Here is a 115,343-nt window from a genome sequence, read left to right on the forward strand (position 1 = left end):
AATCTGACCAAACAGGAAGTCAAAACTGACTATCCAGATGCCAACCCCCAAAAAGAGGATTGGACTTTGATCCAAAGGAATTCTCGCGATCCGAAGACCGACGAGGATAAAATTGGCATTTGACAAGTGCACGCTGTTGAGTTCTCAAGGAACGGACGCACCCACAGAAACAATCTCTCGACCTACCCGTGAGGCAATTCACGCCTACGACCCACGACCCCTTGTCTCTCACCGTGGGACCTGTAGAAGATCAACGTCGTGAGAAGCGGGCCGAAGGCCAGACCAGAACGTTACACCATTCGGTGTGTGTTCTGGGTGGTTCACCACTTGAGAGGATGCGGGGCCTTTCGGCCGAGCCGCTCTCCCCTGTGGGGCGAACAAGTAAAAGACTACGTGCGGGACACCGACTCGGCGAATCCAGCCACATCCCGGGCGTGTCACGGCGCCGGATCACCGGAATGACGCGGGATTCGCCGCTCCCCCGGAGACCCGCCCCGTCACGGGTGCGGGTCTCATCTGATCAGACCGACGCGGGCTCGGAGGCCTTGTCGACCGGCAGCGGCCAGAGGGCGTCGAGCAGCTGACGCACCCACGCGAGGAGGTTCGCATCATCGGCATCCTGCGGAAGCGGAACCACCATGGCGTCTCCCCCCGCGACGAGCTTCGCCTTGGGGTACAGGCGCTGAAGGCGCACCCGCATGGAGTCGGCGAGGTTCGCCGGTGCGACCCGCAGGTTCGACCCCATCGCGACCACGTCGGCGAGACCCGCTTGCGCGGCCCGCCGGCGAAGTCGAGCGACGGCGATGAGCCCCTCGACCTCGGCCGGTGGCTCGCCATACCGGTCGCGGAGCTCCTCGACCACCAGGTCGATGGCGTCGTTCTTGGCCGTGGCGGATGCCGCCGCCGACAGCTTCTGGTACGCCTCGAGGCGCAACCGCTCACTGTCGATGTAGAACTCCGGCAGACGCGCGTCGATCGGCAGCTCCAGACGGAGCTCGGCGGGGCCGTCGACGTCTTCGCCGCGGAACGTCGACACGGCCTCGCCGATCATGCGCAGGTACAGATCGAACCCGACGCCGGCGATGTGCCCGGCCTGTTCGGCACCGAGCAGGTTTCCCGCGCCGCGCAGCTCGAGGTCTTTCAAGGCGACCTGCATGCCGCTGCCCAGGTCGTTGTTGACGGCAATGGTCTCGAGACGGTCGGCCGCCGTCTCGGAGAGCGGCTTCATCTCGTCGTACAGGAAGTACGCGTAAGCCCGGTCGCGCCCACGGCCCACGCGTCCGCGCAGCTGGTGCAACTGCGAGAGTCCGTACTTGTCGGCCCGGTCGATGATGATCGTGTTGGCGTTCGAGATGTCGAGGCCGGTCTCGATGATCGTCGTCGAGACGAGCACGTCGGCCCGGCGCTCCCAGAAGTCGTCGACGACCTGCTCGAGGGCGTGCTCCCCCATCTGCCCGTGCGCGACCACGACGCGCGCCTCGGGGACGAGTTCGGAGAGATGAGCGGCGACCCGCTGGATGGACGACACGCGGTTGTGCACGTAGAAGATCTGTCCCTCGCGCAGGAGTTCGCGGCGGATGGCAGCCGCCACCTGCTTGTCGTTACGCGGACCCACGTACGACAGGATCGGATGCCGGTCCTCGGGCGGAGTCGCCAGCGTCGACATCTCGCGAATGCCGGTGACCGCCATCTCGAGCGTGCGCGGAATGGGCGTGGCGCTCATGGCCAGGATGTCGACGTTCGTCTTGAGCTTCTTGAGAGAGTCCTTGTGCTCGACGCCGAACCGCTGCTCCTCGTCGATGATCATGAGACCGAGGTCTTTGAAGTGCACCTTCTCGGTGAGGATGCGGTGCGTTCCGATGACCATGTCGACGGTGCCGTCGGTGATCCCCGCCAGCGTCGCCCTCGCCTCTTTGTCGCTCTGGAAGCGCGACAACGGCCTAACCGTGACCGGGAAGCCCGCGAAGCGCTCCGCGAAGGTCTCGAGGTGCTGTTTGACCAGCAGCGTCGTCGGCACGAGCATGGCGACCTGCTTGCCGTCCTGGATCGCCTTGAAGGCGGCGCGCACGGCGACCTCGGTCTTACCGAAACCCACGTCGCCCGACAGCAGGCGATCCATGGGGATCGGCTTCTCCATGTCGGCCTTGATCTCGTCGATCGTCTGCAGCTGGTCGAGGGTCTCGGCGAACGGGAAGGCCTCTTCGAGCTCGCGTTGCCAGGGGGTGTCGGGTCCGAAGGCGTACCCCTTCGACGCCATGCGCGCCGAATACAGCTTCACCAGTTCGACCGCGATGTCACGGACCGCCTTGCGTGCCCGCCCCTTCGCCGCGGCCCAGTCGCCTCCGCCCATCTTCGACAGCGTGGGCGCCTCGCCGCCGACGTACTTCGACAGCAGGTCGAGCTGGTCGGTGGGGACGAAGAGCTTGTCGCCCGGGTACCCGCGCTTGGCCGGGGCGTACTCCAGGACGAGGTACTCCTTGGTCGTCTTGACCGCGTTGCGCCCGCCGCTCGACACCTCGCGCTGCGTGAGTTCGAGGAACTTGCCGATGCCGTGGGTCGCGTGCACCACCACGTCGCCCGGCTTCAGCTGCAGCGGGTCGACGACGTTGCGGCGGCGCGACGCCAGCTTCTTCGGGCCGCGGTTGTCGCCGCTGACCGAACGACCGTAGAACTCGGTCTCGGTGATGACGGCGAACTTCGCCTCGGGCAGGTGGAATCCGCGTTCCAGCGGTGCGCACACGACGTGCGCGACCCCCGGCTCGGGGGGCGTGCGCACCTCGTCGACGCGTCGCGCCGCGATGCCGCGCTCGGCCAGCACGTCGCGCGCTCGATCGACCATGCCGGGGCCCGACGCGGTGACCACCACGGACCACCCGTCGGCCAAGAGCTGTCCGACGTGCGACGTCGCGCCGTCGACATTGCCCTGGTACGAGGGGACGGGATCGGCCTTCACCCGGTACGCGGACTCATCACCGACCACGAGGCCCTCGTCTTCGGCATCCGCTGCGCCCGAGTCGAACGCGCTCAGCTGCCACCACACGCCGCCACGTCCGCTCGAGATCTCGTGCAGGTCGTGCAGGGTGACGAAGTCGCCCGAGTCGAGGTCGACGGGGGTGTCGGCGCCGGCGGTCGCCGCCGACCACGCGGCCTCGAGGAACTCGCGGTTGGTGTCACCCAGCGTGGTGGCACGCGCCGTCGAGCGCTCGGGGTCGACCAGCGCCACCGCACTGCCGCCCGGGAGGTAGTGGACGAGGGTGACGAGGTCGTCGACCAGCACCGGGATGAGGGACTCCATGCCCTCGGCGGGGATGCCCTCGGCCATCTTCTCGAGCAGCTGACGCAGACCCGGGTAGCCGTCGCGCAGGTCGGCGGCACGGGAGCGTACCTCGGCGGTGAGAAGGAGTTCGCGGCTGGGGTTGAGCGACACGGATGCCACGTCTCCCGGCAGAGAGCGCTGGTCGGCGACCGAGAAGGCCCGGATCTGATCGACCTCGTCGCCGAAGAACTCGACGCGGAAGGGGTGGTCGGCCACGGTGGGGAACACGTCGAGGATGCCTCCGCGCACGGCGAACTCGCCGCGCCGCGAGACCATGTCGACGCGGTGGTAGGCCAGCTCGACCAGGCGCATGATGACGGACTCGAGCTCGTGACCGCGTCCGCCCACGACGAGTTCGATCGGCTCGACGTCGCCGAGGCCGGGGGCCAGCGGCTGCAGGGCGCTGCGCACCGAGGCCGTGACGACGAGGGGTGCCCGCCCATCCCACGCCGCGATCCGCCGCAGCACATCGAGGCGGCGTCCGACCGTCTCGGGGCTCGGGCTGAGCCGCTCGTGCGGCAGCGTCTCCCACGCGGGGAAATGGAGCACCTGCGCACCCGGAAGGACGGCCTCGAGAGCCGGACCGAGCGACTCGGCGCGTCGGCCGGTCGGGGTGATCACGAGGACGGCACCCGGCTCACCCGCCGCCCGGCGTCGTTCGACGAGGCCCGCGATGACGGGGGCGTCGAGTCCGTCGACGAGGGAGAGAGACAGGTCGGCGGAGGCCGCAGAAGCGGCCTCACGGTACGACTCAGCCTGCTCGAGGGCGCGCACGATCCCGGGAACTGTCACTCGCAGAAGTCTACGCGGGGGTACCGACATCGGACCCGGCTGGACAGTCGTGGTCGCCCGTGATCGACACCCGGATCCGGCTCACCGTCCGCTCGGGCGTTCTCGTAGAGTGGCCGCATGTCCTCTCCGAGCGCCCCGAACGGCCCGGTCTTCGCCGCGCCGCACGTCGCGCCCCCGGCCGGCACGCTGCTGACTCCCCCGCCCGTCGCACGTCGAGGACGCCCCCTGGGAACCTGGGCGCTGCTGCTGTCGCTCATCGCCACGGTGCTGGCATCCGCCGTCGGAGGGTTCCTCGCCTTCCGCATCGCCCGGGGCGTCGGCCCCGACCTCCTGAACTCGACGACGGTCGACTGGCGGGTGTTCTCGCCGGTACGCGACCTGGTCCTCGCCGCGGAGGTCACGTTCTGGACGGCCACCGTCATCGGCCTCATCGCCTTCGTGCTGGGCGTGGTGGCCACGGCCCGCGACGCGGGTCGCGGCGCCGGCATCGGGGCGATCGTGGTGTCGGTGCTCGGCCCCCTTCTGTTCGCGGCGTTCATCGTGATCGCCGTCGTCGGTGGAGTCGCGACGATGCCGGCGGGCGGGGGCTCGGTCGTCTGAGCCCCCGCTACCGTGCTCCGGCGCGGCGCGTCCAGCCCGGGCGGTCACCCCGCCGTCGTTCCTACACTGGAGCGACGGGCGGATCCGGCCCGTCTCCGACCTGAGGAGGACACCGTGAGCAGCGTCACCCCACCGCCCCCCGAGCCCTACGACCCGCCCGTCGCGCGCGCCGGCGCCGCGGAGCCCGCGTACGGCGCACCCGCCGCACCGGCCTACGCTCCCCCGCCGTCGTCCCGAGGGGCGAAGGGTTCGCGGACCCTGGGCCTCATCGCGTTCCTCGCGTCGATGGTCGGCGTGGTCGTCGGCATCGTCTGCGCCCTCATCGCGGGCCTGCAGAGCGGTTCCCTGGCGCAGTACGCCGACGCCAGCGGCGAGATCGACCCGAGCACCCTCCCGCCCGGTACCGAACAGACCGCCATCCTGATCGCCGTCCTCAGCGTGACGGCCTTCGCGGTCTACGGCATCTTCGGCCTCTGGGGCTTCATCCAGGGCATCGTCGCGGCGGTCAAGAACCGCGGACGCGGCTGGGGAATCGCCGCCGTGGTCATCGCCGTGCTCGGCGGCATCGCCGTCATCGTCGCCTTCGTGGGCGGGGTCGGCCTGGGAGTGGCGCCCAGCATGTGACACCGACACATCGACGGCCCCGATCTCTCGAGACCGGGGCCGTCGTCGTTCGAACCCGCGCGGGTCGCGGTGTCAGCTGCGGGGGGCGTGGAAGCGCTGCTGCGCGGCCACCAGGCCCTCGTCGACGAGCATCTCCACCGCGTCCGCCGCATCGGACACGAGGATGGGGAGCGTCTGACGCTCGGTCGCGCTGAAGGGATCGAGCACCCAGTCCGCGGGATCCTGCCGCCCCACCGGCCGGCCGATGCCCACGCGCACCCGGGGGAACTCGGGCGTCGCCAGTGCCTTCGCGATATCGCGCACCCCGTTATGGCCGCCGTGGCCCCCGCCGGTCTTCAGCTTGATCGTGTCGTAGGGGATGTCGAGCTCGTCGTGCACGACGACCACGCGCTCGGGCTCGGTGCCGTAGAACCGGGCGAGGCCGGCCACCGGCCCGCCCGAGACGTTCATGAAGCTGTTGGGCTTGGCCAGCACGAGCTTCGCCGCGCCCGGCCGCAGCCAGGTCTCGACGACGCGCGCGTTCGCCTTGTGCGCGCGGAAAGCCTCGCGGCGGCGGGATGCCAGCTCATCCATGACCATCTGACCGATGTTGTGCCGGGTCGCCTCGTACCGCGGGCCGGGGTTGCCGAGACCGACGATCAGCCAGGTGTCTGCCATGGCATCCATCCTTCCGGGTCCGCGCTCGGACCCCGCACAGAGAAAACGAGGGGGCGCGAAAACGCGCCCCCTCGTGGTCGGCAGGCCGTGACGCGGCCCGCCGGAGATCAGTTCTGGTCGCCCTCGGCCTCTTCGGACTGCTCCTCGGCGACCTCTGCGTCGGCTTCGGCGATCTCTTCGTCGGCAGCGAGCGTGTCGAGGGGGACCGAGACGCCGATGATCAGCGTGTCGGGCTCGGTCACCAGAACCGCGCCGGCGGGGAGGGTCAGGTCGGCGGCGGTGATCTGCGTGCCGTCCTCGGCGCCCTCGACCGAGACCTCGATGTTCTGGGGGATGTGGGTGGCCTCGACTTCGAGCGACACCGTGGTGTTCTCGAGGTTGGCGACCGTGCCGGAGAAGGGCTCGCCGACGACCGTGACGGGCACGTCGACCTGGACCTTCTCGCCCTTGTTGATCACGATCAGGTCGATGTGCTCGATGATCTGACGCACGGGGTCCTTCTGCACGTCCTTGACGAGGACGAGCTGGCCCTTGCCGGCGATGTCGAGGTCGAGCAGCGCGTTGGCGCGACGGATGAGCAGCGCGACCTGGTGGCCGGGCAGCGCGACGTGCTGGGGCTCGGTGCCGTGACCGTAGATGACGGCCGGGATCTTGCCCGCGGCGCGGAGGCGACGGGCGAAGCCCTTGCCGAAGTTCTCGCGGAGTTCCGCGACGACCTTGTTGTCTTCCGACATGATGTTCTCCTCGCGGGTACGTGTCCCGCAGCTTGTGAGCGGACCGGGTCCGCGCGTGTGTGGTCTGGATTCGACTCGAACGCGATCGCGTGAGGAAAGCCGGAAGCCTGCATCACCGCGTCGATCACGGATGCCGCGTGCACCTGACGGTGCGCGGCATTCCCTCGCCGAAGTTCCCCGGAAGTCTACCAGCGCGCGACCGTCGGCACGACCCGCCCGGAGGTGGGCCTCCTCGACGCCCGTTCCGGGCTCGACGAGCTCCCGCGGCCACCACCCCGACCACCCTCACCGATGCGTGCGGCACCGCCGGGGGTGCGGAGCCGCGGAGGCGCACGGCGTCGGTTCGGTGGGCACGACGGTAGAGTCGAGAGGCCAATCGACCCGGAGGATCATCATGGACAGCGGCTTCTTCTCTCACGTCGTGCTCTGGGTCATCGGCGGCATCGCCGCGGTCGGCCTGGTCGGCACGGTCGGCGCCCTCTTCACCCTGGGCCGCTCGGCGGCGTACAAGAAGCACTGACGCCGTTCAGTCCTCTCGGGCCACGCCCCGCATGGCGTCGTCCGCTTCGCGGACGATCCACCGCATCGCGTCGGCGGCCTCATCAGCACGCCCGGCGGTCACGGCGAACGCCACGTCCTGATGCCAGCGCACCGCGTGCGGGTTGGCGTCGTGCGGCATGAGTTCGTGCAGCGTGCGCCCGACGAGCACGGATTCGACGACCGTGCCCAGCGCGGCGAACATCGCGTTGCCCGACGCGGAGAGCAGCGTCCGGTGGAACCGCACGTCGGCCGCGAGGTACTCCCCGCCGTCGGCGTGGTTCTCGGTACGCGCCATCTCCATGACGGCGGAGACGAGCTCCCGACGCTGCGCGTCGTCGGCGTGGACCGCCGCCCCGTGCGCCGCGAGCGGCTCGATGGCCGCGCGCAGCTCACCGAGTTCGCGCAGGTGCGCGTCGCGACCGGGTCCGGCGAGTCGCCAGGCGATGATCTCCGGGGCGTAGACGTTCCAGTCCGTCGCCGGCAGCACCTCGACGCCGGTCTTGCGTCGCACCCGCACCAGCCCCAGCGACTGCAGCACGCGCACCGCCTCGCGTCCAGCTCCGCGTGACGACCCCTCGGCGAGTTCGCCCGTGACCAGGCGCGACCCCGCGGCGATCTCGCCGCGCACGATGGCGGAGCCGACGCGGTCCACGAGTGCGTCGTGCAGGGTCGGCACGGGCGGACGGTCCATCGTCATCCCCCGATGATGACAGACGTCATCCGGACTGACAGACATATTTGTCGTGCAGAATTCGTCATCCTGTGCTTTTATGTACGACAAATAGACCCGCGGCATCGCTGCCGCCCGCCGGACCAAGGACGCTCATGGCCATCACCACCCTCTCCCCCGCGCTCGTGCTCGCCGCCGCCGACAGCGGTCCCGCCGCACCCGCCGGGCAGCTCATCACCGCCGCTCTCGTGGGCGTCGCGCTCATCGTGGTGCTGATCACGTGGGGCAAGCTGCACCCCTTCCTCGCCCTGACCATCGGCGCCCTGACCACCGGTGTCGTGGCCGGCATGGCGATCCCCACCACCGTGACGAGCTTCACCGGAGGCTTCGGATCCACCATGGGCGGGGTCGGAATCCTCGTCGCCCTCGGCGCCATCTACGGCAAGCTCCTCGCCGACTCCGGAGGAGCGGACCGCATCGTCGACACCCTCGTCGCCCGCGCCACCCCGCGCAGCCTGCCGTGGGTCATGGGGCTCATCGGCGCGATCATCGGACTGCCGATGTTCTTCGAGGTCGGCCTCGTGCTGCTGGTTCCCGTGATCATCCTCGTGGCCCGCCGCTCGGGTGTCGCCCTGATGAAGATCGCGATCCCCACCCTCGCCGGCCTTTCGGCGATGCACGGCCTCGTGCCCCCGCACCCCGGCCCCCTTGCCGCCATCGACGCTCTCGGCGCCAACCTCGGCCTCACCCTCTTCTTCGGCGTCATCGTGGCGATCCCCGCCGTCATCATCGCCGGCCCCCTGTTCGCGCCCCTCGCCGCCCGCTGGGCTCCGGTGCCCGTCCCCGAGCTCTTCCTCTCGGCCGAGGAGAAGGGAGACGAGCCCGCGCGACGCCCGTCGTTCGCCGCCACCCTCGGCAGCATCCTGCTACCCGTCTTCCTCATGCTGCTCAAGGCCGTCGCCGACATCGTCGCGCCGGGCTCGACCGACGCGTGGAAGGTCGTCATCGACTTCCTGGGCCTGCCGATCATCGCGCTGCTGCTCGCCGTGCTCGTCGGCTTCGTCGTCCTCGGCCGCGGCGCCGGCTTCGATCGCGCCCGCCTCACGACCGTCGTCGGCTCCTCTCTCGGTCCGATCGCCGGCATCCTCCTCATCGTCGGCGCCGGTGGAGGCTTCAAGCAGGTCCTCGTCGACACGGGTATCGGCAAGGTGATCGCCGACCTCGTCGCAGGTTCCAGCGTGTCGGTCCTGCTGCTCGCCTGGCTCGTCGCCGTGGTCATCCGCGTGGCGACCGGCTCGGCGACGGTTGCGACCATCACCGCCGCCGGCATCCTCCAGCCGCTCACCGAGACCCTCGACGCCCCCATGACCGCGCTGCTCGTTCTGGCGATCGGGGCGGGATCGGTGTTCCTCAGCCACGTCAACGACGCCGGATTCTGGCTCATCAAGGAGTACTTCGGTCTCGACATCCCGATGACCCTGAAAACATGGACCGTGCTGGAGTGCGTGATCTCGGTCACGGGCCTGGCCGGCGTCCTCGTGATCAGCGTGTTCGTCTGACCCGAGCGAAGGGAACCCCGAGATGACCTCCACACCGACCTCTGCCGCACACGTCGACGCCGAACGGCCCGCCGCGTCGTCGGCATCCGCTCCCCCCGTCCTCGTGTTCATGGGACCCGCTGGAACCGGCAAGTCCACGGTCGCCGGCATGCTCGCCGGTCGCCTCGGTTGGGACTTCCAAGAGGGCGACGACCTGCACCCGCAGGAGAACGTCGCCAAGATGGCGGCCGGTCACGCGTTGAACGACGACGACCGCTGGCCCTGGCTCGACCGGGTCGCCGGCTGGATCGACGGGCAGATCGCCGCCGGACGCCCCGGCGTCATCACGTGCTCGGCGCTCAAGCGCAGCTACCGCGACGTGCTGCGGCGCGACCAGGTGTCGTTCGTGCTGCTGATGGGCGACCCGAAGCTCGTGCTCGAACGTCTCCTGCGCCGCCAGGGCCACTACATGCCGCCGTCGCTGCTGACGTCGCAGTTCGAGACCCTCGAGATCCCGGATGCCGACGAGCAGGCGATCCGCATCGACCTCGACATGACACCCCAGGAGCAGGTCGACGAAGCCATCGCCCTGCTCCGCCTCGCCACCCCCTGAGAGACACGCGGTCGAGCCGATACAGTGGCAGCGGCAGCCCGCGTGCGCTCGCCCACCCCTTTCTCGCACCCGAATACGGAGCAACGAATGACGTCGACCCCCTCCCCGACCGGACCTTCGACCGACCAGGATCAGGCCCCTCACGAAGCCGCCCAGGTGCACGAGGGTGCGCCCGGCATCGAAGAGGTGGACCGCCCCACCGTCGAGGCCGACTCCCGCCCCCAGGGCGAGGGCGACGGCCGCGCCAACATCGGCGTCGTGGGCCTGGCCGTGATGGGCTCGAACCTCGCGCGCAACCTCGCCAGCCGCGAGGGCAACACGGTCGCGGTGTTCAACCGCAGCGCCGACAAGACCGAGCACCTCGTCGAGGCGCACCCCGAGGCCGAATTCGTCCCCTCGTTCTCGTACGCCGACTTCGCGGCGTCGCTGTCGGTTCCGCGCACGGCGATCATCATGGTCAAGGCCGGCCGCCCCACCGACTTCGTCATCGACGAGCTGGTGAAGGTGTTCGAGCCGGGCGACATCATCGTCGACGGGGGCAACGCCCTGTTCACCGACACGATCCGCCGCGAGAAGGCCGTGCGCGACACGGGCATCAACTACGTCGGGATGGGCGTTTCGGGCGGGGAAGAGGGCGCGCTGCTCGGCCCCTCGATCATGCCCGGCGGCTCCGACGAGGCCTGGGCCACCCTCGGCCCCATTCTGAAGTCCATCGCCGCGGTCGCCGAGGGCGAGCCGTGCGTGGCGCACGTCGGCCACGACGGCGCGGGCCACTTCGTGAAGATGGTGCACAACGGCATCGAGTACGCCGACATGCAGCTCATCGCCGAGGCGTACGACCTCATCCGTCGCGCCACCGGCAAGAGCCCGGCCGAGATCGCCGACGTGTTCGCCGAGTGGAACCGCGGGGAGCTCGAGTCGTACCTCATCGAGATCACCGCCGAGGTCCTGCGCCAGACCGACGCCGACACCGGCAAGCCCCTGGTCGACGTCATCCTCGACCAGGCCGGCGCCAAGGGCACCGGCGCCTGGACGGTGCAGACCGCCCTCGACCTGGGCGTCCCCGTCTCGGGCATCGCCGAGGCCACCTTCGCCCGGTCGCTGTCGAGCCACCCCGAGCAGCGCGAGGTCTCGCGCGAGCTCCCCGGCCCCTCGGGCACGGACGTGCTCGCGGGCGCCGACGCCGACGCGTTCATCGAGCAGGTGCGCCTGGCGCTGTACGCCTCGAAGATCGTGGCGTACAGCCAGGGCTTCGACGAGATCCGCGCCGGTGCCGCCCAGTACGACTGGAACATCGACCTGGGTGCCGTGTCGAAGCTGTGGCGCGGCGGCTGCATCATCCGCGCGCAGTTCCTCAACCGCATCGCCGAGGCCTACGACGCCGCCCCCGAGCTGCCCGTGCTGCTGACCGCTCCGTACTTCGTCGAGGCCCTGGGCCGCGCGCAGGACGCATGGCGTCACATCGTCTCGCTGTCGGCCGACAGCGGCATCCCGGCCCCCGCGTTCAGCTCGTCGCTGGCGTACTACGACGGCCTGCGCGCCGAGCGCCTGCCCGCCGCCCTCATCCAGGGTCAGCGCGACTTCTTCGGGGCGCACACGTACCGCCGCATCGACAAAGAGGGCACGTTCCACACCCTCTGGTCGGGCGACCGCACCGAGATCGAAGCCGAGGACACCCACTGATCAGGGCCCTCTCGAAGCGGCGGCGAGCACTGCTCGTCGCCGCTTCGGCGTTGTACGCGTTCGGTCTCTGGTGGATGACGCTGCGCCCCTCGATCTACGACGCCGGTGTGGGCGGCATCCTCACCGCCGTCCTGCGGGCGCTGGCGGCGTGGCCGCCCACCGCGTGGGTCACGTTCGACGTGGTGGAGTCCGCCTCGAACGTGGCGATGTTCGTCCCGCTGGGACTGCTCGTGCTCGGCTGGGGCGGGCGGTGGTGGCACGGCATCGTGATCGCTCTGCTGCTGAGCATCGCGATCGAGACCGCCCAGCTGGCGTTCCTTCCCACGCGCGTCGCCGATGCGCGCGACGTCGTCGCGAACACCCTCGGGGCCGGTCTCGGCGTGGTCGCGCTGGTCCTTCTCAGGCGCCTGCTGCCCGGCTCTCAGGATTCCCATAACCCACGCCATAGAAAGCTCATAGATACGCGAGCACAATGAGTTCCATGACCGCGACCGCCCCCGCCCCCGCCTTCACCCGCCCCGACGGGAGCGCCCTGCGGGTGCTCGTCGTCGATGACGAGCAGATGCTCACCGATCTGCTCTCGATGGCCCTGCGCATGGAGGGCTGGGAGGTGCGCACCGCCGGGTCGGGCTTCGACGCCCTGTCGGCCGCCCGCGACTTCGAACCGGATGCCATGGTGCTCGACATCATGATGCCCGACCTCGACGGCATGGCGGTGTTGCAGCGACTGCGCCACTCGGGCAACGACGTGCCCGTGCTCTTCCTCACCGCGAAGGACGCGGTGGCCGACCGCGTCGCCGGCCTCACCGCGGGCGGCGACGACTACGTCACCAAGCCGTTCAGCCTCGAAGAGGTCGTGGCGCGGCTCCGGGGCCTCATGCGGCGCGCGGGCACCGCACTCACCCGCGACTCCGAGCCCATCCTGCGCGTCGGCGACCTGTCGCTCAACGAAGACAGCCACGAGGTCGTGCGCGGGGGCCACGAGATCGAGCTGACGGCGACCGAGTTCGAGCTGCTGCGCTTCCTCATGCGCAACCAGCGGCGCGTGGTGTCGAAGGCGCAGATCCTCGACCGCGTCTGGAACTACGACTTCGGCGGACGCTCCAGCGTCGTCGAGCTGTACATCTCGTACCTGCGTAAGAAGATCGACGCCGGCCACGAGCCGCTCATCCACACGGTGCGCGGCGTCGGCTACATGATCAAAGCCCCCCAGTGAGCATTCCCCCGCGGCCGGCGCCGCCCGCCGCGACCGCGGGTGAGAGGTTCACGCGCCTCCGTCGGCCCTGGACCCTGCAGGCGCGCCTGATGACGGCGGTCATCGGCATGGTGGCCTTCATCCTCGTGATGATCGGCATCTCGACCAGCGCGATCCTCAGCCAGATCCTCTTCTACAACCTCGACGCCTCGGTCACCGATGCCGCCTCGTCGGTGCAGTCGCAGATCGGATTCCAGAGCACGGCCGAAGAGGTGCTCGAGGCGGGCCCCCGCGACCCCGGCACCCTGCTCGTGATGAACTCTCGCAACTCCCTCACCGGCGCCGTGGTCAGCGACGGCGGCGCGCGGGCCCTGACCACCGACGACCTCGGGCAGATCGCCGACAGCCTGCGCTCCACCGATCCCGCCGCGCAGACGGTGAACCTGCCGAACCTCGGCGAGTACCTCGTGCGCTCCTACAGCTCGCCCGGCGGCGTCGCGTTCCTCGTCGGTCTCCCCCTGTCCAACGTCACGGGCTACATCGGGGCCATCCTCACCACCGTCGCCCTCGTGACCGCCGGCGGCCTGCTGCTGCTCGCCGTCGTCATCGCCATCGTCATCCGTCTGGGGCTCAAGCCCCTGCGCGCCGTCGCCGAGACCGCCACGCGCGTCGCCTCGCTGCGCATGGACCAGGGCGACGTGTCGATCACCGAGCGCGTCCCCGCCGACCAGGTCGACGAGCACACCGAGATCGGTCAGGTCGGCCTCGCCCTCAACTCCCTCCTCGACACCGTCGACGCCTCGCTGACCGCTCGCCAGCGCAATGAGGAACTCATGCGCCGCTTCGTGGCGGATGCCAGTCACGAACTGCGCACGCCCCTGGCATCCATCCGCGGGTTCTCGGAGCTGTCACTGCGCGCCATGCGCCAGGCGCACGACGACGAGAGCCGCCAACGTATCGAGCTGGCCGTCGAGACCACCGAGCAGTCGCTCGAACGCATCCAGGCGCAGTCGCTGCGCATGACGACGCTCGTCGAGGACCTGCTGCTGCTGGCACGCCTCGACGAGGGGCAAGAGCTCGTCTACGGGTCGGTCGACCTCACCCGCCTCGCCGTGGAGGCCGTCGGCGACGCGCGTCCCGCCGGACCCGACCACGCCTGGACCATCGACGTGCCCGACCAACCGGTCGAGCTCGCCGGCGACTCCTCGCGTCTGCACCAGGTCGTCGCGAACCTCCTCGCCAACGCCCGCACGCACACGCCGGCGGGCACCGTGGTGGCCGTCTCGGTCGCCCACGAGGGCGACGAAGCCGTACTGCGCGTGCACGACGACGGCCCCGGGATCGACCCCTCGGTCGCCGCGCAGTTGTTCGAGCGCTTCGCCCGCGGCGATCGCTCCCGCGACCGCAAGACCGGCGGAACGGGTCTGGGGCTCTCGATCGCCCGCGCGATCGTCGAGGCGCACAACGGCACGATCGGCGTGCGGAGCACGCTCGGTGACACGACCTTCGAGGTGCGCCTGCCCGCGAAGCCCGCCGACCCCGTGTGAGCCGACGCGCTCAGTCGGCGCGGCGCTCGAAACGCGCGGGACCGGTCTGGCGGGCGGCGCGCACGCGCCCGGCCATCTCGGCGTCGAGGAGGGCGTCGACCTCGTCGAGGGCGAACCAACCGACCTCGGTCATCTCGCCGTCGACCGGCACCGGCTCGCCCGAGCGCCACGTGCAGGCGAAGACCAGGTCGAGGTAGTCGCTCTGATCGCCGTTGTCGTACGTCACGCGCGGGATCTGGTGCACCCATACCAGTCGGTCGACGTCGATGCGCACGCCGGCCTCTTCCTCGGCCTCGCGCGCCGCGGCATCGGCCGGCTCCTCACCCGGGTCGACGATGCCGGTGATCGGGGTGAGCCGACCCGAGTCGCTGCGGCGACCGAGCAAGACGTCGTCGCCGCGGACGATCACCGCGGTGACGCCGACGAGCGGCAGGGGCATGGTGCCGACGTGGCGGCGCAGCTCGAGGACGAAGTCGGGAGTGGGCACGCGTTCACTGTAGACCGAGCCCGGCGGACGGCCGGGTCGATCCCCCGCCGTCCGCCGCCGCATACGCCACCTCGGCCGCTCAGTACCCCGCGAACGCGTCGGTCGTGAGCGACTTCGCCTTCCCCAGGGCGGGTGCGAGAGCCGCGATCAATCGCGGCGGGCCCGATACGTAGGCCGCACGCTGCGCGAGGTCGGGAACGGCGCGCAGGAGCCCCTCGGCATCCACCCGATCGGGTCCCGCCCAGACCCACCCAGTCGGCAGATCGACCGGCTCGTCGGGCGAGAACACCACGACCGGGATGCCGCTGGCGACGATGTCGTCGCGGAACGCGAGCTCGTCCGACCCCGACACGACATAGGCGAGCACCGCGTCGCGACGCTGACCCGTGGCGGCGAGGTGCCGCAACTGCGACACGAACGGGGTCACGCCGATGCCGGCCGCCACCATCAGCACGGGCGCCGTGGGGCGCGCGGGGAGCACGAAGTCGCCCCACACGCCGGTCACCGCGAGCGTTCCGCCGGGCTCGACCGCGGCGAGGGCCTTCTTGTACGACGACTGCGAACCGTCCTTGAAGGCGATGCGCACCTCGGGCAGGTCTTCGGGGGCCGACGCGATCGAGAACTCTCGGCGCGTTCCGCGCCCGTCGGGGCGACGGTGGGGCACATCGAGCTCGAGGTACTGCCCGGGCGAGAACGAGAAGGGTCGCGCCGCGTGGAACGTCAGTTCGCGCACGGTGGGAGTGAGGTCCCGCCGCCGCTCCACACGCAGCCGCACCGCGGCACGCAGGCACAACAGGAACGCCACGAGGTTTCCGATCAGCAGGGCGCGCTCCTGACCGAGCGTGATCGCGCCGACCGCCAGCGGCCAGCCGGCCAGCACGCCGACCACGACCGCCACGACGTACTGCTGCGCGCGGCGCGGGGGCAGCGTCAGGGGCTCCGAGAGCATGAAGGCCCCCAGGAACAGGAACGGCGACGAGAACGCGACCTGCAGCAGCACAGCCGGCACATCGACGGGGAATCCCGCCGACTGGAACTGCACCGTCGTGCGCACGAAAGCGACCGTCATGGCCACGAGCCAGAAGGTCACGACCACGGGGAGCTTGTCGGTGCGCACCAGCAGCAGCACGCCCAGCACGAGGACGGGGGCCGCCATCCACGGCGAGCCGACCCACCAGGCGGAGGAGCCCAGATCGGGCGCCCAGATGCTGACGATGGTCAGCACGGCGGCTCCCGTGGCGGCCGGGTTGAAGATGTGGCGCCCGCGCCAGGCGAGCAGGTACTTCGATGCGGATGCCACGACACCCGCGAGCACGAGACCGGCGAGGCCGATGGGCTCCAGCGTCGGCCGCAGCACGAACAGCAGGATCGCGGCGGTGATCAGCGAGGACTCGAGCCGGCGCGGCATCCGGAGCAGGCTCTGCGCCGCGAGATCGGTGAGGGCGCACGCGAGCGCGAGCACCACCGCGCTGACGACGATCTCGAGCGGCTGCGGACCGACCTGGCCGGCGAACGACAGCACGAGCGCGATGAGCGCCAGAAGGCCCAGTGAGAACATCACGAGCCGGTACATCGAGACCCGGCCGATCAGGCCGAGCACGCGGGTGGAACCCGCGGTGAGGGTGGTGGTCACGAGAAGACCTCTCCGTCGAATCCGGGCGACCACTCCACGCGGCCGTCGGTACGCATGCGCACCCAGTGCGCCTTCCAGGTGGCGGCGAGCTCGGGCCCGCCGTCGAAGAACAGTGCCGTCGCGAGGGCGTCGGCCCGCATCGCGGTGTCGGCGAGCGCCCAGGTCGCCGCGAAGGCGCGCACGGGCGCTCCCGTGCGGGCGTCGAGGACGTGATGAAGCCCGTCTCCCCACGCGCGTCGGTTGATCGCCGAGGCGCACAGCGCGCCGTCGACCACGGTGGCCACGCCGATCGCGCGCGTCGAATCGTAGGGGTGCTCGAGGGCGACGCGGATCGGCGCCCCGCTCGCAGCCAGGTCTCCCGACCCGTCGACCACGACGTCGCCGTCGACGTGACGACGCACGGTCTCGTGCACGAGGTCGACCAGCCGCCCCTTGCCGAGGGCACCGACGTCGATCGTCGCGGGTGCGCGCAGGGCGAGCTGGTCGCTCCCCCACGTCAGGGTGTCGCGCCACGACGGTGCGGGCTGCGGCTCACCCCGGGGGGCGAGCGTGAGTCGCGCGTCGTAACCCAGACGGGCCAGCGAGTCGCCGACCAGCGGGTTGACCGCCCCGGCCGTCGCGGCGTCGAGCTCGTCGTACATCGAGAGCATGGCGTGCGCGTCGTCCGGGGCGGGCACGGATGCCGCCCGGCCCTCGGCGAGGGCCGACACCAGCGAGTCGTCGCGGAATCGCGACCACTCCCGGTCGAAACGCTCGACGACGGCCGACACCGCGTCGCGGGCGATCGGGGGCAGGGGGTGTGCCGTCTCGATCGCCCACGACGTGCCGATCGCGTCGAAGACCCAGGTCGAGCCCGTCGCGGTCGGAGTGGACACGAGGGTCAGGCCTTCGCCTCGGTCTTGATGGTGTCGACGGCCTTCATGAATCCGCCGCTGGTCAGCGACGAACCGGCCACCTTGCTCACCGAGATCTCGTCGAGCTTCTTGCCGACGACCTCGTCCTTGATACCGCCGATGAACTCGCCCTGGTAGCGCTGCGATTCGGCCGCCTGCGGGTCGCCCGTCACCGTGACGTCGGTGACGGTGTCACCGGCGAGGACGAGGGTGACGTCGACGGTCTCGACGCTCTCGGGGGTGGCGTACTGGCCGGTGGCCTCGTACGTGCCGTCCGTATAGGTCCCCGCGGCCGTCGAGCCGCCGGCGGCGGCGCTCGCGGTGGCGCTGGGAGCAGCACTCGCGGCGCTGGTCTCGGCGGGGGCCGCGGCATCGGTGGTGGTGGTACCGCCGGAGCACCCGGCGAGGGTGACGATTCCGGCGACGCCCAGCAGAGCGGTGCCGATGCGGACGGGACGGGGTACGGCTGTGGTGCGGATCATGAGGGTCCTCCTTCGGTCGTGCCTCGCGGCGCGTTCGTTCTCACGGTAGGGACACGACCTTGGTGGCGTTCCGGTTCACACCTTTGTGCGGGCTGTGAAGGAGGACGCGAAAACCCCCGCCTCGAACCGCAGGCGGGGGTTTTCGAACGGTCGCTTACGCGTCGCCGCCGAACATGCTCGTGACCGAGCCGTCCTCGAAGACCTCGTGGATCGCGCGGGCCAGCAGCGGCGCGATCGGCAGCACCGTGAGCCGGTCGAAGCGGCGCTCGGGCGGCAGCGGGACGGTGTCGGTGACGACGACCTCGTCGATCGCGGCATCCTGCAGTCGCTCGGTGGCCGGGTCACTGAAGATCGCGTGGGTGGCGGCGACGATGACCTTGCGGGCACCAGCGGCCTTGAGCGCCTGCGCGGCCTTCTGGATCGTGCCGCCGGTGTCGATCATGTCGTCGACCAGCAGGCAGGTGCGGCCGTTCACGTCACCGACGATCTCGTGCACCGAGACCTGGTTGGCGACCTTCGGGTCACGGCGCTTGTGGATGATCGCGAGCGGCGCGCCCAGGCTGTCGGACCAGGTGTCGGCCACGCGCACGCGGCCCATGTCGGGCGAGACGACCGTGAGGGTCTCGCGGTCTTCGCCGGTGAGCGTGTGCTGGAAGTGCTCGAGCAGCACGGGCTTGGCGAAGAGGTGGTCGACGGGGCCGTCGAAGAAGCCCTGGATCTGCGCCGCGTGCAGGTCGACGCTCATGATGCGGTCGGCACCGGCCGTCTTCAGCAGGTCGGCGACGAGACGGGCGCTGATCGGCTCACGGCCGCGGCCCTTCTTGTCTTGCCGCGAGTACGGGAAGTACGGAGCGACGACCGTGATGCGCTTGGCCGAGGCGCGCTTGAGCGCGTCGAGCATGATGAGCAGCTCCATGAGCCACTCGTTGACCGGCGGCCCGAAGGACTGGATGACGAAGACGTCGCACCCGCGGATCGACACCTCGAAGCGGGTGTAGATCTCGCCCGAGGCGAAGGTGCGGTGCTCGGTGGGGGCCAGTTCGGTGCCCAGGTGATGGGTGACCTGTGCGGCGAGGTCGAGGTGCGAGCGTCCGGACGCGACGACCAGCCGCTTCTTCGTCTTGGCGACGAGGCCGGGGGCGATGCCGTTGTCGCGGTCGAGATCTACACGATTCTTCTTACGAGCCATCGGCCGCTTCCTGTTCAGCCCGGGCCCGCGCGGCCACGTCGGCCGCCGCAGTGCCCGGTCGGTTCTTCTCGACCCACCCCTCGATGTTGCGCTGGGGTGCCACGCTGAGCGCCAGCGCACCGGCGGGGACGTCCTTGCGGATGACGGCGCCGGCGCCCGTCTTGGCGCCGTCTCCAATCGTAACCGGCGCGACGAAGACGTTGTGCGAGCCGCTGTGCACCTCGTCGCCGATCACGGTGCGGTGCTTGGTGAGATCGTCGTAGTTCGCGGTGATCGCTCCCGCGCCGAGGTTGACCCCGCGACCGATGTCGGTGTCGCCGATGTACGACAGGTGGGGCACCTTGCTGCCCTCGCCGATGGAGGAGTTCTTCACCTCGACGAACGTGCCGACCTTGCCGTTCACGCCGACGCGCGCGTTGGCGCGCAGGTAGGCGAAGGGGCCGACGGTGGCTCCCGCTTCGACGACCGCGAGCGTTCCATCGGTGCGCGTGATGGTGGCGTCCTCGCCCACCTCGCAGTCGACGAGGGTGGTGTCGGGTCCGATCGTGGCGCCCGAGGCGATCACGGTGGCACCGCGCACGTGCGTGTTGGGCAGGATCGTGACGTCGGGGGCCAGCGTCGCGGTGACGTCGATCCAGGTCGTGGCCGGGTCGACGACGGTGACGCCCTCGAGCTGCCACCGGCGCACGGTGCGGGCGTTGAGGGTGCGCCCCGCCTCTGACAGCTGCACGCGGTCGTTGACGCCGAGGGCCGCGGAGGCATCGGGGGTGACGGATGCCGCGACCCCGAGCTGCGCGTCGCGGAGGAGCCCGATCACGTCGGTGAGGTACTTCTCGCCCTGGGCGTTCGCGGTCCCCACGAGCGCCAACTGCGCGCGCAGGGGCGCTGCCTGGAAGACGTAGACGCCCACGTTGATCTCGGTGACCGCGGCCTCGTCGGCCGTGGCGTCTTTCTGCTCGACGATGCGGCGGACGCCGTCGGCGTCGTCGCGGATGATGCGGCCGTAGCCGAACGGCTGGTCGACGCGGGCGCTCAGGAGCGTGACGGCCGACCCTCCCGTGCGGTGAGTGGCGAGCAGCTCGGTGAGCGTTCCGGTCTCGAGCAGCGGCACGTCGGCGCTCAGCACGAGCACGTCGCCCTCGAACCCGCCGAGCGCCTCCAGCGCGGCCTCGACCGCGCGGCCGGTGCCCGGGACCTCGTCTTGATCGACGACGACGACACCCGGGGCGAGCTCGGCGACGGTGTCGGCGACCAGCTGCCGCTCGTGGCGCACGACCACGACGATGCGCGCCGGGTCGAGGGACGCCGCGGTGTCGAGCACGTGACCGACGAGCGGACGACCACCGACCGGATGCAGCACCTTGGGGGTGCGCGACCGCATGCGGGTACCTTGACCCGCGGCGAGGACGACGACGGCGAGCTCGGTCGGTGATGTCATGCTCCGCCGCCAGGATTCGAACCTGGACCTAACAGCTCCAAAGGCTGTCGTGCTGCCGTTACACCACAGCGGACCGTGCCCGCGGGCACCGGTCAAGTCTGCCAGACGACGCCGTCTCGCACGGGCGGCGCGACGCGACGCGACGGGCTCTCGACATAATGAGACGGTGAGCCGGGACAGCGACGAGGTCGACCGCATCGTCGATGCGTGGATGCATCAGCGCCCCGACCTCGATTTCTCCCCCCTCGAGGTGCTCTCGCGCGTCGCCCGCTTGTCGCGTCACCTGGACATCGCCCGCAAAGAGGCGTTCCGGCGCAGCGACATCGAGTCATGGGAGTGGGACGTGCTGTCGGCGTTGCGCCGTGCCGGCGAGCCGTATCAACTGAGCCCCAAGCAACTGCTGCAGCAGACCCTGGTCTCGAGCGGCACCATGACCAATCGCATCGACCGACTCGTCGCCCGCCGTTTCGTGCGCCGCGAGGCCGATCCGCAGGACGGACGGAGCATCCTGGTGACCCTGACCGAAGACGGACGCGTACGCGTGGATGCCGCGATCACCCGGCTCGTCGATGCCGAGGCCCTGCTGCTCGAGGGACTCTCGCGCGGCGACCGCGATCGCCTCGCGACGCTGCTGCGCAAGCTCAGCCTGGGGTTCGACGCATGAGCGCCCCGGTCGAGGCGCCGTCGGCGTGGACGCGCGTGAAGGCGTGGTTCGACGTGCGCTTCCGCTCTCCCGCCGCCATCTACGGCTTGATCGTGTTCGCCGCCTTCGTCACCATCGCCGACGACCACGCCGAATCGGTGTGGGAGGTGCTGCTGACGTCGACGGGTTCGCTGTTCGTGTTCTTCATCGCCCACGTCTTCGCGCACACGCTCACCGAGCACGCCACGCACGGCCTGCGCCACGCCACACGCGAGGGCATGCGTCACGGCGCGGGCATGCTCTACGCGTCGGTGCCCGCGATGCTCGTGCTCGTGTGGGCCGGCGCCACCGGCGTCTCGGTCAGCGACGCGGCCGAGCTCTGCGGGTGGACCACGTTCCTCGTGCTCGCGCTCCTCGGGTACAGCGCCTACCGGCGCCGAGGCGCGGGTCTGCTCGGCCGCCTGCTCGGGGGCTTCGCCACGGCGTGCCTCGGCATCTTCATCGTGCTGCTCGAGCTCGTCATCCACTGAGTCCCGCGCCGCCGCGCGCGGCACGTGGCGGGACCGGTGGCCGGAGTCAGCCGATGGCTTCGGTGAGCTCGAACCACGTCATCTCGAGCTGGTCGCGCTCGCTCTCGAGCTGCGAGATGCGCTGCATCTCCGTACCGAGGCCCACGTAGTCGCCCTGGTCGTGGTCGGCCAGAGCAGCCTTCGCCTTGTCGATCTGCTGCTGCAGCTTCTCGATGCGTCGTTCGGTGGCCGAGGCCTCTTTCTGCGCGGCGCGCAGCTCGGCGCCCTGCAGCCCCGGAGCCGTCGCCACGGTGCCGGATGCCGCGGACCGCGAGGGCTCGGCATCCTGGAGCGCGCGCAGCCGCAGGTATTCGTCGACGCCCCCGGGAAGGTGGCGGAGCTTGGCGTCGAGGATCGCGAACTGCTGATCGGTGACCCGCTCGAGGAAGTAGCGGTCGTGCGAGACCACGATGAGCGTGCCCGACCAGGAGTCGAGCAGGTCTTCCATGGCCGCGAGCATGTCGGTGTCGAGGTCGTTGGTGGGCTCGTCGAGGATCAGCACGTTCGGCTGGTCGAGGATGACGAGCAGGAGCTGCAGGCGCCGCTTCTGACCACCCGAGAGGTCTTTCACGGGCGTCGAGAGCTGGGCGCTCGAGAAGCCGAGGCGCTCGAGGAGTTCTCCGGGGGTGAGCTCCTTCGCCTTCGAGCCCGTACCGAACGAGTACGTCGTGCGCAGATTCGCGATCACCACGCGGACGGGATCGTTCATGTGCTGCTCGAGCTCGTCGAGGCGCTGGGTGAGGGTGGCGACCTTGACGGTCTTGCCGCGCTTCACGCGTCCGCTCGTGGGTTCGAGCGAGCCGGTCACCAGGTTCAGCAGTGTCGACTTGCCGGCGCCGTTGACGCCCAGAATGCCGGTGCGCTCCCCCGGTGCGATGCGCCACTCGATGTCTTTCAGTACGGTGTGGTCGCCGTACGTCACCCCGACATCGAGAAGGTCGACGACGTCTTTGCCGAGGCGCGCGACGGCGAGGGACTGCAGCGCGACGCGGTCGCGGATCTCGGGCACGTCGGCGATGAGCTCGTTGGCCGCGTCGATGCGGAACTTCGGCTTCGACGTGCGCGCGGGGGCACCGCGGCGCAGCCACGCGAGCTCTTTGCGCGCGAGGTTCTGCCGACGCTGTTCGATCGTCGCGGCCTGGCGGTCGCGCTCGACGCGCTGAAGGATGTAGGCCGCGTACCCGCCCTCGAAGGGCTCGACCAGGCGATCGTGCACCTCCCAGGTGGCGGTGCAGATCTCGTCGAGGAACCACCGATCGTGCGTCACGACGAGCAGGCCGCCGGCCGAGGGCGCCCACCGCCGCCGGAGGTGCCCGGCCAGCCAGGTGATGGCCTCGACGTCGAGGTGGTTCGTCGGCTCGTCGAGGAAGAGCACGTCCCAGTCGCCCGACAGCAGCTGGGCCAGTGCCACGCGACGGCGCTGCCCGCCCGAGAGGTCGCCGAGGCGCGCGTCCCACGGCAGGTCGCCCAGGAGTCCGGCGATGACGTCGCGCGTGCGCGCATCGCCCGCCCACTCGTGCTCGGCGCGCTCGCCGACGACCGCGTGGCCGATGGTCTCGTCGTCGTCGAGGGTGTCCTGTTGATCGAGCACGCCGACGGTCACACCGCCGCGCACCGTCACGCGCCCGCCGTCGGGCTCACGGATGCCGGCGAGCATACCGAGCAGGCTCGACTTGCCGTCGCCGTTGCGACCGACGATGCCGATGCGGTCGCCCTCGTTGACGCCGAGCGAGACGGAGTCGAAGACGACCTTGGTCGGGTATTCCAGGTGCAGGGCTTCGCCCCCGAGCAGATGTGCCATATCCGTCCCAGGCTACGCGGTGCGCGGGCTCGCGCGCTCTGCGCGAGGAACGACGGAGGCCGCCCCCGAGTGGGGACGGCCTCCGATGTTCGGGGTGAGCGGCCTCAGCTGAGACCGGCCTGCGAGAGCCAGTCCGCGGCGGCGGTGCTGGCCGACGCCTGCTCGCTGCCCTCGACGCGGTCGCGCAGATCGATGAGATCGTCGGTCGTGAGCTTGGCCGAGATGGCGTCGAGCGCGTCCTTCAGCTCCGGCGTGTCGATCGACGTGCTGAGCAGGGGAAGCACGTTCTGCGCGGCGATGAGGTTCTCGGGGTCCTCGAGCACGAGCAGGTTCTCGGCCTTCAGCGCCGGCGACGTCGTGTAGATGTCGGCGACCTGCACCGTGTTGTCGACGAGGGCGCGGACGGTGTCGGGGCCACCGAAGTCCTCGTAGGGCACGAAGGTCACGTTGCTGACGCCGTACACCGACGCGAGGCCCGGGAGGCCGTAGCCCAGCTCCGCGAACTGCGGGTTGGCGCCCAGGCTGAAGGGCTGGACCTTGGCGAGGTCGCCGATCGAGGTGAGACCGTTCGCCTGCGCGTACGACTGGGTGACGACGTAGGCGTCCTTGTCCTCCGCGGCGGCGGAGGCGTAGACGGTCAGGTCGTCCTTGGACACGGCATCCGTCAGCGCGGCGTCGACGTCTTCGGTCGTGCGCTGCGTGAAAGCGGTGTCGTAGTACGCCAGCAGGTTGCCGTTGTACTCGGGGATCAGGTTGATCGAACCGTCCTGCAGGGCGGGGATCGTCTGCTGACGCGGTCCGATGTTGAACTTCGTCTGCACGTCGAAGCCCTTGGCCTTCAGGGCCTGCGCGTAGATCTCGCCGAGGATCTCGCTCTCGGGGAACGCGAACGAGCCGACGACGATGGTGCTGGAGTCTCCTCCGGCATTACCGGTTTCGGGAGCGGTGGGATCCGCCTGCGAACACCCTGCCAGGGCCACGACGGCCCCGACCGCGATGACGCCGAAGGCGACCCGGCCTTTACTGAAAATGCTCATGCTGTGACATTCCTCTCTTGGGTTGGTGTTTCCACCACCGTCTCGGGACGGGACGCCCGTCGACGGAATCTGTTGCCGCGACCCCCGGAGACTGCTCCGGGGCCGCGGGTGAGTCGTTGCACGATCGCGAACAGCGCGTCCACCACGAGCGCGAAGGCCGTCACCAGGATGGCTCCGCCGAGGATGCGGTCGTAATCGTTGAGGCCGATGCCGCTGCTGATGATGCGGCCGAGCCCACCGAGACCGGCGTACGACGCGATGACCGCGGTGGCGATCACCTGCAGCGTGCCCGCACGGAGCCCGCCGATGATCAGCGGCAGGGCCAGCGGAATCTCGACGCGCGTGAGGATCTGCATCTCGGTCATGCCGATCGAGCGCGCTGCGTCGATGGCCGGTCGCGACACCGACTCGAGACCGGCGTAGGCACCCGCGAGGATCGAGGGGATCGCCAGGAGCACGAGGGCGACGGTCGTTCCCCAGAAGATGCCGGAGTTCCCCTTCACCAGGGCGCCCAGCACCATCGTGAGGAAGAACAGCACGCCCAGGGTCGGCAGCGCGCGCATGGCGCCCGTGAAGCCGATGACGAACTGTCGGCCGCGACCGGTGTGCCCGATGTAGAACCCGAGCGGAAGGGCGATCGCCGCGGCGATGACCACCGCGACCACCGTGTACAGCAGGTGCTCGAGGAGTCGGTCTTGGATGGGCAGGGGCGACACTCCGCCGGGCTGCCAATTCTGCGGCGCGAAGATCCACGCGATCGCGTCGAGGAAGAGATTCATGCGCGGCCCCTCGGAGACACTTCGTCGGCCGCTGCGGTGGGCTCGGTGCCCCCGGCAGCAAGGGGGGCGGCCACGACGGCGCGCTTGCCACGCCGCTGGGCGGCACGGTCCACCCTCGCCCAGGGCATGAGGATCCTGCCCGCGGCGACGAGGATGAGATCGAACAGCAACGCGATGAGCAGGGTGGCGACGATACCGACGCCGACCTCCTCGAGGTTGTTGCGCTGCTTGCCGTTGGTGAACAGGTAGCCGAGGTTCTCGGAGCCGATGAGCACGCCCACCGAGACCAAAGCGATCGTCGAGACCGAGACGACGCGCAGTCCCGCCAGCATGACCGGGCCCGCCAGGGGGAACTCCACCTGCCAGAACCGCCGCCAGGCCGAGAAGCCCATCGCGGTCGCCGCCTGCTTCGTCTCGGCCGAGACCGAGAAGAACGCGTCGGAGGTGGCACGCACCATGATCGCGACGGCGTAGATGGTCAGCGCCACGATGAGGTTGGTATCGCTCAGAACGCGCGTTCCGAGGATCGCGGGCAGGATGACGAACAGCGGCAGCGACGGGATCGTGTACAGCAGGCTCATGGCCGTGATCACCGTGCCGCGGGCGAAGCGGCCCGTGAGGGTCACCCGTCCGAGCGGGATCGCGATGAGGAACCCGAGCACGATCGGGATGATGCTCAACCGGATGTGGTTGAGGGTCAGATCGACGACCAGGGGGAAGTTGCCCCAGAGCCACGTCACGACAACGGCTCGTCTCTGAGCGCACCCTGCGTGCGTCCCGAGGCATCCACCACGACGGTGCCGTTCTCCGTCTGCTTGAGGTGGAGCGCCCGCTTGCCCTTGACCGCGCCGATGAAGCTCGCGACGAAGTCGGATGCCGGATTCTCGACGATCTCGCTCGGGCTTCCGACCTGCGCGATCTTCGCACCCTTCTCGAGGATGACGACCTGGTCGCCGAGCAGGAAGGCTTCGTCGATGTCGTGGGTGACGAAGACGATGGTCTTGCCGATCTCGCTCTGCAGGCGCAGCAGCTCCTGCTGCAGTTCGTCGCGGACGATCGGGTCGACGGCACCGAACGGCTCGTCCATGAGCAGGATGTTGGGGTCGGCGGCGAGCCCGCGGGCGACGCCCACACGCTGCTGCTGCCCACCCGAGAGCTGGCTGGGGTAGCGGTCGGCCATCGCGGTGTCGAGCCCGACGGTCTTCATCAGCTCGAGCGCGCGCGCACGGGTTGCCTTGCGGCTCTGCCCCTGCAGGACCGGCACCGTGGCGATGTTGTCGGCGACCGTGAAGTGCGGCAGCAGACCGGAGTTCTGCATGACGTAGCCGATGCTGCGGCGCAACTGCACCGCGGGCTTGCCGCCGATGTCGTCGCCGTCGATCGCGATCTCGCCCGACGAGGGCTCGACCATGCGGTTGATCATGCGCAGCAGCGTCGTCTTGCCGCACCCGGACGATCCGACGAACACCGTCGTCTTGCGCGAGGGGATCACCAGACTGAACTCGTCGACGGCACGCGTGCCGTCGGGGAAGACCTTGGAAACGGTCGAGAATTCGATCATCTGCGTGCCCGACTCAGTCGGAGACCACGACCTTACGGTCGAATGCGACGTAGCCGGCGAAATCCTTGCCGACGCGGTCGACGGCACCGGGGCGAAGGTCGGGGTACGACCACGCTCCGTCGGTGAGCTCGGCCCCGTCGAGCGAGATGGTCCAGTACTGGGCCGCACCCTTCCACGGGCAGGTGTACGCCGTGGGGCTCTGCTGGAGCGCGCCCTCGCGGACCGCGGCCGGCGGGAAGTACCAGTTGCCTTCGATGGACGCCAGGTCGTCACGGTCGGCCTCGGCGATGACGACGCCGTCGAGTACTGCCTTCATGGGGTCCCCCTTCGTGGTACCCCGCGGGTACGGCACCCTGCGGTGGCGATCCACCTCGGTCGAGGCTACCCAGGCGGAAATCACGCCAAGGCCAGATTGCCCTGTGTGACACGCTCGGGTATGGTGCCCGCCGGTCAGGCGACGCGGGCTCCGGCGACCGGACCGTGCACGTGGAGGGCGACGAGGCCGGCCGCGCTCAGGGTGATCTGAAGATCCAGGGCGGAGGCTTCGTCGGCGGCGAGGAAGGCCAGCGTGGGGCCCGACCCCGACACGATCCCCGCGAGGGCCCCGGAGCTCTCGCCCCGTTGCAGCACGCGCGCCAGGTCTGGACGCAGGTGCAGAGCGGGCGCCTGGAGGTCGTTGCGCAGGGTGGCGGCGAGCATGCGGGCGTCGCCCTGGCGCAGGGCGTGCAGCACGTCGGGGTCGACCGCGGGATCGCGGGGTGCGGGCCCGATGTCGACGGCGTTGCGCTCGCGGTGTGCGTCGAGCTCGCCGTAGACGACGGGCGTCGACATTCCGACCTCGTTGGGCACGAGCACCCAGTCGAAACGACCGCGCGCGAGAGCGGGACTCAGTTCGTCGCCACGCCCCGTTCCCACCGCCGTGCCACCCAGCAGGGCGAAGGGGACGTCGGCCCCGAGGCGGGCGCCCAGTCGCGCGAGTTCGCTCGACGGCATCCCGAGCCCCCAGAGCGCATCGCACGCCACCAGTGCCGCCGCGGCGTCTGCCGACCCGCCGCCCATTCCTCCCGCGACGGGGACGGCCTTTCGCACCGCGAGGTGCACGCCCCGATCGATCCCCGCCGTCTGGGCGAGCAGGCGCGCCGCCCGCACCGCCAGGTTGCGTCCGTCGGTCGGCACGCCGTCGACGTCGACCGGTCCGCGCGCGGCGACCTCGAGCGTGATGTCGTCGGCCGGTGTCGCGACGATCTCCTCGTACAGCGACACGGCTTGGAAAGCCGTCGCGAGCTCGTGATATCCGTCGTCCTGAACGTCGCCGACCTCGAGGAAGACGTTGATCTTCCCGGGCGCGCGCACGCGGACGGATTCGGACGACGCGGGGGTCATCGCCCCGCTCGCAGACCCGTGCGCCCGGCCGCGTCGCCGTGTGCGAAACTGGAACGTCGGCCCGCTTCCCGCCGTCGCTCACGCGAGGTCACGGGAAGGTCCGGGCCGGAACGCGCGATTCGAGTCACTCTTCGACAGTAGCGCGCCCCCCGTGTCGATCGGCGCCGCCGCCGAAACGCGACCGAAACGCCGGAACCATACGGTGTCCGAATCCCGTCCACCCCTTCCGAGGAGGCAGCATGCGCCCGATGGTCCCCCTGTCGATCGACGCCGATCCCTGGCGCGCCCTGCTGTCCCGGTCCGATATCCGGATGCACGACGGCATCCTGCACGTGATCGACGACACCGCCCCGCCCGCCCTCGCGGAACGCGAAGACCTGCTCACCGCGGCCGCTGCCATCGAGGCCGCGGGCGTGCGCGTGATGCTCGTTCGCGATGCCAACCGTCGCCCCAAGCTCGTCGTCGACACCGCCGACGCGATCGCCGCGATCGCCGCCCTGTGCGATCCCGACCTCGGTCCGGTGTATCTGAAGGCACGCGGCGAAGACCCCGTCCCGGCGCACAGCGTCGTGCCCGCACCCGGGACCGTCCAGGCATACGCCGTCTTCCGCCCCCGCACCTCTTCGGAGGGCTCGTACCGCTACGGCGCGGCACTGGCTCCCCGCTTGGAGCTGTGGCGTTTCGGCAAGACGACCATCGAAGCGCCCCGCCCCAGCGCCCTGACCCGACGTCGCTTCGACGCGGCCGATCTCGACCTGGTCGAGGTCGAGCGGTACGGCCGCACGTGGACGACGGTGTCGGGCATGTTCGATCCGCACCCCAACGAGTTCACCGCCGACGTCGACATGGTCTTCTCGTGGGTCGACGGCTCCTCGAGCGAGTTCCAGCGTCAGCGTGCCGCGCGCATGCAGGGCTACGTCGTGGGCGACGGCGACGACAACGCCGCCCGCTACCGCCAGGTCGACGAGCTTCGGTATGCGCTGCGGAGCGTGCACATGTACGCCCCGTGGGTGCGTCGCATCTTCATCGCGACCGACTCCCCCACTCCCGAGTGGCTCGCCGACCACCCCAAGGTCACCATCGTGCGCAGCGAGGAGTTCTTCGCCGATCCGTCGGTGCTTCCGACGCACAACTCCCACGCCGTCGAAGCCCAGCTGCACCGCATTCCCGGGCTCGCCGAGCACTTCCTCTACAGCAACGACGACATGTTCTTCGGTCGTCCGGTCACTCCCGAGCTGTTCTTCAGCGGCGGGGGCGTGAGCCGGTTCGTCGAGAGCGGAGTCCGCATCGGCAGCGGCCCGTCGCACGTCGACCGCTCCGGACACGACAACGCCCTGCGGGTGAACCGCGCGCTGCTCAAGGAGCACTTCAACCGCGTCATCACGCTCGACCTCGAGCACTGCGCGACGCCGCTGCGCCGCTCGGTGGCCTTCGAGCTGGAGCAGGAGTTCGCCGAGGACTACGCGCGCACCGCCGCCAGCCGGTTCCGTTCGGCGACCGACATCTCGGTGACCAACAGCCTGTACCACCACTACGCGCTGGCGACGGGTCGCGCGGTCATCACCACGCAGCCGCGGACACGGTACGTGCAGACCACGCAGCTCGATTCGCTGCGCACGATGGAACGCCTGGTCTCGCGGCGCGACACCGACATGTTCTGCCTCAACGACGGCAGCGTGCCCGAGATCCCCGAAGAGGTGCGCGTTCCCGCCCTCCGCGCCTGCCTCGAGCGGTACTTCCCGGTCGCCGCTCCGTGGGAGAAGCCGTCGGTCAGCGCAGAATCGGCAGCGGCGTCGTCGGCGGCGACACCCGTCCGCTGAGCTCGCGCGCGCTCGGCACCAGGATCCCGGCGTCGCGTAGGCGTCGCTGAGACTCGGCGGCGTCGACGTACTGCAGGGCCTCGGTGGCCGCCAGCGGCACGACCGAGTGCACGATCGTCTCGTCGTAGATGTGCACGGTGTTGAAGCCCTGCGCCGCGTCCTGCGGCCGGGTTCCCCCGGCGGGCACCATGAGGTCCTGCGTGTAGCAGGTGGCCGAGGCGACCGACACCGGGATGCCGGCGAAGGTGGCGAACGTGGAGTAGTGCAGGTGGCCGGCGAGGATCGCCCGCACGTCGGTGCCGCGCAGCACGTCGGCGAGGCTCCGCTGATCGCGGAGTTCGACCGAGGCGGCGAGGTCGAGCACGCTCGGCACGGGCGGGTGGTGCATCGCCAGCACGGTGCCCAGCGGGGCCGGGGTCGCCAAGACGTCGGCGAGCCAGGCCAGCTGCGCGGCGCTGACCTCGCCGTGGTGCGCGCCGGGAACCGAGGTGTCCAGCGTGACGATGCGCAGTCCGTCGAACTCGTCGACGCGGTCGACGGGGGCTGCAGGGTCGGCGCCGTCGTCGGGCAGCAGGTGCGAGCGGAAGGTGGCGCGATCGTCGTGGTTGCCCATCACCCAGACGACGCGGGCGTCGAGGCGCTCGGCGAGGGGGTCGACGAGCGCGCGGACGCGGTCGTACGCGTCGGCCTCACCGAAGTCGGCGAGGTCGCCCGTGAAGACGAGCGCCTGCGGCCGGATGCCGGACGCCTCGATCGACGCGACGGCTCGGGCGAGATACGCCTCGGCGTCGACCCTGTCGTAGAGCCGGCTCCCTCCCGCGCGCAGGTGGGTGTCGCTCAGGTGCAGGAGCACTCGCTCAGCGCGGGGATACTCGGCGTAACGCATCTCGTTCCTCTCGGGCCGTCGGGTACGACCTCGTCACCGGCGTGATGCTCCCGGTTGGCTCGAAATGTTACCGGCATGTTTCACGAACGCGTGATGAACACGGTGCGAATTCGCCCAGATGCCCCTCGATTTCGGTGCGAGAAGCGCGGCACGACCGCGCCCCCTCGGGCGGATCGGCGTCCCCCCGGCCGACCGTGCCCCGCGCCGAGCGCCGCCGCCCGACAGCGACAGCGCCGCACGTCAGAGGGCGGCGATACGGGCGTAGTCCTCCACCGTGAGCTGCTCGCCCCGCAGCGTGGGGTCGACGCCGGCTCTCTCGAGCTGAGCCGATGCCTCGGCTGCGGTTCCCCCCAGCACGGCCGACAACGCCTGGCGCAACATCTTGCGGCGCTGCTGGAAAGCGGCATCCACGATCTGGAACGTGCGGCGCCGGTGCTCCTCGGAGCCGCGTACGTCGGCGTCGCGCTCGAACGCGACCAGCACGCTGTCGACGTTCGGTACCGGCCAGAACACCTGGCGCGACACGGTGCCGGCGAGCCGCCACCGTCCGTACCAGGCCGCCTTGACGCTCGGCGCTCCGTACACCTTCGACCCGGGCGGGGCGGCGAGCCGCTCCCCCACCTCGGCCTGCACCATGACGACGCCGCTGCGCAGGTACGGGAACGTCTCGAGGAAGTGCAGCAGCACCGGCACCGAGACGTTGTAGGGCAGGTTCGCCACGAGGATCTCGGGCTCGCCCGGCAGCGACTGCACGCGTAGCGCGTCGGCGTCGATGACGGTCAACCGGTCGGCGGGCACATCGTGCGCTGCGGCGGTGGAGGGAAGACGCTCGGCGAGGCGGTGGTCGATCTCGACGGCCACGACCGAGGCACCGGTCTCGAGGATCGCGAGGGTGAGCGAACCGAGCCCGGGACCGATCTCGACGACACGGTCGGATGCCGAAACGCCGGCGACGTGGACGATCTTGCGCACGGTGTTGGCGTCGACGACGAAGTTCTGCCCGAGCTTCTTGGTGGGGGTGACGTCGAGGTCGGCGGCGAGCCGGCGGATCTCGGCGGCACCGAGCAGGGAAACGGGCATTGTTCCACTGTAGTCAGCCTCGCTGCGCGCTCCGGGTGACAGGAGTAGCGTGTGCGGGTGAGTCAGACCCAGTCGATCCCCGCGAACGCTTTCACCCTGCGCAGCCCCTTCGGTCGACGAGCCGTGGTGCTCTCGATCGCGGCGGCCGTCGGCGGCTTCCTCTTCGGATTCGACTCCTCCGTCATCAACGGCGCCGTGCAGTCCATCGAGACCGAATACACGAAGGCTCCGACCCTCACCGGCTTCGTCGTCGCGATCGCGTTGATCGGCTGCGCGGTGGGCGCGATCGCCGCCGGCGCCCTCTCCGACCGCTTCGGTCGTCTGAAGGTCATGATGATCGGCGCCGTGCTGTTCTTCGCGTCGTCCATCGGGTCGGCGCTGACGTTCAGCGTGCTCGACCTCACCATCTGGCGCGTGATCGGCGGGCTCGGCATCGGGATCGCCTCGGTGGTGGCTCCGGCCTACATCGCCGAGGTGGCCCCGCGTCAGATCCGCGGCAGCCTGGCGTCGTTGCAGCAGCTGGCGATCACGCTCGGCATCTTCGCCGCCCTGCTCAGCAACGCCGTCCTGGTCGGCATCGCCGGTGGCACCGCCGACAACCAGCTCTGGTGGGGGCTCGAAGCCTGGCGTTGGATGTTCCTCATCGGTGTGGTGCCGGCAGCGGTCTACGGTCTGCTGGCCTTCACGATGCCCGAGTCGCCGCGCTTCCTTCTCGCGCGCGGACGCACCGACGAGGCGCGGGCCGTCTTCGCCCGCCTCGTTCCCCCGGCCGACCTCGAGAAGACCCTCACCGAGCTCACCAACGGCCTCGAGGCCGACCGCCGCAACAAGAGCGCGTCGCTCGCGGGCAAGGCCCTCGGACTGCAGCCGATCGTCTGGATCGGCATCATCCTGTCGGTGTTCCAGCAGTTCGTCGGCATCAACGTGATCTTCTACTACTCCACGAGCCTGTGGCGGGCGGTCGGCTTCGACGAGAGCAACTCGCTGCTCATCGGCGTGATCACCTCGGTGACGAACGTGCTCGTGACCCTGATCGCCATCTGGCTCGTCGACCGCGTCGGCCGCAAGCCCCTGCTGCTGGTGGGCTCGGCGCTGATGGCGCTCTCGCTCGGCACGATGGCCCTGGCGTTCTCGTTCGCCACGGGCTCGGGGCAGGACGTCTCGCTCCCGGGTGCCTGGGGTCCGGTCGCGCTCGTCGCCGCCAACCTCTTCGTCGTCGGGTTCGGCGCGTCATGGGGACCGCTCGTGTGGGTGCTGCTCGGCGAGATCTTCCCCAGCCGCATCCGCGGCAAGGCCCTCGGCGTCGCCGCCGGCGCGCAGTGGCTGGCCAACTTCCTCGTGTCGTGGACCTTCCCGCAGCTCGCCGACTGGTCGCTCACGATCACGTACGGCGCCTACGCGTTCTTCGCGGCGCTGTCGTTCGTCTTCGTGCTGTGGAAGATCCCCGAGACCAAGGGCATGGAACTCGAGCAGACCGAAACGTTGTTCGTACGCAAGCCGAAGAAGCAGAAGAGCTGACAGGATCCCTCCATGACGAACAACTCGAAGTCCCACGAAGAGATCCGCGAAGAGCGCGAAGCGGCGCAGAAGGAGAAAGACCGTCTCGAGCGCGCCGAAGAGGCGCGACTCGACGACGAGAAGCGCTGAACCCTGCGCCGGCCTAGAACTCCCCGTAGACCTCGAGCGTGTTCGCGGCGACCTGCGCGGCGAGCTCGTCGGCATCGATCCGCAACTCGGCCGCCAGGAACCGCAGCGTCACGGGGATGAGGTACGGCGCGTTCGGGCGGCCGCGGTAGGGCGCCGGGGTGAGGAACGGGGCGTCGGTCTCGACGAGGATGCGCTCGCGCGGCGTGACGGCCAGCGCGTCGCGCAGGTTCTGCGCGTTCTTGAACGTGACGTTGCCCGCGAACGACAGGTAGTACCCGCGGTCGGCCGCGATGCGCGCCATGTCGGCGTCGCCCGAGAAGCAGTGGAACACCGTCTTGTCGGGAGCGCCGACGCGCTCCAGCGTCTCGAGTACGGCCTCGTGGGCGTCGCGGTCGTGGATCTGCATGGCGATGCCGTGCTTCTTCGCCAGCGCGATGTGCGCCTCGAACGACCGCATCTGCGCCGGGATGCCGTCGGCCTCGGTGCGGAAGAAGTCCAGGCCCGTCTCGCCGATCGCCCGCACGCGCGGCTCGGCGGCGAGCTCGTCGATGACCGCGATCGCGGCATCCAACTCCCCCGCCCGCTCGTACACGGGGGCCTCGTTGGGGTGCACGGCCACGGCCGCGAGCACACGCGGGTGCGTGCGCGCCGCCCACGCCGACCACCGCGACGAGTCGATGTCGCCGCCGGCCTGCACGACGCCGTGGACACCCACCGCCAAGGCCCGCTCCAACTGCTCGTCGAGCGACAGTCCGGTGTCGCCGTCTTCGATCTCGAGGTGCGTGTGGTTGTCGTAGACGGGCACGCCGAGCGGCTCGGGCGCGGGCGGGTAGCTCACGTCGCGGCGCCCGTCGACCGAGCGCTCACGCACGTACTGGCTGGGATCGACGCCGTCGATGGTTCCGCGAGGGCGCTCGACGGGCGTGGAGCCGGCGGGGGCGGACCCTTCGACCGGCTCAGGGGTCACGGGCGTCACGCCTGCTCGACGCGCGGGAACAGCGGCGACAGGCCGGCGACCGACGTCCCGGCCTGCAGCACGCCCCAGGCTCCCGCTTCGCGGAGGGGCTGATCGCGCACGCCGCCCAGGCTCTCGGCGGCACCGAGGGCGGTCCACAGCTTGTCGGTCGCGACGGGCATGACGGGCGACAACAGCACCGCGAGGGCGCGCAGTCCCTCGGCGGCGGTGTACAGCACGGTGCCGAGGCGCTCGCGCTTCGCCTCGTCCTTCGCCAGCGCCCACGGCTCGTTCTCGGTGATGTAGCCGTTGAGCGCGTCGACGATCGTCCAGATCGCCTGGATCGCCTCGTCGATGCGGAACCGCTCCACGGCCGCGTCGGCGGAGGCCGCGGCATCCGCCACGATCCGCTGGATGGCGAGATCGCCCTCGGCGTACTCGCCGGCCGGGGGCACGATCCCTGCGAAGTACTTCTCGATCATCGCGATGGTGCGGGATGCCAGGTTGCCGAAGCCGTTGGCGAGTTCGGCCTGGTAGCGGGCCGACAGGTCTTCCCACGAGAAGGAGCCGTCCTGGCCGAAGGCGATCGCGGAGAGGAAGTAGAAGCGGTACGCGTCGGAGCCGAAGACGTCGGTGATCTCGGTGGGCGCGATGCCGGTGAGCTTGGACTTCGACATCTTCTCGCCGCCGACGAGCAGCCAGCCGTGCGCGAAGACCCCGCGGGGCACGTCGAGGCCGGCGGCCATCAGCATGGCCGGCCAGATGACGGCGTGGAAGCGCAGGATGTCTTTGCCGACGACGTGGAAGGCGGGCCAGCGGCGGGCGAACTCCTCGGTGACCTCTCCGGTGACCGGGTCGGTACCGTAGCCGACGGCGGTGGCGTAGTTGAGCAGCGCATCGACCCACACGTAGATGACGTGTGAGGGGTCCCACGGAACCGTGATGCCCCAGTCGAAGGCCGAGCGCGAGATCGACAGGTCTTTCAGACCGCTGCGCACGAACGACACGACCTCGTTGCGCGCCGACTCGGGGCGCACGAAGTCGGGCTCGGTCTTGTACAGCTCGAGCAGGCGGTCCTGGAACTCGCTGAGCTTGAAGAAGTAGTTCTTCTCCTGCAGCAGCTCGAGGGGCTTCGAGTGGATCACGCAGACCTTGAGCCCCTCGAACGGTCCGGTCCCGTCGACGATCTCGGCCTCGGGCTTGAACTCCTCGCAACCCACGCAGTACAGGGCCTCGTACTCGCCCGCGTAGATGTAGCCGCGGTCGAAGAGTGCCTGCACGAACTGCTGCACGCGCTCCTCGTGACGGGGCTGCGTCGTGCGGATGAAGTCGTCGTTGGCGACGTCGAGGGTCTCGAGCAGCGGGAACCACGATTCGGTGACGAGCTTGTCGACCCACTCCTGCGGGGTCACGCCGTTGGCGGCGGCCGCGCGCAGCATCTTCTGGCCGTGCTCGTCGGTGCCCGTGAGCATCCAGGTGTCGTCGCCCGCCTGGCGGTGCCAGCGCGCGAGCGTGTCGACGGCGACGGTCGTGTACCCGTGCCCGATGTGGGGCAGATCGCTGGGGTAGTAGATCGGCGTCGTGATGTAGAAGGATCGGCCGGAAGTCACCTGAGGATTCTACGGGGGCGCGCCGACGCGCCCGACCGCGTGACGGGTCAGCGTTTGACGGCCAGTCCCGCCTGGTACAGCTCGCGCGAGGAGTGGCCGGTCAACGACGCCACCTCGGCCGCGGCCTCTTTGAGTCGCGTGCCGCCGCGCACGAGTTCGAGCACCTGGGTCACGGCATCCGGGAACGCGACCTCGCGCGCACTGGCGCCGCCCACGACGATCGCGATCTCCCCGCGCACGCCCTCGGCCGCCCAGGCGGCGAGTTCGGCGAGGGTTCCGCGCTTGACCTCTTCGTACAGCTTGGTGAGCTCGCGGCAGACCGCCGCGGGGCGATCCGCGCCGAAGGTGGCGGCGAGGTCGTCGAGAGTGGATGCCAGCCGCGACGGCGACTCGAAGAACACCAGGGTGCGTTCCTCCGACGCCAGCTGCGCGAAGGCGCGACGCCGGTCGCCGGGCTTGCGGCGGGGGAACCCCTCGAAGGCGAAGCGGTCGGTGGGGAGTCCCGCCACCGCGAGGGCGGTGACGACCGCACTCGGACCGGGCAGGGCGGTGACCGTGACGCCGGCGGCGGCCGCCGCGGCGACCAGACCGAAACCGGGGTCGCTGACGGTGGGCATGCCCGCGTCGCTCAGCACGAGGAGGTCGTCGACGCGCGCGAGCTCGACGAGTTCGGCGGCGCGCTCCTTCTCGTTGTGATCGTGCAGCGCGATCAGGCGAGGACGGTTCTCGACGCCGAGGCCGGCCATGAGCCGCTGGGTGGTGCGCGTGTCTTCCGCCGCCACGACGGTGGCGTTCTCGAGCGCTTCGATGAGACGCCGCGAGGCGTCACCCAGGTTGCCGATGGGCGTCGCCGCGAGGATGATCACCGTTCCACCTTATGCTGGGGGCCGTGAGCACCGTCGGCCCTCCTCTGCTGGCCCCGATCGAGCGAACGCGACTCGACCGGTGGCGTGACGCGATGCTCCTCGATCCCCGGGGTCTGCGCGTGTGGCGATGGCTGGCTCCCGCCCTCGTCACCGTCGTGGCGGCCGTGCTGCGTCTGATCGACCTCGGCAATCCGCACCAGCTCGTGTTCGACGAGACCTACTACGTGAAGGACTCGTGGAGCCAGTGGGTGCTCGGGTACCCCTCGACGTGGCCCGAGGGCGCCGACGCCAGCTTCGCCGCCGGTGACACCGACGTCTTCACCGGCATCGGCAGCTACGTCGTGCACCCCCCGCTCGGACGCATCCTGCTCGGCGCCGGCATGGCGGTGCTCGGCCCCGACTCCGCGACCGGATGGCGCCTCTCGGCCGCGGTCTTCGGCACGGCCACGGTGCTGCTGATCTACCTGTTCGCGCGGACGCTCACGCGATCCATTCCGCTGGCGACCGTGGCATCCGGTCTCTTCGCCATCGACGGCCTCGGCATCGTGCTGAGCCGCATCGCGCTGCTCGACATCTTTCTCACGTTCTTCGTCGTGCTGACGTTCTGGTTCGTCGCCCTCGATCACCGGCGCACCGGCGATCGTCTGGCCCGTCTCGTCGCGGCGCGCGAGGGCGGTCCTCCCCGGTGGGGGCCGATCCTCTGGAACCGCCCCTGGCTGCTCGCCGCGGGTGCCGCAGCGGGAGCAGCGACCGGCGTGAAGTGGTCGGGCCTGTACGTGCTCGCCGGGGTCGGGATCTACGCCGTCGTCACCGACGCGCTCGCGCGCCGCCGCGCGGGTGTCGTGCAGTGGCCGGTGGATGCCGTGCGCCAGGGCCTCGCCTCGTTCGTGCTGCTCGTTCCGGTCGCCGCCGTCGTGTACCTCGCGAGCTGGTCGGGCTGGTTGTTCACCTCGGGCGGGTACATGCGCGGCCTCGCGGCGTCGGCGAGCGGGTTCTGGTCGTGGGTGCCGCAGCCCCTGCAGAACCTGTGGGCCTATCACCAGGCGATGTACAACTTCCACGTCGGGCTCGTCACCCCGCACAGCTACGCCAGCCCCGCCTGGCAGTGGCCGTTGCTCATTCGCCCGACGTCGATGTATTGGCACCAAGACGACTTCGGGGTGAACGGCTGCGCCCTGCCGGACGGCTGCACCGAGGCGATCTCGAGCCTCGCGAACCCGCTCATCTGGTGGGCCGGGGTCGCGGCATCCGTGTATCTGCTCGTGCGGTTCGTCATCGCGCGGGACTGGCGCCATGCGCTGGTGCTGACGGGGCTCGCCGCCACCTACGTGCCGTGGCTGCTGTACCCCGAGCGCACCATCTTCCAGTTCTACACGGTGGCGATGCTGCCGTTCCTGGTGCTCGCGCTCGCGTTCGCCCTGCGTGACATCGCCCAGGGGACGCGCGGCATGTCGCGCGCGGGCGGTCAGGGTGTCGTGCTCGTCTTCGTGGTGGTGTGCGTGGGGATCTCGGTGTTCTGGTACCCCGTGTGGGCGGGGCTGCCGGTGCCGTACGAGTTCTGGCGCCTGCACAACTGGCTGCCCACCTGGATCTGACGTGAGCCGCGGCGACGAGTGGCTGCACGACCCGCGGCCGGTGCAGCGGGTGAAGCTGTTCCGCGATGCCCCCGTCGACCACACCGCGTGGCCGGCGACCGTGCCGGCGGTGGCGCAGTTTCTCGAGGTCGCGGCGGGCGACGGGTGGGAGTTCGGTCCCGGCGTCACTTTTCTCGTCGGCGAGAACGGTTCGGGCAAGTCCACCCTCATCGAGGGCATCGCCGAGGCCGCCGGGCTTCCCGCCGAGGGGGGCTCGACGAACGGCGGCACCGAGACCCGCCGCAGCGAAAGCGCCCTCGGCGAGTGGCTGCGTATCGAGCGCAGCCCCCGCGCGCCGCGCTGGGGCTTCTTCTTACGCGCCGAGACCATGCACGGCTACTACTCGTGGCGCGAAGAACTGGGCGGCCCGGCGCCGAGCCTGCATGAGATGAGCCACGGCGAGTCGTTCAACGCCCTGCTCGACGAAGCCCTCGACCACGAGCACTACGTTGCGGGCCTCGCGTGCCTCGACGAGCCCGAGGCGGCCCTGTCGTTCTCGTCGACGCTGCGCTGGCTCGCGTCGCTCGACCGCATGCGCTCACGCGGAACGCAGGTCATCTGCGCCACCCACTCCCCCGTGCTCGCCGCCCTGCCGGGCGCGACGATCCTCGAGCTCGGCGAGTGGGGCATTCGCGAGAGCGCGTGGGAAGACCTGGAACTGGTGCGACTGCACCGGGGGTTTCTGGACGCGCCGGGACGGTATCTGCGGCATCTGCTGGAGTGAACGAGTGGGTTCAGCCCCGATACCCCACGAGGCAGGCCTCTGGCGGACTCCCGATCCGCTCAGTCGACGAGCATCGTCGTCATCGCCAGGCGGAGATTGCCTCTGGTCGTGACGCAGGATGACCGACGACCATCGGAGCAACAAGCGCGGCTACGGAGTTGTCCGGCCTTCGCCGGAACTCCACTCGATTTATCGGTAATCGTCGCTTGGGGCTCCATCCCTGGCCGGGTGGACAAACGTCATTCGCGCACCCTTGGGTACCGCATCACTGGGCTATTCATACTGTGATCGACGTCGCCTCGGACCCTCGCCCGCTCCCACATCCAGCCCAAGCCAGCGATTTACCCGCTCTGCCTCCGCACGCGCGGAGCCAAGGGACGTGAGAGAACCATCTAAAACAAAAAGGTTGTCCTGAGTTTCGAGCTGCACGACCCCACTCTGCAAGGATCGGCTCACAACGGGCCAGCAAAGAATGTAGAACCACCCTTCTTCTAACACCCCCGTCGCTCGCCTTATGGAGCTACGCAAGTAGGAGCGTGTCCGCCACCACGAACGAGCCACCAGCATCTCGCTCTCAAGAAAGACTCCTACCCACCAAACACGCAGCCACGCCCAAACAAGACCCACGATCACAGGAAATACAGGAAGGATCAACAACAAAATCTCCTCAATGGGTCGTCCAATGCTTGCAATCAGAGCCCCTATCGGAAACCAAATCAAAATCAACGTCATCACGAAAAGGCGAAAGACGCGGCCGTTCCTTGTTCTTCGATCGATACTCATTACCGCAACAACTTTCACTCAGTAGTATCGAATTTTGCCTTGTCGACTACCTCGAGCGTAGGTGTTCACCGGTGCAGCACGTTTCCCGGGAGCCTGAGGCCGTGATCGTCTCTGCAAGACGTCCTGACCAACGCGCGATCGTATTGGCAGGCCTCAGACTTGCCCTTGTACAGGCGCCCGCGACGATCGCGCCGGGGGCTTCTGGACGCGCCAGGACGGCATCTGCGGCGTTTACCTGAGAAGGGGATACCGCGGACACGTTGTCGTTGTCCACCTAGCCTTGGCAGAGCCGTCCGCCTGGTACGCCGTCCACAACGCCTGCGCTCACTGCAAAGGATCGAAGTCCGAGCGTGTCAATGCAATCCCCGCGGCCTCCCGGATTCGACGAGCGACCGCTCGGACGGTTACTTGCCTTCCGATGGTTCCGGGAAAATCGCGCGCCTCGCCCTTCACTCGGATCTTCACAACCGCCACTGCACCCGCAAGGGGCAGCCAACCGATCGATCCCCACGAGAACATGCCGGCGTACCGAACTATAGAAACTCCTTCGATCTCAGCCAGAAGCATGACCGATGTTCGGAACCAGCCACGAACAATGACCGATTCCGAAGTTAGCCAAACACCCATGAACCACGGACGAACCAACCAGAAGACCGTGACGAGAAGCAGCCAGAGTGCGGATTTCGTCCCCGGCAAGCTCCAGTCATACGTGAGCATTGGCGCGCTGAATGCCGCCGCAAAAAGGCACCCTCCGACGCGAGCCCCGCGGGCAGAACCTGGTATGCGCTCAATATACATAGGCCCGCATCCATCCTCCGCTACGCTTTGTTGCTTGCGTACCAAAAACGTTCACTCGCCAACCGGTTACCAACGGACGTACGGCGTCACCCATCCCGTTGTCGGCAACGTTGAACACCGCGGTTAGTGGTACTTCTAGTTGTGTGCGAACAGTGCGGGAGATCGGCCGCACTTCGACGCGGGTCGTTACTCGGCCAAGCTGTGCGATCGCTCGGGCCCCCACTGTTGCCTGAAGCGTGGAGGCGGCAGCTTTGAAGACGGCCTTCATGCCTATGCTTCCCGCGACCGCGCCTGCGGCGGAGACAGCTGCGTCGCCGAGCCGTCCCTGCGCCACATAGGCCAAGGTCTCCACGACTCCGCAGGCAGCGCCCACTAGTCCTGGGACGAACCCGCACGCGAACAACGCTGCCTTACCAGCCGGTGAGTCGGTAATCGTTCCTCCCGATGAGATAGGTCGGCCAGAAATAGTCGTTATCGACGCCGCCCTCCACCGGATCGACCTGCAAGAACCGACCCAACGCGGAGACATAAACGCGGACGCCCGTCTCGACGATCAGCTCGGTCGCACCACCGTCGCCGGCGATAGATGCGTAAAGCGTCAATCATCCTCCCGCATGATGGGCTCAAAATTGAACGCTCTGGCAAATGCAAGCTCATCTAGCCGAGAAGTTCGTGACGTAATGAAGAGGGCAAATCCACTCACAACAGTTTCTAGCCTCATGTCATCCATCTCAAGGGAAATATGGCTAATGTCCATCTCGGGGTAGCGTTCATTGAAGTGACCGTGAAGGAGCGGAACGGCCTCCTCGGGCGCGGCCGCCAGGAGCAGGAAGAACCGTTCTTCTGTGAAACCCTCCTTTGACGCCCCATCTGGCCCAAAATCCATAAAGCGTGATGGTCGGAACTTCGATAAGGCGCGCGGCGTACATCTGCTGCCGCTTTGAGAACGGCCCAAACCACTCGCGTGGCCGGATTGCAGGGACTCCAAATGGAATGCCGCGCCTCATTGTCTGCACCGTTGACGGTACATCATCAACGAGGGAGAAAAACCGGCGAGAAAAAGTTTCTGAGATTAGTTCATCGGTTCCTACAGACACCGATCCACGACCGACGCACATTGCCCGAGTGTTGTATTCAGCAAGTATTCGTGGGAGACCATTCCGTTCCCCGTCGAAGATGAGAGAGAGGCTGTGCTTCCGGCGCAGCCGACCACCAGTCCAGTGCAAGATTAGATAAACGTAACGCCGATCCGAGATTGTCGCGTCGAATCCCTGCATCTGCACGACCCTTTGCAGGGCGTTAATTTCTTCAGCAAACACTATTTGCAGCTCCATCTCTGGCCGGGCGGGCAGTGCCCGTACCGGCTGCGATACCGCGATATGTATCGGAGCAACAAGCGCGGCCACGGACCGGCACCTCGGTGCACCCTGATGTAACTCCCTCGCACAGTCTCAATTAGTAAGTTGACCAAGGGTTCGCTACATCCGGCATAGCGATCCTTTCCCTGGGCTCCTCGAAATAATGTCGAACCAGTTCCTGCTCACGATCCTTAGGGGCAAGTTCAAAGGACATGCTTCGAGAGAAGCTATCGACCCAATCGCAGATCTCATGAATCGAGCCCCAAGTGACTATCACGTCAGTCTCGACGCCACCCATGGTCGCCACCTCGGGACTGAATGTTACCTCGACCAGGAATTCCGAGGCCGACCTACGCTCGAGGACAAACAGTGCAAAAAAAGGGTCTTCGCCGCGAACCATGACCAGTGCACGACTCGATCGCTGAAGCCTCTGCCAGATGTTGGGCATTCAACCCTCCGTTATCAATAGTAAACGTGAAAATTCTGCTTCACTTTATTCCGCCCGTAATTCCACTTCGTCCGCCCTTCGCTCGCCAAGTAATGAGGCCCGCGGACCCATCGACCAGACTTGCCAGTTTGCATTGGGGTTCCGTGGCTGGACGTCCTCGGCGTTGCACTCCGCCCCTTCCAAAGCCCTGCCGCCCATCGTGCGGACCGCGCCGTCGCAATCATCTGGCCAGCAGCGCCTGGGACCCCCCGCGTGTAGAGAGATGCTCGACGCACGATCTGAACAGCTTTAACCACATCAGCGGCAACCTTGGCCACCCGTATGGCCACTGAGGCAACCTTCAAGGCCGCTCCGACAAGCTGGCCCCCGGGCACGAACATGAGGGCCACCGACGCGACATCCAGGACGGTGAGCCAGTCGACCGCAAACTTCCCGCTGAGGTCATTCTTCCCGACCGGGTCCGTGGGCCAGACGTAGTCGTTATCGACGCCGCCCTCCACCGGGTCCACCTGCAAGAACCGACCCAACGCCGGTACATACAGGCGGGCGCCCATCTCGACGATCAGCGCCGTCTCCAACGCTTCGGTCAGCTTCTGCGCCCCTTGGAACCACCCCGTCGTCCCGTTCACTGCGCCCGATTCATTGGCCGCCCCCGTACCCAGCGCGAGCGTGTCGGCGTCGAGGGGCTGACCGAACGGGTCATACAGCTGCACGCCGGACGCCGACGAACCATCCCCCGTCGTCACCGTGTGCCCCTGCAAGGACGGATACGACCACGTCGCCGTGCCCGATGTGGGAACGTCGACCGTCACCCCACCGGGCAGTGACAGGAACACCACCGCCGTGGTGTCCCCCGATACCACTGCCCACGGGCTGTCCCCCGCACCGGCGTAGATGTAGCGAGAGGTCACCTTCGGTGCATCACCGGCCGGATCCACGGACCGCGACACCACCCGGCCCGACGCATCCCGTACCAGCGACACCGTGGACCCGGCATACGTCCTCGTCCCGACATGGCGGTTGTCTGCGTCGTACGAGAACAACAGGTTCGACAGACGCGTCGTGTTGCCGCGGAGGTCGTACGTGATCTCGTCGGCGTTGAATCCGTCAGCGATCTGTGACGCCCCAGGGCCCGCACCCCACACCGGGTTCGACAACAGGCGGTCGGCCCAGTCGTAGCAGTACTCCGCCGTCATCACAGCCGTCTGCGATGACCCCGGCGCCGTGTATCGATCGACGTATCGCGTGCGGTTACCCGATGCACCCGCGGAGGTGTTCGGCCCGCACCCACCCGACAACGCGAACTCATACGACAACTCATGACCGGGAATCTTCGCGGAGACGAGACGTCCTGCCGCGTCGTAGCCGTAGGTGGAGTCGAACGACTGCCCGTCTTGCGAGATGCTCTCGCGCACGATCCGACCCGCGACCGACCGGGTCACCTCATCGGTGATCGAGGCCGCTGAGGGGAACGACCACGTCTGCGACCCGATCGTGCCGCGCGTGTCGTCCCACGACACTCCGAGCGCCGACCCACCCAGGTACGACACCTGCGCGAGGCGCTGCTTCGCATCGAACGACGACGCCGCATACACCTGCCCGTCGAACGTCACCGTCGTCGTCTTACCGTCGCGGTCGTAGGCGAACGCCGTCGTCGACGAGGCGATGCCGGGACCGGCCGTCGTCACGTGCAGCACGCGGCCGGTGAGCGATTCGTAGACCGGCGTCGTGACGACACCCCACACGTCGGTGTACGCGACAACGCGCCCGAGCAGGTCGGTGGTTGTCGTCGTCGCCGACGTGAGCGACCCGGGCACGGGGGTTCCGGTCACCGTGACCGAGAGTCCCGCGGGCGTCGGCGAGTAGGCCGTCGTGACCGTGTCGGTTGCGACATCATCCCCGCCCGCCGAAACCTCCTTCACCGTGCGCCCGCGGGCGTCGACCGTCGTGCACGACCACGCCTCGTCGCCGGTGACCCGCGTGCCGGCCGCACGACCCATCACGTCGTACACGTACGACGTCACGATCGCGGGGCCGCTGGCGGGTGCCGGCCCCGTCGAGGATTTCAGCATCCCGAACTGGTGCGTGCCCGCGGGGACGCCGCAGGTGTCTTCCGACAGCTGCTCGGCGTCGCCGTAGTAGGCGCGCGTGGTGCTCTTGGCATCCGTGATCGAACCGGACGCCGCCGCGGCCGGCAGTGCCTTCGATTTCTGACGCAGCCATCCGGCGCCGTTCACCGTCTCGGACACCGCGGTGCTCTTCAACGCCAGACCGCCGGGGTCGACCGTGGAGGCCGACACCTGTCCGACGACGGGGTCTTGATACGTCGTCTCGGTAACGATCGACGGGGCCGCCGCACCCGCGACCGACGTGGAATCGTCCACCGTCGAGCGGGTCACGAGCCCGTAGTCGGGGCGCAGTTGACTTCCGGGCACGGCCTGGAACGACCCCGCCCCCGGCGGCTTCCACTGCAGGTCGACGCGCGCGCCGCCCGCGTTCTCGTAGTACTCCACCCGCACACGGCGCACGTCCCCCTCGCCCACCGTGAACGCGACGCTGTCGGCGGCCGTCGGCCCCTGATCCACCCAGCGGTCGATCATCAGGACGTCGTCGAGCCAGACACGCGAGCCGTCGTCGGTGCTGGTCCGCAGCTGATACGTCCCGGACTGAGGGAACGTGATCAGACCGGTCGCACGCAGAGAGAAGTTGTCGCTCGACACCGTCCCCGCGATCGGCGAGCCCCCACCCCAGTCCTTCTCGAACGTCCCGTCCGCCGGACCCACACCCAGGGCGTACGCGTCGGGTTTGCCCGAGAGCTTGCGCGTGTTCGAGTAGTACGCGACCTGCAGGCCATTCAGCCCGCCGTCGTACACGGTTCCGGTCGACGACGGCACGACACCGCAGCCCGCCGCCTCCGCCGGCCGATCGACCGGCCGCCCATCAATGCGGAAGCATGCCGCGGGCGCCGCGCCGTAGGCTGCGACCACCCGATCGGTGCGGTCGTACACCTTCGTCGACACCAGGCCCGCGGCATCGGTGATGCGCCGCACGAGGTCTTTCGCAGCATCCCATTCCTGGCTCGTCGACACCCCCATCGCGCTCGTGGATGCCGTCTGCCGCCACGCCGCGTCATAGGTGACCGTCTGAGAGACCCCCGCCAGACCCGACACAGCCACCGTCGTACGTCCGTCACCGTACGAAAACGTGCGCGCCGGACGCTCGGCTGCCGTGACGCCATCCGGCGCCGGGAGCGTCACCCCCGTGGCGCGCGTGCCGTCGTAGATGATCGACGTCGACGCGGGATCGTTCACCCCCGCCGCGGCAGGGACGGGGACGCTGTCATTGGCCGTGGCATCCCGGATCTGGCTCAGCAAGCCGCCGGCAGTGTCGTATCCGAACAGCGTCAGCTCGTCGCCGGGATCGAGGATGGCCGCGAGCTGTCCGTTGACGTTGTAGAACAGCTGCGATTGCGACCCGTCGGGGTACGAGATCCGGCACAGCATGTCGACCGGTGCCTTCGCGTAGCCCGCGCTCGATCGCTCGGAGCACGACGAGCGGTCCCCGTTCTGGTAGCCGAACACGACCTTGCGCGTGTACTGACCGCCGCTCTGCGACACCGGATCGACCACCTCGGTGGTCACCCCGTTGGCATCGAGAATCGACTGCGGTGCGGCGGCCTTACGAACGTCTTCGGGCGGCGTGGCCGAGGCCACGCGCCCCTCTTTGGTGAAGTGATAGACCGTGCCGTCTTCGTCGGTGAGCACGACCCAGCCGTTGCCGTCCAACGAGAGCACGCCGTACTCGCCGTCGGGAGCCTTGTATCCCCCCGCGGCGATCTTGACGTACGTGTGCGTCTTGCCCGTGACGTCGGTCAGCACGACCGAGGCGTCGGTGAGCTGCGCCAGAACCCATGACGAGGCGGCACCCGCCAACGGCACCGAGGCGCCCCACCCCTGCGGAAGCGTCGAGACGCGCTTCGTGAACCAGTCGGGCGGGACGTTCACCCGCATGGGCGAAGACGCGCCGTCGTGCGTGTACTCGACCCACAGGTCGACCTGCGACAGCCCCACCTGCTCGTAGTACTCGACCTGAATCGGCTTCGCTCCTCCGGCCACGGTGACCGGCGACCCGCTCGCCGTCGTCATGGTGCCGCCGTCCCACCGGTCGATCACCCGTCGCCCGTCGTACGTGACGCGAACTCCGTCGTCGTGAGTGGCTCCGAAGCGAAGAGACTTCCCCACCAACTCCGACGGCACCGTGAGAAACCCCGTCCACCGGGCCAGGAAATGATCCGCTGGGACGGCCTCTGCCGGTGCCCCCAGGCCCCACCGGAACGACACGGCGGGATCGGTTCGCACCATGATCGCCGTCTTGTCGGTGAAGGTGTACCCGCTCGGTGCTGTCGGTGGCGCCCCTCCCGCACGGGCATCGAAGTATTCGCCGACGAGACCCCGATTGGCGCCCGGGACCTCCTGCGAGTTGTACGTGAACGACATCCCCATCGCACCCCCGAGGGTCTGCACGGTCGGGGACGCGAACGAGACGTTCACGTTGCCATTGGCGAGGTTCGTCGTCACCGCGCCGGCGGAGTCGTACGGAGACGGCCCCGACGCTCCGAGGCGGAGGTCGGTGCGCAGCCGACGCACCCAGCCGTTCTCGGTGTTCGTGTCCTGTCCATCGTTGGTGGTGACCGTCCACGAGTACACGCCGCCGTCTTGCAGGGTTCCCGGCGGGACGGTCCACGAGGCGATCCCGTTCTCGGCCGTGATCCAGCCGGACGTCACCACGGCTCCCGATCGCGCGTCCTGACCCGTCGCGATCTTGAACTGGTACCTCATCGAGCCGCCGACCCCGTCCGTGTCGGCGACGGCTCCGACGCGCAGGCTCGGGGTCACCGTCGTCACCGTGGTAGGCGTCTCGGTGACCGCGCTGCCCGGCGCCGCCGTCGCGGCATCCGGAAGCGGCACGTTGTTCGTCGTGAAGCTGTACACGGGCGATTGGCGTTGCGTCGATTGGCCCCACAGACCGTTGAGATCGTCGACGACCGAGACGCGCCAGTAGTACGTCGTGCCCGTGCGCAAGACACCAGAGGGCACTTGATACTGCGTACCACCCTCCCACCCGCGCCCGGCGACGAGTTTCGTCATACCCGGGTCGGTGGCGAGCTCGAAAGCGTACTGCTGCGTGCGGTTGCCGGGGTTGTACGCGTTCAGGCCGAGCACCGGCGTCAGCGATACGCCGCCACCCCCGTCGGCGGGACCCCAGCCGCCGACGGACGGGTAGTTCCACGACTCCACCCACAGGGCGGACTGCACACGCTTCAGCGAGTACGACGAGCCCTCCCAGCCGCCGATCATGAACGCCGGGCGGTCTCCGATGCGCAGGTTGCTCGCGAGCCGGGCCACGATACCGTCGCCCTCGACCTCAGCCCAGTCGGTCGCCAGGTTGAAATAACCGAGGTGGGATCCCATCGCGTTGTACGAGAAGCCGCTCGCATGCTGGACCCATCCCTGCTGCCACGACGTCGTACCCTGACCGTCGTATCCCACCGCCATGTTGGCGGCCACGATGAACTGCCCGGGCAGGTGTCCGTAGTCGTACGAGACCACCGAGCGCCAGTACCGGTTCCCGTTGCCCTCGCGCGTATTGCCGATCATCTGCGCGCCATGCCACACGGTTCCGTCGGACTTGTACGCGGTCGCGCCGTTGGGCGTCATCACCGTCGGGTCGATACGCACCGGGTACACACGCGCGGGGTCGCGCAACCACTCGCGGTCGGCGCGCAGGGTGTACCGCCACGACCCGTCGCTCGCCTTCCACAGCGCGACCTTCAGGGCCACCTCGGCGTCGCCCGACTCGCCCTCGACGCCACTGGAGTCGGTGGCGATCGGGGTGGGGATCATCAGTACCTCGGCGCCCGATGCGTCGGTGAACACGACGGAGTCCGCCTCGCCGAGCGCCGGGGTGAGCGAACCGGCATCGATACGCCAGGTCCACGACGGCCGAGACGCGGGAGCGGCATCGAGCACGAGCGACTCCTTGACCCCGCCCGGCTCGACGCGGTACTCGAGGTCGGCACCGCCCGCCACGTCTTGGTAGGTGAGCTCCTCCCAGTCGTCCCACCACCAGAACGGGGCGGCGACCTCGCCGGGCTCCGCGCCGACGAGAGCGAACGAGACGTCGTGGCCCTCGCGCGAGACCGTCACCGAGGGGGCTTCGTCGGCGCCTCCCCGGAAGACGGGAGCCAACGGGTGGTCGTCGACGGTCCAGTCCGCGCCGTCGCGCGACACCGACGTGTTCACATCGACCCACGTTCCGTCGTCCTGCCGCGCCCGCTCGGGCGTGGACGACACCCGAGTGACGGTCGAGCCCGTGCCGCTGACGTACCGCGTGGTGTCCTCGCCCTCATCGACCGGGCTCAGACCGGAGGTGGGGACGCGGCGTCGCTCCCACTCGTCTACGGCAGCGCCCACGGGCGGCGGTTCGATCGCGGGCACCGCCGCCGGCTCGGCGCCGTCTGCCACGTCGGTGCTCGCCGGAATGGTGAAAGACCCGTCGGGAAGCGCCGGGGGCGGTGAGGGCTCGTCGGACGCCGCCAGCGCCGGAGCGTCAGCGGTCGAGGGCGCGGCCGCGGAAACGACCACACGTGAGACCGCCATCGCCGCGTCGAAGGGAACGGCCGTCCCCACCATCAACACCATCGTGGCGACGATCGAACCGGGCCAGAGACGTGAAGAGAGGAACATGCCCACCCCCGAAGGTGCCGCCGACGTGGCGGTGAACGTCACCCGAGGACTCAGGTTGCGCCGAGGTTAGGCATCAGGCTTTGTCAGGTTCGCGCTGCTTCCGCGTCATTCCGCGGCTCGAACAACCGCACTTCACCCGCGCGACGGGAGATCGGCGTTCTTCGCTCGCCCGCTCTTCCCCCGCGGCGGACACAGGAACGGCCCGCCGCGCGAGGAGAGGCCGCCGGCCCCACGGCGTCCGACGCCCGCCGACGTGCAGTCCGGCTCAGGCGCTCCGCAGCGCCGATGCGTCGGACGGCGGCCACGCTGCGCCCGCCCCATCGAGGCTCACGACGGCGTCGGCGATGCTCGTCTCGAAGGCGAAGAGCGGTTGCCATCCGGTCTCGGCGCGCAACCGAGACGCGTCACCGCGGATCGATGCCGGGTCGGAGGGACGGATGCGATCGGGATCGACGCGCAGCGGGGGGATCTCGCGCCCCACGGCGGCGCAGATCGCGTCGACGACGTCGCGGCCGGAACGAGCCACACCCGAGGCGACGTTGTACAGCGAATGGGTCAAGGCCGGCGCGTCGGCGAGAGCGAGATAGGCGCGGGCGACGTCGCGGACGTCGGAGTAGTCACGGCGAGTGTCGAGGTTACCGACGGTCAGCGGCTCACCGGGGGCGGATGCCGTGAGCTGGCGCGCCAGGTCGGGCACCAGGAAGCCGGGACCCTGCCCGGGACCGAAGTGGTTGAACGGTCGCGCCACCACCGCGTCGAGTCCGCGCGCGCGATAGAACGCGATCTGGTTCTCGACGAGGATCTTGCTGACGACGTAGGGCGACGAGAATCCGATCGGCGAGGACTCATCGCGCACCGACTCGCCGGCGGAGGCCGCGTAGACCGCGCCGGAGCTGACGGCCACGATGCGCCCACCGCCGCCGGAACGCAGCGCCGCCTCGCAGAGCACGGTCGTCATCGCGCTGTTGTCGGCGATGTACTGCTGCGGCCGGTCGAACGACGCACCGACGGCGGCGAGACCGGCCAAGTGCACGATGGCGGCGTCCGACGGCGCCGACGCCGGCCACTCGTGCCGCAGGTCGACCCCCGCATAGCCGTCGAGCGCCTGCTCGATCCCGGATGCCGCCCGCTCGGTGCGGCCGATACCGAACACCGACCATCCGGCCTCGGCGGCCGCTCTCGCCAGGTGACCGCCGACGAAACCGCCGACGCCCGTGATGACGAGGCGTTTCATCCCGCGGCGACCGGCGCGGCGCTGAGGGCCAGGTCGTGCGCGACCATGCGACGCGTCATCTCGGGGAGGTCTACGCGGCGACGCCAGTTGAGCACGCTCTCGGCCTTGGCCGGGTCGCCGAGCAGCACGTCGACCTCTGCGGGTCGGAAGAACGCCGGGTTCTGAACGACGTAGGGGCGCCACTCGTCGATGCCCGCCGCGGCAAACGCCAGCGTGAGGAAGTCCTCGATCGAATGGGTCTCGCCCGTGGCGAGCACGAAGTCGTCGGGCTGGTCGTGCTGCAGCATGCGCCACATGCCCTCGACGAAGTCGCCCGCGTATCCCCAGTCGCGCCGCGGCGTGAGGTCACCGAGTTCGAGGTGGGACTGGCGGCCGGTCACGATGCCCGCGACGGCGTCGGTGATCTTACGGGTGACGAACTCGACGCCCCGTCGCTCGCCCTCGTGGTTGAACAGGATGCCGCACGAGACGAACATCCCGTAGCTCTCGCGGTAGTTCGTCGCCGCCCAGTGGCCGAACAACTTGGCGACGCCGTAGGGGCTCCGGGGGTGGAAGGTCGACTGCTCGGTGTATCCGGTCGCGGGGCGGTTGTAGTCGAGACCGCCGAACATCTCGGAGGTGGACGCCTGATAGACGCGCGTCGACCCCGCACGTCCCGCCAGGCGCACCGCCTCGAGCACGTGGAGCACACCCTTGCCCGTGACCTCGGCGGTGAGGAGCGGGTTGTGGAAGGAGTACCCGACGTGGCTCACCGCACCGAGGTTGTACAGCTCGTCGGGCTGGCTCACCTCGACGGCGCGGATGAGGGACGTGAGGTCGGTGAGGTCGCCCTCGATGAGGGTGACGGCGGGGAACTCGAGCGCGAACGCGTCGCGACGCGGGTTGCGCTGCCCACGGACGAGACCGAAGACGTCGTACCCCTTCTGCAGGAGCAGCTCGGTCAGGTGTCCCCCGTCTTGACCCGTCACTCCGGTGATGAGAGCTCGGGGCGGCGTGTTCGTGGTCATGGGCGGGTCCTCTTCTGCCGGATCGGGGGCGCCGGACAGGGCGCACTGCCGAGATCCTGTGCCCACCGCGCCGAACGCCTTGGGCGTGCCCGCGCCGCTCGCCCCGGGTGAAGAACGTCATACCCGCCCGATGCCGCGGCGGTTGCGCCCGGAGGCGAGGGACCGCTCGGGCGCTGTTCATCCGGGCTCTCACCCGGCGTCGGACGGCCCGCGGACCACCGCGCGGGGGTCGGAACGCACCGGCCGCGCGCAGCAGGGAAACGCGCGGAGAGGGCGGACCCGCCTCAGACCAGTCGCGCCGGATCCGTCGTCGGCAACGCGCACGTGAACGCGCGGCAGTCGTACGCCGTCGCCTCGCCGGCCAGGGCGCTCTTGCCTACGAACAGCTCGAAGCCCGCCGCGGCGAAGGCTGCGGCCTGTGCCGGCGACACGACGACCACCACGTCGGCGGCGACGCGGCGCGCCGCGTCGGCGATCTCGGCATCCGAGTCTCCGACCACGACCACCTGGCGCGGGGTGGCGGCGAGTCCGAGGGCCACCTCGAGGATCGCGCCGTGCGCGAGCGGCGCGGCGAGAGCCGCGTCGGCGGCCACGCGCACCAGCGTGTCGGCGGCTTCGCGATAGCGCTCCCCCGCGCCCAGACGCCACAGGTCGAGAGCGGCGGCGGCGAACACGGACGGGCCCGAGGGAGCGGCTCCGTCGCTGGGCACCCCGCGCGGCTGCATCCCCTGCGCGGTCAGCACGGGATCCCCGCCGCCGGGGGGAGCGATGCCGTCGTCGCCGAGGCACAGATCGATCAACGCGCGGGCCCGCTCGGCGTAGGCCACCTCGCCGGTCGCGCGGGCGAGGGCGAGCAGACCGCGGGCGAAGCCGCCGTAGTCCTCGAGCGTCGCGGACGCGGCGGAGCGGATCTCGTCGAGCGAGGCGCGGCGGAGCGTCCCGTCGTCGGCGACGTTGTTCTCGAGCACGGCGTCGGCGGCCCAGCGGGCGGCCTCGACGGAACGGGGGTCGGTGCGCGTGCCCGCGGCGGCGAGCGCGGCGATGGCGTGGCCGTTCCAGCCGGTGACGACCTTGGCGTCCAACGCCGGAGGAGCCAGCCCCGCCCGCTGTTCGGCGGACGCGCGGTAGTAGCCGCCCTCGTTGCGCGCGCCGTCGATGATCGACTCGGAGTCCTGGGCCGCGGCGATCCCCCCGGAGGGGAGTTGGAGCACGTCGACCAGGAAGCGCGCGGCGTCGGTGGCGGTGACCTCGTCTCGCGCGGCGAGCGCGACCTCGACGAGGCCCGCGTTGTCGGTGAGCATGCGCTCGAAGTGGGGCACGCTCCAGTCGCGGCGCGTGGCGTAGCGGAAGAAGCCGCCGTCGATCGTGTCGTGCATCTCGGAGTCGCGCATCGCCGCCAGGGCACGGGATGCCACCGGTGCGGCCTCGGGGGCGGCGTCGACGAGCGCGGGGTGCTGCAGGAATCGCAGCACCGGGGTGTTGGGGAACTTCGGCGTCTCGAACGCCGGGCCCGCTGCGAAACCGGAGTACTCGCGGTCCTCGCGTGCGGCGACGGTGCGGGCGGCCGCCGCGAGCTGGTCGAGCGTGGGCGGCGCGTCTGCGGCATCGGTCGCCGCGGCGGCGAGCGCGTCGCGCAGCGAGGAGCCGGTGGCATCCACCTCGTCTCGCCGCAGGGTCCACGCTTCGCGCACCGCGGCGAGCACCTGGCGGAACGACGGCTGCGGGGGGCGGGGAGCGGGAGGGAAGTACGTGCCGGCGTAGAAGACGCGCCCCTCGGGAGAGGCGAACACCGTCAACGGCCACCCCAGATGGGGAGTGAAGGCGGAGGCGGCGTCGAGGTAGGCGGCGTCGACGTCGGGATGCTCCTCGCGGTCGACCTTGATCGACACGAAGCCGTCATCGAGGACGGCAGCGGTCTCGGCATCCTGAAAAGACTCGCGCGCCATGACGTGGCACCAGTGACAGGTGCTGTACCCGATCGAGATCATCACGGGCACGTCGCGGCGCGCAGCCTCGGCGAACGCCTCGGGCCCCCAGGGGAACCACGAGACGGGATTGTCGGCATGGGCCCGCAGATACGGGCTCGAGGCGTTCGCCAGGCGGTTCAGATCAGTTCACCTCGTCGGGGTGCGAGCCCACGCGGCCCGAGCCGTCGCCCGGGTCGACCTGGTCGATCGCGGCCATCTCGTCGGCGGTGAGCTCGAAGTCGAACAGGTCGAAGTTCTCTTCGAGGCGCTCGCGGCGCACCGACTTGGGGAACACGATGAAGCCGTGCTGGATGTGCCAGCGCAGCACCGCCTGGGCGGGCGACTTTCCGTGGGCTTCGGCGGCATTCTTGACCGCGGGCAGCTCGAACAGGTCGTACTTGCCCTGGCCGAGGGGGCCCCACGACTCGATGTGCATGTCGTGCTCGGCGCCCCACGCGGCGATCTCGCGCTGGCTGAGGGCGGGGTGCAGCTCGATCTGGTTCACCACGGGGGTGACACCGGTCTCGGCGACGATGCGGTCGAGGTGCGGCACCAGGAAGTTCGAGACGCCGATCGAGCGGGTCTTGCCCGCCTCGCGGATCTCGATGAGCTTCCGCCACGCGTTGAGGTAGTTGTCGGCCTGCGGGGTCGGCCAGTGCACGAGGTAGAGGTCGACCGCGTCGAGTCCCAGCTTCTGAAGGCTCTCGTCGATCGCGGCGTGCGGGTCGTCGCCGTCGTGGCGCGAGTTCCAGAGCTTGGTGGTGACGAAGAGCTCGTCGCGCGGGATGCCGCTGGCGGCGATGGCCGCACCGACGCCCTCTTCGTTCTTGTAGATCGCCGCGGTGTCGATGTGGCGGTAGCCGACCTCGAGGGCCTCGGTCACCGCGCGTTCGGCGTCGTCGGCGGGGACGAGGAACACGCCGTAGCCGAGCTGGGGGATGGAGTTTCCGTCATTGAGCTGCACAGAGGGAACGGTCATGGCATCCACCCTAGGAGGCGCCTCCGACATCGGATCCGGGGGTTGACGGCCCCTACGACAGCGGAGGAGCCGAGGCCGCCCGGGCGAGCGCGTCGGCAACGAGCCGAACGTTCTCGGTGACCGATCCCGCCGTCACCCGCACCCACTGCTGCGCCGAGGCGTCGGCGAGGAACGGCCCGCCCGCGGCGACCGCGATGCCCTCTGCGGCGAGGTAGACGAGGGCGGCGCGCTCGTCGCGGACAGGCAGCCACAGGTTGATCCCGTCGGGTGCGCCCACGTCGATGCCGAGACGTCGCAGGGCCGCGGCCATGCGATCGAGCCGATCACGGTAGATGAGGCGGGCCGTGCGGACCGGCGCGACGGAGCGCGGGTCGATGAGCAGTTCGAGCAGCACCGACTGCAGCAGCCGCGACGTCCACCCGGGTCCCAGCATGCGACGGCGCACGATCCGCTCGACGATGTGAGCGGGTCCGCCCAGCGCGGCGATGCGCAGATCGGGGCCGTGCGACTTCGAGAACCCGCGCACGTGCACGACCTGGGCGGGGATCCACCGCGCGAGGGTGACCGCCGGGGCAGTGGCGATGAGAGCGGAGTGGTCGTCTTCGATGACCGTCACCGCGCGTCCTCCGGGAACGGTGAGCAGCACGTCTGCCAGGCGTCGCGCCCGCGCCGCCGACATCGACACCCCGGTGGGGTTCTGCGCCCGGGTCTGCAGCACCAGCGTCGAGGGCCGCTGCGCGAGCACGCGGGCCAGGGAGGCGGGCAGGATGCCGTCGGCATCGCTCTCGAGCGGGATCACGACGCCGCCGGTGGCATCGACCAGGTCGAAGATGTACGGGAAGCCCGGTGACTCCACCGCGACCCGGTCGCCGAAGCGCACCACCTGCTCGACCGTGCGGGAGATGCCGTCGAGCGCCCCGTCGACGACGGTCAACGCCTCGACCGTGCGCACCGGCCAGTCCTCGGCGAGCACGTCGTGCAGTTCGGGGAGCACGGGCAGGTCGTGATAGCGGCCGGTGTCGGCGCGAGGTCGCGCGCGCGAGAGCGCCCGCTCGATCGAGGGGAGCATCGCCGGATCCGGCGTGCCGAGCGACAGATCGAGACGGATGCCGTGCGCGCCCCGTCCGCCGAGTCCGCTCGGGGTGGGTGTCGGTGGCATCGCCCGCTCGCTCGAGGACATTCCTCGTACCCGTGGACTCAGCCACTCGCGACGCTCGGAGCGCACGAAGGTGCCCGAGCGACCGCGAGAGGTGACGACTCCCGCCTGGGCGAGCGCGCGCCAGGCCGCGGCTACCGTTCCGGTGGACAGCCCCAGGTCGGCCGCCATCTGCCGGACGGTGGGAAGGCGCTCCCCCGGCCCGAGCGTGCCGTCGGTGACGAGACGGGCGATCTCGGCGGCGAGCCCCGCGGCGGAGCGGGACTCGAGGGCGCGGGGCGAGAGCATGCGGCTCCAATTAACGACGAAGTCACCCGACGAAATCGTCGGGAAATGTTCAGGCGCGACAGTAACAGAACGACCCGCACGAATGCGACCACTCGCACTCCCCGGCGGGGCAGAGACCGAGGAGGACCCATGACGACGGTGCGAGCGGCCATCACGCAGACCACGTGGACCGGTGACAAGGAATCGATGCTCGACAAGCACGAGCAGTTCGCCCGCGACGCCGCAGCCCGCGGCGCCGAGATCGTGTGCTTCCAGGAACTCTTCTACGGTCCCTACTTCGGCATCACGCAGGACCAGAAGTACTACCGCTACGCCGAGCCCGTCGACGGGCCGATCGTGCAGCGCTTCGCCGCCCTGGCCAAGGAGCTGGGACTGGTCAGCGTGCTCCCCATCTACGAAGAGGCGCAGACCGGGGTGTACTACAACACCTCCGTGCTCGTCGACGCCGACGGCACCGTGCTCGGCAGCTACCGCAAGAACCACATCCCCCACCTCGAGAAGTTCTGGGAGAAGTTCTACTTCCGCCCCGGCAACCTCGGCTACCCCGTGTTCGAGACCGCCGTGGGCAAGGTCGGCATGTACATCTGCTACGACCGCCACTTCCCCGAGGGCTGGCGAGAGCTGGGCCTGAACGGCGCCCACATGGTGTTCAACCCCAACGCCACCAAGCCCGGGCTGTCGAACCGCCTGTGGGAGGTCGAGGGGCCGTGCGCCGCGGTCGCCAACGGTTACTTCGTGCTGCAGCCCAACCGCGTCGGACGCGAAGACAACGAGTACGGCGACGAGGCGGTGTCGTTCTACGGCAGCAGCCAGGTGATCGACCCCCGCGGCAACCACGTCGGCGCGATCGGCTCGGCCGAGCACGAAGAGCTGCTCATCCGCGACCTCGACATGGACCTCGTTCAGCAGATGCGCGACGACTGGCAGTTCTACCGCGACCGTCGTCCCGACACCTACGGCGAGATCGTGGAGGCCTGACATGGCCACCACCCTGATCACGGGCGGCACGGTGGTCTCGGCGACCGGGCGCACCGCCGCCGACGTGCTCCTGGACGGCGAGACGATCGCCGCCGTGCTGTCGCCCGGGTCGACCCTGCTCGGCCACGACCTCGCGGCATCCGTCGACGCCGTCATCGACGCCACCGGCAAGTACGTCATCCCGGGCGGGATCGACGCGCACACGCACATGCAGCTGCCCTTCGGCGGTACGAGCGCCTCCGACACGTTCGAGACGGGCACTCGCGCCGCCGCGTGGGGCGGCACGACGACCATCGTCGACTTCGCCGTGCAGCGCGCCGGCGAGCGCGTGCAGGACGGCCTGGCGCACTGGCACGAACTCGCCGCCGGCAACTGCGCGATCGACTACGGCTTCCATCAGATCGTGGGCGGAGTGGATGCCGACTCTCTCGCCGCACTGCCGGGCCTGATCGACGAGGGCATCTCGAGCTTCAAGATGTTCATGGCCTACCCCGGCGTCTTCTACGCCGACGACGCCCAGATCCTGCGGGCGATGCAGGTCGCCGCCGACACCGGACTGCTCACGATGATGCACGCCGAGAACGGTCCCGTCATCGACGTGCTCGCCGAACAGCTCATCGCCAAGGGCAAGACCTCGCCGTACTTCCACGGCGTCGCCCGCGCCTGGCAGATGGAGGAGGAGGCGACCCACCGCGCCATCATGCTGTCGCACCTGACCGGCGCGCCGCTGTACGTCGTGCACGTCAGCGCCAAGCAGGCGGTGGAGCAGCTCGCCTGGGCGCGCGACAACGGCCAGAACGTCTTCGGCGAGACGTGCCCCCAGTACCTCTACCTGTCGCTCGAAGACCAGCTCGGCGCGAACAGCGAGCAGTGGGGCGACTTCGAGGGCGCCAAGTGGGTGTGCTCCACCCCCCTGCGTTCGAAGGACGAGGGCCACCAGCACCACATGTGGCAGGCGCTGCGGACGAACGACATCCAGATGGTCTCCACCGACCACTGCCCCTTCTGCATGAAGGACCAGAAGACGCTCGGCCAGGGCGACTTCCGCGCGATCCCCAACGGCATCGGCTCGGTCGAGCACCGGATGGACCTCATTTACCAGGGCGTCGTCACGGGACAGATCACCCTCGAGCGCTGGGTGGAGCTGACCAGCACCACTCCCGCGCGCATGTTCGGCATGTACGGCAAGAAGGGCGTCATCGCGCCCGGTGCCGACGCCGACGTCGTCGTCTACGACCCGGCCGGGCACACCTCGATCGGCGTCGGCAAGACCCATCACATGAACATGGACCACTCCGCGTGGGAGGGCTACGAGATCGACGGCCACGTCGACACCGTCATCTCGCGCGGCAAGGTCGTCGTCGACGACGGCGCGTACCTCGGATCCCCCGGCGACGGGCGATTCGTCAAGCGCGGCCTGAGCCAGTACCTGGTCTGAGAGGAACCCCATGGATTTCGGTGTCGTCCTGCAGACCAATCCCCCCGCGGCACGCACGGTGCAGCTGTCTCAGCTGGCCGAGGCGCACGGCTTCAGCCACGTGTGGACCTTCGACTCGCACCTGCTGTGGCAGGAGCCGTACGTCATCCACTCCGCCATCCTCGCCGCCACCCGCCGGGTCACCGTCGGCCCGTTCGTGACCAACCCCGCCACCCGCGACTGGACGGTCACGGCCTCCACCTTCGCGACCCTCAACGAGATGTACGGCAACCGCACGATCTGCGGCATCGGCCGCGGCGACTCCGCCGTGCGCGTGACCAACGGTCGGCCCACCACGCTGAAGGCCCTGCGGGAGTCGATCCACGTCATCCGCGAACTCGGCAACTCCCGCGCCGTGGAGTACAACGGCGCGACGCTGCAGTTCCCCTGGAGCCGCGGGTCGGAGCTCGAGGTGTGGGTCGCCGCCTACGGACCGCTCGCGTTGAAGCTGACCGGCGAGGTGGGCGACGGCTTCATCCTGCAGCTGGCCGACCTCGACATCGCCGAGTGGATGATCCGCACCGTCCGCCGCGCGGCCGAAGACGCCGGGCGCGACCCCGACGAGATCTCGTTCTGCGTCGCCGCCCCCATGTACATCGGAGACGACACCCCCGAATCCCGCGCGCACATGATCGAGCAGTGCCGCTGGTTCGGCGGCATGGTCGGCAACCACGTCGCCGACATCGTGGCGAAGTACGGCGGCGACTCGTCGGTGCCCGCCGCGCTGACCGACTACATCGCGGGGCGCACCGGGTACGACTACAACTCGCACGGAAAGAGCAACAACGACCACGTCGACTTCGTGCCCGACGAGATCGTGGAGCGCTTCTGCGTGCTCGGCACCGCCGAGGAGCACATCGCCAAGCTCGAGAAGCTCCGCGCCCTCGGGGTGACGCAGTTCGCCGGGTACCTCCAGCACGACAACAAGGAGGAGACGATGCGCGTCTACGGCGAGACGGTCATTCCGGCGCTCACTCCCCCGGTGACGGCGAAGCGGTGACCGACCAGGTGCTCGCGCCGGGGACGACCACCGCGGTCGTCTCCGAGGAGCGGATGCCGCGGGGCGGCCGTTCCTCACGCGGGCGCGCCACGGCGATCCGCGTCGGCTGGGGAGTGCTCGGGATCGCCGCGGTCGTGGCGGTGTGGGAGCTCTACAAGCTGCTCGGACCCGCCGACGGCGTGACCGTCGGAAGTGACGGATCGGCCGGATCGGGCGTCATCCTGCTGCCGCGCAGCCACGATCGCGCCATGCCGCACGTGGGAGACATGGTGGTGCGCATGTTCGCGCCCACGAGCGGAGGAGACACCCCGCCGCTGATCGTGTCGGTCGCGGGAGCCGCCGGCATGACGCTGGGCCTCGCCGCCCTCGGCTGGGTGATCGGCGTCGTGGTCGGCTCGCTCCTGGGCGTGGCGATGCAGCGGTGGCGTCTCGTCGAGGCGGGGCTGCTCCCCTGGATCGTCGTGAGCCAGATCGTGCCGCTCATCGCCTTCGCCCCGGTGGTCAACGCCATCGGCACGCAGGTCGACCGCTCCGGCTTCCCCTGGCCGCCGTGGCTCTCGGTGGCCCTGATCGCGTCGTACCTGGCGTTCTTCCCCGTCGCCGTCGGCATGTTGCGAGGCCTCTCGGCCCCGGATGCGATGCACCTCGACCTCATGCGGGCGAGCTCCGCCGGGTGGTGGCAGACGCTGGTGCGCCTACGGCTGCCCGCCGCCGTTCCCCACCTGCTGCCCGCCCTGCGCCTCGCCGCCGCGTCGGCGGTCGTCGGCGCGGTCGTCGCCGAAGTCTCGATCGGTCTGCGGGGCGGCATCGGGCGCATGCTCATCCAGCTCGCCGGCCAAGCCTCGTCCGACCCGGCCGCCCCCTGGGCGCCCACCTTCGGCACCGTCGTGATGGGACTCGTCGCAGCCTTCGGCGTCGCCCTCGTCGGCGTCGCACTACACCGCTTCCGTCGCGGGGAGGACACCGCATGACCGCCCAGACCGCCACCGACCTCGCCGTCCGCGCCGCGGGCGTCGGCAAGGTGTTCCCCAGCGCCGGAGGCGAGGTGACCGCGCTCACCGGCGTCGACCTCACCGTCGCCGCCGGCGAGTTCGTCTCGCTCATCGGACCCTCCGGCTGCGGCAAGTCGACACTGCTGCGACTCATCGCCGATCTCGACAGTCCGACCGGCGGCGAGCTGACGCTGTACGGGAAGTCGGCGCGCCAGGCGCGACTCGACCAGGACTACGGCATCGCCTTCCAGCAGGCGGCGCTGCTGCAGTGGCTGACGGTGGCCGCGAACATCGCTCTTCCCCTCGACCTGCACAAGTGGCCCCGCGCCCGCCGCGACGCCCGCGTGGCGGAGCTCGCCGAACTCGTCGGACTCACCGACTTCATCGGCCGCTACCCCGACCAGCTCTCGGGCGGCATGCAGCAGCGCGTCGCGATCGCCCGCTCCCTCGCCGCCCAGCCCCGACTGCTGCTGATGGACGAGCCGTTCGGCGCACTCGACGAGATGACCCGCGAGCGGTTGCAGTCCGAGCTCGCGCGCATCGCCGCCGAGACCGGAGCGGCCGTGGTGTTCGTGACGCACTCCATCCCCGAGGCGGTGTTCCTCTCGGACCGCGTGGTCGTCATGAGCCCCCGACCGGGACGGATCACCGACGTCATCGACACCCGCCCCGGCCGCGAGCGCGACGACGACCTGCGCGAGTCGCCGGAGTTCTTCGCCCGCGTCACCGCCGTGCGCGAAGCGTTGCACGGCACCCCCGTCCACCGGGCGAACGAGCGATGAGCGGGGTGCGGCTCATGGCGCGGACGTGCGTGGCATCCGGGGTCTCGATCAGCGCATCGGATGCCGTGACCCGGCGCGCCGTGGCCTCGCTTCCCGCCGGAGGTGGTCGATGAACGCCACTCCCCTGCCGGGCTGGGCGCGCCTGGCCGCCCCCGTCGTCGTGGGTCTCGCGGGGTTGCTCGCCTGGTACGCGTTCGTCGCCTCGGGCAGCGCGCCGCGCATGCTGCCCGACCCGTTCGCCGTCGCGACCGAGCTCGTCGCGCGCTTCCCCCTGGTGGGGGAGGCCGCCGGCATCACCGGCACCAATGCCTTCGTGGGGCTCCTCGCCGGAACCGTCGTCGCCGTGCTGATCGCCGCCCTCGCCGCAACCTGGCGACCGGTCGACGGCATGACCGCCCCGCTGGTCGCGGCCCTCGCGGTGGTGCCGATCGTCGCGCTCACCCCCATCCTCAACACGATGTTCGGGGCCTCCAGTCAGTTCGGACGGCAGGCCGTGGCCGGGATCGCGGCGTTCGTGCCGGTGTTCGTGAACACGCTGAGGGGCCTGCGCCAGACCCGGCCCGTGCAGCGCGACCTGTTCCGCGCGACCGCCGCCACCGGCGGACAGACCTTCCTGCGTCTGACCCTCCCCACCGCGCTGCCCTACCTGCTCACGGGCGTGCGGGTCGCGGCATCGCTCGCCGTCATCTCCGCCCTGGTCGCCGAGTACTTCGGCGGTCCCGCCGACGGCATCGGCACCGCCATCGCGACCTACGCCAAGTCGGGCCGCGCGGCCCTGGCGTGGGCGTTCGTGGGCGGCGGTATCGCGATCGGTCTCATCTTCTTCGCCGTGACCGCGCTGCTCGAACGCGTCGTCGCGCGACGCCTCGGCGCGCTACGCCCGCCCGGCTGACCGGCATCCCGGTCCTCACAGAGCCTGCACCACCACGACACGCTCCACCCGAACCGGAAGGACCATCCATGAGACACAGCACCCGTCGCGCCCTCGGCGCGGTCGCCGGGGTCGCCGTCGCGGCCCTCACACTGTCGGCCTGTTCGGGCGGAGGCTCCGAACCCGCGGCATCCGAGGGCGACTTCACGCCCCTGACCTCGGTGAAGCTGCAGCTGCAGTGGCTGCCGCAGGCGCAGTTCGCGGGCTACTACGTCGCCCTCGACCAGGGCTACTTCCAGGAGGAGGGCTTCGACGACGTCGAGGTGCTGCCCTCGGGCGGCGACATCGTGCCGCAGGACGCGCTCGTCGCGGGCGATGTCGACTTCGCCGTCGCCTGGGTGCCGAAGGTGCTCGGCACGATGGAGAACCAGGGGGTCGAACTCACCGACATCGCGCAGGTGTTCCAGAAGTCGGGAACCACCCAGGTGTCGTGGAAGGGCTCGGGCATCACGAGCGTCGACGACTTCGAGGGCAAGCGCATCGGCTCGTGGGGCTTCGGCAACGAGTGGGAGATCTTCGCCGCGATGGCCGACAAGGGCCTCGACGCCTCGACCGTGCAGATCACGACGCAGGACTTCTCGATGAACGCCCTGCTCGACAAAGACGTGGATGCCGCCCAGGCGATGACCTACAACGAGCTCGCGCAGCTGCTCGAGACGGTCGACCCCGCCACCGGGAAGCTGTACACGATGGACGACATCGACGTGATCTCGTACGAGGACACCGCCGGAGCCATGCTGCAGGACGCCCTCTGGGCCGACACGCAGCGACTGGCCGACGACCCCGCCTACGCCGACGCCGCGAAGCGCTTCCTCAAGGCCGTCGTCAAGGGCTGGGTGTACGCCCGCGACAACCCCACCGAGGCCGCGGACATCACGTACGCCGCCGCGACCGCGCCGGGCGTCGACGCGTTCCCCGTGGGCCCCACCCACCAGCTGTGGCAGATGAACGAGGTCAACAAGCTCATCTGGACCGGCGGCGACTTCGGCATGATCGACACCGCAGCCTGGGACAAGACGGTCGCCGGAGCGATGAAGGCCGTCAACCAGGACGGTCTGAACCTCATCACCGCCGAGCCCGCCGACACGGCCCACTCCAACGAGTACATCGAGGCGGCCCTGTCGGAACTGAAGGACGAGGGGGTCACCGTCGACGGCGACTACACGCCGATCGAGGTGACGCTCACCGAGGGCGGTCAGTAGGACCCCACCGACGGGGCGGCCGGGTCACCGGTCGCCCCGTCGGCGTGCGTGACGGCGTGCGGCCCCGCCCGCGGCCGGGCCGTTCTCACGGGTTCGCCCCGACGCGCCGCGCACAGGTGGGCGCGGGTCAGCGTGGTTGACTGACCCGATGCAGAGCTCGCCCCCCGCCCAGCGCTCGCGGGTCCGCCCGGCATCGCCTCGTCGGCGGTGGATCAGAATCATCGCCCTCACCGTCGCCGTCGTCGTCCTGGCCGCGCTGGTCGTGGGCGGCTACACGGCGTGGTCGCTGTCGCAGAGGCTTCAGGATGCCGCGGTGCCCCTCAACGACCCGCCCTCTCAGGCTCCGTCGCTCAGCACCTACGACGAGCCGTTCTCGCTCCTGGTCGTGGGCACCGACGAGTGCGACGATCAGGTCAAAGACGCCTTCGGCGAGCGCTGCACCGACCCCGGCGCCGAGGGCAACCGCAACGACGTCAACCTGCTCGTGCACGTCTCGACGAACCCGCGGCGCGTGACGGTGGTGTCGTTCCCCCGCGACCTGCAGGTCGCGATCCCGGACTGCACGCGCGAAGACGGCTCGGTCTCGTCGGGCGTCGGGAAGGCCTCGATCAACACCGCGTACGAAGCGGGCGGGCTGACCTGCGTCGCCGACACGGTGTCGGATCTGTCGGGCCAGCCGATCCCGTTCGCCGCGAAGGTCAGCTTCGGCAACGTCGTGAACATCACCGACGCCGTCGGTGGGGTCGAGGTGTGCATCGGCGGCGACGGCATCGACGACTACGACGCGGGCATCGCGTGGGAGCCCGGGCTGCGCGTGGTGAAGGGGTACGACGCCCTGGCGTTCCTGCGCACCCGCAAGGGCATCGGCGACGGCAGCGACCTCGCGCGCATCGGCAACCAGCAGCAGTACCTCTCGCGGCTTCTCAACAAGCTGCGCAGCGACGAGGTGCTCTCGAACCCGGTGACCTTGATCGGCCTGGCCAACACCGCCGTCGACAACATCACCCCGAGCGAGAGCCTCGCCGACCCGCTGCGCCTCGCGCAGCTCGGCTACACGCTGAAAGACGTGCCCCTCGGCGACGTCACCTTCGTGCAGTACCCCGTGGTCGACGACCCGTCCGACACCAACCGCGTGATCCCCGACGACGCGGCGGCGGCCGTGCTCTGGGACGCCCTCGCCCGGAACGCTCCCCTCGCCCTCACCGGTGAGGCGGGAGCCAACGGCGGCGTCGAGATCGATCCGTCGCAGCCGCAGCCGGCACCCGTCGAGACGACGCCGGCACCGGATGCCACGACGGCGACGCCGGCGCCGGAGGTCGTCGAGCTGCCGGGCAACGTCAGCGGGTCGAAGGCCGACCAGTCCACGTGCTCCGTCGGAAACGGCTGATTCCCGGGCGGGGCAGACGGGGGCGTCCCCGATGGGAGACGATCGAGGGGTGAAGAACGCCTCGCGCTCCGCGGTCCTGCTCGTGCTCACCGCCCTGACGTTGACCGGCTGCGTGCCCCCACCGGCTCCGGCGCCGAGTCCGACGGCATCCCCGTCACCGACGCCGACGCCGACGGTCACACCGACGCCGACAGCCACGCCCGACCCGGCGGCGGCTCTCAGCCTGGAAGACAAGGTGGGTCAGATGTTCATGGTCGGCACCTCGGTCGACGGAGCCGATCCGACCACCCTCGCCGCCGTGACCGACGATCACATCGGCGGGATCTTCCTGCACGGACGATCGGATGCCGGGACGCAGGCGACCGCCGCGCTCGTCGGCGGATTCACCTCGGCCGTCGCCGCCGGCGACCCCGAGCTGTGGGTCGCCACCGATCAGGAGGGCGGGACCGTGCAGGTGCTCTCGGGCCCGGGGTTCGACGAGATCCCCTCGGCCGTCGACCAGGGCGGGCAGGACGACGCCACGCTGCGGGCGAACGCGGCGACCTGGGGCGCGCAGCTCGCGCAGGCGGGCGTGAACATGAACCTCGCCCCCGTCGCCGACATCGTCACGAGCCCCGAGACGGCGGCATCCAATCCCCCGATCGGCGAGCTCGCGCGCGAGTACGGCTACGACGGCGCCACCGTCGCCGCGAAGGCCGGGGCGTTCGCCGACGGGATGCGCGACGGCGGCGTGCTGCCGACGTTCAAGCACTTCCCGGGCCTCGGTCACGTGGGCGAGAACACCGACACCACGGCCGGCGTCACCGACGACTTCGTCACCGCCGACGGCGCCGACGTGGGCGTGTACTCGACCGTGCTGCCCGCTGGTCCCGCGGTGGTCATGCTCTCGACCGCGGTCTACGCCAAGATCGACCCCAACGCCCCCGCCGCCTTCTCGCCCACCGTGGTGGGTGTGCTGCGCGACACGGTGGGGTTCGACGGCGTCGTGACGACCGACGACCTCTCGGCCGCCCAGCAGGTGCAGGCGTGGTCGCCGGCCGACCGGGCGACCCTCGCCGTCGAGGCGGGGATCGACCTGCTGCTGGTGTCGGCCGACTCGTCGGTCTACCCCGAGATGCGACAGGCGGTGCTCGCCCGGGCGCAGGCCGACAGCACGTTCGCGGCCAAGGTGGACGCCGCGGCCTCCCGCATCCTCGCGCAGAAGGCGTCGATGCCCTGACGGGTCTCGGCGCTCCGCCCGCATCCGGGGGGGGCACGGCACCCGACGGCGGACACCGCGATAGGCTCGAAGGCTGTGTCTGTCGAACCCGTCATCGTCTACCCGCCCGAGCTGCCCGTCAGCGCCGCGCGGGACGAGATCGCGCGCGCCATCCGCGACCACCAGGTCGTGATCGTGGCCGGGGCGACGGGCTCGGGCAAGACCACGCAGCTGCCCAAGATCTGCCTCGAGCTCGGGCGCACCTCGATCGCGCACACGCAGCCCCGCCGCATCGCCGCGCGCACGATCGCCGAGCGCATCGCCGAAGAAATGCAGGTACCGCTGGGCTCCACCGTCGGGTACAAGGTGCGCTTCACCGACAAGGTGTCGGCCGACACGCGCGTCGCGCTGGTCACCGACGGCATCCTGCTCAACGAGATCCACCGCGACCGCCTGCTGCGCCGCTACGACACGATCATCGTCGACGAGGCCCACGAGCGCTCCCTGAACATCGACTTCCTGCTCGGGTACCTGCGCCGCATCCTGCCGAAGCGCCCCGACCTCAAGGTCATCGTCACCTCGGCCACCATCGACCCCGAGAGCTTCGCGCGCCACTTCGCCGCTCCCCCGGCCGAGCCCGGCGGCGATCCGGTTCCCGCGCCGGTGATCGAGGTGTCGGGCCGCACGTATCCGGTCGAGATCCGCTATCGACCGGCCGGTGGGGCCGAGATCGTCGAGGGTGCGGGCGAAACTCCTGAGGATGGGGATGCCGACGGCACGGACGCCGCGTCATCCCGCCGCCGCGAAGCATCCGGCCCGCAGAAAGTCAGGAGTTCGGCCCGGCCCGCCGCCAAGCCCGGGCGCGACGGCGACGACATCGACGAGGTCGGAGCCGTGGTGGCGGCTCTGCGCGAACTCGACCGTGAGTCGTCGGGCGACGTGCTCGTCTTCTTCCCCGGCGAGGCCGAGATCCGCGATGCGGCGGATGCCATCCGCGGGGCGTACCGGAACGACGCCGCGCCCACCGAGGTGCTGCCGCTGTACGGACGCCTCTCCGCCGCCGAACAGCACCGCGTGTTCGAGCGTTCGAGCGTCGCCGGTGTGCGCCGCCGCGTCATCCTGGCCACGAACGTCGCCGAGACGAGCCTCACCGTTCCCGGCATCCGGTACGTCGTCGACACCGGCACCGCGCGCATCTCGCGCTACAGCAACCGCTCGAAGATCCAGCGTCTGCCGATCGAGGCCGTCTCGCAGGCCTCGGCGCAGCAGCGTTCGGGCCGTGCGGGCCGCACCTCGCCGGGCATCGCGATCCGCCTGTACTCCGAAGAGGACTTCACCCGGCGTCCGGAGTACACCGAACCCGAGATCCTGCGCACCTCCCTGGCATCCGTCATCCTGCAGATGCTCTCGCTCGGTTTCGGCGACATCCAGGCCTTCCCCTTCCTGACCCCGCCCGATTCGCGGGGCGTGAAGGCGGCGTTCGACCTGCTCGTCGAGCTCGGCGCCGTCAAGCTGCCCGCCCGCGGAGAGTCGGGAACGCCGCGTCTGACCGAGATCGGCCGCGAGATCTCGCGCCTGCCGATCGATCCCCGCTTCGCCCGCATGCTCATCGAGGCGCGCCGCAACGACGTGCAGTCCGAGGTGCTGGCGATCGTGTCGGGCATGTCGATCCAAGACGTGCGCGAGCGCCCCGAGGAGCGCCGCGACGAGGCCGACCGGTTCCACGCGCGTTTCACCGACCCCACCAGCGACTTCCTCTCGCTGCTGAACCTGTGGGAGTACCTGCAGGAGAAGCAGGCCGAGCTCGGCTCCAGCGCCTTCCGACGCCTCTGCCGCAGCGAGCACCTCAACTACGTGCGCGTGCGCGAGTGGGTCGACGTGCACCGGCAGCTGCGATCGTTGGGCGGCGAGCGCGGCTCCAACGACGGCGGGCGCGGGCGCGGCGGTCGGAACCCCGTCCCACTTTCGGCTGTCTCAGACCCCTCCAGGCCTCATGATTCGGGACACGGCTCGCACGAATCGGGACGAGGTTCGCACCGCGGCCCCCAGCACGACGCCTCTGCCCCCGAGGGCCACGCCGCCGGCGATGCCATCCACCGCGCCATCCTGTCGGGGCTGCTGTCGCACCTCGGCATCCTGGATCCACGCACCGTCGCGCAGGCCAAGGATCGCAAGGCACCGGGAGAGGCCCGCCCCACCAAGGGCGAGTACATCGGCGCGCGCGGTGCGCGATTCGCGATCTTCCCGGGTTCCGGGCTGAAGAAGCGGCGTCCGTCGGCGGTCATGGCCGCCGAGCTCGTCGAGACCTCGCGGCTGTTCGCGCGCACCGTCGCCGCCATCGACCCGGCGTGGGCGGAGGACCTCGCCCCCGACCTGGTGAAGCGGTCGCTGAGCGAGCCGCACTGGTCGAAGGATGCCGGGGCCGCCGCGGCCTACGAGAAGGTGACGCTCTTCGGGGTCGAGCTCGTCGGCCGGCGCCGGGTGCAGCTCGCGCGTTTCGATCGTCCGCTCGCGCGCGAGATGTTCGTGCGGCACGCCCTCGTCGAGGGCGAGTGGGACCCCTCGGTGCTCGACAAGCGGCTCACCGCGTTCCTGCGTCGCAACCAGGAACAACGCCGCCTGCTCGAGAAGATCGAGGAGCGCGAGCGCCGCCGCGACATCCTCATCGGCGACGAAGCGGTCTTCGCGTTCTACAACTCGCGGATCCCCGCCGACGTCAGCGACGTGCGCTCGTTCGAGGCCTGGTGGAAAGACGCCTCGAACCGCACGCCGCACCTGCTCGACCTGCGCGAATCCGACCTCACCGGCGACCGCGCGCAGGGCGATGACCGGGCTTTCCCCGCCCGGTGGCAGCAGGGCGACCAGACGCTGAACCTCGCCTACCGTTTCGAACCCGGCGCCCCCGACGACGGCGTGACGGTCGTCGTACCCCTGCCGTTGCTCGCGCAGCTGCGGCCCGACGGCTTCGACTGGCAGGTGCCGGGCATGCGCGACGAGCTCGTCACGGCGCTGCTGCGCGCCCTGCCCAAGACCATCCGCCGCAACGTCGTGCCCGCCGCCGACTGGGCCGAGAAGTTCAGCGCCGAGCTGGCGGAGAAGGGGCCCGAGCAGGCCAACGGCCTGCCCCGCACCACGCTCGTCGACTCGCTCGCCGCGCTCGTGCAGCGCGTCGCCAACCAGCGCGTGAGCGCCGCCGACTTCGAGCTCGAGCGCGTACCCGGTCACCTGATGGTGTCGTTCCGCGCGGTCGACACCCGCGGCCGCGCGATCGGCAGCGACCGCGACCTCGGCGCCCTGCAGCGCCGCCTGGCCGACAAGGCGCGCTCGAGCGTCGAGTCGACCATCGCGCGCCCCTCGACCCGCGCGTCGGCGCGCGTCGCCGAGGCCTCGCCCGCGTTCGCTTCGCGCGCGAAGCTCACGACCTGGGACCTCGACGAGCTGACCGAGGTCGTCGACACCCCGGTCGCCGGCGGCGTCGTGCGCGGCTACCCGGCTCTCGTCGACGAGGGCGACAGCGTGGCGCTCCGCGTCGAGGCGACCCCCGAGGACGCCGCGCGGAACACCCGCGCCGGCATCCGTCGGTTGATGCTGCTCGCCGTGCCCTCCCCCGCGACGTACGTTCTCGATCACCTCACCGCGAACGAGAAGCTCGCGCTCGCGGCATCCCCGTACCAGAACGCGAAAGCGTTGATCGAGGACGCGCGCGTGGCCCTGGCCGACGACATCCTGCGGCGCGAGGCCCCCTCGGGCCTGGTGCGCACCCGGGCCGACTTCGAGCGGGTGCGCGACGCCTTCTCGGCGGCGTCGGTGGACCGCACGTTCCAGACCGTGTCGCTTGCGGCGAGGATCCTGCTCGGCCAGCGCGAGGTGGAGCGGGCGATGAAGGATGCCGCGTCCATCACCCTGCTCGGAGCCCTCAACGACGTGCGGGGGCAGCTGAAGGGTCTGCTGTTCTCGGGGTTCCTCTCGCGCGCGGGCCTGTCCCGACTGCAGCACTACCCGCGTTACCTCGCGGGTGCTCTCGACCGGGTGAAGACCCTGTCGGACAACCCCGGCCGCGACCGCCAGCGCATGACCGAATACGAGCGGACCGCCGCCGGCTTCGTCGAGGCGGGGGGTGCCATGCCCCTCCCGGCGGACGCGCCGGCGAACCTCGTGCAGACCCGCTGGCTGCTCGAGGAGCTGCGCGTGAGCCTCTTCGCCCAGCGCCTCGGCACGGCCGAGCCCGTGTCGCCCCAGCGCATCGCCAAAGCTCTGAAGTCCTAGTCCCCGCCGACCCGACCCGGCCCGCGGCGCGGGAGGGACGGGGGCTCAGACGCCCAGAGCGCTCCCCCACTCGCGCAGCAGCGACTCCAGAGCGCGGCGCTGGGCGGGAGTCAACGACGCGAGCAGGCGCTGCTCGTTCGCCGTGTGCGCGACCACGGCCTCGTCGATCACCCGGCGGCCCTCGGCGGTGAGCGAGACCACGCGACCGCGACCGTCGCCGTCGCTCGCGCTGCGCGAGACGAGACCGGATGCCAGGAGCCGATCGACGCGTTTCGTCACCGCGCCGGTGGTCACCATCGTGTGGCGCGCGAGCTCGCCCGGGGCGCAGGCGTAGGGCTCGCCGCCGCGGCGCAGGGCGGCCAGGATGTCGAACTCGCCCTCGCCCAGACCGAAGCGTCGGAAGACGCCGAGCAGCTCGGCCTCGAGGTGATCGGTGATGCGGCTGAGGCGCCCGAAGATCTGCATCGGTGAGGCGTCGACGTCGGGCCGTTCGGCGGCCCATTGCTCGACGATCCGGTCGACGTGGTCGGCATCCATGCTCCCACTATATCTTCCGCGGAAGCTATAGTTCCTTCCATGGAAGATAAATGGCGTCTCGTCGCCGTCACCGCGGTCGCCCCCATCGCCTGGGGAGCGACCTACGTGGTCACGCGACATCTTCTGCCGGCCGATGCCCCGCTCTGGGGCGCGGCGCTCCGCGCCCTCCCCGCGGGCCTGCTGCTGTGGACCCTCGCCCGCCGCCGGCCACGTGGCAGCTGGTGGTGGAAGGCGCCGGTGCTGGGTCTGCTCAACTTCGGCGCGTTCTTCGTCCTCGTCTACCTCGCCGCTCAGCTGCTGCCCTCCTCGATCGCCTCGTCGGTGATGGCGCTCTCGCCGCTCACCCTCGCGGGTCTCGCCTGGCCCCTGCTCGGTCAGCGCCCGACCCTGCGCTGGGCCGCGGGAACCCTGCTCGGCGTCGCGGGTGTCGTGCTCGTGGTGGGCTGGAGCACCGGGGTGGTGCCGGCGCTCGGGGTGGTGATCTCGGCCACCGCGCTGCTGGTGTTCTCGCTCGGCGGCATCCTGACCACGCGCTGGAGCGACGAGGTGCCGCTGCTCGCGACCACCTCGTGGCAGCTGATCGCGGGCGGACTGGCCCTGACGGTGGCGGGCGTCGCCGTCGAAGGCGCACCGCCCCGGGTGGATGCCGCGGGGATCGCCGCCTACGCGGGCATCGCCGTCGTCGCGACCGCGCTCGCCTTCGTCTGCTACTTCACGGGCCTGCGTCACCTGCCCGCCGGCACGGTGGGACTGATCGGACTGCTCAATCCCGTGACCGGGGTGCTGCTCGGCGTCATGGTCGGTGGCGAGTCGCTCGCGGTCGCGCAGATCGCCGGGATCGTCCTCGTGCTGGCCGCCATCGCCGCCTCGCGCCCCGCCCGCACCCGCGCGTGAGTCGCCGGCATTCGTCGCCCGCGAGCCGAGCGGAGCGACGAATACCGGCGACTCACGCGGTTCAGGACGTCAGGGACACCTGCCCCAGCTCGGCCTCGACGTCGACGACCGACGTCGCCGACGGTGAGGTGCGCAGGCGGTTGTCGACGTTGCCGAGGCCGCCGTCGATCGTCACGTCGTACGCGTCGTCGGGCAGCGTGACGTCGGCCGAGCCCGCGGTGACCTTCACCGTGGTGCGGGCGGGCGCGACCCCGTCGAGGGTGGCGGACAGGTTTCCCCCGGCCACCTCGAACGTCGCGGTGTCGACCCCGGTGAGCGTCGTCGACGCGGCACCCCCCGCCACCGAGACGTCGAGGGTGCGCGCGCTGCCCGACAGATCGACCGTGCCTCCGGCCAGTTCCACGGTCAGCGACGCCAGGTCGATGTCGAGATCGAGCGCGCCGCCGGCCACGTCGATGCGAGCGTCGAGATCGGTGGTCGCCGACGTGCGGGGCAGGGTCAGGGTGGCCGAGGTGGCGTCGCCGGCCCATCCGACGAGTCCCGCCCGGGGCGAGCTCACCCGCAGGGTGTCGCCGTCGCGCTCGAACGTCCACCCGCTCGAGTCGCGCCCACTCGTGTCGAGCCGGGCGTCGGCGACGTCTCCGTACTCGATGGTGAGCGCCCCACCGGCCACCTCCACGTCGAGGTCGGTGAGACCGTTCGTCGAGGTCTCGCCCGCGTCGACGGCGGTGCCGCTGTCGCGGAAGGTCGCCGCCGCAGACACGCCCGTGCCGACGACCGCGCCGAGGAGCACGCATCCGCCCACGACGATGGTCGCGATCGAGACGGCGAGGGCCGTGCCGCGGCGGCGGGGAGGGGCCGGCGGGGTGGGATCGAGCGGGGGCTGCACGGTCATGAGGAAGCTCCAGTGTGGTCGTGGCCCAGGTGGACGAGGGCGGCGATGACGCGGCGGTTGCCCGTCTCGCCCTGCTCGAGGCCGAGCTTGGTGAAGATGGCGGTGATGTACTTCTCGACGCTGGCCTCGGAGACGAACAGCGCCTGCGCGATCGACTGGTTCGAGCGCCCCTCGGCGATCAGGGCGAGCACGGAACGCTCGCGCTCGGTGAGGCTCTGCAGGCGCTCGTCGCGGCGACGCCGCGCCAGCAGCTGCCCCACGACCTCGGGGTCGAGCACCGTCGCCCCGCCGGCGATGCGGACGAGCGCGTCGAGGAAGTCCCGCACGTCGGCGACCCGGTCCTTCAGCAGGTAGCCGAGCGCCCCCTGCCCGTCGGCGATGAGGTCGCTGGCGTACTGCTCCTCGACGTACTGCGACAGCACCAGCACGGGGAGTCCCGGATGCCGCGACCTCAGCGCGATCGCGGCGCGGATGCCCTCGTCGGTCCAGGTCGGCGGCAGCCGCACGTCGAGGATGCAGAGTTCGGGCGCGGTCTCGGCGACCGCGGCCTCGAGGCCGTCGGCGTCGGCGAGGGCGGCGACCACCTCGTGGCCGTCGTCGGCGAGCACGCGCACGAGCCCTTCGCGCAGCAGCACGCTGTCTTCGCAGATCAGGATGCGCACGGTACGTTCACCTCCACCGTCGTCGGACCGCCCTGGGGGCTGTCGATGCGGGCCGTGCCGCCGGCGGCGGTGACGCGGTTGACGATGCCGTCCAAGCCCCCGCCGGGGACGATGCGCGCACCGCCCAGTCCGTCGTCCTCGACCCGGGCCCACAGGGTCCCGTCTTCGCGCAGGCGCACGTGCACGCGGCATCCGGTCGCCCGGGAGTGCTTGGCGGCGTTGGTCAGCGCCTCGGCGATCGAGAAATACACGGCCGCCTCGGCCGGACGGCTGCAGCGGCGTGACAGCCGCACGTCGAGGGTGACCGGGATGTGCGAGCGCGAGGCGAGCGCCGAGAGGGCGGCATCCAGTCCGCGATCGTCGAGCACCGAGGCGTGGATGCCGCGGGCGAGCTGGCGCAGTTCGGTGATGGCCGACTTGGTCGAGGCGTGCGCTTCGGCGACGAGCGCCTTCGCGGCCTCGGGGTCGTCGTCGATCTTGGTCTGGGCCAGGCCCAGCGTCATGCCGATCGAGACGAGGCGCGGCTGGACGCCGTCGTGCAGGTCGCGTTCGATGCGCGTGCGCTCCACCTCGGCGGCGCGGACGGCTCCGGCACGGCGGGTGTCGGACGTCCGTGCCTGCTCCTCGAGCTGTGCCTCGCGGGAGGGGACGAGGATGGCTCGGGCGATGACCCCGTGCAGCACCGCCAGGCCGACGATCGCGGCGAGCGACGCCACGAAGACGAGCAGTCCCACGAGCGGGGCGGCGACCCCCTCGAGGGGGACGAAGCCGAGCAGCCGCGTGTTCGACCACCCGAAGATCGGGCTGATCATCAACGCCAGGCCCCAGGCGGCGAGGCCGGCGACGGCGAGCGTGATGATTCCCAGCAGCGTCGCGATGGTGAACGAGGCCACCGCGCGCCACTGCCCGGGGTCTTTCGCCTGCAGCCAGATCGTGTCGAGGACGCCGACGAATCCGGGGCGGGGGCTCCGCCGCGGACGCAGCGGCGGCAGCCCGAAGCCGTAGAGGCCGTCGAGACGCGCGCGCTCGAACCAGGCGATGGCGAAGAGGACGTAGACGAAGGCGACGAGCACGATGACGCCGACGAAGAGGGCGGCGAGCAGTCCGAGACCGGCGCCCAGCATGCCGAACAGGGCGCTGAAGACGGCGGGGCCGATGAGGCCGAGCGCGGCGAGGTGCGCGGCGGCACCGGCCACCCGGCCGGGAGAGGCGACGCGGATGCGCGGCGGGGTCGGCGCAGCCGTGACGGCCGCGGGTGCCGACGCGGGCGCGGTCGTGCTCGCGGCGGGGTCGGTGCCCGAGGGCGCCGGCGGAGGAGGCGGAAGGACGGATGCCGTGGTCATGGGTTCCACGCTAGGGGTGAGCCCCGCGGGGGCACCGCCCGGCCAGCCCCCGTGCGCGTTCGGGTTATCCCGAAAGGTCGTCGGCGCGCAGCCAGCCGGTATCGACCAGGGCCGTGTCGACGTCGTCGGGCCGGAGGATCTCGGGCGACCCGCTCATCACGCCGGCCTCCGGCGCGCGGCGGGCGAGGAGGGCGTCGATCGCATCGACGGTCGCCGGTACCAGGGCCCGCGGGTCGGCGAAGACGGTCGCGGCGATCGCGCCGTCGTGGAGCGCCCGCGCCGTGACGGTGTCGGCGCCCGAACCGACCACGAGCGGGGCCGGCGCAGGAGCAGCCGTCGACGAGGGAACGGGGGTGGGAGACGGCGAGGCGTCGTCGTCGGCCGGCGGGTCGGTGGTCACCGCGGTCACGACGCCGCGTGTGACGGCATCGCCCAGGGCCAGCAGCGCGGTGGGGGCCGGGTCGGAGCGGCCGAGCGCGCGAGCACGGTCCTCGGCCGCGTCGGCGACGTCGAGGGGATCGTCGGCGACCGCCGCCTCGTCCCACGTCGCTCCCGCCACGAGGGTGAGATGCCCGTCGACGGCGGCCGGAGCAAGGGTCGCCACGGCAGCGTCGTACCGACGCCGTTCCCACGCGTCGTCGGTCGTCGCCGCGAGCACCGCGACACGGGCGGGCGCGACGACCGGAGCGGAATCGTCGGGGCTCGTCCCCGCGTCGGGCCCGGTGCTCTCGTCCGTGTCGGGGCCGGCGTCGGGCTCGATCGTCGCCCCGGCGTCGGACCCGGCATCCGGGGTCACCTCGGGCAGCTCCGCGAGCAGCGCCTCGGCCTGCGCGCGACCCAGCTCCTCCGGCTCGACGACCGCGGTGAAGGCGACGGCGTAGGCGGTGGAGGTCCGCCCGAAGAGCACGACGGGGTCAGTCCCCTCGGACGGGGGCGCCGCCGCGGAGACGTCACCCGGCAGGGGCGCCACGATCACGGCATCCGCACCCTTCGTGCGCATGTTCTGCACCTGAGCGACCTGCGTGCGGGCGTCGTCGGCCGCGAACTGCAGGTCGACGCGATAGCCGCGGTCGCGCAGAGCCGCGGACAGGGCGTCGCCGGCCCGCATCCACTCGGCGTCGGCGGTCGAGGGAAGAGCGATACCGATCACCCCTGCACCGTCGCTCGTCCCCGTGGTGCGCGCGGTCGTGGACGTGCAGCCGGCCAGGGCCAGGGCGAGGACGGCCATGAGGGCGGCGGCGGCACGGAGCGGCGTGCGGGGGGTCACCCGCTCCATCCTGCCCCACACACGGGAAACGCCCCGTCGCGCGAGGCGACGGGGCGTTTCGGGACGAGCGTGGATCACCCGCGGGTGCGGTTCTTGTTCCACACGTCGAAGGCCACGGCCAGCAGCAGCACGAGACCCTTGATGAACTGCTGCACGTCGGTCGAGATACCCATGAGCGACATGCCGTTGTTGAGCACACCCATGACGAGACCACCGGCGATCGCGCCGACCACGCGGCCGACACCACCCTGGACGGCGGCACCACCGATGAACGATGCGGCGATGGCATCCAGTTCGAACAGGTTTCCGGCGCCGGGGCCGGCCGAGTTCAGGCGACCCGTGAAGACGATGCCGGCGAGGGCCGCGAGCACGCCCATGTTCACGAACAGCATGAAGTCGACGCGACGGGTGTTGATGCCCGACAGCTTCGCCGCGGTGCGGTTGCCGCCGATCGCGTAGATGTGGCGACCGAAGACGCTCCGGCTCATGACCGTCGAGTAGCCGATGACCAGCACGGCGAGCACGACGAGGACGATCGGGGTCCCGCGCGAGCCGGGAGCGACGCCCAGCAGGTAGGTCAGGTAGGCGATGAGCGCGCCGCCACCGACGATCTTGAGGATGAACCACAGCTGCGGCTCGTTCTGCAGCTCGAGCGCCGCGCGCTTGGCGCGCTGGCGCACCTGCGACACGACGAACATGACCAGGGTCAGCACGCCGAGGGCGACGGTGATCCACTCGGCGGGCGAGCTGGCGGCCGGGAACAGGTCGGGGAAGAGGTAGCCACCGCCGAGCTGGCGGTACTCGGTCGGGAAGGGCGTGATCTGCGTGTTGCCCAGCGTCATCTGCGTGAGGCCGCGGAACAGCAGCATGCCCGCCAACGTCACGATGAACGCGGGGATGCCGATATACGCCACCCAGAAGCCCTGCCACATGCCGACCACGGCACCCAGGAGCAGCGACAGCAGGATGCCGAGCCACCAGGGCAGGCCCCACTGCACGATGAGCACACCCGAGACGGCACCGACGAAGGCCGCGACGGAACCGACCGACAGGTCGATGTGCCCGGCGATGATGATCATCACCATGCCGATCGCGAGGATCAGGATGTAGCTGTTCTGGACGATGATGTTCGACACGTTGCCCGCGGTGAGCAGACGACCGCCGGTCAACGCCTGGAACAGCAGGACGATGACGATCAGCGCGATGAAGATGCCGATCTCGCGCAGCCGAGAGGTGAAGAACTGCAGCATGCCGCCGGCACCGCTGCCGGTGCCGCCGCCGACGGGACCCTTCGGCGTGGCGGGACCCTGGGGGGTCACGGTGTTGTCAAGCGCTGACATGGTCGGCTTCCTTTTCCTTGGTCATGAGCACCATGAGGGCCTCGGGAGTGGCCTCTTCGATGGGCAGCTGGCCGGTGATGTGGCCTTCGCTGAGGGTGTAGATGCGGTCGCAGATGCCGAGGAGCTCGGGCAGCTCCGAAGAGATGACGAGCACCCCCTTCCCCTGCGCCGCGAGGGAGTTGATGATCGTGTAGATCTCGTACTTCGCGCCCACGTCGATGCCGCGGGTGGGCTCGTCGAGGATGAGCACCTCGGGGTCGGAGAACAGCCACTGCGACAGCACGACCTTCTGCTGGTTGCCGCCGGAGAGCTTCCCGACCACCACGTCGACGCTGGGCGCCTTGATGTTCATCGACTTGCGGTAGCGGTTCGCGACCAGGTACTCCTCGTCGCCGTCGACGAACCCGCCCTTCACCAGCTTGCGCATCCCGGCGAGCGAGATGTTGCGCTTGATGGTGTCGATGAGGTTGAGGCCGGCGCCCTTGCGGTCTTCCGTGACGTACGCGAGCCCGCTGCGGATGGCGGCGGGAACCGTCGAGGTGTCGGCCTTCTTGCCGTTGATGTAGACGGTGCCCGAGATGCGCGAACCGAAGCTCTTGCCGAACACGCTCATCGCCAGCTCCGTGCGACCGGCACCCATCAAGCCCGCGATCCCGACGACCTCGCCGGCGCGCACCGTCAGGTTGGCCTCGTGGATGACGACGCGGTTGGCGTCGGTCGGGTGACTGACGTTCCAGTCCTCGATGCGCAGCACCTCGTCGCCGATCTCGACGTCGCGGTCGGGGTAGCGGTTCTCGAGCTCGCGGCCGACCATCCCGCGGATGATCCGGTCCTCGCTCGTGCCGCCGGTGGCGACATCCAGCGTCTCGATCGTGCGACCGTCGCGGATGATCGTGACCTCGTCGGCGATCGCGCGGATCTCGTTGAGCTTGTGGCTGATGATGATGCAGGTGATGCCCTGCCCGCGCAGGTGACGGATCAGGTCGAGCAGGTGCTCGGAGTCGTCGTCGTTGAGGGCGGCGGTGGGCTCGTCGAGGATGAGGAGCTTGACGTCCTTCGACAGCGCCTTCGCGATCTCGACGAGCTGCTGCTTGCCGACACCGATCTCGTTGACGGGCACGTCGGGGCTGTCGCCCAAACCCACACGGGCGAGGAGCTTCGAGGCCTCGCGGTTCGTGGCATCCCAGTCGATGAGACCGCGGTGCGTGATCTCGTTGCCGAGGAAGATGTTCTCGGCGATGGACAGGTAGGGGCTGAGGGCCAGCTCCTGGTGGATGATGACGATGCCGGCGGCCTCGCTGTCGCGGATGTCCTTGAACTCGACGGTGTTGCCGTCGAAGACGATCTCGCCGCGGTAGTCGCCCGCGGGGTACACACCGCTGAGCACCTTCATGAGGGTCGATTTGCCGGCGCCGTTCTCGCCGCAGATGGCGTGAACCGTCCCGCGCGCGACGGTCAACGACACGTCGGCGAGCGCGATGACGCCGGGGAACTCCTTGGTGATCGAGCGCATCTCGAGGATGGTGCTCACGAGGTCCTCCTTGCAGAACCGGCTCGTGGCCGGTCGGGATGATGGGGCGGGGGCGCTGCGCGCCGACCCGCAGGAGCCTCCGCCGCGACCCGGTCGGGCCGCGGCGGAGGCGGGGTGGGAGGGTCGGAACCCTCCCGGGGGATCAACCCAGGTCGGCCTCGGTGTAGTAACCGCTGTCGATCAGGAGTTCCTTGTAGTTGTCCTTCGTGACGATCGTCGACTCGAGGAGGTACGAGGGGACGACCTTCTTGCCGTTGTCGTAGGTCTTCTCGTCGTTGACCTCGGGGGTCTCGCCCTTGCGGATGTCGTCGACCATGGTCACGGCCTGCTTGGCGAGCTCGCGCGTGTCCTTGAAGATCGTCGAGTACTGCTCACCGGCGATGATCGACTTGATCGAGCCGGCCTCGGCGTCCTGACCCGTGATGACCGGCAGCGCGTTCGCCGCGTAGCCGCCCGAGGTGAGGGCCGAGATGATGCCGATCGACAGGCCGTCGTAGGGCGAGAGCACGCCGTCGAGCTTGGTGCCGCCGATGACGGTGAGGATGTTCTCCATGCGCTTCTGCGCCGTCTCGGGCAGCCAGCGGAGGATGGCCGCCTGGCCGAACTCGGTCTGGCCGGAGGGAACCGTCAGCACACCCTTGTCCATGTAGGGCTTGAGGGTGTCCATGGCGCCGTTCCAGAAGTACGTGGCGTTGTTGTCGTCGGGGCTCCCGGCGAACAGCTCCACGTTGAACGGGCCGGCGGCGCCGGTCTCGGCGCCCGACGCGTCGAGCACGCCGAGGCCGGTCAGGAGCGACGTGGCCTGCTGGACGCCGACCTTGTAGTTGTCGAACGTCGTGTAGTAGTCGACGTTCTCGGTGCCGTTGATCAGGCGGTCGTACGCGATGACGGGGATGTCGGCGTCCTTGGCCTGCTGCAGCACGTCGGTGAGCGTGGTGCCGTCGATCGAGGCGACGATGAGCGCCTTGGCGCCCGAGGTGATCATGTTCTCGATCTGCGAGACCTGCGTGGGGATGTCGTCGTTCGCGTACTGCAGGTCGACCTGGTAGCCGAGCTCTTCGAGCTGCGACTTGACGTTGTTGCCGTCGGCGATCCAACGCTCCGACTGCTGGGTCGGCATGGCGACGCCGATGATGCCGCCGGCTTCTGCCGAGTCGCCGCTGCCGGCGCCGGTGCGGTCTCCCGCGCAACCGGCCAGGCCGATGCCGAGCGCGAGGACGCCCGCTCCTGCGATCGCCTTGAGCATGCTGTGCTTCTTCACTCTGGTTCCCTCCGTTGGGTGTTTGTCGCGATGTCCCCCGAGGAGCCCATCGCGGGCAGTGCTGACGACGCACGTCGGGCGCACGGTCGGCGGGGCGAAACGGAGGCGGTCGATGAGGCGGGTCACCCGCGTCGTTCGAAACGTCTTCGTCTCGACGGATCCGCTCCGCAGCGAGTCCCGTCGGCCGTGTGACCCGGTCATGTGACCGTTCACATTGTGTGAGTGATGCTACCTCGCGCTGAGCAGTGGCTGTCAAGTCCCGATGCGTTCGCGGTCCAGCCGTTGCCGAAACGTGACGAAAGTCACCACGACGGCGGAGCCGTCGACGAGCGCACGATCAACCGCAGGTGATCGGGCTCGCCCGCGGCGATGTCCTCCACGTCGACCCCGAGGGCGGTGAGCAGATCGATCACGGCGCGCGTGCCGATGCCGGCGAAGTCCTGCCGCACCGTCGTCAACGGCGGCCACAGGTGCGCCGATTCGGGAACGTCGTCGAAGCCGACCACCGAGATGTCCTCGGGCACCGAGCGACCTATGGCGCGAACGGCATGCATGAACCCCAGGGCCATGTGGTCGTTGCCGGCGAAGACCGCGGTGGCATCCTCGGTGCGCAACAGCTCGAGCCCCGCCTCGAAGCCGAACTGCGCGCTCCAGTCCCCCAGCACCGGCGGCCGGGGGGAGAGATCGTGGGCGTCCATCTCGGCGAGGTACCCGCGCATCCGATGATCGGCCTCGACCCAGTCGCGGGGCCCGGCGATGTGCAGGATGCGGGTGTGCCCCAACTCGATGAGATGACGCACCGCCGCCCGCGCGCCGGCGGTCTGGTGGTTGTGCGACGAGGTCGTGCCCGTCGACGACACGATCTGCACGGGCACCGGGAGCTGCAGCTCGTCGAGGATCGGCAGCACCCGCGTCTGGGGGGCGACGGCGATGAGCCCCTCCACCGACTGCTGCATGAGGTGGTCGATCGAGGCGCGCACGTCGTCGGGCGCGCTGGTGGCGAGGTTGGTCACCGTCAGGCGGTATCCGGCCGCGCGCGCGGCCGACTCCACGGCCTGGATCATGGTCGCGACGCCGAACGTCGTGGTGCGCGGACCGAGGACGCCGATCAACCGGGAGCGACTGGTGGCGAGGGCGCGGGCCGCCTGGTTCGGCACGAACTTCAGCTCGGCGATCGCGGAGCGCACCTTCGCGGCCGTCTCGGGTCGCAGCTGCGGGCTGTTGTTGATGACACGCGAGACCGTCTGATACGACACTCCCGCCAGACGGGCGACGTCACGGATGCTCGGGGCGCGGCCCGTCGCTTCCGGGGTGTCGGTGTCGCTCATGGTCCGCCTCGTCGCGGGTCGCGCGCTGTTGCGTGACCGGTCACACGAGACTAACCGACGCGCGCGCCTCCCCCGTCGGCCGAGGTTTCCCCCCGTCCACGGGGCGTCAGGACTCCAGCAGGGCGCGGTAGAACCGGATGCCGCGGAGCCACACGTCCACGCGGATGCGTTCGTCGGGAGCGTGCAGCGCGTCACGCTCTGCGCGGGTGAGGTGGAACGGCGCGAAGCGGTACACGGCGTCGGTGAGACCGGTGTAGAAGCGGCTGTCGCTGGCGCCGAGCTGCAGATAGGGCAGCGCGACCACGTCGTCGCCGAGGGTCGCCGACACCGTCGCCGACAGCCGCCGCCAGGCCTCGCCCCGCCACGGCGACACCGGCGAGGGTTCCCCGCCGTGGCGCAGCTCGATGTCGACGAGCGGGTCGGCAACCGCGCGGCGGAGGTGGATCGCCACATCGGCGAGGGTGTCGCCGGTGAGCAGGCGGACGTTGACCCCGGCGCGGGCGACCGTGGCCAGCACGTTGTCGCCCGCCGCTCCCTCGAGACGCGTGACGACGGCGGTGGTGCGCACCAGTGCGTTCGTCTCGGGGCCGACCTGCGCCAGCGCCCTCGTCAGCAGGGGCGCCGTGACACGGCCGTGCCGGAACACCGTGCCCAGCGGGGGCGCGGCGTGGGCCGCCGCCGTCGCGAGCATGGCCCGCACGGGTGGGGCGAGGCGGAGCGGGAACGGGCGGCGACGCAGGCGATCGACGGCCCGGGCGAGACGGGCCGTCCCGGGCATGGCGGGCGGCGTCGAGGCGTGTCCGCCGGCCTCGCGCGTCACGAGGTCGAACGTCGCGACTCCGCGTTCGGCGACGCCGATCATGGCGGTGGGCGCGGCGACGCCGGGAACGGCTCCCTCCACCACCGCGCCCCCCTCGTCGAGCACCAGGGCCGGACGCACGCCCCGCTCGGCGAGCAGCGCGGCCATCGCCTGCGCCCCCGTGCCGCGGGTCTCCTCGTCGTGGCCGAGGGCGAGCCAGATGTCGGTGCGCGGGACGACCCCGTCGGCCAGGGCCTGCTCGACGGCCTCGAAGATGGCGACGAGGGCGCCCTTGTCGTCGATCGCCCCCCGGGCGTGGATCGTGCGGTCGGCTCCCTCGCCCACGATCTCGGCCGAGAACGGTGGATGCCGCCACTGCTGCCCCTCGACGGGGACGACGTCCTGGTGCGCGAGGAGCACCAGGGGCGCGGCGTCGGTCGTTCCCGCCCAGCGGTAGAGCAGCGACCGCCCCGCGACGACCTCGCGCTCGAGTCGGGTGTGGACGAGCGGGTAGAGACGTTCGAGTGCGGCGTGGAACGCGGCGAAGGCCTCGTCGTCGACGTCGGCGGGGTCGAACCGCGACACCGTCGCGATGGCCAGGAGCTCGCGGAAGCGCTCGACGGGCGTCATGCGACGAGCCTAGACGGCCGCTCCTGTCGCCGTGCGGCCCGGCGGGCCCCCGGAGGGTTGCGCGCCGATACGGTGGGGGTATGACCGGACTGCACTGGGGCATCCTCGCCACGGGCGGCATTGCGCACGCCTTCACCTCCGACCTGCGTACCGCGGGTCTCCACGTCGCCGCCGTCGGCTCACGCCGCATCGAGAGCGCCCGAGAGTTCGCCGAGACCTACGGCATCCCGAACGCGCACGGCTCGTACGACGACCTCGTGGCCGACCCCACGGTCGACATCGTGTACATCGCCACCCCGCACCCCGGCCACGTCGATACGGCGCTGCTCGCCCTCGACCACGGCAAGCACGTGCTGGTCGAGAAGCCGTTCACGCTCAACGAGGTCGAAGCCGCCGCCATCCGCGACAAGGCCGCCGAGAAGGGTCTGCTCGCCATGGAGGCGATGTGGACGCGCTACCTGCCGCACATGGTGCGCATCCGCGAGATCCTCGCCGCGGGAACGCTCGGCGAGATCCGCGTGGTGTCGGCCGATCACACGCAGAAGATCTCCACCGACCCCGCGCACCGCCTCAACGCGCTCGAGCTCGGCGGCGGCGCGCTGCTCGACCTCGGCATCTACCCGATCTCGTTCGCCGTCGACGTGCTCGGCCTTCCCGAGCGCATCACCGCGCTGGCGCGCCTGTCGGATGCCGGGAGCGACGCCGAGGTCGCCACGGTGTTCGCCCACGCCGGCGGCGCGGTGTCGACCACCGTGTCATCGTCACGGGGCGCCGGCACCAACTCGGCGCAGATCGTCGGCACCGAGGCCCGTATCGAGATCGATCGGGTCTGGTACACCCCGACGTCGTTCCGCGTCGTCACGCCCGACAACGCGGTGGCCGAGCAGTTCACGAGCGAGGTCGAGGGACGCGGCATGCAGTATCAGGCCCTCGCGGCCGAGCGTCTGATCGCCGCGGGCGCCACGTCGAGCGACGTGCAGCCGATCGATGAGACCGTGGCGATCATGGGCGTGCTCGACGAGGTGCGCCGGCAGATCGGCGTCGTCTACCCCGGGGAGCGCTGAGCACGCCTCACGGTCCCCGCACGCGCGGGGCGGCACGCGCGGGCGGCACGCCGACAGGGGTGCCGACTACCCATGCACCGCGGGGACGGGTCAGACTGGACGGTATGCCCGATACGCAGACCGCCCGCGTCGCCGTCTACCTCGACTTCGACAACATCGTGATGTCCTGGTACGACCGCGTGCACGGGCGCAACGCCTACTCGCGTGATCGGCAGAAGATCGCCGAGAACCCCATGGATCCCGAGATCGCCGAGCGTCTCACCAAGGCGACGATCGACGTGGGCGCGGTCATCGACTACGCGGCGTCGTTCGGCACCCTCGTGCTCACGCGCGCCTATGCCGACTGGTCGGCGCCCGTGAACGCCGAGTACCGCTCGCAGCTGGTCGCGCGCGCGGTCGACCTCGTGCAGCTGTTCCCCGCCGCGGCGTACGCCAAGAACGGCGCCGACATCCGTCTCGCGGTGGATGCCGTGGAGGACATGTTCCGCCTCCCCGACCTGACCCACGTCGTCATCGTCGCCGGTGACAGCGACTACGTTCCCCTCGCCCAGCGCTGCAAGCGGCTCGGACGCTACGTCGTCGGCGTCGGCGTGGCGGGGTCGACCGCGAAGTCGCTCGCGGCCGCGTGCGATCGCTTCGACGCCTACGACTCGCTGCCCGGCATTCCGAAGCTGGCCGAGACCAAGAAGGACAAGGACGCCGCTCCCTCGCGGCCGCGCACCCGGAGTCGTTCGAAGGATCCCGCGGTCGACCTGCTCGAGCGCGCCATGCAGCTCGAAGCCGAGCGCGCCGACGGCGAGTGGCTGCACGCGTCGGCGGTGAAGGACCTCATGAAGCGTCTCGACCCGTCGTTCAGCGAGAAGGCCCTCGGGTTCCGCAGCTTCTCGGACTTCCTGAAGGCGCAGACCGCCCACGTCGAGGTCGACGAGGAGTCGAACGTCGTGCAGGTGAAGGCCGTCACACGGAGCTGACCCGGGCGACGGGGGATCTCGTCGGCCGAGGTTCCGGCGGCGGGGATTCCCGCGACCGGGACCCCGTCGACGGGAAGCCCGGCGACGGGGATCGCGGCGACGGCGCGCCCGACGCGCGGACGCCGGGGCTCCGCGCGCGGGGGCCTCAGCGCCTCTCGGCGCCCGGGGCGACGTGGGCGAGCACGCGGTCCCAGACCGACGTCAGCGTCACGTGGCCGTTGACCGATCCGATCTCGTCGTCGGGCACGATCTGCATCTCGGCCGACCGCATCCGCGCGACGTACCACTCGGCATCGCCGGTCGCCGCGGGACCGTCGCCGCCGACGATCACGAGCGCCTCCGCGTCGAGATGGTCGAGCAGGGGCGTGCGCAGGTCGCGGCTGAGCGGGTCGGACGGGCTCTCGACCCCCACGATCGCCAGGCGATCGACGACGGGACCCATCGCCGCGGCCAGGTAGATCGCGATCGCTCCCGCCGACCGCTCCCCCACCAGGCCGACGGGGACTCCCGGGGCCTCCCGCTCGACGAGCTCACGCAGGGCGTCGACGGTGAGCGCGGCGGGGGTCTGCCCGCCGAAGACCGGCGGGTCTTCCAATTCGGGGGCGTCGAGACCGACTGCGATGATGCGCACGTCGTAGCCCGAGGTCACCCGCGAGTCGGGGTCGGTCGTGGAGACGTCGCCGGTGCGCAGCACGAACACCGCGCGCGGAGCTCCGGGAGTGCCGAAGCTGCGGTAGCCGAGCTCACCGTCGAGCCAGGGGGCCAGACTCATCGAGGGGTCCTTTCGTCGTGCTGTCGTGTCGTCCCCGGCGGGGAGGAATCATCGGGGCGGTCGGCTCGTCGATCAGCCGGCCGTCGGTCGAGCATCGTCGGCCGAGCATCGTCACTCGGCGGTCGCGTCGGCGGCGCTCCCACTGCTGCCCGCGCCCGCGCCGTCACTACCGCCCGCGCCCGCGGGGAGCATCGCCCGCAGGGTGTCGATCGTGTCGGCGTCGACCGCCGTCTTGTCGGGACGGTATGCCTTCACCCGGGCGAAGCGCAGCGCCACGCCGCCCGGATACCGCACCGATCGCTGCACCCCGTCGATCGCGATCTCGACGACCGTATCGGCGACGACTCGGATGCCGCCCGGCACCGCTCCCGTCTCGCGCTCGGCGAAGTGCGCGGTCTGCCACCGCAGGGTCTCGTCGGTCAGGCCCTTGAAGGTCTTGCCGACCATGACGAAACCGCCGGGTTCGCCGAAGCGACCCTCGGGATCGCGCGCCCCCAGGTGCAGGTTCGAGAACCACTCCGCGCGACGCCCCGAACCGCGTTCGACGCCCAGCACGACCAGGTCGAACGTGTGCACGGGTTTGACCTTGAGCCAGCTCTTGCCGCGTCGACCCGCGGAGTAGCTCGCATCGAGGCCCTTCACCATCACGCCCTCGTGCCCCGCGGCAAGAGCGGCGCGGGCGAAGGCGTCTGCCGCGTCGGCGTCGTCGGTGAGCAGGGCGGGGATGCGGTAGGCACCGGCCACGCGCTCCAGCTCGTCGAGGCGGGCCTCGAGGGGGTCGTCGATCAGGTCGCGCCCGTCGACGTGCAGGATGTCGAAGAACCAGGGGCGCAGGGCGATCTCGCGGGCCGTCTCGGCCCCGAAACGCGCCATCGTGTCTTGGAACGGGCGCGGGGCACCGTCGTCGTCGAGCGACAGCGTCTCGCCGTCGAGGATCACGTCGTCGACCGGCAGCGCGCGCGCGACCTCGACGATCTCGGGCACGCGGTGCGTGACGTCGGCGAGCGTGCGCGTGTAGACCGTGACCTCGTCGCCGTGTCGGTGCACCTGCACCCGCGCACCGTCGAGCTTGTACTCCACCGAGGCGCGACCGGCCGTCTGCAGCGCCTCGGCCACGGTCGCCGCGGTCGAGGCGAGCATGGGCTGCACGCCGCGACCGACCACGAGGCCCACGGCGCTCAGATCGTCGACCGACCCGGTGAGCGCGACGCGAGCCGTCTCGCCGAGGTCGCCCGACAGCATGGCGGCCCGACGCACGAGCGCGCCGTCGCGGTCACCGGCCCGGGCGATGGCATCCACGAGCACGCCCTCGAGCGCTCCGGTGCGCAGCTCGCCCGTCATGATGCGGATGAGCAGATGCCACTCGTTCGCGGTGGCCCGCGAGGCGAGATCGTCGAGCAGCCCCGTACGGACCGCCGCCGATCCCGCTCCCCCGACCTCGGCCAGGCGCGAGAAGGCGTCGTCGACGTCGCCGACGGTGAGCGTCGAGGTGTCGGCGTGCTCACCGCCGTGTGCCGAGAGCGTGCGCCACCCGACGCCCAGGCGACCCTGGCGCGGAGACGCGGTCAGCAGTCCCACGGCGGGCTCGATCTCGTCGGAGGCGAGCGCGCGCAACACCGCGGCGAGCGCGTCGACCTTAGCCAGGCGGGATCGGGTACCCGTGACCGTCGTGAGGGCCGTGTCGATGTCGCCGAGGAGCATGTCGGCATCCTGGCATCCCCCTCCGACATCGCCCGTCGGCTTGCGCGGGCGGGACGGTCGTGGCATCGGGTTCCCCGGGGGTGGCCGGGGCGCACGGTCTCGTCGAGAGCGCGGCCGATCGTGCCGGCCCCCGCACGCCCGCGCTGATGAGTGGGCCCCGCGACACCGCTCATCACATGTGGCCCCTGCTCGCAACCCCCGACTCGATGTCGGAGGTTCGGGGTGTGCTGGACGCCTCCCCCAGGAATGAGGCCCCGTGAACGCTCCCGCCACCCTCGAACAGTCCGCCCGCACCGCCCGCGACGTCTTCGGCTGGGACGACCTGCTGCCGGGCCAGGCCGAGGCGATCGACGCGGTCGTGAGCGGCCGCGACACCCTGGTGGTCTTCCCCACCGGTGCCGGCAAGTCGGCCGTGTACCAGATCGCCGGGTGCGAGCTCGGCGGGGTCACGGTCGTCATCTCACCCCTGCTGGCCCTCCAGCGCGACCAGATCGACTCCATCGACGCGGCTCCCGACGCCCCCGCCGCCGTCGCCTTGAACTCCCGTGCCGGTGCCGCCGCGCGCGCCACGGCGTGGGCGGCCATCGAGGGCGACGACGCGGTCTACGCCTTCCTGGCCCCCGAGCAGCTCGCGAACCCCGAGGTGTTCGACCGCCTCGCGAACGCCGACGTGCGGCTCATCGTCGTCGACGAAGCGCACTGCGTCTCGGCATGGGGGCACGACTTCCGCCCCGACTACGCGCGGATCGGCGACGTCGTCGACGCACTCGGCCACCCTCCCGTGCTGGCGTTGACGGCCACGGCATCCGCCCCCGTCCGTGACGACATCGTCGCCAGCCTGCGCATGCGCGAGCCGCACCTCGAGGTGCGGGGCATGGACCGCCCCGAGATCCACATGGCCGTGCGGCGACACGAGCACGACGCCGACAAGCGTCGCGCCGTCCTCGCTGACGTGCAGGATGCCGGCGGCCCTGCGCTGCTGTACGTGGCGACCCGCAAGGGAACCGAGACCTACGCCGACGAGCTGGGCGCACTGGGTCTGCGGGCGGCGGCCTACCACGGGGCCATGGCGCAGAAGCGGCGCGACGAGGTGCACACGGCGTGGAGCGCGGGCGAGCTCGACGTGGTCGTGGCGACCTCGGCGTTCGGCATGGGCGTCGACAAGAGCGACGTGCGCCTTGTCGTGCACGCCGACGTCACCGAGTCGCTCGACTCGTACGCGCAAGAGATCGGCCGGGCGGCGCGCGACGGTCAGCCGGCGCGGGCGATCCTGCACTACCGCGCCGAGGACTTCTCGCTCCGGTCGTTCTTCGCGGGCGGCCACACCAAGCGCGCCGACATCGCGGGCGTCTGGGACGTGCTGCAGCGCGCCGACAGGCCGATGCGCGCGAAGGACATCGCCGACGAGGGCGGTCGTTCCGTGCGTGCCATCGGCCGTGTGCTGAACCACCTGGTAGCGTGCGATCTGGCCGTATCGGGAGCCGAGGGCGTCTCGATCCTGGCGAAGGTGTCGGCCGGCGACGCGGTGAGCGCCGTGCGTGAGCGCGACGAGGCCGAGGAACGCATCCGCGCGTCGCGCATCGAGATCATGCGCGGCTACGCCGAGACGGTCCATTGCCGACGCCGAGCCCTGCTCGAGTACTTCGGCGTCGAGACCCCGAGCCACTGCGGATCGTGCGACCGCTGCGACACCGGAGCCGCCGCGCCGATCGACGAACCGGCCGCCGCGGCCGACGCCGACGGCATCCGCATCGACTCCACGGTCGAGCACGGCGAGTTCGGCGTGGGCACGGTCATGGCGATCGAAGACGACCGGCTGACGGTGTTCTTCGCCGACCACGGCTACAAGGTTCTCGCTCGCGCGGCGTTCGAGCGCGGCATCCTCGAACTCGGCGAGGCGGCGTAGTCGCGGCCGGTCTTGCTCGCGGCGAGACCGCGCGCGGGATCCACCGCGTCGGCGACACCCCCTGGGTGCAGCGCAGGGGTCACCGCGGCAAAGTCAGGCTCCGGACGCGGCGCGGGGTCACCGAGCCCGCGTCGACCACCACGCCCACGCCACGAGCGGTACCTGCAGGAACAGCCGCGCGAAGCGGGCACGGTCGGTGTTCAGACCCGGCGCCGAGCGCCCGGTGCGCCACTGGTGCACGTTCCCCGGGAACACGGCGACGAAGAAGGCGGCGATCGCGGCTCCGATGCGGCCGCGCTCGCGCGGCAGGGCGACCAGTGCGGTGCCGAGCAGCACTTCGACGGCCCCGGATGCCACGACGATGGCGTCCTTGTCGAGGTGCAGCAGGCGGGTGGCCCACCCCGGCACGACGATGCGATAGCCCCGGCGCCCCCACGTCACGTGGCTGACGCCGGCGCCGACGAGCAGCAGAGCCAGGCCGCCGCGGGCGACGGAGCGGATGGTGAGACCTCGACGTCGTGCCATCGGGTCAGTCTGCCATCCGTGCCGGGGCGCGGGGTCGCCGCGCGGGTCGCGACTCAGCTCAAGTTGCGCAGGTCGGTCAGCGAGCGAGACGCGAAGGCGATCTCGTCGAACACCGCCGTCGCGCCGGGCCCCATCGGCGCCTGCGCGAGAAAGCCCACCGCGACCGCCGTCGACTCGGCACCCAGGCGGAACACCCGCACGAAGTGCCACGACACCCCGTCGAGCGAGAAGTGGAAGACGAAGGCCGGGCCGGTGCGCGCGACACGCAGCCACACCGCGTCGGTCGTGAAGACCGGCCCGTTCGCATCGTCGGAGAATCCGTCGGTCACGACGCTGACGACCATAGCCTCCCCCTGCGGCGAGTACTCGTTGCAGAGCTTCGCCCACCGGTCGGGATCGGACCAGAGCGCGAGTGCTCCCGCGTCGAAGGTCGAACGCGCGCCGACCACGCGCACACGCGCCGAGAGGACGAAGTCGGTCTCCGGTGCGGCGAAGGCGAGCGCCGTCGCGCCGTGCTGGGCCGCACCGCCCGCCGAGTCGTTGGTCCAATCGACGCCACCGGCCGACCGCAGGGTCAGCGCGCGCGCGGTCTCGTCGTACTCGGCGTCGCCGTCGACGCCGGTCCAGTGCAGGGCGGGAAGGCCGGGGAGAGAGAGGGTCACGACGGCACCCTATCGGTGCGCTCGCTCGACGTCGCCGACGCTCCGCCGCGGCGGGGTCGCGTGCCGAGGTCGGCCGCCGCGCGCCACAACCACTCGACCGGACCGGCCGAGAACCGCCGAAGCCACAGGTGCGCCGCGGCGGCGACGACCGCGGTGATCACGAGGAAGGCCGCCACCGTCACCGGCACGCGCCAGGGCGCGAGGGTGGACGCGAGCCCGAAGCCCCAGCCGTAGAAGAGCGCCCCGCCGAGGAGGTTCTGCAGCAGGTAGGCGCTGAGCGCGACCCGGCCGATCTCGGTGGCGCGGCGGGCGAACCACCCGCCGGTGCCCCGACGCACGCAGAGCTCGACCACGAGCCCCAGGATGCCGAGAGCCACGACCGGGGCGACCACGTACCGCTCGAGCAGCAGCCCGGCGGAGGTCGCCGACAGCGCGAGGACGAGGTCGACGGGAGCCGCGCAGAGCCCGACGATCATGAGTCGGCGGCGCAGTCGAGCGCCCTCGGCCGAGAACACCCCCGCCCGCAGAAGTGCGGCGCCGGCGAGGAACATCGCCAGCGAGAGGAAGCCGATGAGCACGGGTTCGGCGCGGAAGACCGCCGCGTTGTCGAGGCGGAACGCGGCGAGACCCAGGAACGATGCGTCGGCGTAGGGGCTGGGCTCGGACGGCAGCGGGAGGTCGGCATCCGCCCCGGGAAGAACCGTCAGCACCACGACGAGGAGCGACATGACCGCGAGGTGGATGCCGCCGAAGACGACGATGAGGGCTCGTTGGGCCCGCGGGCGCGTCAGGAGCAGGAACGACACGACCGCGGCGGTGACGGCGTACCCCATCAGCACGTCGAACTCGGCGATGAGGATGTAGTTCACGACGCCGTCGACGAAGAGCAGCGCGGCGCGCCACAGATAGCGCCCGGGCCATCGTCGCTGCTGCCGCACGGCCGAGCGGTGCTGGATCGCGAGTCCGACCCCGAAGGTCAGCGAGAGCAGGGCGAGGAACTTGCCCTGCGCCAACGCCATGAGGGCCAGCTGCGTCGTCGCCGCCGCGGAGGATTCGCTCGACAGCACCGGCGCACTGAGCATGCCGAGCAGGCCCCAGGGGTGCGAGAAGACCCAGACGTTGGTGGCGAGCGTGCCGACGATGGCGATTCCGCGCACGACGTCGAGGGCGGCGAGACGGCCCCGATCCGGCAATACGTTCGTATTGTTCACGGCTTCACCGTAGCCTACGACGGTGGACGAATCAGCCCCCTCTTCTGCGCGCGGAGGAAAAGACGCCATCGCCGAGGCGGTGCTGCGCGTGCTCTCGACGGGCGGGGCCGACGACCTGAGCGTGCGCAAGGTCGCCGCCGAGGCGGGCGTCTCGGTCGGGGCGGTGCAGCACCACTTCCCCACGCGCGCCGCGCTGATCATCGGGGCGATGGATGCCGTGAACGCCCTGTTCCGCGCGCGTATCCGCTCCGCACTGGCCGAGGCGGCCACCGCGCGGGAACGGCTCTCCACCGTGTGCGAGGAACTGGCCTGCCTCGGCGACGCCGGTCCGCGCGACGCCATCGTCTGGACGGCCTTCGCCTCGCGCGCCGGAACGGACCCCCGGGTGCGCGACATCCACGTGCAGGGCTGGCGAGCGGCCGAGGGTTTCGTCCAGACCCTGTTGACGGAGGCCTATCCCGACGCCGGCATCACGCCCGACGACGCCGCACTCCTGCTCGCCACCCTCGACGGCATCGCCGTCGCGCGGGGCGCGGAGGGGGATGACCGCATGGCGCGCGACCGCGCGCGGCGGATCATCGCCGCCGTACTGGCCCCGTTCGCCGACCGGCGGTGACGGCCGCCCCTGTCGCCGTGACGCCCGTCGCCGTACGCCCCGCGCGCCCGACGCCGCCGCTCCGGGCCGTTCAGCTCAGAGGGGAAGCCTCGGTACCGAGGCCAGCAGTCGGGCCGTGTAGGGATGCTGCGGGTGCGAGAGCACCTCGGCCGTCTCGCCCACCTCGACGATCCGGCCACCCTCGAGCACGGCGATCCGCGCGCACAGGGCCGACACGATCGTGAGGTCGTGCGAGACGAGCAGCATGCCGATGCCGCGCTCGCGGGCGAGCGAGCGGAGCAGGTCGATCACCTGCATGCGCACGCTCGTGTCGAGGGCGCTGACGGGCTCGTCGGCCAGCAGCAACCGCGGCGACGGGGCGAGCGCGCGGGCGATGGCGATCCGCTGCCGCTGGCCGCCCGAGAACGCGTCGGGGTAGCGCTCGGCCGCGTCGGCGGGCAGACCCACGTCGGCGAGCAGGCCCGCCACCCGGGCGCGCCGGTCGCCCTCGATGCCGAGCGATCGCAGCGGTTCGGCGATGGCGTCGCCGACCTTCATGCGCGGGTCGAGCGACGAGAAGGGGTCTTGGTAGATCGGTTGCACGGCTCGGCGGAAGGCCCGCAGCGCCACGCGGCGAGTGGGCAGCCGCGCGCCCTCGAAGTGGACGGCGCCTCTCGTGGGCGCGCGGAGTCCGAGCGCGAGCTGCAGCAGCGACGATTTGCCGGCTCCCGACTCCCCCACCAGGCCGACGCTCTCGCCGGGGGCGATCGCCAGCGACACGTCTGTCAGCACGGGGCGGTCGGCCCGGTACGCGAAGTCGACGTGATCGAGCGACAGGATCGGGACCGTCATCGCGTCTCCTTCGGCAGCAGATCGTCGAGGGCGCGGGATGCGGCGACGAGCTCGCGCGTGTAGGGCTCGACCGGCGCCGAGACGAGCGTCGCGGTGTCGGCGACCTCGATCTGTCGCCCGCCCTTCATCACGAGCACCCGGTCGGTCATCCCGGTGACCACGGGGAGGTCGTGGCTGATGAACAACAGCGCCATGCCGCGTTCGGTGACCTCGCGCTGCAGCAGATCGAGGACGCCGGCCTGCACCGTCACGTCGAGGGCGGTCGTCGGCTCGTCGGCGATGAGCAGGTCGGGAGAGCCCGCCAGGGCGAGGGCGATCGCGACGCGCTGGCGTTGGCCGCCCGAGATCTCGTGGATGTACGACCGCGCGACGCGCTCGGGCTCGGCGAGCTTCACGTCGGCGAGCGCGTCGAGGACGGCGCGCTTCAGTTCATCGCCGCGCAGTCCCCGGTGCCGGCGCAGGGGCCAGGCGAGCTGTCCGCCCACGCGCATGAGCGGATCGAGCGAGGCCAACGGCTCCTGGAACACCGCGCCGAGGATCGTGCCCCGGACGCCGTCGAGCGTGCGCTGCGATGCCGTCACGGCATCCACGACGCCCTCCGACGAGCGGACGCGAACCGCTCCGCGGGCACGGAGCGGATGGGCGAGCAGGCCCAGCGCGGCGAGGGCGGTGAGCGACTTGCCCGACCCGGACTCGCCGATGATGCCGACCCGCTCGCCCGGGGCGACCGAGAGCGAGACGGATTCGACGAGGGCGCGGTCGTCGAGATCGACGCCGAGGTCATCGAACTCGAGCAGGGGCGCGGTCATCGGATGCTCCTCGAGGCGGGGTCGGCGACATCGCGCACGCCGTCGGCGAGCAGGTTGATGCCGATGATCGTGGCGACGAGCAGGATGCCGGGGAGCAGCGCCGCCGTCGGAGCGATCGTCACGGTGCTCTGGGCCTCCTGCAGCATGCGGCCCCAGGACGCGTTCGGCGGCGGCGAGCCCAGGCCGAGGTACGACAGGGACGCCTCGGCGATCACGGCGCCGCCGAACTGGAGGGCCAGCGGCACGATCAGCGTCGGCCAGACGTTCGGAAGAACGTGCCGCCAGACGATGCCGAGAGTGCCGGTGCCGGACGTGCGGGCTGCCGTGACGAAATCGCGCCCGAGCACCCGAACGGCCGTGACGCGGGTCAGCCGCGCGATCACCGCGGATCCGGCGAGGCCGATCGCGAGAATCGCCGACTCCACCGACGCTCCGCGCCACGCGACGATGAGCATGGCCAGCAGCAGCGTGGGGAAGGCGATCGCGATGTCGAGAAGGCTCGAGATCGCGTCGTCGATCACGCGACCGGTCGCCGCGGCGACGAGGCCGACGACGATACCGACGACCGCGGCGATCACGACGGACCCGACGCCGACGAGCATCGCCAGGCGCGCGCCGATCATCAGCTGAGAGAAGAGGTCGCGACCGAGCCGGTCGGTGCCCGCCCAGTGCTCCGCGCCCGGTGGGAGCAGACGGCCACCGCCGGTGTCTTCGGGGGCGAACGGCGTCCAGAACGACGAGACGATCGCGATGACCGCGATCGCGCCGAACAAGACGGCGCCGATGGTCAGGTTGAGCGAGCGGCGACGCCGGGGGGCGGGGCGCTGCGCCACGATGACGACGGGGGGAACGGCGCTCATGCGACGGCCTTCGCCCGGCGGTTGCCCGACAGCGTCCCCCGCAGGCGCGGGTCGATGAGACGTTGAGCGACGTCGGCGACGAAGCCCAGCAGCAGCACGAGGGCGGTCGAGAACAGGATCACTCCCTGCACGCTGGGGAAGTCCTGCTCGCGAATGGCGACGAGGAGCATGTCCCCGAGTCCGGGGAGGGCGAACACGCGCTCGATGATGACCGCGCCGACGAACGTCGTCGACAGTTGGATGGCGAGGATCGAGATCACCGGCACGACCCCGTTGCGGATGCCGTGTCGCCACAGCGCCGTCGAGAAGCTCTGCCCCGTGGCCCGGGCGGCGCGCAGGTACTGCTGGCCGAGCACGTCGAGCGTCGCGCTGCGCACGTAGCGGGCGAGGTCGCTGCCGGCGACGATGGCGATGGTCAGCACGGGGAGGGTCAGGGCGAACAGAGCGGCGCCCGGATCCTCCCAGTCGCGACGGGGGAAGCCACCGGCGGGGAACAGCCGCCAGTTCAGCGAGAGCACGCCCACGAGCAGGATGCCGACCCAGAACACCGGCACGGCTCCGCCCAGCTGCGACAACGCCGAGAACGTGGTGCCGTACCAGGTGCGCGACTTCCACGCCGCGAGGAAGCCGACCGGTACCGCGATGATGACCGACAGCGCGAACGACAGCAGCGTCAACGGCAGGGTGACGTTCAGTCGACGGAGGATCTCGTCTCCCACCGACAGTCGGTTGGTGAAGCTCTGCCCCAGATCGAGTGTCGCGAGCTGGCCGACGTAGTCGGCGAACTGCACCCAGATCGGCCGGTCGACGCCCAACCGGGCTGCCGCCGCCTGGATCTCGGCATCCGTCGCCCCCACCGAGATGAGAGCGAAGACGGGATTGCCGAGCACACGCAGCACGACGAACAGGATCACCACGGCCAGCGCGAACGCCAGCAGCAGCAATCCTGTCCGTCGAATCAGATATCGCCCGATGATCAGGCCTTCTGGATGCCGTAGACGTAGAACAGCGAGTTCAGGCCGTTCTCGGGCACGCCCGTCACGCCGGGCGCGGCCACGCGCAGCTGCGGGTTGAGGTACAGCCAGACGCTCGCGGCGTCGTCGGAGATCTGCTGGTTGACCTGACGGATGAGCGCAGTCTGCTCCTCGACGCTGCCGGCCGCCTCGGACTCCGCCAGCCACCGCTGCACATCGGCGTTGTCGTAGCCCCAGTAGAAGTCGGGGTTGCCGTAGAAGTTGATGTCGCGGTCGTTGACGTGGCCCTGGAGCGTCGCCTGGAAGTCCTTGTCGGTGTAGACCTGCTGGTACCACTGGTCGTCGGTGATGATCTCGATGTCGACCGTGATGCCGACCTTGGCCAGCTCCGACTTCAGGAACTCGGCGACCGTGGAGTGCACGCCCGAGTCGGGCGTCTTGATCGAGAACGTGAACCCGCCCGCGTACCCCGCCTCGGTGAGCAGCTGCGCGCTGAGGGCCGGGTCGTAGGGGTTGTTGTCGGCGAGGTCGATGTACCACGGCTCCGACGGCGGGACCATCGAACCGATGAGCTGGCCGCGGCCGTCCCAGATGGCATCCAGCAGCTTCTGCCGGTCGATCGCCGAGTAGATCGCCTTGCGCACCTTCACGTCGTTGAACGGCTCGATGCGGTCGTTGAACGCGAGCAGCTCCTTGGTGGTCGAGGTGCCCTCGATGATCTGGAAGCCCGCCGCCTCGAACTCGGCCAGGCTGTCGGGGTTGGCCTGGCTCGTGACGAGGTCGACGGCGCCGGTGAGCAGCGCGTTGTTCAGCGCGGTGGGGTCGGCGTAGTACTGGTAGACGACGCCTCCGTTGGCGGGCGCGTCCGCCCAGTAGTCGGGGAACACGTCGAGGCTGATCGAGTCGCCCTTGCGGTAGTCGGCCAGCTCGTAGGGGCCGGTGCCGTCGGCGGTGGCGGTGAGGTCGCCCGCCTCGGAGTTGACGATCCAGACGTAGCCGAGGTTGTAGGTGAAGCTGATCGACGGCTGCTTCAGCGTCACCTCGACCGTCGAATCGTCCACCGCGGTCGCGGTGTCGATGACGCTCAGCTGACGCTTGCGCGCGGCGATGGAGTCGTCGCCGATGAAGCGCTCCAGGCTGTAGACCACGTCGGCGGCGGTGAGAGCCTTGCCCGAGTGAAAGGTGGCGTCGCGCAGCGTGAACGTGTAGGTCAGGCCGTCATCCGACACCGCGGTCTCGGCCGCGAGCAGGGGCTCGACCTCGGCATCGTCGGTGATCTTGAACAGACCCTCGTAGACGTTGCCGGTGAACACCTCGGTGACGCCCGACGACCCGCCGAAGATCTGGTCGAGGTTGGTGGGCTCGTTCTGCGAGCCGACGACGATCTCGGCCTGCGGGTCGGACGCACCGCCCGAGGCGGAGCCGTCGCCCGAGGCGGAGCCGCCTCCGGCGGCGCATCCGGCGAGCACGAGCAGTCCGGCGGTGGCGACCGCGATGGCGGCGCCGAGGCGGGTGGAGCGGAAGCGTGAGGACACGTCGATTCCTTCTGGTGGTGAGGGGCGGGGACGCGCCGAGTGCTGTGGGCGCGGGTGGAGCGGGGTGAGGGATGCCAGGGGGCTGGCGGCATCCGGATCGGGTCAGGGGTGGAAGTCGCCCTCGAAGCGCACGCGCTTCTCGCCCGCGCGAACGGGGAACGGCAGACGGTTCTGCGCGGGCGGAAGCGGGCAGTTCATCTGGCTGGAGAAGCCGCACGGCGGGACGATGGCGCGGTTGAAGTCGACGTCGAGCTCGACGCTCTCCCCCGCGGCCAGGGGACGGTCGGATGCCGGGCGGTCGAGGAACAGGAAGCGCCCGGCGCCGTAGCTCTCCACCCCATTGGTCGTGTCGCCGAAGACCAGCTGCAGCTTGGCCGTGCCCGCGTAGGTCGTGTCGAAGGCGGCCAGGCGGAACTCGCGACCGTCGACCTCGAAGACCAGATCGCCCGAGACGGGGAGGGCGCGCGTCGCACCGTCGTCGCGGATGTGCTCGAACGGAGCCACGCGCTCTTCGTCGACGAGCTCGAAGCGTCCCCGCAGAACCCACGACGGGTCGTAGTCGTAGGTCTCGATCGCCTCGAACGCCTGGTTGGCGGGGGAATCGCGCCGCCAGATGCGGTACCCCTGCTGCGTCTCGCCCGAGTCGATGTCGGCGCGCTGCAGTCGGGTGAGCAGCGCGTCGTCGGGATGACCCTCGCGGGCGGCGGCGTCGTCGACGGCCGGGGCGCCGGCGGGCGACCAGTGGGTCAGGACGAGAGCGAGCGGCCCCTGCGGGGCGGTGACGGCGGCGTGGCGCGCGGCGATCCACTGGGCGTGGGCGACCGGAGCCGTGTCGTTCGAGGTGGTGGGGGGCGAGGAGGACATCATCATCAGTCTCACAACGCCGCGCCCGTCGCGAGAAATTCCGTGACGGACTGTTTCCGTTCGAGGGCCTGGAAGGTGCCCCTCCCGCACGGTCCGGTGCGACAGCCGAAGTGCGCACCGTGACGGCGGCGCCCGCCGGGAGTACGCGGTGGCACCTGCCCGCCCTCCGGCGCGCCGGATCGCTCAGCCGGGGCCAGGGGCCACGCGCCGGGCGAAGTCGACGTACGCCTCGACGGTGTCTTCGGGCACGATCGCGCGCAGCACGACCTCGTCGGCGGCCGCCGTGTACGCCGCGAGCGCGGCACCCAGCTCGGTGGCATCGCGGATCGTCGTGTCGACGGCATCCACCCCCATCCGTGCGAAGTTGGCCGCGTAGTTCGGGAACGAGGCGTAACGGGCCGTCTCGGCGTCGAGACGCTCGCGCGCGGCCGAGTCGATCGCCGTGCGCACGTAGACCGCGACGTGCGCGGAGGGAGCGACCGTGTGCAGCGCCTCGGACTGCGCGTGCGCCTCGGTGGGCGGCACCCAGTTCAGCAGCACGCCCTCGGCGTGCTCGGCGCCCGTGCGACGCATCCTCGGGCCCAGCGCCCCGACGAGCACCCGTGGGATACCCGCGGCGCGCAGCACCTCGATGGCCCCGCGCACCCGCGCGAGCGCGCCCTGCTTCGCCATTCCCGAGCCGATGCCGAGGGTCAGGCGGTCCAGCGGAAGACCGAGCGATGCCATCGCGGCGGCGATCTCGTCGGCGGGGCGCCGGTCGACGGGAACGACGCCCGTGGCCAGACGCAGGCGTTCGGTCACGCGGGCCGCGGCCGCGAGGGCGGCGAGGGCATCGCCGTCGGGGGTGTCGTTGATCCAGAGCGTGTCGAATCCGGCGCTCTCGACCGCCGGAGCGATCTCGGCGATGGCCTCGGGCCCGAGCGAGCCGGCGAGTCCGAGAGAGACGGCACCCCGTGTCACGAGACGCCTCCGGCGTGGGGGACGGCCACCGCGACCTGGCCCACCGCCGAGAAGAACGCCGCCAGGTCGACGTCGTCGGTCGGCAGGAGCACGACGTCGTCGACGCCGGCCGCCTGGAAGCGCGCGACCCCCTCGGCGACCTCGGACACCGAGCCGGCGAGGACCCGGTCGGCGGCATCGTCGCGATCGGCGAGCACCGCGGTGGCACGAGCGCGCGCGTCGGGGCCGAAGGCGGTGAGCACGTAGGCCACGATGTCGGCCCGACCCTCGCGGCCGGCCTCGGCCCGCCCCGCCTGCACGGTCGCGACCGCGGAGGCGATTTCGGCGACGGTGTGCCTGCTGTCGAGCACCACCCCGTCGGCCACGGCACCCGCGAGCGCCAGCGTCTTGGGCCCCTCGGCCGCGGCGTACATGAGCGGCGCCTGAGCGGGCGGCCAGTCGAGAGCGACGTCGCGCAGCTTCACGTAGCGTCCCTCGGTGCTCACCGTCTCGCCCGCCAGCAGAGACCGCAGGGCCGGCAGGTGCTCCTGCATGAGCATCAGGGGCGAGGCGGCCTTCGCCCCGACCTGTCGCATCCAGTCCTGCACCCCGTGGCCGAAGCCGGGCAGCAGACGCCCGGGGAACATGCGCTCGATCGTGGCGACCTCCATCGCCGACGCGGCGACGTTGCGCAACGGCAGGGGGGCGATGCCGATGCCGATGCGCAGGTGGTCGGTGACGGCGAGCGCCGCGGCGGCGGCCGCCCACGCCGACGAGCGGAAGCAGTCCTCCCAGAGCCACAACTCGTCGACCCCCGCGTCTTCGGCCGCGCGCGCAGCGTCACGCAGTTTCTCGGGCGGGTGCGGGTACGGGCTGAAGATCGTGCCGATACGACTCATGCGTCTACTCTGCCGGGCCCCTCCGACATCGGGCGAGGGGGTGGCGCGCGTCGTGCCGATCCGGCTGGGTCCTTCACGGGCCGGGCCCTCCGAGGGACCACCCTTGCGGCGCACGCACGGACGACGAACGCCCCGGGACCGACGTCCCGGGGCGTTCGTCCTGTCTTACGCCGCGAGCGCCTGTGCGGCCGCCCCGACCACGAAGCCCGTGGGGGTGGCGTCCACCGTCACCGCTCCGCCGTCGACCAGCTCTCCCGACACGAACAGGTCGGCGACGCGATCGTCGACCTCGCGCTGGATGACGCGGCGCAGGGGCCGGGCACCGTACTCGGGCTCGTAGCCCACCTCGGCCAGCCGGTCGACAGCCGCGTCGGTGACGTCGAGCGCGACGCCCCGTGCCGAGAGCCGCCGCGAGGTCGCGTCGAGCAGCAGGCGCACGATCCGGCGCAGCTGCGTCTTCTCGAGCTTGCGGAACAGCACGATGTCGTCTATGCGGTTGAGGAACTCGGGCCGCATGGCCTCGCGGAGCTTCCCCATCACGCGATCGCGCAGATCGTCGTCGGCGAACTCGCGGCCGGTCGTGGTGAAACCGATCGCCCCGGAACGGGATGCCAGCACCTCGGCGCCCAGGTTGGAGGTCATCACGATCACGGTGTTGCGGAAGTCGACCGTGCGCCCCTGGCCGTCGGTGAGACGACCGTCGTCGAGCACCTGCAGCAGCAGGGTGAAGACGTCGGGGTGGGCCTTCTCGATCTCGTCGAACAGCACCACCGAGTAGGGAGCGCGACGCACGCGCTCGGTGAGCTGGCCGGCCTCGTCGTAGCCGACGTATCCGGGAGGGGCACCGATCAGCCGCGACACCGTGTGACGTTCGCCGAACTCGCTCATGTCGAATCGGATCACGGCGGCGTCGTCGTCGAAGAGCGAGCCCGCCAGGGCCTTCGCCAGTTCGGTCTTCCCGACGCCGGTGGGGCCGAGGAACAGGAACGATCCGACGGGACGGCTCTCATCCCCCATGCCCGTGCGGTTGCGGCGCACGGCCTTGGCGACGGCCGCGACGGCATCGTCCTGCCCGATGACCCGGGCGTGCAGTTCGTCCTCCAACTGCGACAGGCGGCCGCGCTCGGTGGCCGTGAGGCGAGCGACGGGAATCCCGGTGGACCGGCTGATCACCGCGGCGATCTCGGGCTCGTCGACCACCGCAGCCGACCGCGGCCGGGCGGTGGCCGCGTCGAGCCGCGCCTGCACGTCGGCCATCTCGTCTCGCAGACGTGAGGCTTCCTCGTAGTGCTCGGCCGACACGGCGGCGTTCTTGTCGGCCTCGAGGGTCGCGAGCCGGGCGAGCAGATCCGTGGTGTCGACGCGCACGCCCAGCTTCAGCCGCAGACGGGCGCCCGCCTGGTCGATCAGGTCGATCGCCTTGTCGGGCAGCACGCGGTCGGGCAGGTACCGGTCGCTCAACTCGACGGCGGCCCGGAGGGCGTCGTCGGTGTAGGACACGGCGTGGTGCTGCTCGTAGGCCGCGCGGAGCCCGTGCAGGATCTCCACGGCATCCGGGATCGACGGCTCCCCTACGCGCACGGGCTGCAGGCGGCGCTCGAGCGCGGGGTCCTTCTCGATCGTGCGGTACTCGCGCAGGGTGGTGGCGCCGATCAGGTGCACGTCGCCGCGGGCCAGGCGGGGCTTGAGGATGTTGCCGGCATCCATCGACCCGTCGCCGCTGCCGCCCGCACCGACGAGCGTGTGCACCTCGTCGATGAAGACCACGAGCTTGTCGGATGCCGCGATCTCGTCGAGCGTCTGGGTGAGGCGCTCTTCGAAGTCGCCGCGGTACCGCGCTCCGGCGAGCATGGCGGCGAGGTCGATCGAGACCACGCGCGTGTCGCGCAGCTGCTCGGGCACGTCGCCGGCGACGATCGCCCGCGCGAGTCCCTCGACGACGGCGGTCTTTCCGACGCCGGCCTCGCCGATGAGCACGGGGTTGTTCTTCGTGCGACGGCTGAGGATCTCGAGGGTCTGCTCGATCTCGTCGGAGCGCCCGATCACGGGGTCGAGTGCGCCCGCGGCCGCGCGCGCCGTGAGATCGGTGCCGAAGCGGTCGAGGTTCGGGGTGACGGATGCCGACTCGGCGGGCGCGTCGACCTCGTCGCCGCCGACGACGGTCTCGCGCACGCCCTGGGTCAGGGCTTCGGCGGTGACGCCGGCCTGGGCGAGGATCTGGCCGGCGGGGGCGTCTTGGGCGAGGACGAGGGCGAAGAAGAGGTGGTCGGGGTCGACGTAGGTCGATCCGGCCGCGCGGGCGACCTGGAAAGCGTGGAACAGCGCACGCTGCACCGAACCCGCGACGACCGCCCCGTCGACGTCGGCGGCGGGACCGGCCGCCGGCAGACGGCTCTCGGCCGCTCGGGCGATGGCGGCGGGGTCGGCTCCCAGGCGCGCGACGGCGTCGTTCGCGGGCGATCGTCCCACGAGGACGTGCAGCACGTGCAGGGCGTCGAGCTCGCGCTGGCCGCGGCCGAGCGCGAAGCGGCCGGCGGCCTGCAGCGCGTCCTGGGTGCGGGCGCTGAGGAAGCGGCTCAGATCGATCGAGCGTTCGGCACGCGCCTGCTCGCCCGCCAGGTAGCGCGCGAGGAACTCGTCGAACGACTGGGCACCGTCGTCTGCGGCGCCGGGGGTGACATTCTCGGGCAATTCCGTCTCCTGATACGTGAGTGCAACGGACTCAAGTTTGATACTTGAGCGTCGACGTATCAAGGTAACGCCGCTGCTCGCGGCGTATTCCCGGTCACGGCCCCAGCGTCGGATCGACCTCGTTCCACAGCTCGATCGTCTGCACCAGCCAGAACACCGCGAACAGCCCCACGGCGACGGCCTCCCCCCAGAGGATCACCGGAACGGCCGCCGTGTCGACGCCCGCGAGCAGCGCCGCCACGAGAACCGCCAGCGTCAGAACGATGGCCGCGGCGACCGCGCCGTACGCGAGGCGAACACCCCGCCCGTGCGACGAGCGCGGATGCGGGCGCCACGCGGCGAGGGCGGCGACGGCGGCGATGAGGAGGAAGAACCCCACGGCGGCCGCCTCGTGCGCGATCACGAAGAACGACGTCGGCGACACCCCCGCCCAGACCGCACCGGCGACCACCAGCCCCGCGACCGTCGCCGCCGTCAGCGTCACCCCGCGACTCGTCGTGCCCTGCACCCGGGCGAGGATCAGTGCGGCGATGACCCCGAGCAGCACGACGGATGCCACGGCCACGGCGTTGTTGACCACGGTCGGCATCACCGCATCGGGAACGCATGCCGTCGCCCCGGGGCAGCCCGAGCCGGGCCCCGCGACCGCCGTGGGCAGGTAGGCGATCGCGAGGGCGAGGACCGCGGCGACGTCGAGAAGAGCCTGCTCGAGACTCCGCCCCGACAGCGCCAGCAGCGCGAGGGCGATGGCGCTCAGCGCCCCGACGAACACCGGTCCGGCGGGCGTGTAGTACGCCGAGCTGATCGACGGCAGCGGGTCGCCGCCCGCGATCTCGATCCCGACCGAGAGGGCGAGGAGGACCGTCGCGCCGATCAGCGCCAGGCGCACGTACCGGTACGTGCGCTGCGTGGACGTCGTGCGAAGGCGCATACCGACATCGTGGCAGCGGCTTCCGACATCGCCACCGAGGCGCCCGGGCCCCGGAGAGGCGCGGGAGGACCGGAGGCACCGCGAAGGGCGGGGACGCGCAAGGGTCGCCTGTGATGTCGGGGGGTTCTGCCACACTCGTCGGCATGCGCGAATTCCTCTCCGGCGCCGGGCTCCTGGCCCGCGGCCTCGGTCAGTGGCGCCGCACGCCCGGCGCGATGGCCCTCGGACTCATCCCGGGAACGGTGGTCGGCCTGGTCTTCGCCGCAGCTCTCGTCGCGTGGGGTTTCGCTCTGCCCGGCCTCGTCGTGGGCTGGACGCCGTTCGCCGACGACTGGGTACCGTTCTGGGCCGACGCGGCCCGCACCGCCCTGGGCCTCGCGTCGTTCGGCGCGGCCCTGCTGCTCGTCGTCGTGTCGTTCACCGCCGTCACGCTGCTGGTCGGCGAGCCGTTCTACGACCGCATCTGGCGCGCCACAGAACGCAGTCATACGGGTCGCGTCCCCGACACCGATTACGGGTTCTGGCGCGCCGTGGGCGACAGCGTCCGATTGATCTCCCGGGGCGTCCTCGCCGCAGCTGCGGCCTGGCTGCTCGGGCTCATCCCCTTCGTCGGCGGCGTCCTGGGCTTCGTCACCGGAGTGGTGCTGACCGGCTGGCTGCTCGCCGACGAGCTCACCTCGCGCGCCCTGTCGGCGCGGGGTCTCGATCGCCGTGCGCGCCGCGACATCCTGCGCGCGCATCGCGCTCGCGCCCTCGGTTTCGGGGTCGCCACGCAGCTGTGCTTCCTGGTGCCCCTCGGTGCCGTCGCTGTCATGCCCGCCGCCGTCGCGGGCAGCACCCTCTGGGCGCACGCCGCTCTCGACGAGATGCCCCGTCGACCCGCCGCGCCGCGCCCCGTCGCGGTCCCGCCGGCCGACCCGGCGCGATAGCCTGGACCGACCGAAGGGATCTTCATGTTCATCGTCTCGCTCATCCTGTTCGTCGGGGGCATGCTGCTCACCGGCCTCTCGTTCTCGCTCGCAGCCCCCGCGCTGTTCTTCGCCCTGGGCATCATCCTGGTCTCGGCGTCGTTGGCTCTCCCCTTCCACTTCGGCACCCGGTAAGCCGCTCGGCGGCACGGCACACGGCAGAGAGCGCGGGCGACGATGTCGACGTACACGGTGGCCGACTACCTGCTCGATCGGCTCGCCGAGTCGGGCGTCCGTCATCTGTTCGGCGTTCCCGGTGACTTCACCCTCGCGTTCCTCGACCATGTCGAGCGGCATCCGCTGATCGAGTGGGTGGGATGCGCGAACGAGCTCGGTGCCGGATACGCCGCCGACGGTTATGCCCGCCTGCACGGTCTCGGGGCCCTCAGCACGACCTTCGGCGTGGGTGAGCTCTCGGCCATCAGCGCGGTGGCGGGCAGCTTCGCCGAGCACGTTCCCGTGCTCCACGTCGTCGGCGCACCGACCACCGCCGTCCAGGCGGCGGGACGCGCGAGCCACCACTCGCTCGGCGACGGCGACTTCGGCCACTTCGCCCGCATGACCGCCGAGGTCACCGCGGAGCACGAGGTGCTGTCGGCGACCGATGCCACGACCCAGATCGACCGTGTGCTCGCCGAGGTGCGCCATCGGCGACTGCCGGGCTATCTGCTCATCCCCGCCGATGTGAGCGAGGCTCCGGCTTCTCCCCCGGCCGCCGCGCTCCCCGCCCCCGACGTCGTCACCGACCCCGCCGTGCTGGCCCGGTTCCGCGATGCGCTGGGCGCCCGCCTCGAGGTGGCCGACTCGGTCTCGGTTCTCGCCGACATCCTCGTCGCGCGTCTGTCGGCCGAACCGTCCCTGCACCGCGTGCTCGCGCAGGGCGTGCCGCACGCCTCGCTGCTGTGGGGGCGCCGAGTCGTCGACGAGTCGGCTCCGGCCTACCTGGGGTCGTACCTCGGCGCAGCCAGTGCCCCCGCCGTGCGCGACGGGATCGAGACCGCCGATCTGCTCATCATGGCGGGTGTGCAGTTCACCGACCTCACCAGCGGGTTCTTCTCGCAGCGCATCGATCCGGCACGCACGGTCGAGATCCGCGGCGAGCACACGCGCGTCGGCAACGACGACTTCCGCCCGCTCGCGATGCGCGACGCGCTCGACGCCGTCGCCGACGCCCTCGCCGCACAGGGCGATCGCTTCCGCGCCCCCGCGGTCAACGGGGTGCCGGCCGCACGCGAGCCCCTCGACCCCTCGGCCACGCTGAGCCAGACGGCGCTGTGGCGCGAGATCGCCGGTTTCCTGCGCGACGGCGACACCGTGCTCGCCGACCAGGGCACGTCGTTCTACGGCATGGCCGGCGAACGCCTCCCTCACGGCGTGGTCTTCGGCGGACAGCCGCTGTGGGCGGCCATCGGCTTCACCCTTCCCGCGATCCTCGGCGCGGCCCTCGCCCGCCCCGAACGGCGTCCCGTGCTGCTCATCGGCGACGGCGCCGCTCAGCTCACGGTCGGCGAGCTCGGCACGCTCGTGCGCCAGGGCATCCCCGCCGTGATCGTGGTCGTCGACAACGCCGGGTACACCGTCGAACGGGTGATCCACGGGCTGCACGAGCGGTACAACGACATCGCCACGTGGGACTGGACGGCCCTCCTCGCCGCCATGGACCCCGCCGGCACGAGTGTCGGCGTGCGCGTCGACACCGTCGGCGCGCTCACCGAGGCCCTGGCAACCGCCCGCTCGGCGACGGGGCTGACGCTGGTGCAGGCCGTGGTGCCGTCCGACGACGTGCCGCCCGTGCTCGCCGACCTGGCCTCCGCGGCGGCGGCGGCCAACCGCCGCGCCTGAGGCCAGGAGCAGCGGGTACCGTGGCACGGTGCCCTTCTCCTTCGAAACCCTCCGCCGCTGGCCCGATCTCGAAGGGCCCGAGCTGTACGCCGCCGACGCGGCCGATCGACTGATCCTCGACGAATCGGCCGAGGCCCGCGCCGCCGCCGTCGACGGTCAGCTGGTGGTGATCGGCGACGACTACGGCGCGCTCACGCTCGCCGCGGCCGACGCCGGTGCCCGTGACATCCGAGTGCACCAGGACGGCGTCATCGGCGAGAAGGCCCTGGCGGCGAACGCCGAGACCGCGGGCCTGTCCGACACGTTCATCTCGCGGGACCGGGATGCCGCTCTGCTCGCCGACGCGCGCGTCGTGCTGCTTCGCCTCCCCCGCTCGCTGCGCGAGCTCCGTGACATCGCCGGGCTGATCGCGCTGCACGCCCACCCCGACGTCGTCGTGTTCGCGGGCGGCCGCCTCAAGCACATGACGGTCACCATGAACGAGGTGCTGCGCGAGCACTTCGACCGGGTCGACGTCTCTCACGCCCGGCAGAAGTCCCGTGTGCTCCTCGCCCGCGGCCCCCACGACGGCGCCGAGCCCCAGCCCGAGCGCGCCACGGTCGACGGTTTCGAGATCCGCGCGTTCGGCGGTGCCTTCGCCGGCGCCTCGATCGACATCGGCACCCGCCTGCTGCTGGCGCACCTGCCGGCACCGAGCGGCGACGACGCCATCGACCTGGCCTGCGGCACCGGCGCGGTCGCCGCAGCCCTCGCCGTACGGCATCCCTCGCTTCGCGTGATCGCGAGCGACCAGTCGGCGATCGCCGTCGCCTCGGCGCGGGCGACGGCCGACGCGAACGGCGTCGCCGACCGCATCGAGGTCGTGCGCGACGACCTTCTCCGCTCGCAACCCGGGGCCTCCGCCTCGTTCATCGCGCTGAACCCGCCGTTCCACGTGGGCGCCGCCATCCACGAGGGAGTCGCCCCCCGCATGTTCTCGGATGCGGCCCGGGTGCTGCGCTCCGGCGGCGAGCTGTGGACGGTGTGGAACTCGGCCCTGCAGTACCGACCGGCGTTGACCCGACTGGTGGGCCCCACGCGTCAGGTCGCCCGCGATCGCAAGTTCACGGTGACGGTGTCGACGAAACCGTGAGTGCGCGGCCGCCGCGGACGGCGGAGGTCCTCAGGCCCGGGAAGGAGCCGTCATGCACCATCGCCTCGCGTACGCGGTCGCCGTGAGCGTCCTCAGCGCCGCGCTGGCGACCGGCTCCCCCGCCCCGGCCTCTGCCGTGGCGCGCTTCGACCCGCTGAGCGCGAGCGACACGGTCGCCCTGCTGGCGGACTGCTCGCGGGTGACGCCGAACGGCCGCGATTACGCCGAGATGCACGACCTCGACCTCTGCGGCGTGCAGGACACCCCTGAAGACCGGCCGCTGCCGACCGAGGCCGTGGGCGGCGAGGAATGCGGATCGCTGACCCTCACGACGACCGGGCGCGGCGCGGGGCTCGTCGCCGTGGAGTGGAGGGTGGCCTCGCGTACCGGTCCGATCCTGGGGATGGAGCTCGACCTGACGGTCTCGGGACGCGCGGGTGACACCGTGCACCACTTCGCGACCGCGGTCGGCAGCCCGCTCGCGTCGGACGGGGTGGTCGTTCCCGCGGGGGTCGGCAACGCCCGGGTCACGCTGTCGGGAACGGTCGAGACCTTCACCACGACCTGCACGGTCGCCTCGGCGAGCGCCCGTACGTTCGTCCGCTGAGTGCGGGAGCCGCAGGAGGAGTCACCGACGGACGACCGAGCGTCGCATAACCCCGCGCAGGCGACGAGTGTCAGCCCTTACCGCCCGGGGGACCCACGACCAGCAGCACCACGAACACCACGGCGACCACGGCGATCAGCACCGCCGCCAGCACCCAGGGTCGACGCAGGAAGAAGCGCAGCAGCCGGTCGATCGGCCGGCGATCCCGCGGGTCGTCGCCCGCGTCGCGACGCCAGGCTCCGCGCAGGCGGCCGCTGCGCTGCAGCCAGATCTCGGTGGGGATCGTCGCGTAGGGGATGACGGCGCTCACGACCGCGACCGCCGCGGGCCCGAGGCCCCACCGCTGGTTCAGGGCGACGAGCACCGCGGTCGCGCCGTAGGCGAGGAACACGAAACCGTGGATGCCGCCCCCGATCGACACCGCGATGGGCAGATCGGCCGTGGCACGCAGGATCAGTCCCGCGATCAGCAGTGTCCACGAGATCGCCTCGGCGATCGCGAGCGTGCGAAACAGGGTCAGGGGCGTGCGGAACACGTCTCTCCTCGTTCGGGTCGGGGCCTCCCACCCTACGGACTGCGCGGCGGCGATGCCCGCCGACCGTTCGACGTCGAACGACGACGAGGACTCACTCGATGGGCTGGTCCTCGCCGTCGAGTGAGGGATCCGACTTCTCCCCCTCGGCGGCGGTCGAGGTGTCGGGCTCGGGGCCGGGTTCGATCGGGGGCTTCTCGCGTTCGGCATCCATTCCTCCACACCATCAGAAAGTGAGAGGGATGCCACACCCTTGACGCCGTCCCCCGATCGCCCGTTGCGCGGCGCGTAGGCTGAAGCAATGGCGGAATCCCGGGGGCGCGTGTGGACCGGAGTCATCCGGGTGGGACCGCGACAGGGCGATCATCGCGTCGCTGTGCGTGCCGTGATCAGCGTCGGCGTCCCGCTGCTGGTGCTCCTGCTGCTCGGTCGCCTCGACCTCAGCGTCTACGCGAGCTTCGGCGCCTTCGCCGCGCTGTACGGCCGCAACGACGTGCCGCGGGTGCGCCTGCGCATGCAGGCGACGGCCGGCGGCATGCTGTTGGCATCGATGCTCGTGGGCACCGCCGTGTCGTTCCTGTCCACCCCGGCGCTGGGGAGCGTGGCGGTCGTCGCCGTGCTCGCGGCGGCCGTGACGCTGTTCGCCTACCGCAAGCAGTGGCACCCGCCCGGAGCGCTGTTCGCGGTGTTCGCCGCGGGTGCGACCGCGAGCTTCCCCGCCACGGCCTCGACGTTCGTCACGGTGCTGGTCGTCGGCGGTGCGAGCGTGCTGTGGAGCCTGCTCGTCTCGGCGGTGTCGGTGGTGGTACGTCGCGGATCGTGGCAGCGTCCCGCCCGCCCGCGCCCGCCGATCGGCGCCGTCGCGTGGGAGATGACCGCCACGGTCGGCGTCGCCGCGCTGCTCGCGGGCATCGCCGGCGCACTGCTGGTCGGCACCCACTGGTACTGGGCCATGGTCGGCGCCGTCGCCGCCGTCGGCGGGGCGCACGTGACCGCGCGCCTCATCCGCGGGGTGCAGCGACTGGTGGGCACACTGCTCGGCGTGCTGATCGCGGCGGGACTGCTCGCCCTGCACCTGCCGCCGTGGCTCGTCATCGTGATCGCCGTCGCCCTGCAGGCCGGGGCCGAGCTGTTCGTCGGCCGCAACTACGGCATCGCGATGATCTTCATCACCCCGCTCGCGCTGCTCATGGTGTCGCTCGCGTCGCCGGTGGGCCCCGACCTGCTGCTGCGCGACCGGGTGATCGAGACGATCATCGGCGTCGCGGTGGGAACGATCGTCGCGATCGTGTCGGCGGTGCTCCGCCGCCGTTCCTCGCTAGGGTGACCCCCGACATGAACGACCATCACGACTCGCCCGCGCGCCGCGCCCTCGGACACGACGCCGCCGAACGCATCAGCGCGGGATGCTACGGCGCCCTCGTCTCGGCATCCACTCTCATCGGTCTCGGCAACGCCGAACTCAGCGACGTGATCGCCGTGGTGGCGCTCACCAACGTCGTGTACTTCGCCACCCACGTCTTCGCGTACTCGCTGGGCGACGTGTCGTCGAAGCGTCCGTGGCAGATCGTCCGGCACCACCTCGCGGTCGGTGCACCGATGGTCTCGGTGACCTTCCTGCCACTGCTGGTGGTCGTCGCGCTGTCCGCCGCGGGGGCCGACCTGCAGACGGCCCTGCTCTGGGGCGTCGGCGTGGCCATGGCCTACCTCGTCGTCGTCGCCACCGCCGGAGCGCGGCTGCGCGGCTACCCCGCCGTCGCCGTGGTGCTCACCGCGATCGGATCCGTGGTCATCTCGGGACTGCTGATCGTGGCGAAGCTGCTGTTGCACTGAGGCCGTCCGGCCGCGTCACCCGGATTGTCGGCGGGTCGTGCGAGGGTGGGTTCTCGTGACCCCCGGTTCCTCCCCACCTCTCACCGTCGTCGGCGCCGTCAACGTCGACCTCACCGCCCGCGTCGAGCGCGCTCCCGCTGCCGGAGAGACGGTCGCCGACGGCGTACTGCAACGCGGCCCCGGCGGCAAGGGCGCCAACCAGGCGGTCGCGGCCGCCCGGCTGGGCGCCGCCGTGCGGCTGATCGGCGCGGTGGGCGACGACGCCGACGGTCGTGGCATCCGGGATCAGCTCACCGCGGTCGGCGTCGACGCATCGGGCGTGCAGACCGCCGAGGCCGCGACCGGCACCGCCCTCATCGTGGTCGACGCGACGGGTGAGAACTCGATCGTCGTGTGCGCCGGCGCGAACGCCGCCATCGACGCGACGACGCTCGGGATCGAGCCGGGCGCCGCGGTGCTGATGCAGCTCGAGGTGTCGGATGCCGTCGTCTCGGCCGCCGCGACCGCCGCCGGCTTCTTCGCCCTCAACGCCGCCCCCGCCCGTCCGCTCCCCGCCGGAGTGCTCGAGCGATGCGACCTCGTGATCGTCAACGAGACCGAGTACGCGCAACTGCCCGAGGTGCACGACGCTCCCCTGCTGTGCGTGACGCTCGGCGCCGACGGCGCACGGCTGTTCCGTCAAGGCGAGCTCGTGGCCGCAGCCGCCGGTGTCGCCACGACCGTGCGCAACACCGTCGGCGCGGGCGATGCGTTCTGCGCGGCTCTCGTCGTCGGGCTGCTCCGGGAAGACTCCGAGGCCGACGCCCTGGCGCGCGCCTGCGCGGTGGGGTCGGCGGCCGTCGCCGACGAGGCCTCGCAGCCGGCGCTCGGCCCCCTCGACACGTACGGAGCGTCCGCATGACCCGCCGCCCGATCCTCGTCGACTGCGACACCGGCATCGACGACGCCCTCGCCCTGGCGTACCTGCTGGCCGAACCGAGCGTCGAGATCGTCGGGGTGACGACGGTCTCCGGCAACACGGATGCCGCCCGCGCCGCCGCCAACACCCTCTCGCTCTTCGAGCTCGCCGGCGAGAACGACATCCCCGTGGCCGTCGGCGCCCACGACTTCCGCGGCCGCGCCTACGCCGGTGGCGCGCCCCACGTGCACGGCGACGACGGGCTCGGCGGCATCGCACTGACCGCCGCCGCCCGGGCGCACGATGCCCGCGCCGCCGTCGAGCTGATCGACCACGCGGCCACCCGGCATCCGGATCTCACCGTGCTCGCCCTCGGGCCGCTGACGAACCTCGCCGCGTACGCCGAGGCCCCCGGCGTCGCCCGGTTCGACCGTCTCGTCGTCATGGGCGGCGCGTTCGCCCACTCGGGCAACGTCACCGCGTGGGCCGAGGCGAACATCCACAACGACCCCGAAGCGGCCGCCGTCGTTCTCGCGCAGGACTGGGACACCACGCTCGTCCCCCTCGACGTCACGATGACGCAGACCCTGGATGCCACCGACCTCGTGCGCCTCGAAGCGATCCCCGGCGCTCTGCCGCAGGCGTTGGCCGCGATGCTGCCGTTGTACCTCGACTTCTACGCGGGCCGCGTGTTCCCCGACCGTCGCTGCGCGTTACACGACCCGCTCGCCGCGATGGTGGCCGCGGGGGTGCTGCGCGGGGTCAGCGTCTCGTCGGGACAGGTCGAGGTACGGCTCGAACGCGGCGAGCGCGGGCGCACGGTGTCGTCGCGCGGTTCGTCGACGCAGCGGTGGGTGCGCGGCATGGAAGGGTCCGCGGTCGAGGTGCTGCTGGAACGGCTGGAATCGCGGGAGTGGCCGGGCTGAGGCTGCGGCCGTCGGTTCAGGAGCGGTGCAAGCGGCGCTTCAACCAGGCCGTCATGCGACCGGTGTGACGGTCGGTGAACTCGTTCGCGAGCTGGAACGCCTCGTCGCCGATGTTCGCGCCGGCGTTGATGGCCTCGATCGACCGCAGTGCGCGTTGTTCCTGTTCGTCGTCGTGGGCCATGGTGTCCAGCGTACGAGCGTCGGGAGGCTGAGGCGTCGTCTGAGCGACGTCGCGTGACACAGTCGGGCTGGCACTCGACGGGGTCCCTGACGTCGCGGCGTCCTCCGCCGCTCGTCGCGCGACGACGCCCCGTTCTCTCGCGCGGTCGAACCCCTCTCGGATGGGCGAACGGACTCGCTGCGTCAGGACACCTCGCGTGGGGGTGGCACCAGTCGACGTTCGACCCCCGCGGCGAAGAGGTCCACGCCGAACGCGAAATCCGCCTCCGCCGTGGATCCGTGCTCCGGGGTGAGCGCGGCGCTGGGCGCGGTGACCCCGACGCTGTCGTAGTGCATTCGCTGCTGCTCGTGCAACACGTGGCCGATGATGAAGTGCAGGAGAACCAACGCCGCGCGACGAGCCTCCGACGCTTCGACGCCATCGGCCTCGAGGGCCGCGACCAGGCGATCATGAGCACCCGCCGCCCCCACGCCGAGCGCGAGAGTGCTCAACACCACTTCGGCTCCGTCGCGGTAAGCCAGAAGCGCATCGCGCAAAGAGTGAGCCGCCGCGTGAGCATGTGAACCCCTCACCGCCCCGGGGGCCGCGGACTGGCCCGCCACGATTCGGTCGGCAAGCTCCGCCAGCAGCGTCTGCTTGTTGGCGAAATGCCAGTAGAGGGCGCTGGGCTGCACGTCCAGCGCAGACGCGAGTCGACGCATCGTCAGATCCGGCAGCCCGTGCTCGTCCAGGATGTGCAGCGCTGCGCGCGCGACATCATCTCGGGTGTGGCGACGCCCGTTCCCGTACTCGGCCATGAGGACACTATATAGTGAACGACGTTCTAGAGAACACCGTTCAAGTGAACACTGTTCACCAACCAGAAGTGGAGCACCATGAGCAGCTACGTCACCCGCCGCCGGCATCTCGACACGACGGATGTCGGTCGCGTCGCGGTCTTCGCCGCGGTCATCGCCGCCCTGGGCCTGCCCGGCAGCTTCAGCGTGTTCGGGGCCGTCCCCGTCACCGCCCAGACGCTCGGAGTGATGCTCGCGGGCACGATCCTCGGCGCGCGCCTCGGCGCTCTGTCGGTGAGCGTCCTGTTGCTCCTCGTCGCGGTCGGGCTCCCGCTCCTCGCGGGCGGCAGGGGCGGCGTCGGTGTGTTCTTCGGGCCCTCCGCCGGATATCTGCTCGGCTGGATCGTGGGGGCCATCGTCATCGGCGCGACCGTGCACGCGGGAGGTCGACGTCCGTCGACGTGGCGCACCTTCCTCGGCCTGATCATCGGGGGGATCTTGGTCGTCTACGCCCTGGGTATCCCCGTCCAGAGCGCCGTCACCCGGCTCCCCCTCGCGGAGACCGCACTCGCCAGTCTCGTCTTCCTGCCCGGAGACCTCGTCAAAGTCGCCATCGCCACCACCGTCGTCATGACCCTCGTCCGCGCTTACCCCCGCGCGTTCCGACGTTCGTGGCCCACGAGCTCGGCATCCACTCCTCCGTCCGACTCAGAGACCGTCACCCACACATGATCACGACGGTACGCAGCGACAGCGCGCAGATCCTCGAGCGCTTGCGCTCGCTCCGCGCGGCCGGGCGGGTACCGCTCGTCACCGATTCCCGCTGGGGCTCGCCTCACGACGTCGACGCGATCCTGTCGGCGCCGCTTTCCGCAGACGTCGCGTGGGCGACGACGACCTCAGGCTCCAGCGGCACCCCACGCGTCGTCGTCCGGACCGCGGAGTCCTGGTCAGACTCGTTCGACGCGATCTCGAAGGCTCTGCAGGCCGGACCCGAGGAACACATCCTGCTTCCCGGATCCCCGTCGTCGTCGCTGACCCTCTTCTCGCTCGCTCATGCGCTCGAGAACGGCCCCCGCCCCCTGCTCGGGCTCAACGTTCTCGGCTCCCCGATGGCGGAGCGAGCGACGTGCATGCACGGCACTCCGCACGCGTTACGGGCAGTTCTGGATGCCGGCGTGCCGGCGCGGATGAGGATCGCTCTCGTGGGTGGCTCATCGCTCGACCCCGCGCTGAGGACTCGAGCCGAAGCCTCCGGCCTGCGCGTCATCGAGTACTACGGGGCGGCAGAGCTCTCGTTCGTGGCCATCGACGAGGGCTCCGGTCTGCAGGAATTCCCCGGCGTCCGTCTGGACGTCCGAGACGGAGAGCTGTGGGTGAGGTCCCCGTACATCGCCCTGGGGTACCTGGGCGCACCTGGCCCACTGCGGATGCGAGACGCCTGGGCGACCGTGGGAGATCGTGTCCGTATCTCGGACGGTCGGCTACAGATTCGGGGGCGCCGGGACGGCGCGATCCTGACCGCATCCGCGACCGTGATCCCCGGAGAGGTCGAGAACGTCCTTCGAACGGCGCCCGGCGTTCGTGACGCGTTCGTGTGCGGGATCCCACACCCCGTGCTCGGCGCACTCGTGGCGGCGCACGTCGAGCTGAGCGGCCCGGAACGGCCCGATCTCCCTGGGCTGACGCGCCGCCTCGCCCCGTCTCACCGTCCGCGCCGCTGGTTTGTCGGCCCGTTGCCGCGCACCGCCTCCGGGAAGATCGCCAGGGCTGAAGCAGAACGCCGCCTGCGTGCCG

The 115,343-nt window shown here is 70.6% G+C and carries 99 protein-coding genes and 1 tRNA gene (1 of these 100 running past the window's edge); 41 read left to right on the forward strand and 59 right to left on the reverse strand.

What is annotated here, in order from left to right:
* Positions 1-520 precede the first annotated feature (520 nt).
* Entirely contained in the window at positions 521-4,108 is a 3,588-nt protein-coding gene (gene mfd, locus ASG45_RS15060) for a transcription-repair coupling factor (protein ID WP_055839622.1), read from the reverse strand.
* Positions 4,109-4,225: 117 nt separating this feature from the next.
* Between mfd and ASG45_RS15065 the strand changes: the two genes are divergently transcribed.
* The gene (locus tag ASG45_RS15065; protein WP_055839625.1) at positions 4,226-4,708 is read left to right on the forward strand and encodes a hypothetical protein; all 483 of its coding nucleotides are present in this window, start codon (positions 4,226-4,228) and stop codon (positions 4,706-4,708) included.
* 114 nt (positions 4,709-4,822) lie between these two features.
* Positions 4,823-5,332, forward strand: a complete 510-nt coding sequence (locus ASG45_RS15070; protein WP_055839628.1) for a hypothetical protein — start codon at positions 4,823-4,825, stop codon at positions 5,330-5,332.
* Positions 5,333-5,404: 72 nt separating this feature from the next.
* On the opposite strand, the gene pth is transcribed toward ASG45_RS15070, so the two are convergent.
* Together pth and ASG45_RS15080 are read right to left on the reverse strand one after the other, a co-directional pair.
* Positions 5,405-5,989, reverse strand: coding sequence for an aminoacyl-tRNA hydrolase (gene pth / locus ASG45_RS15075; protein ID WP_055839631.1), 585 nt, complete (start codon positions 5,987-5,989; stop codon positions 5,405-5,407).
* Positions 5,990-6,096: 107 nt separating this feature from the next.
* Positions 6,097-6,723: a 50S ribosomal protein L25/general stress protein Ctc gene (locus ASG45_RS15080; protein WP_055839634.1), complete on the reverse strand. Its 627-nt coding sequence runs from the start codon at positions 6,721-6,723 to the stop codon at positions 6,097-6,099.
* 394 nt (positions 6,724-7,117) lie between these two features.
* Here ASG45_RS15080 and ASG45_RS16735 point away from each other — a divergent pair, with 394 nt between their 5' ends.
* On the forward strand, positions 7,118-7,243 hold the full coding sequence (locus ASG45_RS16735; protein WP_258027492.1) for a hypothetical protein: 126 nt from the start codon (positions 7,118-7,120) through the stop codon (positions 7,241-7,243).
* Positions 7,244-7,249: 6 nt separating this feature from the next.
* On the opposite strand, the gene ASG45_RS15085 is transcribed toward ASG45_RS16735, so the two are convergent.
* Complete coding sequence (locus ASG45_RS15085; protein WP_055839637.1) at positions 7,250-7,960, reverse strand: FadR/GntR family transcriptional regulator; 711 nt, start codon at positions 7,958-7,960, stop codon at positions 7,250-7,252.
* A 128-nt stretch (positions 7,961-8,088) separates the two neighbouring features.
* Between ASG45_RS15085 and ASG45_RS15090 the strand changes: the two genes are divergently transcribed.
* From ASG45_RS15090 to ASG45_RS15115, 6 genes are all read left to right on the forward strand, one after another.
* On the forward strand, positions 8,089-9,492 hold the full coding sequence (locus tag ASG45_RS15090) for a GntP family permease (RefSeq protein WP_055839640.1): 1,404 nt from the start codon (positions 8,089-8,091) through the stop codon (positions 9,490-9,492).
* Positions 9,493-9,601: 109 nt separating this feature from the next.
* The gene (locus tag ASG45_RS15095) at positions 9,602-10,084 is read left to right on the forward strand and encodes a gluconokinase (RefSeq protein ID WP_055839902.1); all 483 of its coding nucleotides are present in this window, start codon (positions 9,602-9,604) and stop codon (positions 10,082-10,084) included.
* A gap of 87 nt (positions 10,085-10,171) precedes the next feature.
* Positions 10,172-11,767 carry an NADP-dependent phosphogluconate dehydrogenase gene (gene gndA, locus ASG45_RS15100; RefSeq protein WP_055839643.1) on the forward strand — a complete coding sequence of 532 codons (1,596 nt, stop codon included), beginning with the start codon at positions 10,172-10,174 and terminating at the stop codon, positions 11,765-11,767.
* 50 nt (positions 11,768-11,817) lie between these two features.
* Positions 11,818-12,243 carry a VanZ family protein gene (locus ASG45_RS15105; protein WP_268773622.1) on the forward strand — a complete coding sequence of 142 codons (426 nt, stop codon included), beginning with the start codon at positions 11,818-11,820 and terminating at the stop codon, positions 12,241-12,243.
* Between the two features lie 5 nt (positions 12,244-12,248).
* The gene (locus ASG45_RS15110) at positions 12,249-12,983 is read left to right on the forward strand and encodes a response regulator transcription factor (protein ID WP_055839647.1); all 735 of its coding nucleotides are present in this window, start codon (positions 12,249-12,251) and stop codon (positions 12,981-12,983) included.
* Positions 12,980-14,509, forward strand: coding sequence for a sensor histidine kinase (locus tag ASG45_RS15115; protein ID WP_327037596.1), 1,530 nt, complete (start codon positions 12,980-12,982; stop codon positions 14,507-14,509). Before ASG45_RS15110 ends, ASG45_RS15115 begins: the two co-directional genes overlap by 4 nt.
* Positions 14,510-14,519: 10 nt before the next feature.
* Here the strand turns inward: ASG45_RS15115 and ASG45_RS15120 are convergent, their stop codons facing one another.
* From ASG45_RS15120 to ASG45_RS15150, 7 genes are all read right to left on the reverse strand, one after another.
* On the reverse strand, positions 14,520-14,996 hold the full coding sequence (locus tag ASG45_RS15120; protein WP_055839652.1) for an NUDIX domain-containing protein: 477 nt from the start codon (positions 14,994-14,996) through the stop codon (positions 14,520-14,522).
* 79 nt (positions 14,997-15,075) lie between these two features.
* Positions 15,076-16,629 (reverse strand): FAD-dependent oxidoreductase, encoded by a 1,554-nt coding sequence (locus ASG45_RS15125; RefSeq protein ID WP_055839655.1) that lies wholly within the window; start codon positions 16,627-16,629, stop codon positions 15,076-15,078.
* On the reverse strand, positions 16,626-17,504 hold the full coding sequence (locus ASG45_RS15130) for an FAD:protein FMN transferase (RefSeq protein WP_055839658.1): 879 nt from the start codon (positions 17,502-17,504) through the stop codon (positions 16,626-16,628). The genes ASG45_RS15125 and ASG45_RS15130 overlap by 4 nt, the downstream gene beginning before the upstream one ends.
* 5 nt (positions 17,505-17,509) lie before the next feature.
* Positions 17,510-18,004, reverse strand: coding sequence for an FMN-binding protein (locus tag ASG45_RS15135; protein ID WP_055839661.1), 495 nt, complete (start codon positions 18,002-18,004; stop codon positions 17,510-17,512).
* Positions 18,005-18,158: 154 nt separating this feature from the next.
* Positions 18,159-19,193: a ribose-phosphate diphosphokinase gene (locus ASG45_RS15140; RefSeq protein ID WP_055839665.1), complete on the reverse strand. Its 1,035-nt coding sequence runs from the start codon at positions 19,191-19,193 to the stop codon at positions 18,159-18,161.
* Positions 19,183-20,631 (reverse strand): bifunctional UDP-N-acetylglucosamine diphosphorylase/glucosamine-1-phosphate N-acetyltransferase GlmU, encoded by a 1,449-nt coding sequence (gene glmU / locus ASG45_RS15145; RefSeq protein ID WP_055839667.1) that lies wholly within the window; start codon positions 20,629-20,631, stop codon positions 19,183-19,185. The genes ASG45_RS15140 and glmU overlap by 11 nt, the downstream gene beginning before the upstream one ends.
* A gap of 1 nt (position 20,632) precedes the next feature.
* A tRNA-Gln gene (locus ASG45_RS15150) sits at positions 20,633-20,704 on the reverse strand.
* A 138-nt stretch (positions 20,705-20,842) separates the two neighbouring features.
* Between ASG45_RS15150 and ASG45_RS15155 the strand changes: the two genes are divergently transcribed.
* Positions 20,843-21,295 (forward strand): MarR family winged helix-turn-helix transcriptional regulator, encoded by a 453-nt coding sequence (locus tag ASG45_RS15155; protein WP_181016034.1) that lies wholly within the window; start codon positions 20,843-20,845, stop codon positions 21,293-21,295.
* On the forward strand, positions 21,292-21,804 hold the full coding sequence (locus ASG45_RS15160; protein ID WP_055839671.1) for a hypothetical protein: 513 nt from the start codon (positions 21,292-21,294) through the stop codon (positions 21,802-21,804). Before ASG45_RS15155 ends, ASG45_RS15160 begins: the two co-directional genes overlap by 4 nt.
* Before the next feature lie 46 nt (positions 21,805-21,850).
* Here ASG45_RS15160 and ASG45_RS15165 read toward each other — a convergent pair whose 3' ends face one another.
* The 7 genes from ASG45_RS15165 to ASG45_RS15195 form a co-directional block, all read right to left on the reverse strand.
* On the reverse strand, positions 21,851-23,644 hold the full coding sequence (locus ASG45_RS15165) for an ABC-F family ATP-binding cassette domain-containing protein (RefSeq protein WP_055839674.1): 1,794 nt from the start codon (positions 23,642-23,644) through the stop codon (positions 21,851-21,853).
* Positions 23,645-23,748: 104 nt separating this feature from the next.
* A complete protein-coding gene (locus ASG45_RS15170; RefSeq protein WP_055839677.1) occupies positions 23,749-24,681 on the reverse strand; it encodes an ABC transporter substrate-binding protein in 933 nt (310 codons plus the stop codon).
* A complete protein-coding gene (locus ASG45_RS15175) occupies positions 24,678-25,460 on the reverse strand; it encodes an ABC transporter permease (RefSeq protein WP_055839680.1) in 783 nt (260 codons plus the stop codon). Before ASG45_RS15175 ends, ASG45_RS15170 begins: the two co-directional genes overlap by 4 nt.
* Positions 25,457-26,200, reverse strand: a complete 744-nt coding sequence (locus tag ASG45_RS15180; protein ID WP_055839683.1) for an ABC transporter permease — start codon at positions 26,198-26,200, stop codon at positions 25,457-25,459. The genes ASG45_RS15175 and ASG45_RS15180 overlap by 4 nt, the downstream gene beginning before the upstream one ends.
* On the reverse strand, positions 26,197-27,021 hold the full coding sequence (locus tag ASG45_RS15185) for an ABC transporter ATP-binding protein (RefSeq protein WP_055839687.1): 825 nt from the start codon (positions 27,019-27,021) through the stop codon (positions 26,197-26,199). The genes ASG45_RS15180 and ASG45_RS15185 overlap by 4 nt, the downstream gene beginning before the upstream one ends.
* A gap of 13 nt (positions 27,022-27,034) precedes the next feature.
* Positions 27,035-27,337 (reverse strand): DUF427 domain-containing protein, encoded by a 303-nt coding sequence (locus ASG45_RS15190; RefSeq protein ID WP_055839691.1) that lies wholly within the window; start codon positions 27,335-27,337, stop codon positions 27,035-27,037.
* A 134-nt stretch (positions 27,338-27,471) separates the two neighbouring features.
* Entirely contained in the window at positions 27,472-28,404 is a 933-nt protein-coding gene (locus ASG45_RS15195) for a 4-(cytidine 5'-diphospho)-2-C-methyl-D-erythritol kinase (RefSeq protein ID WP_055839693.1), read from the reverse strand.
* A 239-nt stretch (positions 28,405-28,643) separates the two neighbouring features.
* Between ASG45_RS15195 and ASG45_RS15200 the strand changes: the two genes are divergently transcribed.
* The gene (locus ASG45_RS15200) at positions 28,644-30,224 is read left to right on the forward strand and encodes a stealth conserved region 3 domain-containing protein (RefSeq protein WP_055839696.1); all 1,581 of its coding nucleotides are present in this window, start codon (positions 28,644-28,646) and stop codon (positions 30,222-30,224) included.
* Here ASG45_RS15200 and ASG45_RS15205 read toward each other — a convergent pair.
* Positions 30,175-31,110: a phosphodiesterase gene (locus tag ASG45_RS15205; protein ID WP_055839699.1), complete on the reverse strand. Its 936-nt coding sequence runs from the start codon at positions 31,108-31,110 to the stop codon at positions 30,175-30,177. The two genes, ASG45_RS15200 and ASG45_RS15205, sit on opposite strands and share 50 nt — an antisense overlap.
* 240 nt (positions 31,111-31,350) lie before the next feature.
* Positions 31,351-32,190 (reverse strand): 16S rRNA (adenine(1518)-N(6)/adenine(1519)-N(6))-dimethyltransferase RsmA, encoded by an 840-nt coding sequence (rsmA, locus tag ASG45_RS15210; protein WP_055839702.1) that lies wholly within the window; start codon positions 32,188-32,190, stop codon positions 31,351-31,353.
* A gap of 57 nt (positions 32,191-32,247) precedes the next feature.
* Between rsmA and ASG45_RS15215 the strand changes: the two genes are divergently transcribed.
* Positions 32,248-33,708: a sugar porter family MFS transporter gene (locus tag ASG45_RS15215; protein ID WP_055839905.1), complete on the forward strand. Its 1,461-nt coding sequence runs from the start codon at positions 32,248-32,250 to the stop codon at positions 33,706-33,708.
* A 142-nt stretch (positions 33,709-33,850) separates the two neighbouring features.
* Here ASG45_RS15215 and ASG45_RS15220 read toward each other — a convergent pair whose 3' ends face one another.
* The 3 genes from ASG45_RS15220 to rsmI all read right to left on the reverse strand — a co-directional run bounded on the left by ASG45_RS15220 (position 33,851) and on the right by rsmI (position 37,268).
* Complete coding sequence (locus tag ASG45_RS15220) at positions 33,851-34,735, reverse strand: TatD family hydrolase (RefSeq protein WP_055839907.1); 885 nt, start codon at positions 34,733-34,735, stop codon at positions 33,851-33,853.
* Between the two features lie 74 nt (positions 34,736-34,809).
* A complete protein-coding gene (gene metG / locus ASG45_RS15225) occupies positions 34,810-36,402 on the reverse strand; it encodes a methionine--tRNA ligase (protein WP_055839705.1) in 1,593 nt (530 codons plus the stop codon).
* A 47-nt stretch (positions 36,403-36,449) separates the two neighbouring features.
* Complete coding sequence (gene rsmI / locus ASG45_RS15230) at positions 36,450-37,268, reverse strand: 16S rRNA (cytidine(1402)-2'-O)-methyltransferase (RefSeq protein WP_055839708.1); 819 nt, start codon at positions 37,266-37,268, stop codon at positions 36,450-36,452.
* 23 nt (positions 37,269-37,291) lie between these two features.
* Between rsmI and ASG45_RS15235 the strand changes: the two genes are divergently transcribed.
* Both ASG45_RS15235 and ASG45_RS15240 read left to right on the forward strand, forming a co-directional pair.
* Positions 37,292-38,863, forward strand: coding sequence for a dolichyl-phosphate-mannose--protein mannosyltransferase (locus tag ASG45_RS15235; RefSeq protein WP_082516657.1), 1,572 nt, complete (start codon positions 37,292-37,294; stop codon positions 38,861-38,863).
* 1 nt (position 38,864) lies between these two features.
* Positions 38,865-39,626, forward strand: coding sequence for an AAA family ATPase (locus ASG45_RS15240; RefSeq protein ID WP_055839714.1), 762 nt, complete (start codon positions 38,865-38,867; stop codon positions 39,624-39,626).
* 1,991 nt (positions 39,627-41,617) lie between these two features.
* Here the strand turns inward: ASG45_RS15240 and ASG45_RS15245 are convergent.
* The 8 genes from ASG45_RS15245 to ASG45_RS15285 all read right to left on the reverse strand — a co-directional run bounded on the left by ASG45_RS15245 (position 41,618) and on the right by ASG45_RS15285 (position 56,390).
* Positions 41,618-41,809 (reverse strand): hypothetical protein, encoded by a 192-nt coding sequence (locus ASG45_RS15245; protein ID WP_055839717.1) that lies wholly within the window; start codon positions 41,807-41,809, stop codon positions 41,618-41,620.
* Positions 41,806-42,093: a hypothetical protein gene (locus ASG45_RS15250; RefSeq protein WP_055839720.1), complete on the reverse strand. Its 288-nt coding sequence runs from the start codon at positions 42,091-42,093 to the stop codon at positions 41,806-41,808. Before ASG45_RS15250 ends, ASG45_RS15245 begins: the two co-directional genes overlap by 4 nt.
* A 934-nt stretch (positions 42,094-43,027) precedes the next feature.
* A complete protein-coding gene (locus ASG45_RS15260; protein ID WP_055839726.1) occupies positions 43,028-49,801 on the reverse strand; it encodes a PA14 domain-containing protein in 6,774 nt (2,257 codons plus the stop codon).
* A 223-nt stretch (positions 49,802-50,024) separates the two neighbouring features.
* Complete coding sequence (locus tag ASG45_RS15265) at positions 50,025-50,993, reverse strand: NAD-dependent epimerase/dehydratase family protein (protein WP_055839729.1); 969 nt, start codon at positions 50,991-50,993, stop codon at positions 50,025-50,027.
* Positions 50,990-52,000, reverse strand: a complete 1,011-nt coding sequence (locus tag ASG45_RS15270; protein WP_055839731.1) for a GDP-mannose 4,6-dehydratase — start codon at positions 51,998-52,000, stop codon at positions 50,990-50,992. The genes ASG45_RS15265 and ASG45_RS15270 overlap by 4 nt, the downstream gene beginning before the upstream one ends.
* A gap of 284 nt (positions 52,001-52,284) precedes the next feature.
* Entirely contained in the window at positions 52,285-54,108 is a 1,824-nt protein-coding gene (locus tag ASG45_RS15275) for a thioredoxin domain-containing protein (RefSeq protein ID WP_055839734.1), read from the reverse strand.
* Position 54,109: 1 nt separating this feature from the next.
* Positions 54,110-54,946: an aldo/keto reductase gene (locus tag ASG45_RS15280; RefSeq protein WP_055839737.1), complete on the reverse strand. Its 837-nt coding sequence runs from the start codon at positions 54,944-54,946 to the stop codon at positions 54,110-54,112.
* A 52-nt stretch (positions 54,947-54,998) separates the two neighbouring features.
* Positions 54,999-56,390, reverse strand: a complete 1,392-nt coding sequence (locus tag ASG45_RS15285; protein ID WP_055839739.1) for an aminotransferase-like domain-containing protein — start codon at positions 56,388-56,390, stop codon at positions 54,999-55,001.
* 129 nt (positions 56,391-56,519) lie between these two features.
* Here ASG45_RS15285 and ASG45_RS15290 point away from each other — a divergent pair, with 129 nt between their 5' ends.
* From ASG45_RS15290 to ASG45_RS15335, 10 genes are all read left to right on the forward strand, one after another.
* Positions 56,520-57,368, forward strand: coding sequence for a nitrilase-related carbon-nitrogen hydrolase (locus ASG45_RS15290; RefSeq protein ID WP_055839742.1), 849 nt, complete (start codon positions 56,520-56,522; stop codon positions 57,366-57,368).
* Between the two features lies 1 nt (position 57,369).
* On the forward strand, positions 57,370-58,806 hold the full coding sequence (gene hydA, locus ASG45_RS15295) for a dihydropyrimidinase (RefSeq protein ID WP_055839745.1): 1,437 nt from the start codon (positions 57,370-57,372) through the stop codon (positions 58,804-58,806).
* Between the two features lie 10 nt (positions 58,807-58,816).
* A complete protein-coding gene (locus ASG45_RS15300; protein ID WP_055839749.1) occupies positions 58,817-59,845 on the forward strand; it encodes a TIGR03842 family LLM class F420-dependent oxidoreductase in 1,029 nt (342 codons plus the stop codon).
* Complete coding sequence (locus tag ASG45_RS15305) at positions 59,842-60,816, forward strand: ABC transporter permease (RefSeq protein WP_082516648.1); 975 nt, start codon at positions 59,842-59,844, stop codon at positions 60,814-60,816. Before ASG45_RS15300 ends, ASG45_RS15305 begins: the two co-directional genes overlap by 4 nt.
* Positions 60,813-61,619, forward strand: coding sequence for an ABC transporter ATP-binding protein (locus tag ASG45_RS15310; RefSeq protein WP_055839752.1), 807 nt, complete (start codon positions 60,813-60,815; stop codon positions 61,617-61,619). Before ASG45_RS15305 ends, ASG45_RS15310 begins: the two co-directional genes overlap by 4 nt.
* Positions 61,620-61,728: 109 nt before the next feature.
* Positions 61,729-62,511, forward strand: coding sequence for an ABC transporter permease (locus ASG45_RS15315; protein ID WP_055839756.1), 783 nt, complete (start codon positions 61,729-61,731; stop codon positions 62,509-62,511).
* Between the two features lie 68 nt (positions 62,512-62,579).
* Positions 62,580-63,752, forward strand: coding sequence for an ABC transporter substrate-binding protein (locus ASG45_RS15320; protein WP_055839759.1), 1,173 nt, complete (start codon positions 62,580-62,582; stop codon positions 63,750-63,752).
* 148 nt (positions 63,753-63,900) lie between these two features.
* The gene (locus tag ASG45_RS15325) at positions 63,901-65,139 is read left to right on the forward strand and encodes an LCP family protein (RefSeq protein WP_055839762.1); all 1,239 of its coding nucleotides are present in this window, start codon (positions 63,901-63,903) and stop codon (positions 65,137-65,139) included.
* Positions 65,140-65,170: 31 nt separating this feature from the next.
* On the forward strand, positions 65,171-66,358 hold the full coding sequence (locus tag ASG45_RS15330; protein ID WP_055839765.1) for a glycoside hydrolase family 3 N-terminal domain-containing protein: 1,188 nt from the start codon (positions 65,171-65,173) through the stop codon (positions 66,356-66,358).
* Positions 66,359-66,433: 75 nt separating this feature from the next.
* Positions 66,434-70,603 (forward strand): DUF3418 domain-containing protein, encoded by a 4,170-nt coding sequence (locus tag ASG45_RS15335; RefSeq protein ID WP_055839767.1) that lies wholly within the window; start codon positions 66,434-66,436, stop codon positions 70,601-70,603.
* 45 nt (positions 70,604-70,648) lie between these two features.
* On the opposite strand, the gene ASG45_RS15340 is transcribed toward ASG45_RS15335, so the two are convergent.
* Positions 70,649-71,140, reverse strand: coding sequence for a MarR family winged helix-turn-helix transcriptional regulator (locus ASG45_RS15340; protein ID WP_055839913.1), 492 nt, complete (start codon positions 71,138-71,140; stop codon positions 70,649-70,651).
* Positions 71,141-71,179: 39 nt separating this feature from the next.
* Between ASG45_RS15340 and ASG45_RS15345 the strand changes: the two genes are divergently transcribed.
* Complete coding sequence (locus ASG45_RS15345; protein WP_082516649.1) at positions 71,180-72,034, forward strand: DMT family transporter; 855 nt, start codon at positions 71,180-71,182, stop codon at positions 72,032-72,034.
* 61 nt (positions 72,035-72,095) lie between these two features.
* Here ASG45_RS15345 and ASG45_RS15350 read toward each other — a convergent pair whose 3' ends face one another.
* From ASG45_RS15350 to ASG45_RS15390, 9 genes are all read right to left on the reverse strand, one after another.
* Positions 72,096-72,929, reverse strand: coding sequence for a DUF2807 domain-containing protein (locus ASG45_RS15350; RefSeq protein ID WP_055839769.1), 834 nt, complete (start codon positions 72,927-72,929; stop codon positions 72,096-72,098).
* On the reverse strand, positions 72,926-73,591 hold the full coding sequence (locus ASG45_RS15355; RefSeq protein WP_055839770.1) for a response regulator transcription factor: 666 nt from the start codon (positions 73,589-73,591) through the stop codon (positions 72,926-72,928). Before ASG45_RS15355 ends, ASG45_RS15350 begins: the two co-directional genes overlap by 4 nt.
* Positions 73,579-74,934, reverse strand: a complete 1,356-nt coding sequence (locus ASG45_RS15360; RefSeq protein WP_055839772.1) for a sensor histidine kinase — start codon at positions 74,932-74,934, stop codon at positions 73,579-73,581. The genes ASG45_RS15355 and ASG45_RS15360 overlap by 13 nt, the downstream gene beginning before the upstream one ends.
* Before the next feature lie 64 nt (positions 74,935-74,998).
* Positions 74,999-76,201: a substrate-binding domain-containing protein gene (locus ASG45_RS15365; RefSeq protein WP_055839775.1), complete on the reverse strand. Its 1,203-nt coding sequence runs from the start codon at positions 76,199-76,201 to the stop codon at positions 74,999-75,001.
* Positions 76,202-76,275: 74 nt separating this feature from the next.
* Positions 76,276-77,451, reverse strand: coding sequence for a multiple monosaccharide ABC transporter permease (mmsB, locus tag ASG45_RS15370; protein ID WP_055839920.1), 1,176 nt, complete (start codon positions 77,449-77,451; stop codon positions 76,276-76,278).
* A gap of 76 nt (positions 77,452-77,527) precedes the next feature.
* The gene (gene mmsA, locus ASG45_RS15375) at positions 77,528-79,054 is read right to left on the reverse strand and encodes a multiple monosaccharide ABC transporter ATP-binding protein (RefSeq protein WP_055839923.1); all 1,527 of its coding nucleotides are present in this window, start codon (positions 79,052-79,054) and stop codon (positions 77,528-77,530) included.
* A gap of 160 nt (positions 79,055-79,214) precedes the next feature.
* Positions 79,215-80,318 carry a multiple monosaccharide ABC transporter substrate-binding protein gene (gene chvE / locus ASG45_RS15380; RefSeq protein ID WP_055839925.1) on the reverse strand — a complete coding sequence of 368 codons (1,104 nt, stop codon included), beginning with the start codon at positions 80,316-80,318 and terminating at the stop codon, positions 79,215-79,217.
* Positions 80,319-80,635: 317 nt separating this feature from the next.
* Positions 80,636-81,661: a LacI family DNA-binding transcriptional regulator gene (locus ASG45_RS15385; RefSeq protein WP_055839778.1), complete on the reverse strand. Its 1,026-nt coding sequence runs from the start codon at positions 81,659-81,661 to the stop codon at positions 80,636-80,638.
* A gap of 106 nt (positions 81,662-81,767) precedes the next feature.
* Positions 81,768-83,090, reverse strand: coding sequence for a M20/M25/M40 family metallo-hydrolase (locus ASG45_RS15390; protein ID WP_055839781.1), 1,323 nt, complete (start codon positions 83,088-83,090; stop codon positions 81,768-81,770).
* A gap of 80 nt (positions 83,091-83,170) precedes the next feature.
* On the opposite strand from ASG45_RS15390, the gene ASG45_RS15395 reads away from it, so the two are divergent.
* Entirely contained in the window at positions 83,171-84,154 is a 984-nt protein-coding gene (locus tag ASG45_RS15395) for a Gfo/Idh/MocA family protein (protein ID WP_055839783.1), read from the forward strand.
* Between the two features lie 104 nt (positions 84,155-84,258).
* Positions 84,259-85,125, forward strand: coding sequence for an NYN domain-containing protein (locus tag ASG45_RS15400; protein ID WP_055839786.1), 867 nt, complete (start codon positions 84,259-84,261; stop codon positions 85,123-85,125).
* Between the two features lie 145 nt (positions 85,126-85,270).
* Here ASG45_RS15400 and ASG45_RS15405 read toward each other — a convergent pair whose 3' ends face one another.
* Together ASG45_RS15405 and ASG45_RS15410 are read right to left on the reverse strand one after the other, a co-directional pair.
* Positions 85,271-85,897, reverse strand: coding sequence for a hypothetical protein (locus ASG45_RS15405; RefSeq protein WP_055839790.1), 627 nt, complete (start codon positions 85,895-85,897; stop codon positions 85,271-85,273).
* A 111-nt stretch (positions 85,898-86,008) separates the two neighbouring features.
* Positions 86,009-87,598: an ATP-dependent DNA ligase gene (locus ASG45_RS15410; RefSeq protein ID WP_055839792.1), complete on the reverse strand. Its 1,590-nt coding sequence runs from the start codon at positions 87,596-87,598 to the stop codon at positions 86,009-86,011.
* 256 nt (positions 87,599-87,854) lie between these two features.
* Between ASG45_RS15410 and ASG45_RS15415 the strand changes: the two genes are divergently transcribed.
* Complete coding sequence (locus ASG45_RS15415; protein WP_055839797.1) at positions 87,855-89,504, forward strand: RecQ family ATP-dependent DNA helicase; 1,650 nt, start codon at positions 87,855-87,857, stop codon at positions 89,502-89,504.
* A gap of 117 nt (positions 89,505-89,621) precedes the next feature.
* Here ASG45_RS15415 and ASG45_RS15420 read toward each other — a convergent pair whose 3' ends face one another.
* The 3 genes from ASG45_RS15420 to ASG45_RS15430 are packed head-to-tail and all read right to left on the reverse strand — an operon-like array spanning position 89,622 to position 91,902.
* Positions 89,622-90,029 (reverse strand): DoxX family protein, encoded by a 408-nt coding sequence (locus ASG45_RS15420; protein WP_055839799.1) that lies wholly within the window; start codon positions 90,027-90,029, stop codon positions 89,622-89,624.
* A gap of 53 nt (positions 90,030-90,082) precedes the next feature.
* Positions 90,083-90,691, reverse strand: a complete 609-nt coding sequence (locus ASG45_RS15425; protein ID WP_055839802.1) for a DUF1349 domain-containing protein — start codon at positions 90,689-90,691, stop codon at positions 90,083-90,085.
* Positions 90,688-91,902: a DUF418 domain-containing protein gene (locus ASG45_RS15430; RefSeq protein ID WP_235561646.1), complete on the reverse strand. Its 1,215-nt coding sequence runs from the start codon at positions 91,900-91,902 to the stop codon at positions 90,688-90,690. Before ASG45_RS15430 ends, ASG45_RS15425 begins: the two co-directional genes overlap by 4 nt.
* Before the next feature lie 22 nt (positions 91,903-91,924).
* Between ASG45_RS15430 and ASG45_RS15435 the strand changes: the two genes are divergently transcribed.
* Positions 91,925-92,518: a TetR/AcrR family transcriptional regulator gene (locus ASG45_RS15435; protein WP_082509473.1), complete on the forward strand. Its 594-nt coding sequence runs from the start codon at positions 91,925-91,927 to the stop codon at positions 92,516-92,518.
* Positions 92,519-92,593: 75 nt separating this feature from the next.
* On the opposite strand, the gene ASG45_RS15440 is transcribed toward ASG45_RS15435, so the two are convergent.
* The 10 genes from ASG45_RS15440 to ASG45_RS15485 form a co-directional block, all read right to left on the reverse strand.
* Positions 92,594-93,349, reverse strand: coding sequence for an ABC transporter ATP-binding protein (locus ASG45_RS15440; protein WP_055839809.1), 756 nt, complete (start codon positions 93,347-93,349; stop codon positions 92,594-92,596).
* Positions 93,346-94,158, reverse strand: coding sequence for an ATP-binding cassette domain-containing protein (locus ASG45_RS15445; protein ID WP_055839811.1), 813 nt, complete (start codon positions 94,156-94,158; stop codon positions 93,346-93,348). The genes ASG45_RS15440 and ASG45_RS15445 overlap by 4 nt, the downstream gene beginning before the upstream one ends.
* Positions 94,155-95,018, reverse strand: coding sequence for an ABC transporter permease (locus tag ASG45_RS15450; RefSeq protein ID WP_055839813.1), 864 nt, complete (start codon positions 95,016-95,018; stop codon positions 94,155-94,157). The genes ASG45_RS15445 and ASG45_RS15450 overlap by 4 nt, the downstream gene beginning before the upstream one ends.
* On the reverse strand, positions 95,015-95,962 hold the full coding sequence (locus ASG45_RS15455) for an ABC transporter permease (protein ID WP_235560554.1): 948 nt from the start codon (positions 95,960-95,962) through the stop codon (positions 95,015-95,017). Before ASG45_RS15455 ends, ASG45_RS15450 begins: the two co-directional genes overlap by 4 nt.
* Positions 95,963-95,994: 32 nt before the next feature.
* Positions 95,995-97,527 carry an ABC transporter substrate-binding protein gene (locus ASG45_RS15460; protein WP_055839815.1) on the reverse strand — a complete coding sequence of 511 codons (1,533 nt, stop codon included), beginning with the start codon at positions 97,525-97,527 and terminating at the stop codon, positions 95,995-95,997.
* Positions 97,528-97,629: 102 nt separating this feature from the next.
* Positions 97,630-98,391: a DUF1684 domain-containing protein gene (locus ASG45_RS15465; protein WP_055839932.1), complete on the reverse strand. Its 762-nt coding sequence runs from the start codon at positions 98,389-98,391 to the stop codon at positions 97,630-97,632.
* 183 nt (positions 98,392-98,574) lie between these two features.
* On the reverse strand, positions 98,575-99,351 hold the full coding sequence (locus ASG45_RS15470) for an LLM class flavin-dependent oxidoreductase (protein ID WP_055839818.1): 777 nt from the start codon (positions 99,349-99,351) through the stop codon (positions 98,575-98,577).
* Complete coding sequence (locus ASG45_RS15475) at positions 99,348-100,229, reverse strand: LLM class flavin-dependent oxidoreductase (protein WP_055839821.1); 882 nt, start codon at positions 100,227-100,229, stop codon at positions 99,348-99,350. The genes ASG45_RS15470 and ASG45_RS15475 overlap by 4 nt, the downstream gene beginning before the upstream one ends.
* Positions 100,230-100,394: 165 nt before the next feature.
* Complete coding sequence (locus ASG45_RS15480; protein ID WP_055839824.1) at positions 100,395-102,920, reverse strand: ATP-dependent Clp protease ATP-binding subunit; 2,526 nt, start codon at positions 102,918-102,920, stop codon at positions 100,395-100,397.
* A gap of 94 nt (positions 102,921-103,014) precedes the next feature.
* A complete protein-coding gene (locus ASG45_RS15485) occupies positions 103,015-103,851 on the reverse strand; it encodes a hypothetical protein (RefSeq protein ID WP_055839827.1) in 837 nt (278 codons plus the stop codon).
* Positions 103,852-103,994: 143 nt separating this feature from the next.
* Between ASG45_RS15485 and ASG45_RS15490 the strand changes: the two genes are divergently transcribed.
* From ASG45_RS15490 to ASG45_RS15505, 5 genes are read left to right on the forward strand one after another with little or no spacing between them, the layout of a single operon-like run.
* Positions 103,995-104,780, forward strand: a complete 786-nt coding sequence (locus tag ASG45_RS15490; protein ID WP_055839935.1) for an EI24 domain-containing protein — start codon at positions 103,995-103,997, stop codon at positions 104,778-104,780.
* 24 nt (positions 104,781-104,804) lie between these two features.
* A complete protein-coding gene (locus ASG45_RS16325) occupies positions 104,805-104,954 on the forward strand; it encodes a hypothetical protein (RefSeq protein WP_013585971.1) in 150 nt (49 codons plus the stop codon).
* A 42-nt stretch (positions 104,955-104,996) separates the two neighbouring features.
* Positions 104,997-106,661, forward strand: coding sequence for an alpha-keto acid decarboxylase family protein (locus ASG45_RS15495; RefSeq protein ID WP_055839829.1), 1,665 nt, complete (start codon positions 104,997-104,999; stop codon positions 106,659-106,661).
* A 28-nt stretch (positions 106,662-106,689) separates the two neighbouring features.
* Complete coding sequence (locus ASG45_RS15500; RefSeq protein ID WP_055839831.1) at positions 106,690-107,793, forward strand: class I SAM-dependent methyltransferase; 1,104 nt, start codon at positions 106,690-106,692, stop codon at positions 107,791-107,793.
* A 52-nt stretch (positions 107,794-107,845) separates the two neighbouring features.
* Complete coding sequence (locus tag ASG45_RS15505) at positions 107,846-108,400, forward strand: hypothetical protein (RefSeq protein WP_055839834.1); 555 nt, start codon at positions 107,846-107,848, stop codon at positions 108,398-108,400.
* 70 nt (positions 108,401-108,470) lie between these two features.
* Here the strand turns inward: ASG45_RS15505 and ASG45_RS15510 are convergent, their stop codons facing one another.
* Positions 108,471-108,935 (reverse strand): DUF3817 domain-containing protein, encoded by a 465-nt coding sequence (locus ASG45_RS15510; protein ID WP_055839837.1) that lies wholly within the window; start codon positions 108,933-108,935, stop codon positions 108,471-108,473.
* 298 nt (positions 108,936-109,233) lie between these two features.
* Between ASG45_RS15510 and ASG45_RS15515 the strand changes: the two genes are divergently transcribed.
* Genes ASG45_RS15515 through ASG45_RS15530 form a run of 4 tightly spaced genes read left to right on the forward strand, consistent with a single transcriptional unit; the run spans position 109,234 to position 112,589 of the window.
* A complete protein-coding gene (locus ASG45_RS15515; RefSeq protein ID WP_055839840.1) occupies positions 109,234-110,259 on the forward strand; it encodes an FUSC family protein in 1,026 nt (341 codons plus the stop codon).
* An 8-nt stretch (positions 110,260-110,267) separates the two neighbouring features.
* Positions 110,268-110,765 (forward strand): hypothetical protein, encoded by a 498-nt coding sequence (locus ASG45_RS15520; RefSeq protein ID WP_156458777.1) that lies wholly within the window; start codon positions 110,268-110,270, stop codon positions 110,763-110,765.
* Between the two features lie 55 nt (positions 110,766-110,820).
* Positions 110,821-111,666, forward strand: a complete 846-nt coding sequence (locus ASG45_RS15525) for a PfkB family carbohydrate kinase (RefSeq protein WP_235561647.1) — start codon at positions 110,821-110,823, stop codon at positions 111,664-111,666.
* Complete coding sequence (locus ASG45_RS15530) at positions 111,663-112,589, forward strand: nucleoside hydrolase (protein ID WP_055839848.1); 927 nt, start codon at positions 111,663-111,665, stop codon at positions 112,587-112,589. The genes ASG45_RS15525 and ASG45_RS15530 overlap by 4 nt, the downstream gene beginning before the upstream one ends.
* Positions 112,590-112,605: 16 nt before the next feature.
* Here ASG45_RS15530 and ASG45_RS16330 read toward each other — a convergent pair whose 3' ends face one another.
* On the reverse strand, positions 112,606-112,770 hold the full coding sequence (locus ASG45_RS16330) for a hypothetical protein (protein ID WP_156459490.1): 165 nt from the start codon (positions 112,768-112,770) through the stop codon (positions 112,606-112,608).
* 182 nt (positions 112,771-112,952) lie between these two features.
* Positions 112,953-113,567 carry a TetR/AcrR family transcriptional regulator C-terminal domain-containing protein gene (locus tag ASG45_RS15535; protein WP_055839851.1) on the reverse strand — a complete coding sequence of 205 codons (615 nt, stop codon included), beginning with the start codon at positions 113,565-113,567 and terminating at the stop codon, positions 112,953-112,955.
* 78 nt (positions 113,568-113,645) lie between these two features.
* Between ASG45_RS15535 and ASG45_RS15540 the strand changes: the two genes are divergently transcribed.
* Together ASG45_RS15540 and ASG45_RS15545 are read left to right on the forward strand one after the other, a co-directional pair.
* Positions 113,646-114,278 carry a biotin transporter BioY gene (locus tag ASG45_RS15540; protein ID WP_055839854.1) on the forward strand — a complete coding sequence of 211 codons (633 nt, stop codon included), beginning with the start codon at positions 113,646-113,648 and terminating at the stop codon, positions 114,276-114,278.
* Positions 114,275-115,343: the 5' portion of an ANL family adenylate-forming protein gene (locus tag ASG45_RS15545; protein WP_055839857.1), read on the forward strand. 35 nt of this gene lie beyond the right edge of the window; the window shows 1,069 of its 1,104 coding nt (coding positions 1-1,069); its start codon is at positions 114,275-114,277; the stop codon falls past the right edge of the window. The genes ASG45_RS15540 and ASG45_RS15545 overlap by 4 nt, the downstream gene beginning before the upstream one ends.

It is taken from the genome of Microbacterium sp. Leaf436 (assembly GCF_001424715.1).
Taxonomy (GTDB): Bacteria; Actinomycetota; Actinomycetes; order Actinomycetales; family Microbacteriaceae; genus Microbacterium.

Excerpts from the sequence above, each read along its gene's own strand:
- ASG45_RS15065 (WP_055839625.1), top strand. The coding sequence starts at position 4,226 with ATGTCCTCTCCGAGCGCCCCGAACGGCCCGGTCTTCGCCGCGCCGCAC.
- pth (WP_055839631.1), bottom strand. The coding sequence starts at position 5,989 with ATGGCAGACACCTGGCTGATCGTCGGTCTCGGCAACCCCGGCCCGCGG.
- ASG45_RS15080 (WP_055839634.1), bottom strand. The coding sequence starts at position 6,723 with ATGTCGGAAGACAACAAGGTCGTCGCGGAACTCCGCGAGAACTTCGGC.
- ASG45_RS16735 (WP_258027492.1), top strand. The coding sequence starts at position 7,118 with ATGGACAGCGGCTTCTTCTCTCACGTCGTGCTCTGGGTCATCGGCGGC.
- ASG45_RS15085 (WP_055839637.1), bottom strand. The coding sequence starts at position 7,960 with ATGACGATGGACCGTCCGCCCGTGCCGACCCTGCACGACGCACTCGTG.
- ASG45_RS15090 (WP_055839640.1), top strand. The coding sequence starts at position 8,089 with ATGGCCATCACCACCCTCTCCCCCGCGCTCGTGCTCGCCGCCGCCGAC.
- ASG45_RS15095 (WP_055839902.1), top strand. The coding sequence starts at position 9,602 with ATGGGACCCGCTGGAACCGGCAAGTCCACGGTCGCCGGCATGCTCGCC.
- gndA (WP_055839643.1), top strand. The coding sequence starts at position 10,172 with ATGACGTCGACCCCCTCCCCGACCGGACCTTCGACCGACCAGGATCAG.
- ASG45_RS15110 (WP_055839647.1), top strand. The coding sequence starts at position 12,249 with ATGACCGCGACCGCCCCCGCCCCCGCCTTCACCCGCCCCGACGGGAGC.
- ASG45_RS15135 (WP_055839661.1), bottom strand. The coding sequence starts at position 18,004 with ATGATCCGCACCACAGCCGTACCCCGTCCCGTCCGCATCGGCACCGCT.
- ASG45_RS15140 (WP_055839665.1), bottom strand. The coding sequence starts at position 19,193 with ATGGCTCGTAAGAAGAATCGTGTAGATCTCGACCGCGACAACGGCATC.
- glmU (WP_055839667.1), bottom strand. The coding sequence starts at position 20,631 with ATGACATCACCGACCGAGCTCGCCGTCGTCGTCCTCGCCGCGGGTCAA.
- ASG45_RS15155 (WP_181016034.1), top strand. The coding sequence starts at position 20,843 with ATGCATCAGCGCCCCGACCTCGATTTCTCCCCCCTCGAGGTGCTCTCG.
- ASG45_RS15160 (WP_055839671.1), top strand. The coding sequence starts at position 21,292 with ATGAGCGCCCCGGTCGAGGCGCCGTCGGCGTGGACGCGCGTGAAGGCG.
- ASG45_RS15165 (WP_055839674.1), bottom strand. The coding sequence starts at position 23,644 with ATGGCACATCTGCTCGGGGGCGAAGCCCTGCACCTGGAATACCCGACC.
- ASG45_RS15170 (WP_055839677.1), bottom strand. The coding sequence starts at position 24,681 with ATGAGCATTTTCAGTAAAGGCCGGGTCGCCTTCGGCGTCATCGCGGTC.
- ASG45_RS15175 (WP_055839680.1), bottom strand. The coding sequence starts at position 25,460 with ATGAATCTCTTCCTCGACGCGATCGCGTGGATCTTCGCGCCGCAGAAT.
- ASG45_RS15185 (WP_055839687.1), bottom strand. The coding sequence starts at position 27,021 with ATGATCGAATTCTCGACCGTTTCCAAGGTCTTCCCCGACGGCACGCGT.
- ASG45_RS15190 (WP_055839691.1), bottom strand. The coding sequence starts at position 27,337 with ATGAAGGCAGTACTCGACGGCGTCGTCATCGCCGAGGCCGACCGTGAC.
- ASG45_RS15195 (WP_055839693.1), bottom strand. The coding sequence starts at position 28,404 with ATGACCCCCGCGTCGTCCGAATCCGTCCGCGTGCGCGCGCCCGGGAAG.
- ASG45_RS15200 (WP_055839696.1), top strand. The coding sequence starts at position 28,644 with ATGCGCCCGATGGTCCCCCTGTCGATCGACGCCGATCCCTGGCGCGCC.
- ASG45_RS15205 (WP_055839699.1), bottom strand. The coding sequence starts at position 31,110 with ATGCGTTACGCCGAGTATCCCCGCGCTGAGCGAGTGCTCCTGCACCTG.
- rsmA (WP_055839702.1), bottom strand. The coding sequence starts at position 32,190 with ATGCCCGTTTCCCTGCTCGGTGCCGCCGAGATCCGCCGGCTCGCCGCC.
- ASG45_RS15250 (WP_055839720.1), bottom strand. The coding sequence starts at position 42,093 with ATGGATTTTGGGCCAGATGGGGCGTCAAAGGAGGGTTTCACAGAAGAA.
- ASG45_RS15265 (WP_055839729.1), bottom strand. The coding sequence starts at position 50,993 with ATGAAACGCCTCGTCATCACGGGCGTCGGCGGTTTCGTCGGCGGTCAC.
- ASG45_RS15270 (WP_055839731.1), bottom strand. The coding sequence starts at position 52,000 with ATGACCACGAACACGCCGCCCCGAGCTCTCATCACCGGAGTGACGGGT.
- ASG45_RS15280 (WP_055839737.1), bottom strand. The coding sequence starts at position 54,946 with ATGACCGTTCCCTCTGTGCAGCTCAATGACGGAAACTCCATCCCCCAG.
- ASG45_RS15285 (WP_055839739.1), bottom strand. The coding sequence starts at position 56,390 with ATGCTCTCGCCCCGCGCCCTCGAGTCCCGCTCCGCCGCGGGGCTCGCC.
- ASG45_RS15290 (WP_055839742.1), top strand. The coding sequence starts at position 56,520 with ATGACGACGGTGCGAGCGGCCATCACGCAGACCACGTGGACCGGTGAC.
- hydA (WP_055839745.1), top strand. The coding sequence starts at position 57,370 with ATGGCCACCACCCTGATCACGGGCGGCACGGTGGTCTCGGCGACCGGG.
- ASG45_RS15300 (WP_055839749.1), top strand. The coding sequence starts at position 58,817 with ATGGATTTCGGTGTCGTCCTGCAGACCAATCCCCCCGCGGCACGCACG.
- ASG45_RS15310 (WP_055839752.1), top strand. The coding sequence starts at position 60,813 with ATGACCGCCCAGACCGCCACCGACCTCGCCGTCCGCGCCGCGGGCGTC.
- ASG45_RS15315 (WP_055839756.1), top strand. The coding sequence starts at position 61,729 with ATGAACGCCACTCCCCTGCCGGGCTGGGCGCGCCTGGCCGCCCCCGTC.
- ASG45_RS15320 (WP_055839759.1), top strand. The coding sequence starts at position 62,580 with ATGAGACACAGCACCCGTCGCGCCCTCGGCGCGGTCGCCGGGGTCGCC.
- ASG45_RS15325 (WP_055839762.1), top strand. The coding sequence starts at position 63,901 with ATGCAGAGCTCGCCCCCCGCCCAGCGCTCGCGGGTCCGCCCGGCATCG.
- ASG45_RS15330 (WP_055839765.1), top strand. The coding sequence starts at position 65,171 with ATGGGAGACGATCGAGGGGTGAAGAACGCCTCGCGCTCCGCGGTCCTG.
- ASG45_RS15340 (WP_055839913.1), bottom strand. The coding sequence starts at position 71,140 with ATGGATGCCGACCACGTCGACCGGATCGTCGAGCAATGGGCCGCCGAA.
- ASG45_RS15345 (WP_082516649.1), top strand. The coding sequence starts at position 71,180 with ATGGAAGATAAATGGCGTCTCGTCGCCGTCACCGCGGTCGCCCCCATC.
- ASG45_RS15350 (WP_055839769.1), bottom strand. The coding sequence starts at position 72,929 with ATGACCGTGCAGCCCCCGCTCGATCCCACCCCGCCGGCCCCTCCCCGC.
- ASG45_RS15360 (WP_055839772.1), bottom strand. The coding sequence starts at position 74,934 with ATGACCACGGCATCCGTCCTTCCGCCTCCTCCGCCGGCGCCCTCGGGC.
- mmsB (WP_055839920.1), bottom strand. The coding sequence starts at position 77,451 with ATGCTGCAGTTCTTCACCTCTCGGCTGCGCGAGATCGGCATCTTCATC.
- mmsA (WP_055839923.1), bottom strand. The coding sequence starts at position 79,054 with ATGCGCTCGATCACCAAGGAGTTCCCCGGCGTCATCGCGCTCGCCGAC.
- chvE (WP_055839925.1), bottom strand. The coding sequence starts at position 80,318 with ATGCTCAAGGCGATCGCAGGAGCGGGCGTCCTCGCGCTCGGCATCGGC.
- ASG45_RS15385 (WP_055839778.1), bottom strand. The coding sequence starts at position 81,661 with ATGAGCGACACCGACACCCCGGAAGCGACGGGCCGCGCCCCGAGCATC.
- ASG45_RS15390 (WP_055839781.1), bottom strand. The coding sequence starts at position 83,090 with ATGACGCCCGTCGAGCGCTTCCGCGAGCTCCTGGCCATCGCGACGGTG.
- ASG45_RS15395 (WP_055839783.1), top strand. The coding sequence starts at position 83,171 with ATGACCGGACTGCACTGGGGCATCCTCGCCACGGGCGGCATTGCGCAC.
- ASG45_RS15400 (WP_055839786.1), top strand. The coding sequence starts at position 84,259 with ATGCCCGATACGCAGACCGCCCGCGTCGCCGTCTACCTCGACTTCGAC.
- ASG45_RS15405 (WP_055839790.1), bottom strand. The coding sequence starts at position 85,897 with ATGAGTCTGGCCCCCTGGCTCGACGGTGAGCTCGGCTACCGCAGCTTC.
- ASG45_RS15410 (WP_055839792.1), bottom strand. The coding sequence starts at position 87,598 with ATGCTCCTCGGCGACATCGACACGGCCCTCACGACGGTCACGGGTACC.
- ASG45_RS15420 (WP_055839799.1), bottom strand. The coding sequence starts at position 90,029 with ATGGCACGACGTCGAGGTCTCACCATCCGCTCCGTCGCCCGCGGCGGC.
- ASG45_RS15440 (WP_055839809.1), bottom strand. The coding sequence starts at position 93,349 with ATGACGGTCCCGATCCTGTCGCTCGATCACGTCGACTTCGCGTACCGG.
- ASG45_RS15445 (WP_055839811.1), bottom strand. The coding sequence starts at position 94,158 with ATGACCGCGCCCCTGCTCGAGTTCGATGACCTCGGCGTCGATCTCGAC.
- ASG45_RS15450 (WP_055839813.1), bottom strand. The coding sequence starts at position 95,018 with ATGAGCGCCGTTCCCCCCGTCGTCATCGTGGCGCAGCGCCCCGCCCCC.
- ASG45_RS15465 (WP_055839932.1), bottom strand. The coding sequence starts at position 98,391 with ATGTCCTCCTCGCCCCCCACCACCTCGAACGACACGGCTCCGGTCGCC.
- ASG45_RS15475 (WP_055839821.1), bottom strand. The coding sequence starts at position 100,229 with ATGAGTCGTATCGGCACGATCTTCAGCCCGTACCCGCACCCGCCCGAG.
- ASG45_RS15485 (WP_055839827.1), bottom strand. The coding sequence starts at position 103,851 with ATGCGCCTTCGCACGACGTCCACGCAGCGCACGTACCGGTACGTGCGC.
- ASG45_RS15490 (WP_055839935.1), top strand. The coding sequence starts at position 103,995 with ATGCGCGAATTCCTCTCCGGCGCCGGGCTCCTGGCCCGCGGCCTCGGT.
- ASG45_RS16325 (WP_013585971.1), top strand. The coding sequence starts at position 104,805 with ATGTTCATCGTCTCGCTCATCCTGTTCGTCGGGGGCATGCTGCTCACC.
- ASG45_RS15495 (WP_055839829.1), top strand. The coding sequence starts at position 104,997 with ATGTCGACGTACACGGTGGCCGACTACCTGCTCGATCGGCTCGCCGAG.
- ASG45_RS15505 (WP_055839834.1), top strand. The coding sequence starts at position 107,846 with ATGCACCATCGCCTCGCGTACGCGGTCGCCGTGAGCGTCCTCAGCGCC.
- ASG45_RS15515 (WP_055839840.1), top strand. The coding sequence starts at position 109,234 with ATGGCGGAATCCCGGGGGCGCGTGTGGACCGGAGTCATCCGGGTGGGA.
- ASG45_RS15520 (WP_156458777.1), top strand. The coding sequence starts at position 110,268 with ATGAACGACCATCACGACTCGCCCGCGCGCCGCGCCCTCGGACACGAC.
- ASG45_RS15530 (WP_055839848.1), top strand. The coding sequence starts at position 111,663 with ATGACCCGCCGCCCGATCCTCGTCGACTGCGACACCGGCATCGACGAC.
- ASG45_RS16330 (WP_156459490.1), bottom strand. The coding sequence starts at position 112,770 with ATGGCCCACGACGACGAACAGGAACAACGCGCACTGCGGTCGATCGAG.
- ASG45_RS15535 (WP_055839851.1), bottom strand. The coding sequence starts at position 113,567 with ATGGCCGAGTACGGGAACGGGCGTCGCCACACCCGAGATGATGTCGCG.
- ASG45_RS15540 (WP_055839854.1), top strand. The coding sequence starts at position 113,646 with ATGAGCAGCTACGTCACCCGCCGCCGGCATCTCGACACGACGGATGTC.